General features: G+C 32.6%; 115 protein-coding genes (1 of these 115 cut by a window edge). 37 read left to right on the forward strand and 78 right to left on the reverse strand.

All coding sequences use genetic code 11. The annotated features are described in order from the left end of the window. The 21 genes from H0I26_RS09625 to H0I26_RS09725 all read right to left on the reverse strand — a co-directional run. Positions 1 to 679, reverse strand: partial view of a hypothetical protein gene (locus H0I26_RS09625; RefSeq protein WP_218697838.1) — the 5' portion only. It extends 293 nt beyond the left edge of the window; the window shows 679 of its 972 coding nt (coding positions 1–679); its start codon is at positions 677 to 679; the stop codon falls past the left edge of the window. Positions 680 to 778: 99 nt separating this feature from the next. After that, positions 779 to 2,083, reverse strand: coding sequence for a cryptochrome/photolyase family protein (locus tag H0I26_RS09630; RefSeq protein ID WP_218697840.1), 1,305 nt, complete (start codon positions 2,081 to 2,083; stop codon positions 779 to 781). 3 nt (positions 2,084 to 2,086) lie between these two features. Next, positions 2,087 to 2,548, reverse strand: a complete 462-nt coding sequence (locus H0I26_RS09635; protein ID WP_218697842.1) for an SRPBCC family protein — start codon at positions 2,546 to 2,548, stop codon at positions 2,087 to 2,089. A 9-nt stretch (positions 2,549 to 2,557) separates the two neighbouring features. Next, positions 2,558 to 3,019 (reverse strand): TspO/MBR family protein, encoded by a 462-nt coding sequence (locus tag H0I26_RS09640; RefSeq protein ID WP_218697845.1) that lies wholly within the window; start codon positions 3,017 to 3,019, stop codon positions 2,558 to 2,560. Further along, positions 3,016 to 3,558 (reverse strand): glutathione peroxidase, encoded by a 543-nt coding sequence (locus H0I26_RS09645; protein ID WP_218697846.1) that lies wholly within the window; start codon positions 3,556 to 3,558, stop codon positions 3,016 to 3,018. The genes H0I26_RS09640 and H0I26_RS09645 overlap by 4 nt, the downstream gene beginning before the upstream one ends. Before the next feature lie 4 nt (positions 3,559 to 3,562). Continuing rightward, the gene (locus H0I26_RS09650) at positions 3,563 to 4,246 is read right to left on the reverse strand and encodes an SDR family NAD(P)-dependent oxidoreductase (protein WP_218697847.1); all 684 of its coding nucleotides are present in this window, start codon (positions 4,244 to 4,246) and stop codon (positions 3,563 to 3,565) included. A gap of 98 nt (positions 4,247 to 4,344) precedes the next feature. After that, positions 4,345 to 4,569, reverse strand: a complete 225-nt coding sequence (locus H0I26_RS09655) for a hypothetical protein (RefSeq protein WP_090840613.1) — start codon at positions 4,567 to 4,569, stop codon at positions 4,345 to 4,347. A gap of 4 nt (positions 4,570 to 4,573) precedes the next feature. Then, positions 4,574 to 5,269, reverse strand: coding sequence for a GTP cyclohydrolase I FolE (gene folE / locus H0I26_RS09660; RefSeq protein ID WP_218697848.1), 696 nt, complete (start codon positions 5,267 to 5,269; stop codon positions 4,574 to 4,576). 60 nt (positions 5,270 to 5,329) lie between these two features. Continuing rightward, on the reverse strand, positions 5,330 to 5,608 hold the full coding sequence (locus tag H0I26_RS09665; RefSeq protein ID WP_218697849.1) for a TIGR03643 family protein: 279 nt from the start codon (positions 5,606 to 5,608) through the stop codon (positions 5,330 to 5,332). Further along, positions 5,609 to 6,037, reverse strand: coding sequence for a hypothetical protein (locus H0I26_RS09670; RefSeq protein ID WP_218697851.1), 429 nt, complete (start codon positions 6,035 to 6,037; stop codon positions 5,609 to 5,611). Between the two features lie 110 nt (positions 6,038 to 6,147). Continuing rightward, the gene (locus H0I26_RS09675; RefSeq protein WP_218697853.1) at positions 6,148 to 7,632 is read right to left on the reverse strand and encodes a cryptochrome/deoxyribodipyrimidine photo-lyase family protein; all 1,485 of its coding nucleotides are present in this window, start codon (positions 7,630 to 7,632) and stop codon (positions 6,148 to 6,150) included. A 52-nt stretch (positions 7,633 to 7,684) separates the two neighbouring features. Continuing rightward, a complete protein-coding gene (locus H0I26_RS09680; protein WP_218697855.1) occupies positions 7,685 to 9,217 on the reverse strand; it encodes a cryptochrome/photolyase family protein in 1,533 nt (510 codons plus the stop codon). A gap of 1,053 nt (positions 9,218 to 10,270) precedes the next feature. After that, entirely contained in the window at positions 10,271 to 11,584 is a 1,314-nt protein-coding gene (locus H0I26_RS09685) for a DASH family cryptochrome (protein WP_218697857.1), read from the reverse strand. Beyond that, complete coding sequence (locus H0I26_RS09690) at positions 11,554 to 11,706, reverse strand: DUF2256 domain-containing protein (RefSeq protein ID WP_218697859.1); 153 nt, start codon at positions 11,704 to 11,706, stop codon at positions 11,554 to 11,556. Before H0I26_RS09690 ends, H0I26_RS09685 begins: the two co-directional genes overlap by 31 nt. Continuing rightward, a complete protein-coding gene (locus H0I26_RS09695) occupies positions 11,699 to 13,123 on the reverse strand; it encodes an SDR family oxidoreductase (protein WP_218697861.1) in 1,425 nt (474 codons plus the stop codon). Before H0I26_RS09695 ends, H0I26_RS09690 begins: the two co-directional genes overlap by 8 nt. 258 nt (positions 13,124 to 13,381) lie before the next feature. After that, positions 13,382 to 13,999, reverse strand: coding sequence for a flavin reductase family protein (locus tag H0I26_RS09700; protein ID WP_218697863.1), 618 nt, complete (start codon positions 13,997 to 13,999; stop codon positions 13,382 to 13,384). Continuing rightward, positions 14,000 to 15,310: an ABC1 kinase family protein gene (locus H0I26_RS09705; RefSeq protein WP_218697864.1), complete on the reverse strand. Its 1,311-nt coding sequence runs from the start codon at positions 15,308 to 15,310 to the stop codon at positions 14,000 to 14,002. Positions 15,311 to 15,403: 93 nt separating this feature from the next. Continuing rightward, the gene (locus H0I26_RS09710; RefSeq protein ID WP_218697865.1) at positions 15,404 to 16,063 is read right to left on the reverse strand and encodes a TetR family transcriptional regulator C-terminal domain-containing protein; all 660 of its coding nucleotides are present in this window, start codon (positions 16,061 to 16,063) and stop codon (positions 15,404 to 15,406) included. Between the two features lie 167 nt (positions 16,064 to 16,230). After that, a complete protein-coding gene (locus H0I26_RS09715; RefSeq protein ID WP_317618180.1) occupies positions 16,231 to 16,680 on the reverse strand; it encodes an N-acetyltransferase family protein in 450 nt (149 codons plus the stop codon). 40 nt (positions 16,681 to 16,720) lie between these two features. Beyond that, on the reverse strand, positions 16,721 to 17,191 hold the full coding sequence (locus tag H0I26_RS09720) for a DUF6428 family protein (RefSeq protein ID WP_218697869.1): 471 nt from the start codon (positions 17,189 to 17,191) through the stop codon (positions 16,721 to 16,723). A 34-nt stretch (positions 17,192 to 17,225) separates the two neighbouring features. Continuing rightward, the gene (locus H0I26_RS09725; protein ID WP_218697871.1) at positions 17,226 to 17,555 is read right to left on the reverse strand and encodes an ArsR/SmtB family transcription factor; all 330 of its coding nucleotides are present in this window, start codon (positions 17,553 to 17,555) and stop codon (positions 17,226 to 17,228) included. Between the two features lie 149 nt (positions 17,556 to 17,704). On the opposite strand from H0I26_RS09725, the gene H0I26_RS09730 reads away from it, so the two are divergent. Continuing rightward, positions 17,705 to 18,553, forward strand: a complete 849-nt coding sequence (locus H0I26_RS09730) for a DUF2911 domain-containing protein (protein ID WP_218697872.1) — start codon at positions 17,705 to 17,707, stop codon at positions 18,551 to 18,553. A gap of 83 nt (positions 18,554 to 18,636) precedes the next feature. Here H0I26_RS09730 and H0I26_RS09735 read toward each other — a convergent pair whose 3' ends face one another. The 4 genes from H0I26_RS09735 to H0I26_RS09750 all read right to left on the reverse strand — a co-directional run bounded on the left by H0I26_RS09735 (position 18,637) and on the right by H0I26_RS09750 (position 22,907). Then, complete coding sequence (locus tag H0I26_RS09735; RefSeq protein ID WP_218697874.1) at positions 18,637 to 19,074, reverse strand: GNAT family N-acetyltransferase; 438 nt, start codon at positions 19,072 to 19,074, stop codon at positions 18,637 to 18,639. 68 nt (positions 19,075 to 19,142) lie between these two features. Continuing rightward, positions 19,143 to 19,769, reverse strand: a complete 627-nt coding sequence (locus H0I26_RS09740) for a tRNA (guanine-N1)-methyltransferase (RefSeq protein ID WP_101020974.1) — start codon at positions 19,767 to 19,769, stop codon at positions 19,143 to 19,145. 129 nt (positions 19,770 to 19,898) lie between these two features. Then, on the reverse strand, positions 19,899 to 21,347 hold the full coding sequence (locus H0I26_RS09745) for a glyceraldehyde-3-phosphate dehydrogenase (protein WP_101018119.1): 1,449 nt from the start codon (positions 21,345 to 21,347) through the stop codon (positions 19,899 to 19,901). A 147-nt stretch (positions 21,348 to 21,494) separates the two neighbouring features. Next, positions 21,495 to 22,907: a trypsin-like peptidase domain-containing protein gene (locus H0I26_RS09750; RefSeq protein WP_218697876.1), complete on the reverse strand. Its 1,413-nt coding sequence runs from the start codon at positions 22,905 to 22,907 to the stop codon at positions 21,495 to 21,497. A 126-nt stretch (positions 22,908 to 23,033) separates the two neighbouring features. Between H0I26_RS09750 and dapF the strand changes: the two genes are divergently transcribed. The 5 genes from dapF to H0I26_RS09775 all read left to right on the forward strand — a co-directional run bounded on the left by dapF (position 23,034) and on the right by H0I26_RS09775 (position 27,058). Next, entirely contained in the window at positions 23,034 to 23,813 is a 780-nt protein-coding gene (gene dapF, locus H0I26_RS09755; RefSeq protein ID WP_218702068.1) for a diaminopimelate epimerase, read from the forward strand. Continuing rightward, positions 23,807 to 24,340, forward strand: coding sequence for a GNAT family N-acetyltransferase (locus tag H0I26_RS09760; RefSeq protein WP_218697877.1), 534 nt, complete (start codon positions 23,807 to 23,809; stop codon positions 24,338 to 24,340). The genes dapF and H0I26_RS09760 overlap by 7 nt, the downstream gene beginning before the upstream one ends. Next, positions 24,330 to 25,373: an endolytic transglycosylase MltG gene (gene mltG / locus H0I26_RS09765; RefSeq protein ID WP_218697879.1), complete on the forward strand. Its 1,044-nt coding sequence runs from the start codon at positions 24,330 to 24,332 to the stop codon at positions 25,371 to 25,373. Before H0I26_RS09760 ends, mltG begins: the two co-directional genes overlap by 11 nt. 4 nt (positions 25,374 to 25,377) lie before the next feature. Next, positions 25,378 to 26,286 carry a DUF2279 domain-containing protein gene (locus tag H0I26_RS09770; RefSeq protein ID WP_256935106.1) on the forward strand — a complete coding sequence of 303 codons (909 nt, stop codon included), beginning with the start codon at positions 25,378 to 25,380 and terminating at the stop codon, positions 26,284 to 26,286. A 106-nt stretch (positions 26,287 to 26,392) separates the two neighbouring features. Further along, on the forward strand, positions 26,393 to 27,058 hold the full coding sequence (locus H0I26_RS09775; RefSeq protein ID WP_218697881.1) for a peptidoglycan-binding protein LysM: 666 nt from the start codon (positions 26,393 to 26,395) through the stop codon (positions 27,056 to 27,058). Here the strand turns inward: H0I26_RS09775 and H0I26_RS09780 are convergent. The 3 genes from H0I26_RS09780 to dnaA are packed head-to-tail and all read right to left on the reverse strand — an operon-like array spanning position 27,055 to position 29,694. After that, the gene (locus H0I26_RS09780) at positions 27,055 to 27,771 is read right to left on the reverse strand and encodes an SAM-dependent methyltransferase (protein ID WP_218697883.1); all 717 of its coding nucleotides are present in this window, start codon (positions 27,769 to 27,771) and stop codon (positions 27,055 to 27,057) included. The genes H0I26_RS09775 and H0I26_RS09780 overlap by 4 nt on opposite strands. Before the next feature lie 20 nt (positions 27,772 to 27,791). Then, positions 27,792 to 28,253: a low molecular weight protein-tyrosine-phosphatase gene (locus H0I26_RS09785; protein WP_218697885.1), complete on the reverse strand. Its 462-nt coding sequence runs from the start codon at positions 28,251 to 28,253 to the stop codon at positions 27,792 to 27,794. A gap of 13 nt (positions 28,254 to 28,266) precedes the next feature. Next, complete coding sequence (gene dnaA, locus H0I26_RS09790; protein WP_101018128.1) at positions 28,267 to 29,694, reverse strand: chromosomal replication initiator protein DnaA; 1,428 nt, start codon at positions 29,692 to 29,694, stop codon at positions 28,267 to 28,269. A gap of 191 nt (positions 29,695 to 29,885) precedes the next feature. On the opposite strand from dnaA, the gene H0I26_RS09795 reads away from it, so the two are divergent. Beyond that, a complete protein-coding gene (locus H0I26_RS09795; RefSeq protein ID WP_218702070.1) occupies positions 29,886 to 30,284 on the forward strand; it encodes an acyl-CoA thioesterase in 399 nt (132 codons plus the stop codon). On the opposite strand, the gene H0I26_RS09800 is transcribed toward H0I26_RS09795, so the two are convergent. The 15 genes from H0I26_RS09800 to H0I26_RS09870 all read right to left on the reverse strand — a co-directional run bounded on the left by H0I26_RS09800 (position 30,273) and on the right by H0I26_RS09870 (position 47,159). Continuing rightward, positions 30,273 to 30,884 carry an IMPACT family protein gene (locus H0I26_RS09800; RefSeq protein ID WP_218697887.1) on the reverse strand — a complete coding sequence of 204 codons (612 nt, stop codon included), beginning with the start codon at positions 30,882 to 30,884 and terminating at the stop codon, positions 30,273 to 30,275. The genes H0I26_RS09795 and H0I26_RS09800 overlap by 12 nt on opposite strands. Before the next feature lie 2 nt (positions 30,885 to 30,886). Further along, positions 30,887 to 31,750: a DMT family transporter gene (locus tag H0I26_RS09805; protein WP_218697889.1), complete on the reverse strand. Its 864-nt coding sequence runs from the start codon at positions 31,748 to 31,750 to the stop codon at positions 30,887 to 30,889. After that, complete coding sequence (locus H0I26_RS09810; RefSeq protein ID WP_101018131.1) at positions 31,750 to 32,361, reverse strand: HAD-IA family hydrolase; 612 nt, start codon at positions 32,359 to 32,361, stop codon at positions 31,750 to 31,752. Before H0I26_RS09810 ends, H0I26_RS09805 begins: the two co-directional genes overlap by 1 nt. A 236-nt stretch (positions 32,362 to 32,597) precedes the next feature. Further along, positions 32,598 to 33,203 carry a hypothetical protein gene (locus H0I26_RS09815; RefSeq protein WP_218697890.1) on the reverse strand — a complete coding sequence of 202 codons (606 nt, stop codon included), beginning with the start codon at positions 33,201 to 33,203 and terminating at the stop codon, positions 32,598 to 32,600. A 115-nt stretch (positions 33,204 to 33,318) separates the two neighbouring features. Next, entirely contained in the window at positions 33,319 to 34,530 is a 1,212-nt protein-coding gene (locus H0I26_RS09820) for a hypothetical protein (RefSeq protein WP_218697892.1), read from the reverse strand. A 1,734-nt stretch (positions 34,531 to 36,264) separates the two neighbouring features. Further along, positions 36,265 to 36,633, reverse strand: a complete 369-nt coding sequence (locus H0I26_RS09825) for a hypothetical protein (RefSeq protein ID WP_218697901.1) — start codon at positions 36,631 to 36,633, stop codon at positions 36,265 to 36,267. Between the two features lie 2 nt (positions 36,634 to 36,635). Further along, the gene (locus tag H0I26_RS09830; RefSeq protein ID WP_218697903.1) at positions 36,636 to 36,791 is read right to left on the reverse strand and encodes a hypothetical protein; all 156 of its coding nucleotides are present in this window, start codon (positions 36,789 to 36,791) and stop codon (positions 36,636 to 36,638) included. Between the two features lie 172 nt (positions 36,792 to 36,963). After that, the gene (locus H0I26_RS09835; protein WP_218697905.1) at positions 36,964 to 37,818 is read right to left on the reverse strand and encodes a hypothetical protein; all 855 of its coding nucleotides are present in this window, start codon (positions 37,816 to 37,818) and stop codon (positions 36,964 to 36,966) included. Further along, positions 37,809 to 39,203 carry a glycoside hydrolase family 104 protein gene (locus H0I26_RS09840; protein ID WP_218697907.1) on the reverse strand — a complete coding sequence of 465 codons (1,395 nt, stop codon included), beginning with the start codon at positions 39,201 to 39,203 and terminating at the stop codon, positions 37,809 to 37,811. The genes H0I26_RS09835 and H0I26_RS09840 overlap by 10 nt, the downstream gene beginning before the upstream one ends. A 375-nt stretch (positions 39,204 to 39,578) precedes the next feature. Continuing rightward, positions 39,579 to 40,253: a hypothetical protein gene (locus tag H0I26_RS09845; protein WP_218697909.1), complete on the reverse strand. Its 675-nt coding sequence runs from the start codon at positions 40,251 to 40,253 to the stop codon at positions 39,579 to 39,581. Beyond that, positions 40,225 to 43,197: a hypothetical protein gene (locus tag H0I26_RS09850; RefSeq protein ID WP_218697910.1), complete on the reverse strand. Its 2,973-nt coding sequence runs from the start codon at positions 43,195 to 43,197 to the stop codon at positions 40,225 to 40,227. Before H0I26_RS09850 ends, H0I26_RS09845 begins: the two co-directional genes overlap by 29 nt. A gap of 5 nt (positions 43,198 to 43,202) precedes the next feature. Continuing rightward, positions 43,203 to 43,694: a PAAR domain-containing protein gene (locus H0I26_RS19865; RefSeq protein ID WP_218697912.1), complete on the reverse strand. Its 492-nt coding sequence runs from the start codon at positions 43,692 to 43,694 to the stop codon at positions 43,203 to 43,205. A 12-nt stretch (positions 43,695 to 43,706) separates the two neighbouring features. Continuing rightward, positions 43,707 to 45,518, reverse strand: a complete 1,812-nt coding sequence (locus tag H0I26_RS09860) for a type VI secretion system Vgr family protein (protein ID WP_218697914.1) — start codon at positions 45,516 to 45,518, stop codon at positions 43,707 to 43,709. A 203-nt stretch (positions 45,519 to 45,721) separates the two neighbouring features. Further along, a complete protein-coding gene (gene ribD / locus H0I26_RS09865) occupies positions 45,722 to 46,702 on the reverse strand; it encodes a bifunctional diaminohydroxyphosphoribosylaminopyrimidine deaminase/5-amino-6-(5-phosphoribosylamino)uracil reductase RibD (protein ID WP_256935107.1) in 981 nt (326 codons plus the stop codon). A gap of 1 nt (position 46,703) precedes the next feature. Continuing rightward, positions 46,704 to 47,159, reverse strand: coding sequence for an LEA type 2 family protein (locus H0I26_RS09870; protein WP_218697916.1), 456 nt, complete (start codon positions 47,157 to 47,159; stop codon positions 46,704 to 46,706). A 65-nt stretch (positions 47,160 to 47,224) separates the two neighbouring features. Between H0I26_RS09870 and H0I26_RS09875 the strand changes: the two genes are divergently transcribed. From H0I26_RS09875 to H0I26_RS09890, 4 genes are all read left to right on the forward strand, one after another. Beyond that, positions 47,225 to 47,716: a GNAT family N-acetyltransferase gene (locus H0I26_RS09875; protein WP_218697918.1), complete on the forward strand. Its 492-nt coding sequence runs from the start codon at positions 47,225 to 47,227 to the stop codon at positions 47,714 to 47,716. Positions 47,717 to 47,725: 9 nt separating this feature from the next. Further along, positions 47,726 to 48,598, forward strand: coding sequence for a peptide chain release factor N(5)-glutamine methyltransferase (gene prmC / locus H0I26_RS09880; RefSeq protein ID WP_218697920.1), 873 nt, complete (start codon positions 47,726 to 47,728; stop codon positions 48,596 to 48,598). 348 nt (positions 48,599 to 48,946) lie between these two features. Then, complete coding sequence (gene ligA / locus H0I26_RS09885; protein WP_218697922.1) at positions 48,947 to 50,941, forward strand: NAD-dependent DNA ligase LigA; 1,995 nt, start codon at positions 48,947 to 48,949, stop codon at positions 50,939 to 50,941. Between the two features lie 82 nt (positions 50,942 to 51,023). Further along, positions 51,024 to 51,749 carry a hypothetical protein gene (locus tag H0I26_RS09890; protein ID WP_218697924.1) on the forward strand — a complete coding sequence of 242 codons (726 nt, stop codon included), beginning with the start codon at positions 51,024 to 51,026 and terminating at the stop codon, positions 51,747 to 51,749. A gap of 4 nt (positions 51,750 to 51,753) precedes the next feature. On the opposite strand, the gene H0I26_RS09895 is transcribed toward H0I26_RS09890, so the two are convergent. Together H0I26_RS09895 and H0I26_RS09900 are read right to left on the reverse strand one after the other, a co-directional pair. Further along, entirely contained in the window at positions 51,754 to 52,671 is a 918-nt protein-coding gene (locus tag H0I26_RS09895) for a bifunctional metallophosphatase/5'-nucleotidase (protein WP_218697926.1), read from the reverse strand. A gap of 7 nt (positions 52,672 to 52,678) precedes the next feature. Continuing rightward, complete coding sequence (locus H0I26_RS09900) at positions 52,679 to 53,437, reverse strand: 5'-nucleotidase C-terminal domain-containing protein (RefSeq protein ID WP_218697928.1); 759 nt, start codon at positions 53,435 to 53,437, stop codon at positions 52,679 to 52,681. A 73-nt stretch (positions 53,438 to 53,510) separates the two neighbouring features. Here H0I26_RS09900 and H0I26_RS09905 point away from each other — a divergent pair, with 73 nt between their 5' ends. The 15 genes from H0I26_RS09905 (at position 53,511) to H0I26_RS09975 (ending at position 71,052) form a co-directional block, all read left to right on the forward strand. Beyond that, positions 53,511 to 54,038: a DUF6913 domain-containing protein gene (locus H0I26_RS09905; RefSeq protein WP_218697929.1), complete on the forward strand. Its 528-nt coding sequence runs from the start codon at positions 53,511 to 53,513 to the stop codon at positions 54,036 to 54,038. After that, complete coding sequence (gene dapA / locus H0I26_RS09910; protein WP_218697930.1) at positions 54,031 to 54,918, forward strand: 4-hydroxy-tetrahydrodipicolinate synthase; 888 nt, start codon at positions 54,031 to 54,033, stop codon at positions 54,916 to 54,918. Before H0I26_RS09905 ends, dapA begins: the two co-directional genes overlap by 8 nt. A gap of 108 nt (positions 54,919 to 55,026) precedes the next feature. Continuing rightward, the gene (locus tag H0I26_RS09915) at positions 55,027 to 55,827 is read left to right on the forward strand and encodes an outer membrane protein assembly factor BamD (RefSeq protein ID WP_218697933.1); all 801 of its coding nucleotides are present in this window, start codon (positions 55,027 to 55,029) and stop codon (positions 55,825 to 55,827) included. 8 nt (positions 55,828 to 55,835) lie between these two features. Beyond that, positions 55,836 to 56,165, forward strand: coding sequence for a DNA-directed RNA polymerase subunit omega (locus H0I26_RS09920; RefSeq protein ID WP_136585068.1), 330 nt, complete (start codon positions 55,836 to 55,838; stop codon positions 56,163 to 56,165). A 4-nt stretch (positions 56,166 to 56,169) separates the two neighbouring features. Next, positions 56,170 to 57,381, forward strand: a complete 1,212-nt coding sequence (coaBC, locus tag H0I26_RS09925; protein WP_218697937.1) for a bifunctional phosphopantothenoylcysteine decarboxylase/phosphopantothenate--cysteine ligase CoaBC — start codon at positions 56,170 to 56,172, stop codon at positions 57,379 to 57,381. After that, entirely contained in the window at positions 57,374 to 58,261 is an 888-nt protein-coding gene (locus tag H0I26_RS09930) for a DUF4835 family protein (protein WP_218697939.1), read from the forward strand. The genes coaBC and H0I26_RS09930 overlap by 8 nt, the downstream gene beginning before the upstream one ends. Positions 58,262 to 58,323: 62 nt before the next feature. Continuing rightward, the gene (gene recN, locus H0I26_RS09935; RefSeq protein ID WP_218697941.1) at positions 58,324 to 59,976 is read left to right on the forward strand and encodes a DNA repair protein RecN; all 1,653 of its coding nucleotides are present in this window, start codon (positions 58,324 to 58,326) and stop codon (positions 59,974 to 59,976) included. Between the two features lie 101 nt (positions 59,977 to 60,077). Continuing rightward, positions 60,078 to 60,902 carry an enoyl-ACP reductase gene (locus H0I26_RS09940; protein ID WP_101018159.1) on the forward strand — a complete coding sequence of 275 codons (825 nt, stop codon included), beginning with the start codon at positions 60,078 to 60,080 and terminating at the stop codon, positions 60,900 to 60,902. Positions 60,903 to 61,162: 260 nt separating this feature from the next. Then, a complete protein-coding gene (locus tag H0I26_RS09945) occupies positions 61,163 to 63,109 on the forward strand; it encodes a T9SS type A sorting domain-containing protein (protein ID WP_218697945.1) in 1,947 nt (648 codons plus the stop codon). Positions 63,110 to 63,590: 481 nt separating this feature from the next. Beyond that, positions 63,591 to 66,059, forward strand: a complete 2,469-nt coding sequence (locus H0I26_RS09950) for a T9SS type A sorting domain-containing protein (protein ID WP_218697951.1) — start codon at positions 63,591 to 63,593, stop codon at positions 66,057 to 66,059. Positions 66,060 to 66,132: 73 nt separating this feature from the next. Then, positions 66,133 to 67,140: a glycosyltransferase gene (locus tag H0I26_RS09955; protein ID WP_218697953.1), complete on the forward strand. Its 1,008-nt coding sequence runs from the start codon at positions 66,133 to 66,135 to the stop codon at positions 67,138 to 67,140. Between the two features lie 95 nt (positions 67,141 to 67,235). Next, on the forward strand, positions 67,236 to 68,099 hold the full coding sequence (locus H0I26_RS09960; protein ID WP_218697954.1) for a CdaR family protein: 864 nt from the start codon (positions 67,236 to 67,238) through the stop codon (positions 68,097 to 68,099). Next, entirely contained in the window at positions 68,096 to 68,695 is a 600-nt protein-coding gene (gene coaE, locus H0I26_RS09965; protein WP_218697956.1) for a dephospho-CoA kinase, read from the forward strand. Before H0I26_RS09960 ends, coaE begins: the two co-directional genes overlap by 4 nt. A 106-nt stretch (positions 68,696 to 68,801) precedes the next feature. Beyond that, positions 68,802 to 70,337, forward strand: coding sequence for a sensor histidine kinase (locus tag H0I26_RS09970; protein WP_218697958.1), 1,536 nt, complete (start codon positions 68,802 to 68,804; stop codon positions 70,335 to 70,337). Positions 70,338 to 70,341: 4 nt separating this feature from the next. Continuing rightward, positions 70,342 to 71,052 carry a response regulator transcription factor gene (locus H0I26_RS09975; RefSeq protein ID WP_101018166.1) on the forward strand — a complete coding sequence of 237 codons (711 nt, stop codon included), beginning with the start codon at positions 70,342 to 70,344 and terminating at the stop codon, positions 71,050 to 71,052. Positions 71,053 to 71,082: 30 nt separating this feature from the next. On the opposite strand, the gene miaA is transcribed toward H0I26_RS09975, so the two are convergent. The 11 genes from miaA to H0I26_RS10030 form a co-directional block, all read right to left on the reverse strand. After that, positions 71,083 to 72,012: a tRNA (adenosine(37)-N6)-dimethylallyltransferase MiaA gene (miaA, locus tag H0I26_RS09980; RefSeq protein WP_218697960.1), complete on the reverse strand. Its 930-nt coding sequence runs from the start codon at positions 72,010 to 72,012 to the stop codon at positions 71,083 to 71,085. A 23-nt stretch (positions 72,013 to 72,035) separates the two neighbouring features. Beyond that, entirely contained in the window at positions 72,036 to 72,896 is an 861-nt protein-coding gene (locus H0I26_RS09985) for an ion transporter (RefSeq protein ID WP_218697962.1), read from the reverse strand. A 23-nt stretch (positions 72,897 to 72,919) separates the two neighbouring features. Further along, on the reverse strand, positions 72,920 to 74,878 hold the full coding sequence (locus H0I26_RS09990; RefSeq protein WP_218697964.1) for a DUF3857 domain-containing protein: 1,959 nt from the start codon (positions 74,876 to 74,878) through the stop codon (positions 72,920 to 72,922). Beyond that, positions 74,875 to 76,239, reverse strand: coding sequence for an exonuclease domain-containing protein (locus H0I26_RS09995; RefSeq protein WP_218697968.1), 1,365 nt, complete (start codon positions 76,237 to 76,239; stop codon positions 74,875 to 74,877). Before H0I26_RS09995 ends, H0I26_RS09990 begins: the two co-directional genes overlap by 4 nt. A 71-nt stretch (positions 76,240 to 76,310) precedes the next feature. Further along, entirely contained in the window at positions 76,311 to 76,628 is a 318-nt protein-coding gene (locus H0I26_RS10000) for a four helix bundle protein (RefSeq protein WP_218697970.1), read from the reverse strand. 37 nt (positions 76,629 to 76,665) lie between these two features. Next, positions 76,666 to 77,319 carry a YggS family pyridoxal phosphate-dependent enzyme gene (locus tag H0I26_RS10005; RefSeq protein ID WP_218697971.1) on the reverse strand — a complete coding sequence of 218 codons (654 nt, stop codon included), beginning with the start codon at positions 77,317 to 77,319 and terminating at the stop codon, positions 76,666 to 76,668. A gap of 194 nt (positions 77,320 to 77,513) precedes the next feature. Beyond that, positions 77,514 to 78,752, reverse strand: coding sequence for a DUF1015 domain-containing protein (locus H0I26_RS10010; protein ID WP_218697973.1), 1,239 nt, complete (start codon positions 78,750 to 78,752; stop codon positions 77,514 to 77,516). Positions 78,753 to 78,754: 2 nt separating this feature from the next. Beyond that, a complete protein-coding gene (locus H0I26_RS10015) occupies positions 78,755 to 79,561 on the reverse strand; it encodes an FkbM family methyltransferase (RefSeq protein ID WP_218697981.1) in 807 nt (268 codons plus the stop codon). 24 nt (positions 79,562 to 79,585) lie between these two features. Beyond that, the gene (locus tag H0I26_RS10020; RefSeq protein ID WP_218697982.1) at positions 79,586 to 80,473 is read right to left on the reverse strand and encodes a 3-hydroxyacyl-CoA dehydrogenase family protein; all 888 of its coding nucleotides are present in this window, start codon (positions 80,471 to 80,473) and stop codon (positions 79,586 to 79,588) included. 52 nt (positions 80,474 to 80,525) lie between these two features. Continuing rightward, the gene (locus H0I26_RS10025) at positions 80,526 to 81,212 is read right to left on the reverse strand and encodes a hypothetical protein (protein WP_218697984.1); all 687 of its coding nucleotides are present in this window, start codon (positions 81,210 to 81,212) and stop codon (positions 80,526 to 80,528) included. Positions 81,213 to 81,216: 4 nt separating this feature from the next. After that, positions 81,217 to 82,176 (reverse strand): Gfo/Idh/MocA family protein, encoded by a 960-nt coding sequence (locus H0I26_RS10030; protein WP_101018174.1) that lies wholly within the window; start codon positions 82,174 to 82,176, stop codon positions 81,217 to 81,219. Positions 82,177 to 82,336: 160 nt separating this feature from the next. Here H0I26_RS10030 and H0I26_RS10035 point away from each other — a divergent pair, with 160 nt between their 5' ends. Then, complete coding sequence (locus tag H0I26_RS10035) at positions 82,337 to 82,978, forward strand: protein-L-isoaspartate(D-aspartate) O-methyltransferase (RefSeq protein ID WP_101018175.1); 642 nt, start codon at positions 82,337 to 82,339, stop codon at positions 82,976 to 82,978. Positions 82,979 to 83,158: 180 nt separating this feature from the next. On the opposite strand, the gene H0I26_RS10040 is transcribed toward H0I26_RS10035, so the two are convergent. The 9 genes from H0I26_RS10040 to H0I26_RS10080 all read right to left on the reverse strand — a co-directional run bounded on the left by H0I26_RS10040 (position 83,159) and on the right by H0I26_RS10080 (position 91,226). Continuing rightward, positions 83,159 to 83,815 (reverse strand): hypothetical protein, encoded by a 657-nt coding sequence (locus tag H0I26_RS10040; RefSeq protein WP_218697986.1) that lies wholly within the window; start codon positions 83,813 to 83,815, stop codon positions 83,159 to 83,161. Between the two features lie 29 nt (positions 83,816 to 83,844). Then, the gene (locus H0I26_RS10045) at positions 83,845 to 84,219 is read right to left on the reverse strand and encodes a hypothetical protein (protein ID WP_218697988.1); all 375 of its coding nucleotides are present in this window, start codon (positions 84,217 to 84,219) and stop codon (positions 83,845 to 83,847) included. Between the two features lie 451 nt (positions 84,220 to 84,670). Further along, positions 84,671 to 85,207: a hypothetical protein gene (locus tag H0I26_RS10050; RefSeq protein ID WP_218697990.1), complete on the reverse strand. Its 537-nt coding sequence runs from the start codon at positions 85,205 to 85,207 to the stop codon at positions 84,671 to 84,673. 4 nt (positions 85,208 to 85,211) lie between these two features. Next, complete coding sequence (locus tag H0I26_RS10055) at positions 85,212 to 87,296, reverse strand: hypothetical protein (protein WP_218697992.1); 2,085 nt, start codon at positions 87,294 to 87,296, stop codon at positions 85,212 to 85,214. Between the two features lie 4 nt (positions 87,297 to 87,300). Next, complete coding sequence (gene tssD, locus H0I26_RS10060) at positions 87,301 to 87,993, reverse strand: type VI secretion system tube protein TssD (protein WP_218698003.1); 693 nt, start codon at positions 87,991 to 87,993, stop codon at positions 87,301 to 87,303. An 890-nt stretch (positions 87,994 to 88,883) separates the two neighbouring features. Then, entirely contained in the window at positions 88,884 to 89,288 is a 405-nt protein-coding gene (locus H0I26_RS10065; RefSeq protein ID WP_178983649.1) for a hypothetical protein, read from the reverse strand. Continuing rightward, a complete protein-coding gene (locus H0I26_RS10070; protein ID WP_178983650.1) occupies positions 89,285 to 89,614 on the reverse strand; it encodes a TfoX/Sxy family protein in 330 nt (109 codons plus the stop codon). The genes H0I26_RS10065 and H0I26_RS10070 overlap by 4 nt, the downstream gene beginning before the upstream one ends. Before the next feature lie 8 nt (positions 89,615 to 89,622). Continuing rightward, positions 89,623 to 90,606, reverse strand: coding sequence for an alpha/beta fold hydrolase (locus H0I26_RS10075; RefSeq protein WP_218698005.1), 984 nt, complete (start codon positions 90,604 to 90,606; stop codon positions 89,623 to 89,625). A 56-nt stretch (positions 90,607 to 90,662) separates the two neighbouring features. Next, on the reverse strand, positions 90,663 to 91,226 hold the full coding sequence (locus H0I26_RS10080; protein ID WP_178983652.1) for a TetR/AcrR family transcriptional regulator: 564 nt from the start codon (positions 91,224 to 91,226) through the stop codon (positions 90,663 to 90,665). Positions 91,227 to 92,039: 813 nt separating this feature from the next. Between H0I26_RS10080 and H0I26_RS19930 the strand changes: the two genes are divergently transcribed. From H0I26_RS19930 to H0I26_RS10095, 3 genes are all read left to right on the forward strand, one after another. Further along, positions 92,040 to 92,255 carry a hypothetical protein gene (locus H0I26_RS19930; protein WP_256935108.1) on the forward strand — a complete coding sequence of 72 codons (216 nt, stop codon included), beginning with the start codon at positions 92,040 to 92,042 and terminating at the stop codon, positions 92,253 to 92,255. Positions 92,256 to 92,363: 108 nt separating this feature from the next. After that, on the forward strand, positions 92,364 to 92,546 hold the full coding sequence (locus tag H0I26_RS10090) for a hypothetical protein (protein ID WP_218698006.1): 183 nt from the start codon (positions 92,364 to 92,366) through the stop codon (positions 92,544 to 92,546). A 254-nt stretch (positions 92,547 to 92,800) separates the two neighbouring features. Next, complete coding sequence (locus H0I26_RS10095; protein ID WP_218698008.1) at positions 92,801 to 92,998, forward strand: hypothetical protein; 198 nt, start codon at positions 92,801 to 92,803, stop codon at positions 92,996 to 92,998. 146 nt (positions 92,999 to 93,144) lie between these two features. Here the strand turns inward: H0I26_RS10095 and H0I26_RS10100 are convergent, their stop codons facing one another. The 8 genes from H0I26_RS10100 to deoC form a co-directional block, all read right to left on the reverse strand. Then, a complete protein-coding gene (locus tag H0I26_RS10100; RefSeq protein ID WP_218698010.1) occupies positions 93,145 to 93,558 on the reverse strand; it encodes a hypothetical protein in 414 nt (137 codons plus the stop codon). Between the two features lie 221 nt (positions 93,559 to 93,779). Further along, a complete protein-coding gene (locus H0I26_RS10105; RefSeq protein WP_218698012.1) occupies positions 93,780 to 94,526 on the reverse strand; it encodes a hypothetical protein in 747 nt (248 codons plus the stop codon). 409 nt (positions 94,527 to 94,935) lie between these two features. After that, positions 94,936 to 97,404 carry a DUF5686 and carboxypeptidase regulatory-like domain-containing protein gene (locus tag H0I26_RS10110; RefSeq protein ID WP_218698020.1) on the reverse strand — a complete coding sequence of 823 codons (2,469 nt, stop codon included), beginning with the start codon at positions 97,402 to 97,404 and terminating at the stop codon, positions 94,936 to 94,938. A gap of 150 nt (positions 97,405 to 97,554) precedes the next feature. Then, complete coding sequence (smpB, locus tag H0I26_RS10115; RefSeq protein ID WP_101018190.1) at positions 97,555 to 98,013, reverse strand: SsrA-binding protein SmpB; 459 nt, start codon at positions 98,011 to 98,013, stop codon at positions 97,555 to 97,557. Positions 98,014 to 98,047: 34 nt separating this feature from the next. Further along, a complete protein-coding gene (locus tag H0I26_RS10120; protein WP_218698022.1) occupies positions 98,048 to 98,551 on the reverse strand; it encodes a GNAT family N-acetyltransferase in 504 nt (167 codons plus the stop codon). After that, positions 98,551 to 99,054 (reverse strand): histidine phosphatase family protein, encoded by a 504-nt coding sequence (locus tag H0I26_RS10125; RefSeq protein WP_101018192.1) that lies wholly within the window; start codon positions 99,052 to 99,054, stop codon positions 98,551 to 98,553. Before H0I26_RS10125 ends, H0I26_RS10120 begins: the two co-directional genes overlap by 1 nt. 9 nt (positions 99,055 to 99,063) lie before the next feature. After that, positions 99,064 to 99,762: a purine-nucleoside phosphorylase gene (gene deoD, locus H0I26_RS10130; protein ID WP_218698023.1), complete on the reverse strand. Its 699-nt coding sequence runs from the start codon at positions 99,760 to 99,762 to the stop codon at positions 99,064 to 99,066. A 38-nt stretch (positions 99,763 to 99,800) separates the two neighbouring features. Next, positions 99,801 to 100,469 (reverse strand): deoxyribose-phosphate aldolase, encoded by a 669-nt coding sequence (deoC, locus tag H0I26_RS10135; RefSeq protein WP_218698024.1) that lies wholly within the window; start codon positions 100,467 to 100,469, stop codon positions 99,801 to 99,803. 91 nt (positions 100,470 to 100,560) lie between these two features. Between deoC and mqo the strand changes: the two genes are divergently transcribed. Both mqo and H0I26_RS10145 read left to right on the forward strand, forming a co-directional pair. Continuing rightward, positions 100,561 to 102,033, forward strand: coding sequence for a malate dehydrogenase (quinone) (gene mqo / locus H0I26_RS10140; protein ID WP_101018195.1), 1,473 nt, complete (start codon positions 100,561 to 100,563; stop codon positions 102,031 to 102,033). 13 nt (positions 102,034 to 102,046) lie between these two features. Next, positions 102,047 to 102,859, forward strand: coding sequence for a HEAT repeat domain-containing protein (locus tag H0I26_RS10145; protein WP_218698026.1), 813 nt, complete (start codon positions 102,047 to 102,049; stop codon positions 102,857 to 102,859). A 58-nt stretch (positions 102,860 to 102,917) separates the two neighbouring features. On the opposite strand, the gene H0I26_RS10150 is transcribed toward H0I26_RS10145, so the two are convergent. The 3 genes from H0I26_RS10150 to clpB all read right to left on the reverse strand — a co-directional run bounded on the left by H0I26_RS10150 (position 102,918) and on the right by clpB (position 108,107). Continuing rightward, positions 102,918 to 103,328, reverse strand: coding sequence for a hypothetical protein (locus H0I26_RS10150; RefSeq protein ID WP_218698027.1), 411 nt, complete (start codon positions 103,326 to 103,328; stop codon positions 102,918 to 102,920). Between the two features lie 102 nt (positions 103,329 to 103,430). Then, a complete protein-coding gene (locus tag H0I26_RS10155) occupies positions 103,431 to 105,347 on the reverse strand; it encodes a PEP/pyruvate-binding domain-containing protein (protein WP_218698029.1) in 1,917 nt (638 codons plus the stop codon). Positions 105,348 to 105,497: 150 nt separating this feature from the next. Continuing rightward, positions 105,498 to 108,107, reverse strand: a complete 2,610-nt coding sequence (clpB, locus tag H0I26_RS10160; protein ID WP_218698037.1) for an ATP-dependent chaperone ClpB — start codon at positions 108,105 to 108,107, stop codon at positions 105,498 to 105,500. Positions 108,108 to 108,376: 269 nt separating this feature from the next. On the opposite strand from clpB, the gene ytxJ reads away from it, so the two are divergent. Genes ytxJ through H0I26_RS10180 form a run of 4 tightly spaced genes read left to right on the forward strand, consistent with a single transcriptional unit; the run spans position 108,377 to position 110,730 of the window. Beyond that, positions 108,377 to 108,757 (forward strand): bacillithiol system redox-active protein YtxJ, encoded by a 381-nt coding sequence (ytxJ, locus tag H0I26_RS10165; protein ID WP_411268226.1) that lies wholly within the window; start codon positions 108,377 to 108,379, stop codon positions 108,755 to 108,757. 3 nt (positions 108,758 to 108,760) lie between these two features. Continuing rightward, the gene (locus H0I26_RS10170) at positions 108,761 to 109,270 is read left to right on the forward strand and encodes a DUF3124 domain-containing protein (protein WP_218698039.1); all 510 of its coding nucleotides are present in this window, start codon (positions 108,761 to 108,763) and stop codon (positions 109,268 to 109,270) included. A 5-nt stretch (positions 109,271 to 109,275) separates the two neighbouring features. Continuing rightward, positions 109,276 to 109,881 (forward strand): MarC family protein, encoded by a 606-nt coding sequence (locus H0I26_RS10175; protein ID WP_218698041.1) that lies wholly within the window; start codon positions 109,276 to 109,278, stop codon positions 109,879 to 109,881. Between the two features lie 30 nt (positions 109,882 to 109,911). Beyond that, positions 109,912 to 110,730, forward strand: a complete 819-nt coding sequence (locus tag H0I26_RS10180; protein WP_218698042.1) for a SecDF P1 head subdomain-containing protein — start codon at positions 109,912 to 109,914, stop codon at positions 110,728 to 110,730. A 74-nt stretch (positions 110,731 to 110,804) separates the two neighbouring features. Here the strand turns inward: H0I26_RS10180 and H0I26_RS10185 are convergent, their stop codons facing one another. Together H0I26_RS10185 and fahA are read right to left on the reverse strand one after the other, a co-directional pair. Continuing rightward, positions 110,805 to 111,986, reverse strand: a complete 1,182-nt coding sequence (locus H0I26_RS10185; protein ID WP_218698044.1) for a hypothetical protein — start codon at positions 111,984 to 111,986, stop codon at positions 110,805 to 110,807. Positions 111,987 to 112,103: 117 nt separating this feature from the next. Further along, a complete protein-coding gene (gene fahA, locus H0I26_RS10190) occupies positions 112,104 to 113,396 on the reverse strand; it encodes a fumarylacetoacetase (protein WP_218698045.1) in 1,293 nt (430 codons plus the stop codon). A 144-nt stretch (positions 113,397 to 113,540) separates the two neighbouring features. On the opposite strand from fahA, the gene glyA reads away from it, so the two are divergent. Further along, positions 113,541 to 114,815 carry a serine hydroxymethyltransferase gene (gene glyA / locus H0I26_RS10195; RefSeq protein ID WP_218698047.1) on the forward strand — a complete coding sequence of 425 codons (1,275 nt, stop codon included), beginning with the start codon at positions 113,541 to 113,543 and terminating at the stop codon, positions 114,813 to 114,815. Positions 114,816 to 115,343: the final 528 nt, after the last annotated feature.

Raw genomic sequence — 115,343 nt, forward strand, 5'->3', positions numbered from 1 at the left:
TTCTGTATTTTAGTTCAGCAATAAAGTCCGCTTTTTTAGAAAATGTAAACGTGTATTTATTGACTATTTCCTTATAATCAGTTAATAATTTTATCGGAATAATTTCATTAATCTGATTAGTTAAATTTTCAATCTCGGATGGTTTCAATTTTAATTGAAGTAAAGGTGCTGATTTAATTCCATCAAGCAACTTTTGTACTATTGGTTCTAACTTTTGAACAAATTCACTGTCAATTAAAGTTTTTAAGAGTTCACTTTGTAGTTCTTGAAGTTCGTCAAAGTTCCAATAGAAACTGGATACATTTCTAACAATCGCTAAATTACTGAAATCTAAATACCCATTGAAATTGTTTGTAGGTCCAAAACAACTTTTGAAATGTTTTTTTTCAACAATAGATTGAAAAGTACAACCAGAAATTACCTCGATAAACCAAGCAATTGTTCTTGGAATATTTTCAGTTTCTTTTTTTATTCGTTCTTGTTCTTTTAATAAATCATGTTCAACGTGGTAAAATGATTTTGCAGGAACAACAATATTTTTCGGAAAGCCTATTTCAAATGTTTTGACATTCCCTAAATCTGTGTCTTCGAATTTACTTGCTAAACAATATCCAGTCAAGTGTCCAAGTTCGTGATAGACAGTACTCTTTATATATTCTAATTTTTGTTCTATGTTCATATTTGCGGCTTGCACATAACTAGTTATATGGTGACTAAAGTACTAAATATCCCCTTAATATTACGGGATATGAGGAAGTTTTGTTCCTGATTTCGGTTTTTAACTAACGGCTGCTTTGTATACTTTTAAGCAACGTTCTCTAGCTTCTTTATGATCTACTATGGGTTGCGGATAGGTTAATTCTTGATAATCTGGTACCCATTGGTTTATATAATCATGTTGTTTATCAAACTTATCAATCTGTGTTGTAGGATTAAAAATTCTGAAATAAGGAGACGCATCAACACCAGAACCAGCAACCCATTGCCAATTACCCACATTGCTAGACAGGTCAAAATCATGTAGTTTTTCTGCAAAATAGGCTTCTCCCCAACGCCAATCAATTAGTAAGTGCTTACATAAAAAACTACCGACTAACATACGGATGCGATTATGCATAAAACCAGTTTGATTAAGCTGTCGCATACCGGCATCAACTAATGGGTATCCTGTTTTACCTTCGCACCAAGCTTTAAACTCGACGTCGTTATTTCGCCATTCAATTCGGTCGTACTTCGCTTTAAAAGCATCTTTATAGGTATGCGGAAAATGCCATAAGATTTGCATAAAAAACTCGCGCCAAATTAACTCTTGCCAGAATATCTCATTTTTTTCGGCAATAGCCTTTTTTACCATTTTCCTAATACTGACCGTCCCGAAACGTAAATGAGGGCCTAATTTGGATGTTGTATCTTTTGCTGGAAAATTTCGAGTGGCTTCATAATTTTGAATTAAAGCTGGGGTTACCGTGTAATCTTCTATATTTTGAGTGGCTGGTATAAAACCGATGTCTGTTATAGTAACGTTTGGTAATTTGGAGTCGGAGACTAAGTTATTTAGGATAGGCGCTGTGTCGTATATTTTTAATTCTTGCGCTTTAAAGGTTGCTTTCCAAAGGCGCATGTAGGGTGTGTAAACCATATACGGTTTGCCATCTTTTTTTACAACCTCATCTTTTTCAAAGATCACCTGATCTTTAAACGTTTTTAGTTGTATGTTTTGTTCTAAAAGTTGTGCTTTAATTTCAGAATCACGTGTAGTAGCATACGGTTCATAATCATGATTGGTAAAAACGGTAGCAATAGTATAGTCTTCTGCTAACGTCTTAAAAGTGCTTTCGGGTGTGCCGTAAAATATAGCAATACTACTATCATGTTTATCTTGAAGTGTACGACGCGTCTTTTGAAGCGTTTCAAATATAAAAGTAACGCGTGCATCGTCTTCAGGAAGTTGTTCTAAAATATTTGGATCAAAAATAAAAATAGGGAGTACAGGATGTTCAGAGTTTAGGGCATTATAAAAGCCAACATTATCATCTAATCTTAAATCGCGTCTAAACCAAAATATATTTACAGGTGTTTTCATGTATTAATACTTTCCAAAAAGTTGTTCTAATTTATGTGTTCTATAATTAAAAATTTCTTCTAATTTAGGTTTTACTATTATAGGGTGCATTAGTTGCCCTAAAATACCCATAGGGAGTTTATAATCAATGATGTCTTCCATCTCTACACCGCCATCAATTTCATTTATAAAATGTTTGTGGTGCCACAAAGCGTAAGGACCAAAGCGCTGCTCGTCAACAAAATATTCGCCTTCTTTAGTATGTGTAATCTCAGTTACCCATTTAGTTTTGATGCCTAAGACAGGTGTGACAATATATTGAATAATTTGTCCTGCAAACATTGGTCTATCCGCTCCGGATAAAATGTTAAATCCCATGTATTCTGGAGTTATCGTTTTTAAATTTTTAGGGTCAGACAAAAAGGCCCAAGCTTGTGCTTTTGTAATTGGTAAATTTTGTTTTTTATGTAATCGGTATATTTTCATAACTAGGGTCTAATTATTTAATAAAATGTATGCATTTAGTGACGTCGCAATTAATAGCCATACCATATAAGGTAGAAGTAAATAACTGATATTGTTTAGAATTTTTTTATACTTAAAAAAGTAATAGAAAATGACCAGAGTTAAACTGCTAATGACTATTAAGCCTAATAAAACAAGGTGTTGATTAAAAAACAGAAAGTTCCAAATACTGTTTAAAAAGACCTGTAATACAAAGATTAGTTTAAGGTTTAGTGTATTACTTTTATTAAATAAATAGGCTAAATAAAAAGAGAAGCAAATCATTATTACGGTCCATGCTGCTCCAAAAACCCAACCTGGAGGCGTCCAAGGTGCGCGATTTAAATTGGTGTACCAATCGGATGATGGACCATTACCCATGAGATAACTTCCAAGTGCTAAACTCCCGAAGTTGATACATAAAAAGAAAACTAATGGTTTTAATAACTTCATTTTAAATATTTAATAATTTTAGAACTATTAGGCGTTGTTGTAGAGTAGAAGTAGTCTAATAATTTACCGTCTGGACTGACCATATACTTTTGGAAATTCCATTTTACAGAAGAACTACTTTTACCATTTTTGCTAGCTTTAGTTAACCAGGCATATAAAGGGTGTTGCTGTTTTCCTTTGACCTCTATTTTTTCTGTAATTAAAAAAGAAACACCATAATTGACCTCACAAAAGACTTCAATAGCATCTGCAGTACCAGGTTCTTGACTTCCAAATTGATTACAAGGTACACCAATGACGGTCAGTGTCTCGCTATAGTTTTCTTGTAACTCTTGTAGTGCTTTATATTGTGGTGTAAATCCACATTTTGAAGCCACATTAACAAATAGGATATGTTTGCCTTTAAAGGTTTTTAAATCGATAGGTTTACCTTGTAAGTTATTAATCGTAATATCATAAATACTTGGTAGCGTATTCAAATCTATAGCAACGGTGTTTTTAGAGAATAGGGTAGCAACAAAGGCTTTAAATGGATTCATAAATTTATATTTTAAAACTAACAATACCACAATCCATTTCAAAAATTTGTCCAGAGATTGAAGCTGCTTTTTCTGAGGTTAAAAACTGAGCCATATCGGCAACTTCTTGTGGGTTTAAAAACTTTTTAAGAGGGTGACGTTCAGTGATGTTTTCAATCATTTTCTCGTTACGTAGTAATTTAGAGGCTAAAGTGGTGTCCGTAACAGTGGGGGCAATACCATTAATTCTAACCGTTGGTGCTAGTTCTGCTCCAACAGATTTAATAAGACCTTCTACTGCGCTTTTAGAAGCAGCTACGCTAGCATGAAAGGGCATTCCTAATTTTGTTGCTACTGTACTAAATAATACAATAGCGGGTTGGTGTCCTTTTTTTAATGGTGCTAAATAGTGTTGAATTGCTTTTACTGCACCTATGACGTTAATTTCAAAATCAGCTCTAAAGTCGTCTAATTTTAATCGTGTTATGGGTTTTAAGTTTATGCTACCAGGACAATAAATTAATGTATCTACTTCTTCTAGTTCTGGTAGGTCTTCCGTTAATACATCACACGTGTAATGTGTTAAGTTGTCATGAGTAAAGTCTGGTGCGGTGCGACTTATATTAGTGACTTTATGTGTGTTTAAAAACGTTTGTGTAATGGCTTTTCCAATACCTTTACTACCTCCAATGATTACTAAATTTTTCATGCTTTTTTTAGATTTTAGGTATAAAAAAAGTGGTATCAACAAGATTGCTCTTATTAATTAATACCACTTAATATGTAATTTAGATAGTTGTCTACAGCTTATGCTGCAGATGGTCTTCCTTTTAATCGCTTTTCAATTTTCTGTTTAATCACAGTTAAGGCCTTCATAATATCCATTAATTTTGGATCTTTGTTTTCCTTGTAAAGCTCATTAACACCAAGAATTAAATCCTTCGCTTCTCTTGAAGCAAGAATACGATCGCTGGTTGTAATAAACTTGTGCTTTCTTTCTGAAAATTCTATTGCTTTGTCTACGATACTCATAATGCTACTCTTTTAAATAATTTTGTAATTCGGCTATTTTTTCTGGTGTATTAAATTGTCCACCATAAAAAGTCGTCACTGTTGCAGAAGATTCATCTTTGATACCTCGTGACGATACACATAAGTGTTTGGCATCAATTATTACAGCTACATCATCTGTTTTTAATGTGGCTTTTAGCTCTTCTGCTATTTGGTTTGTTAAGCGTTCTTGTACCTGAGGACGTTTAGCATAATACTGTACAATTCTATTTAATTTAGATAAGCCTATAACTTTCCCTGAAGAAATATAAGCTACATGAGCTTTACCTATAATGGGTACAAAGTGATGCTCGCAGTTGGAGTAGAAAGTAATATTTTTCTCCACCAACATTTGATTGTACTGGTATTTGTTGTCAAATAACGCAATTTTTGGCTTATTTTCGGGGTTTAATCCAGAAAATATTTCATCAATGTACATTTTAGCCACTCTTTTTGGTGTGCCTTTTAATGAATCGTCCGTTAAATCCAAACCAATAACGTCCATTATTTCTTCAAAAAGTATCGCAATTCTTTCTTTTTTTTCTGTATCAGAAAGCTTGAAAGCATCCGCTTTCATTGGTGTTTTTAAACCTGTGTAGAGATGGTCGTCTCCTATATCATCAATAGTAATACCGTTTAGGTTGTTGTTATTTTCTTCCGTCAATGTGTGTGCTTTGTTCATGTGCTCTTTTTAATGCTGTATTTGGTTTAACAGACCAAATCAAAGCAGTTTTTATACTATCTAACGTTTAGATATTTTATTGTGTGTAATTTGTTTTTGTCTAGAACATTTAAAACGTCCGTCTTCAAAGGGTCTTTTTTTACTATGTTTAGTGTGTCTTCCTTGTACTCTTTTACGCCACATTTTAAAACTACTAAGTTTCATCTCGCGTCGCATAATATCTATAACGTCTTGTTCTTTAATGCCAAACTGAAATTTAATAGCATCAAAAGTCGTACGATCTTCCCAAGCCATTTCAATAATCCGATCCAATGCTTCTGTTGTAAATTCGTGCTTCATTTAATTAGGCGAAAAATTAAATTGTTCGTCATATTTTATCTTTTCATTCATCAGTTTATCAAAAAAGGCTTTATTCTCCTTAAATGTTTTATCGTTTCTAAAGTGTATAAACTTTCCGTTAGCATGGATACTAGACCCATCGGTTTTGTAAACGACTAATTGGTAATACGGTATAGCCCAAGTAAAGTTTTGTAAACCTTTTGTGACGTGTATTAAAACACCCTTTGGTCTTAACTCGATATTTCCATAATTAGTATCACTAACCACATTCAAAATTGATGCCATGTTTGGACTAACTTTATCAACCACCATGCGCTTAGACCCAATACCTCTTAATTTTATAGATTCAAGTAGAGTAAACGATGGGCCAACAAGATTATTAATGCGGTCTTTATTTGCTTTACTGGTATGCGTTGTGTTTAGTAACAATAGCGTTTATTTTGATTATTGAATCAAATATACAAAATGTTTAACCTTTTTAAATATACGTTAAACAATATTTAACGTATTAGATTTCTCTATATTAAAATAGAAGTAACTTATTGGTTATTAAGCATTCTATTTCTGTCACTTAATGTATGTCGTCGTAAAATACGATAACTTTCTTTTTTGACTAAAGGATTGTCTTTTAAGCTCCAAAGTAGGTCGCTAGCCTGTTTTCTAGTTTGTTTTTCGTCAATAATAGGAAAAGGGTAATCTGTACCTAACTCAAACCCTGTTAACTGTTGGTCAAAATAAGATAGCTCACTTGGGTTATGGATAAAAGCGGGATCCAAGTTTGCTAATTCTGGCACCCATTTTTTTATAAAGTCCCCCTTAGGGTCATGTTCTATACTGTTTTTTATAGGGTTATATATGCGTAACGTGTTTATGCCCGTTTCTCCGGCTTGCATTTGTATTTGCGGATAGTGGATTCCTGGCTCGAAATCTAAAAATAAACTCGCCAAATGGGCACTCATATCTTGCCAAGGTTGCCATAAATTGTGTGTAAAAAAGGAAACGACTAAAGCGCGCATTCTAAAATTTAAGTAACCTGTTTCTTGTAAACAGCGCATGCAAGCATCTACCAGTGGAAAGCCTGTTTGTCCCGTTTTCCATGCCTTTTGAAACTCTAGGTTAACTGGTTTCTGTAATTGGTGATACCCTTTATTGATACTTTTAAATTCCATTTGATGTTCCATTTCAAATTTCTGAATAAAGTGTGCTTGCCAACGTAAACGTGATACAAAGGCATTTAAATGACGTTTATGTTGTGTATGTTTTACAACATCTGACGCGCCGTTAATAGCTTGTTTTACGGATAGGTTGCCCCAGGCAATATAAGGTGACAATCTACTGCAACCTGTTCTGGCTTCTAGTGGTTTTGAGATATGGAACATGTAGTTTTTATAACGCCCATTATAAAAGGATTGCATGTATTTAAAGGCTGTCGTGGTGCCTCCTTTTTGGAAGGTCGTATTGTTTACCGTTTTCACGGAAATTATGTGTTGTTCAGTTTCTAGTGCATCAATCTGTTGGTAAGTTAGTAATTGCTCAGGTTTGGGATGAAACCGAAACTCGGCCTGCATCATGTAGTGGTCCCAGTTTTGGTACCATGTCTCTCGGTTGCTTAGTCCGCGTTGGACACCATTGTTGTCGTTTTCTGTCCAAATAATGTTTTGATGCTTACAAAATTCAGCGAAAGCGATATCTCTTTGAAAAGTAGCATGGATACCTGTTTCTTTATGCGAAAAAATGTGTGTGACGTTATACGTGTTATTTATATGTTTAATTAGTGCAGTTATAGTGCTTTTAACTATTAAAACTTTAGAATCAAATGCTAGTAAACGTAAATTTAAATCCTCTAAGGATTGTTTTACAAAATCCCAGTGACGCTGACTGTAATGGTTATCGTTAGATAAAAAATCTTCAAAAACATAGAGTAGGAGTACACGTTGTTTAGTATTTATGGCATTAGTAATCGCTTCGTTGTCAGTTAGTCGAAGGTCTCTTTTTAGCCATACTATACTTAAATTTTGTTTCATTATTTTATCACTATTTTGTGCTATCAATCCATCCTGTTATTTTTATTTGCTTTTAAAAATTATCTGGATTTTCAATAATTTTTTGCGCTCTTTCTTTAATGCTACTCAACTGTTCGCTGTCCATTTTATCTAATAAACTGTACATCATTTTCATTCTAAAGTTATTCCCTAGTTGCTTGCGTTTGTCATCTAGAAAATTCCAATACAAACTATTAAAAGGACAGGCTGTATCACCTAATTTTTCTTTTTTATTGTAATAACAAATATCACAGTAATTACTCATTTTATTAATATAGCTTCCACTTGAGACATACGGTTTTGTTGCTATTTTTCCACCGTCCGCAAACTGACTCATCCCTCTTGTATTTGGTAATTGTACCCACTGGATAGCGTCTACATAAATTCCTAAATACCAAGCATCAACTTCGTCTGGATGTATTTGTGCCAATAATGCAAAATTACCTGTAACCATTAAACGCTGGATATGATGCGCGTAACCATTATCTAAACTATTATTAATAGCCTGTTTTAGGCAATTCATTTTGGTGTTTCCGGTCCAATAGAATTCTGGTAATGGATTTGTGTTTTCTAAGTGGTTTAAAGATTTGTAGTCTGGCATCAAAGCCCAGTACATACCACGCATATATTCTCTCCAGCCAATAATTTGTCTAATAAATCCTTCTACTTGACTGATATTAATATCTTCACCATGTTTTCTCCAATAATTTAGAACCGTATCGACGATATTTTTAGGAGAAATCAGTTTGATATTCATAGCAAACGATACTCTAGAATGGAATAAATACACTTGATCCGTATGCATAGCGTCTTGGTAATCTCCAAAGTGAATCAATAATTGCTCACAAAAATACTTAAGTTGATCTAATGCTTGTGTTCTATTTATTGGATAACTGAATGTTTTAGTGTCAAATTTCCCAATCGTTTTTACGGATTGTTGGTCTAACATTTGTGCGATATCAGAGACGTCGTTTTTATAATATTTATATGGCGGAATAGGATGGTTTCCTTTCCATTTATTGCGATTACTTTTATCGTAATTCCATTGTCCACCTTCAGGTTGTCCCGCGACCATTAAGATATCATGCTTCTTTCGCATATCACGATAAAAATTTTCCATCAGGTATTGCTTTTTACCTTTAAAAAACTGTTTTAAATCCTGACGTTTGGTATAAAAATGCTCTGTTGAAAATGCTTCTGAATCAATAGTTAGGGCGTTACAAAATTCTGATAATTGCTCGTCTAAACGGTATTCGTCGGGTAATTGGTATTCAAATTTATCAATGTTATATTCCTGAATTAATAACTGAAGATTGGCGATTAAATTTTGCGTGTTTTTACGGTCGTCTAGTTTTAAGTAATGGACAGTAAATCCTTCCTCTTTTAAATGCTGACCAAAATCGCGCATGGCAGCAAAAAAGCCAATTACTTTTTGGATGTGATGTGTAACATAATCGGTTTCTTGACGCATTTCAAATAGGCAATACACGATATTTTCTGCATTGTCTTTGTACCAGCTATGTTTGCTGTTCAATTGGTCGCCTAGTATTAGTCTTAGTGTTTTCAATGATTAGTTTTATTTGTTCTGTTGTGTCACACTGAGCGTAGTCGAAGTGCTTATTTAGTATTGTTTTTATTATGGTCTTCGACTGCGCTCAGACTGACAGAGGTGTTTTAATTTGTGTTTGTTCTGTTATGTCACACTGAGCGCAGTCGAAGTGCTAGTTTAGTATTGTTTTTATTATGGTCTTCGACTGCGCTCAGACTGACAGTGGTATTTTAATTCATGTTTGTTCTGTTGTGTCACACTGAGCGCAGTCGAAGTGCTAGTTTAGTATTGTTTTTATTACGGTCTTCGACTGCGCTCAGACTGACAGTGGTATTTTAATTTATGTTTGTTATGTCACACTGAGCGCAGTCGAAGTGCTCGTTTAGTATTGATTTTATTATGGTCTTCGACTGCGCTCAGACTGACAGTGGTATTTTAATTTAGTTTTGTATTGTTATGTCACACTGAGCGCAGTCGAAGTGCTAGTTTAGTATTGTTTTTATTACGGTCTTCGACTGCGCTCAGACTGACAGAGGTATTTTAATTTGTGTTTGTTCTGTTATGTCACACTGAGCGCAGTCGAAGTGCTTATTTAGTATTGATTTTATTATGGTCTTCGATTGCGCTCAGACTGATAGTGGTATTTTAATTTGTGTTTCTTTTATTATGTCGTACTGAGCGCAGTCGAAGTGCTGGTTTAGTACTGCTTTTATTACGGTCTTCGACTGCGTTCAGACTGACAGTGGTATTTTAATTTGTGTTTGTTTTGTTGTGTCACACTGAGCGCAGTCGAAGTGCTAGTTTAGTATTGTTTTTATTACGGTCTTCGACTGCGCTCAGACTGACAGAGGTGTTTTAATTTAGGTTTGTTCTTTGATGTCAAACTGAGCGCAGTCGAAGTGCTAGTTTAGTATTGTTTTTATTACGGTCTTCGACTGCGCTCAGACTGACAGTGGTATTTTAATTTAGGTTTGTTCTTTGATGTCACACTGAGCGCAGTCGAAGTGCTTTTGTAATGTGGTTTTTAATACATTTTGCTCGTACTTAACAAATCATTAGAATTGACGATTATTAAAACAGTGTATCTTGTAACCATAAACGTTGATATTTTCCATTGGTATCATACCGTTCTGCTTGTAGTTTTACATTAAACTTTCTATCTCTAGGATCATTACCGACTCCTGCAACATACATCCAGTTTCCATAGTTACTGTGGACATCGTAATCTATCAGTAGACTTTCAAAATAGCTTGCGCCAATACGCCAATCTAATTGTAGTGTTTTAGCAAAATAACTGGCGACATTTTGGCGTCCCCGATTACTCATCCAACCTGTTTTTTTTAACTCCAGCATATTAGCATTTACAAAAGGCTCGTCCGTTTTTCCGTCTATCCATTGCTTAATTTTAATGGAATCTTGAGACCAATCATAGTTTTTATTTAAGATGCCTCCTAGTTTGAAAATGTCATTACCGTGCTTTAAGGACACGTATTTAAAGTAGTCACGCCAAAGCAATTCAAAGAGTAACCAATACGTGGATTCATTTTTAAAGTGCTCTTTTTCAAAACGGTTGACTTCGTAAAATATCTGTTTAGCCGATAAGCTCCCGTTAGCCAGCCAAGGAGAAAATTTAGAACTGAAATCAGTACCAATTAATCCGTTTCTAGTCTTTTTATAAACGCCTAGTTTTTTAGTTTCAAAAAAATAAGAGTGTAACCTTTTTAATGCTTCTGTTTCTCCACCTTTAAAAGGGAACGCGGTATTTACATGTCTATTAATCTGACGTAATCCTAAATCTTCTAAAATTGGAATTTCAGTGTTGTTTTTTATTGTTTTTAATTCAGATATTTGAGAGTCAATACGTGTTAAAGGTCTCACTGTGCATTGGTTTTCTAGTTGCTTTCTAAATACGTTAAAGACTTTTGGTAATGTTTCGGTGTTAAACTGAATATCTTCTGGATGAAATAGAAACTGATCATAGCTTTCAATAAATGAAACTGATTGTGGACATTTTTTTTTAACTTCATTTAAAACAAACACCGCTTCGTCTGTCCATTCTTTCTGAAGATAAATGTTAGTAATAGTTTGATTTTTAATTAGAGCAGGAATGCAATGTTCTGGTTTTTCAGTGTAAACGAACAATGGAATGTTAAGCGTATTAAGTTGCTGTTTTAAATCTGTAATAGTTTCAATTAAAAATTGAGCTCTATAATTTTCAGTCTTTTTAAACCCAAAAGTTGAGGTTTCAAATTGGCGAGGATCAAAACAATAAAGTCCTATAGTCTGATTACTATTTTTAATTGCCTTTTTAAGGGCACTATTATCATGGATTCTTAAGTTGTTTGTAAACCAAATTAAGGCGTTTTCGTCTTGTTTTGTCTGCATTTATCACTACAATATTTTACATGTTCCCAGTTCTTTTCCCATTTTTTACGCCAGGTAAAAGGAAGCGCACATGTGGGACAGATTTTAGTTGGTAAGTTTTCTTTTTTAATAGATTTAGGCATTCGCTAGTTTTTTGATCATGCCTTTAAAGATAAAGCCATGAAAAGGTAATACACTGTACCAATATAAGCGTCCTGCTAAACCTCGAGGTCTGAAGGTAGCCCTTTGATAGACTTTACCTTTAGCAACATGAAATTCTAGCCAAGCCTCTCCGGGGAGTTTCATTTCGGCAAAAAGAATTAATCTTTTCTGCTCTTTATCAGCTAGTAACACGCGCCAGAAGTCTAAAGCATCACCTGTTTTGATATCCGTTTTATTGGTACGTCCGCGTCTTAGTCCAATACCGCCAAACAGTTTGTCTAAATAGCCTCTTATTTTCCATAAAAAAGTACCATAATACCATCCATTTTCTCCACCGATAGCCCAGATTTTATCTAAAGTGCGTTGCTCGTCTAAAACGTTTAATTCCTTAATATCTTTAAAGCAACCGTGCTTTGGTACTTTTAAGTATTTAGTAGAGGCTTGTTTTTTTGTCCGACTACTAATAAAAGCATCTTTCCAACTGGAGATGATTTCGTTTCCTTCAATTTTTACAAAAGCAAATTCTACTGCCTGCTTATAAGACATTGGCGTAATGTCTATCAGGGTATTAATATTGCTTTTTGTTCCAATAATTTCAATACCCATACTGTTTACAAGTGAGGATGCAAGTTTATAGGATGTTGAGGTTACAAAATATAACCAATAGCTTGACAATTTAGGAGTCATGATGGGAACTGTTAAAATGTAACGTTTAAGATGTCTTATTTCTGCAAATTCTAACAACATTTGCTTGTAAGTCATAACTTCCGTTCCAAAAATATCGTGGGAGGTATTGAATAATTCTTTTTTATTCAGACCTTTAGTTAAAAAGGCTAAAACATCGCGAACGCCTATTGGTTGTGTTTTTGTGTTTAACCATTTAGGAGCGACCATTACGGGTAATTTTTCGACTAAATCTCGGATGATTTCAAAACTTGCACTTCCAGAACCAACAATTATCCCGGCTTTAAAAACGGTTAATGCGTAATGGTTAGACTGTAATGTGGTTTCGACATTTTTTCTGGATAGTAAATGTTTGGATAATTTGGTGTCGTTTGTAATGCCGCTTAAATAAATAACTTGTTTGACAGAAGTGGTTTCAATGTAGCTTTTGAAATTAACAGCGCAATCTTCTTCCATCTGATGAAATTGATCTACTGAATTTGACATTGAATGAATCAGGTAATAAGCAGCATCAATATCTTTAGGAATATTAACTAAGGTTTGCGGTTTTAGAAAATCGGCTTCAATAACATGTAAATTATCTTCTTCAGCATATTTGCGTTCCGTACGTAATTTTCCACGCACCGCACAAACTACGGTGTGTCCTTGCTCCAATAGTAACGGGATAATACGCTTACCAATGTAACCTGTGGCTCCTGTTACTAATATTCTCATGGGTTTGGTTTTAGTTTATGTAATTTTATTTATTTCTGTTTATTTTCTCTTGAAACAAAACGTACTAAAAATTCAAATCAATTTGAGGAAATTCCTGCGGAACATTCGTTCTCGAAACTTTATGCTTGAAGCTTTGCTTCGCAGTTACGTTTCTTTACTCTTTATTTCTCCAAATTGATGATTTCGATTATGTCAAAATTCGGGACTTTCTTCCTGAAATAATTTGTTTTCATTTCAAACCATTTCTATACTTTTTATTTATTTTCTAGGTCTTTGGTAATCTAAGCGTTTTTCTAACCTAGGTATTGCGTAACCGTCTAAACCATTAATGGTAGCAATATTAGCTTTAGATAAGTTTATAAACCCATCGTCTTCTAATATATCACCATTAATATATAAGCCTTGAATTTCTCCGATGACTAAAATAGTGTCGTTAGCTTTGATAAGATAGTCTTCAATAAATTTCATTTCTAATTGAATTGGAGCGCCCTTAACAAAAGGAGCGTCACAATTAGCTTTGTATTCAGATTCTAGAGTCGTCTTATCAAATTCTGAAATCGATTGGTCGTATTTAGCTGAGGTATGATGTGCGTCTTCAAAATTATCTAAATGGATATGATTGATGGTGTAAACCCCTGTAGCTTTTATATTATCATACGTATGTCGAGTCACAGTTGTAGGTCTGCAAAAAAAGCCAAGTAGAGGAGGACTGCTTCCGATATGTGTTACGGAACTAAAAACAGCAACGTTTTCTTGTCCATCAGTAGATTTTGTACCAATTAAATTGGCGCTTTTAAAACCAGAGCAACTGTTTACTAGATTTATTTTATACAAATGCTCTAGCTCTTGTATTTGGTTTTTACTAAAATATGGCATCTATAAAGTTTTGTAATTATTGATTGAAACGTCTTTTGCTTTTAAATCAAACATTAAATTATAGAGTCCAAAAAAGGTTCTATTGATATAAATAAAGTGTTTTGAGCCTCTATTGCCATTCATTTTTCTAAGTTCTGTGCTTTTACTGTAGCGTTGTCCCATTTCTGAAATGGCATTAAAAAATTCAGGGTCAGAAAAATCAAAGTGTTCAGAATGAAAGGGTTTAGTAAATAGGCTTAATAATTCATGAAACATGGCTGAGAAAAAATCTAATTCCTCTTGTGTGTCATCTGCTCTTAAGATTTCTAACTCATACATTTTAGCGGTAAACAATTTAGTGTTTCCTATAACTTCTGGTTTTGCCAATTCAAAATAAGGCACATAAAAATCTAAGGGGACTTCTTTCATGCAACCAAAATCTAAAGCAATTAAATCACCGCTTTTAGACACTAAAAAATTACCTGGGTGTGGATCAGCGTGCACTTTTTTTACAACATGCATTTGGTACATATAAAAATCCCAAAGGGCTTGTCCTAATTGGTTAGCTTTAGTTTGATTGGTGTTATAGGCTGTGAATTCTGAAAGGTGTTCGCCTTCCATCCAATCCATAGTTATAATACGCTCTGAAGACAGTGCTTCGTAGTAATTAGGGAATTTTAAATTAGGAATATGTTTACAGGCCGCAACTATAGCCTTACTTTGTTCTACTTCTAAGATGTAGTTGGTTTCTTCTACTAGTTTATTTTCTACTTCTTGGAAGTATTTATCAGAATCGGTTCCTTTAATATTAAACATTTTAATGGCAATAGGTTTTACCATAGCTAAATCTGAAGCGATGCTATCTGCAACACCTGGGTATTGAATTTTAACGGCTAGTTTTTTGCCATCTTTTTCAGCTAAATGTACTTGACCAATGCTAGCGGCATTAACGGAGTGTAAATTGAATGTATCATAGATTTCACTCGGTAGTTTTCCAAAATACTTTTTAAAGGTTTTGCTAACTAGAGGTGCTGATAAAGGTGGGACAGAAAATTGTGCCAAAGAAAATTTTTCGACATAAGCTTGTGGCAAAAGACTTTTTTCCATGCTTAACATTTGCGCTACTTTTAAGGCACTTCCTTTAAGCTGTTTTAAACCATCGTAGATATCTTCGGCGTTGTTTTCGTTAAGTCGAGCTTTGGCTTCTTCTTCGGTTTTTGTGAGCTTATCACCGTAATATTTTAAATAATTTACGCCAACTTTAGCACCAGTAGTCACCATTTTAGTGGCTCTGGTAAGTTTTGATGTCGGTATTTTGTCTATCGTTTTCAATAGTTCTATGTTTTAGATTTATATAATAACATAGGGTCAGTACATTATTATATAGAAGTTGAGCATCTATGGGATGCTTTGAATAACATGGTTTTAAGATTTCATTTGAATCTTTTCTTTGAAGATGAATTTTCCAAAGTCAATTAAACTTTTTAAAGGGACTATATTTAAGATGTCAAAACTTGTATTAACTGATTTTTCGATGAAAATGTCTGTTTTTTCGAAATACGAAGACGTGTCATCCATCCAAAATTTGATGGTTAATAATAATTGTAACCAAGCAGTTTCGGTAAGACCTCTGTCTTGAATTTTATTAAGCTGTTCTTGTTTAACGTCAATTAAATCAATTCCTAAATCTTTTATGTAATGTGTAAATCGTCCTTTTAATTCGGATAATGCAGCAAAACCTTTAAGACTATTCTTATGTTTATGTAAGGCATAAACGACATAGCTTCTGTTAGCTGTTAAATTTTCAAAAAAGGTGAAGTAGAAGCTTAGGAGTTTGTTTCTTGGTTCAAAATGCGCATACTCTTCACTGGTCTCTAAAGCTTTGTGTGTATTGTCAAAAAAGGCTTTGAAGATTCCTTTTTCTACAGCTTCAAAAGTACCAAAATGTTCGTAAAATTTAGATTCCTCAAAATTATTGTGTTTCGCAAAGGCGTAGACAGATTTTGGTTGTTCATTATGTTCTAGGACATAATCCATGTAAAATGAAATGATGTCGTTGTTACTTATGTTTTTCTTTTTTGCCATTACTATAAAGTTTAGTAGCATAAAGATACAAAATGTTTAACGATATAAGATTAAAGCTAAACAAAATTTAACAGGACTTTGTGCAAGTGCTGTCTTTTTAGTGTCAGTTAGGAGTAAAGTACTGCATAAAAACTACTGATTAGTAATCTGTTGTGTGTTTTAAAAATTTATAAACCAACAGTATGACTTCGTCTTTCTAAAATAATATTATCTAACCAAATACCGTTGAGCTGCCCGATTTTTTCTTTGTAACCAATAATTCTAAAGTCATTATTTTTATGTAGCTTAAGGCTGGGAGTGTTAGCTCTCATTATTCCAGATTGCAAGGTCCAGATGTTATTTTTCTCACTGATTTCTATCAATTTTTTAAGTAAAAAATCACCAACGTTTTGCCCTCTAAATTGTGCATCCACATATACGCTTACTTCTGCAACACCAGCATATACTTTTCTTTTGGATACAGCACTTAATGCGGCCCAACCTAAAAAATGAGTCTTGTTTTTAGCTATAATTCGGCCATAAGGTAAATGGTTAATGTCCCAATAGTGCCAATCAGGAACTTCCGTTTCAAAAGTTGCAGCACCTGATAGTATACCTTGCTGGTATATGTGCTGCACTTTTGAAAAGTTAGTTTTATCTATGTTTATAATTGTCATGTTAACAACATCCAGAGCCTGGAGTACAAGTATCTCCTGGTTTAATTTCTGAAAATTGTAATTTTTGTTTTGGTTCTGGAATACCACATTTATCTTTAGCTAAACAGTCGGTAACTAAAGAGGTTAGTTGGAAGGAATTGTTTTCAAAACTTAAACCAAACTTTTGAATGGTTTGCTCGCCTTGATATTCTACTTCAATCTCTAAATCTTGAAGATTAAAGATGTCTTCTGATAATTCTATAATTTTAACTAGCTTTTCAGGATGAAGCCTGTGATCATAATCCTCTGCATTCCATAACTGAAAATTAACCTTTTTTTCTTCTCTTACAGTACCACCGCAATCGACAAAATGCTTGGTGACTTTACCAACTTCTGTTACATGAAAATGATTTGGTACTAGACTACCATCAGGTAGTGTAAATGAAATAGTGTCTAGCTGTGATAAGTGTGTTTTTATTTCTGAAAGTGTCATAATTTAATGTGTTAGTACAATTAATAATATAAGTTTAGCAACACGTATTGCTATTAACGTCGTTGTTTAAAAATCCATTTAAAACGGTTTTCATTGCAGTCCAATTAGCTTTGTTAATACAATAACATACACTGGTACCTTCAATAGTACCTTGTATTAAATCGAGATTTTTAAGTTCTTTTAAATGTTGAGAAATAGTGGGCTGTGCCAATCCGATTTCTTCAACTAAATCACCACAAACGCAAGTGTCTATTTTAAACAGATGTTGAATAATAGCAACCCGTGCCGGATGTCCAAATGCTTTTGAAAAACGTGCAATTTGATTTTGTGAATCTGTGAATTTTTCAGTTTTAATTAACCCCATTAGTTCTTGTTTAATTAGTATAACGCAATATTACGATTAATAGTTTGATTATGACAATTTATTAGGCTTATTTTAAGCTTTTATTAACAAACAAACTATTACTTATATGTAATTTTACAACATATATTAATTATTAAAAAAATTCAACCATGAAAAAATTATTTACACTTATTATGGTGTTAACAGTCTCTTTTGCTGTTAATGCGCAAATAGAAACACCGCAGCCGAGTCCTTCTCAAAAAGTAGAACAAAAGGTAGGATTAACAGATGTGACTTTAGAGTATTCTAGACCATCAATGAGAGGTCGTGCCATTTTTGGAAACTTAGTACCTTACGGTAAAGTATGGAGAACGGGAGCAAATAAAAATACAATTATTACTTTTAGTACTGCTGTTACTATTGGAGATAATACTTTAAAAGCGGGGTCTTATGCTATTTTTACTAAACCTAATGCTGGAAATTGGGAAGTAATGTTTTATTCTGATACAGAAAACTGGGGAACGCCTAAAACATGGGACGATTCTAAAGTAGCAGCTAAGGTATCTGTTAAAGCAACGACTTTACCAATGGATATTGAAACGTTTACATTTACATTTGATAACTTAACTAACGATTCTGCAGTATTAAGTTTACTATGGGAAAATACAATGGTTGATGTTACAATCGGAGTGCCAACAGACGCAACGGTTACTGATGCTATTTCTAAAATAATGAATGGACCAAGCGCTGATAACTATTATGCATCTGCACGTTACTACTTAGAATCAGGAAAAGATATTAAGCAAGCAGCAGTTTGGATTGATAAAGCGATTGATATGACTAAAGCAGAGCCTAAATTTTGGTGGTTACGTCAACAGTCTTTAATCCATGCTAAAGCGGGAAATAAAAAAGAAGCGATTAAAGCCGCTAAATTATCTTTAGAATATGCTGACAAAGCAGAAAATGCTGATTACGTAAAGATGAATAAAGCGTCTTTAAAAGAGTGGGGGGCAATGTAAAAAAACTTTAACTAAGGTATAGCTTTAGTTATTATGCAAGCGTATTAAAAAAGTGCAATCATTATGATTGCACTTTTTTTTGTCTATTGATTCGACCAAAAGTATTGCAGTGCTTTATCTAATAGCCATCCTTGACTTTCATAAAGTTCTTGGGCAGGATTAGTCGTTTCGGTTTGTAAGGCAATACCTTTATAATGATACGTTTTACACAGGTTTTTTGATTTGTTTAAAAGGGCTACGCCAAAGCCTTGTTTTCTGTAGCTTTCGTTAACAAACAAATCATTAAGTATAAATAAGGGTTGCATACTGACACTTGAGAAGGTATGAAATAATTGTGAAAACCCTACAGGCTTATCTTCTGCGTAAGCAAGTAAAATGATAGTGTCTTCTTTTTCTAATCGGGTCTTTATAAATGTTTTGGCCGCCTCTAAATCTGAATCTTGCCGGTAAAACACGCGATATTCATCAAATAAAGACGCCATGTGATCTAGGTGAGAAAGATTGGCTTGAATTATAGTCATAAAAAAAAAATCTGTAAACGTGAATTTACAGATTTTAATTGATTTTATAAGTGTTGAAAAAGCCTTAATTAGCTATTTCTATTTTTATTAAGTTCGTCTTGAAGTTGACGTCTCACTTTTTGCTCACGCTCTAAAGCATTACGCCTGTGTTCTTCAAATTCTTCTTCTGTTTCGTTAAGTCTTAATCTTGCTTCTTTAGTGATCGCATTACTGTTTTTAAATCTATAAATAAAGAAGAATAGAAAGGCTAATAAACCACCTATGATTGACCAAAGTAAAGTGTTGTATCCACCTTTGCTCATTTGCAAGCCAAATAAAGACATACTGTCTTTTTCTTGATTAGTTTGTTCTAAATTAGTTTTAGTGTTGCTTAAACTGCTTTTAAGTTGTTCTACTTCTTGACTTTGAGAGGTGACTTTGTTTTGCGTGTCAAGTAATTCTTTTCTTAACACTTTAAGCGAGTCTAAGGTGTGTGATTTTAGTTTTGCAATCCATTCATTTCTTATAACTTCAAACGAATGTCCACGCTGATCTCTCCAGTTATTTGATTTTTTAGTAAGATATTCAAACTGGCTTTCTAATGTTCCGGAATCTAAAGATAATTTATCATCTTCCGTCGTTTCTGTTTGAGCAGAAATGGTAAATGAAAATAGAAAAATAAAAATGGTAACTAATAGATAATTTGTTTTACGCATGGTCATTATTTTGTTGTCTTTCGCTTTGCGAAAATATAAAAAAAGGATTGCTTTTAGGCTAAAAATATAACAAAAAGCCTCACAATTGTGAGGCTTTTACTATATACGTTACTAATTAAAATTTGGATGTTAGTAATATGTAAAACGTCTTACTTTAGCAATATATTTTGCTAATCTAATGACTTGGTGGCTGTAACCATACTCATTATCATACCATACATATAAGATTGCATTTTTACCATCTGTTCTAACGATGGTTGCTTTACTATCAAATATTGAAGGCGCAGAGCTACCAATAATGTCTGTTGACACTAATTCATCACTCATTTCATACTTGATTTGTTCTACTAAATCACCTTCTAAAGCATATTTTTTAATAGTTGTATTGATATGCTCTACAGTAGTTTCAGAGTCTAATTCTAAATTTAAAATAGCTAAAGATCCGTTTGGTACAGGGACACGAATAGCGTTAGAGGTTAATTTACCTTCAAAACTTGGTAAGGCTTTAGACACTGCTTTTCCTGCTCCAGTTTCTGTAATTACCATGTTTAATGCTGCTGCACGACCACGACGGTATTTACTATGGAAATTATCGACTAAATTTTGGTCGTTAGTATACGCATGAATGGTTTCTAAATGTCCACTTTTTACACCGTAAGTATCTTCCATTGCTTTTAAAATAGGCGTAATAGCATTGGTCGTACAAGAAGCTGCAGAAAAAATATCGATTTTGTCAGGATCATTTTCTAGGTGATTAACACCATAAACAATATTTGGAATTCCTTTTCCTGGTGCAGTTAATAGTACTTTGTCCGCGCCTGGAGATTTTTTTAATCGTGTTAACGCTTCTTTATCTCTAAAAACACCTGTGTTATCAATAATTAATGCATTATTAATACCATACTTCGTATAATCGATGTCTTCTGGTTGGTTAGCATTAATAATTTTAACGGTAGTACCATTAATTATTAAGGCTTCATTTTTTAAATCCGTAGTTACGGTTCCAGAAAAGTCACCGTGTACCGAGTCATTACGTAATAAAGCCGCACGTTTTTCTAAAACAGTCGCATCCAATTTACCGCGTGTAACAATGGCGCGTAAACGGAGTTGACTTCCTTTTCCTGTGCGTGTCATTAACTCTCTAGCAACTAAACGTCCAATACGTCCAAAGCCATAAAGCACGACATCTTTAGGTTTGATATCTTTAGTTTTATTAGCACCTTTAAGTTGGTTAGCCACAAAAGCTAAAGCGTTACTGTATTTTTTTTCTTCTAAATGATACTCGTAAGTCAATTTACCAATATCAAGTTTAGCAGGAGGTACGTCTAGCGTTTGGATGGCTTGCGCAATCTCTACAGAATCAAAAATCGAAATTGGTTTTTGAACAAATTCACCAGCATATTCATGAAGGTTTAGAATTTGAGAGACATTTCTATCTATTAATTGGTTTCTAAAAAGGACCAACTCGATAGACTTGTCATACCATAAATCGCTAACAATTTTAATAAATTCGACTGTAGCTCTTCGTCTGTCTGCTTGAAAGGCTAATTCGTTTTCGTAAGTTTCGTTAATGGACATTTTAAATTATTTAGTGTGTTGTTAATTTAGTATGTAAATTTCGGCAAAAGTATAGATTTCAAACGATTTCGTAAAGCAAAAAGTGTAAAAATTTAAAAGCCCTTAATTTTTAAAATTAAGGGCTTTTAGAAAACGTTTAGTCTATGATTATCTTAAACCATAGCGATTGGTTTCTCCTTTAGAGTTTATTAATTCGATACTTAATGGTTGATAGGTGTCTCTGTTTTTTATTATCGTGTCTACTTCCTCAACACTATTCACTTTAATATTATTTATGGCAGTAATAATATCACCTTCTTGAATGCCTTCTGCTTGTAAATATTGACCATAAGTCCCATTAACCTTTGTGATTTTTACACCATTTTTAGTGTTATACTTTTTTAAGTCTTCAGGTTTAGCATTTTTAATTACCCCGATAACAGGTAATATATAAGTGTTATTTTTAAGTAACGTTACTGCCAATTCTTTTCTAATACCATCACGCAATACTGTGACATTAACAATATCGTTAGGACGTTTAGTATCTAAAAATCCCCTAAGGTCACTAAATTTTTTAATTTTAATATTATCAATCATTTTAATGATATCACCACTTTTTATACCCGCTTCTGATGCGCCAGTGTCTTCTTCTACATCATCCACATAAAAACCTTCTGTTTCTGCAACACCAAGTTTTTCTGCGGAAGCACTATTTAAAGAGCCTCCAATGACACCTAGGATTCCATTTTGCACATTACCAAACTCCATAATATCTTGTATTACTTTTTTTGCAATATTACTTGGTACGGCAAAAGAGTAGCCAATGTACGATCCTGTTTGAGAGGTAATAGCGGTGTTGATACCAATAAGTTCTCCAGCTGTATTGACTAAAGCACCACCAGAATTCCCCGGATTTACAGCAGCGTCAGTTTGTATAAAAGACTGTGTGCTTCTGCCACTTAAATCTCTTGATTTTGCACTAATAATACCTGCGGTGACTGTAGAGGTTAAATTAAACGGATTACCGACCGCTAGAACCCATTCTCCAATTTTAGCGGTATCACTATCACCAAAAGTAGCATACGGTAATTGGTCCTCTGTATCAACTTTTAATAACGCAATATCAGTTTTTGGGTCTGTACCAATAATTTTTGCATTTAGAGTTCTGTTATCATTTAATGTAATGCTTAATGCTTCAGAATCTTCAATAACATGATTATTAGTAATTATATAACCATCGGGAGATATAATTACACCACTTCCTGTACCTAGCTGTCTTTTTTGTGGTACACGACCATAAAATAAATCTTGTAATGTAGGTTGCGCGCTATTTAAAGCAACGTTTTTAACATGGACGACAGCGTGTACTGTTTTATCGGCAGCAGCTGTAAAACTAATGCCCTCAGCAGCAGCTAAAGTCGTCGGTGTTGTTTTATAATTAGTTGGTAAAAAATCAGGAGTTTCCTGAGTAGTTGTATTTGCAATTTGCTGTTCATCTTTTTCAAGAAAGGTTTTGTATGTTCCTAGAGTAATTGCACCTCCTAATACCGAAACTAAAACCAGAGTTAACATCTTCTTCATATAATACTTAGTTTAGATTTAATTAGATAACGATTAAAATTAATTAAATATTGAATGCCTATTTCAACTTTAACGGCGTTTTAACAACTGAAAAAACTTATATTTGTGCTTCAATTTTTGAGACCAATGACATTGACTTTTTATAAATATCAAGGAACCGGTAATGACTTTGTCATGATCGATAATAGACAAAATGAGTTCGACAAAAACAATACCAAATTGGTTGCCTTTTTATGCGATCGTAAATTTGGAGTAGGCGCTGATGGTTTAATTCTATTAGAAAACCATCCTAAAGCAGACTTTAAAATGGTCTATTATAATGCGGACGGAAATGAAAGTACCATGTGTGGTAATGGAGGACGTTGTATTGTCGCTTTCGCGGAATTTTTGCAGCTGATGACTAACCAGACCACTTTTGCAGCGATAGACGGTATGCACTTTGCTAAAATCGAAGATAATTTGGTACATCTACAAATGAAGGATGTAGACACTATTACTACTTTTGATACCCATCAGTTTTTGGATACAGGCTCACCACATCATGTACAGTTTGTCAAAGACTTGGCAACGTTTGATGTTAAAGCAGAAGGAGAAAAAATAAGATACGGTCAGCCTTATAATGCCGAAGGAACTAATGTTAATTTTGTAGAAAAAAATAACGAGGATTCGTATACGGTTAGAACTTACGAAAGAGGCGTAGAAGATGAAACTTTATCTTGTGGTACAGGTGTGACTGCGGTTGCTATTGCAATGCATAAGATTGGAGAAAGTACAACTTCTAAAATTAATTTAAACGTCCAAGGTGGTCAGCTTAAAGTGTCATTTGAAAAAGTAGGAGACACCTATAAAAAAGTGATGTTAATAGGACCTGCAACCTATGTTTTTAAAGGTGAAATAACATGCTAACATTAAAAGGAAAACAGACTTATTTGCGACCGTTAGAACCAGAAGATTTAACGTTTATTCATGACATAGAGAATGACGAATCTATTTGGGAGATTAGTAATACCATAACACCCTATTCTAAATATTTAATCAAACAATATCTAGAGCATGCACACAAAGATATTTTTGAAGTTAAACAGTTACGTTTAGTTATTTGTAATTATAAGCATCAAGCTATTGGAATGATAGATGTTTTTGATTTTGACTTTAAAAACAGACGCGCAGGGATTGGTATTTTAGTAAGAGATACAGAAAACAGACAAAAAGGGCATGGTAAAGAAGCGTTAGAACTATTAACCAAATATTGTTTTAAACATTTAGATTTACATCAATTATATTGTAATATCAGTGCCGATAATACCGCAAGTTTAGCATTATTTAAAAGTCAAGGATTTATGGAAATTGGTCTTAAAAAAGACTGGAATTTTATAAACGGAATTTACAAAAACGAATATTTATTTCAATTAATTAACACAGATGTATATTAAAAAAATTTTATTAGCAATTGCTTTAATCGGAATAGTGGTTGCAGCATACTTTGCATACTTTGTTTATGGCGCCATGTTTAAAGAAAATACAGCGTTTAATAATGAAGAGGCTTATATTTATGTACCTACAAATGCAAGTTATGATCAAGTTAGAGCACAGTTGGTCCCTTTACTAAAAGATATTGATAGTTTTGATGCGTTAGCACAACGTAAAAAATATACAACCAATATTAAAGCAGGACGTTTTGCTATTACTAAAAACATGAGTAATAACGATATTATTAATTCTATTAGAAGTAAAAATATCCCTATTAAGCTAAGTTTTAATAACCAAGAGCGTATTCAAAACTTGGCAGGACGTATCGCACAACAAATAGAACCTGATAGTGTAACGCTTTTAAAAGCCATGACCGATAAAGCCTTTTTAGACACCAATAAATTTACGGAACAAACGGTTTTAAATATGTATGTGCCTAATAGTTATGAAGTGTTTTGGAATACATCGGCAAACGGTTTTAGAGATAAAATGTTAAAGGAATACTACCGTTTTTGGAATGACTCACGTCAGGCTAAACGTAAAGCATTAGACTTATCAGTAAATGAAATTGTGACTATTGCCTCTATCGTCCAAAAAGAAACGGCTAAAGTAGATGAAAGACCTAGAGTAGCAGGGGTTTATTTAAACAGAATAAAAAAAGGAATGCCACTACAAGCAGACCCAACAGTTATCTATTCTAAAAAATTAAAGGAGAACGATTTTGACCAAATTATAAAACGAGTGTTATATAAAGATTTAGAAATTGACTCGCCATATAATACTTATAAATACGGAGGTATTCCTCCAGGACCAATTACGATGCCAGATGTATCTGCTATTGATGCTGTATTGAACTCAGAAAGTCATGACTATTACTATTTTGTAGCTAATGTAAAAAACTTTGGATATCATAAATTCGCTAGGACCTTAAGTCAACACAATGCTAATAAAAATGAGTATGTGCGTTGGATTAATAGTCAAGGTGTAAACCGTTAAATCGTTGTTTAAATTAACTACAGTACTCTCGGCCTTATTTTTGACAGTTGTTACGGTTGCACAAACAAATAATAATTCCTTTTTTAAGCCTAGTGATACTCTTAATACATCACGCAGAAACGCTGTAATCTTGACAGAAGCTAGTGTCGCTTCTTTGTCTATTATTGGTTTAAATGCGTTGTGGTACTCTGATTATGAGCGCTCGGGGTTACATAGCACGAATGATAATTCGGAATGGTTTAAAATGGATAAGTTGGGGCATAGTTTTACCGCTTATCAATTAGGACGTTTTGGAGCACAAGCGTTAGATTGGAGTGGTGTAAGTAAAGAAAAGCAACTCATTTACGGCGCGACATTAGGGTTCTCGTTTTTAACAGCTGTAGAAGTTTTGGATGGGTTTTCTGAAGAATGGGGGTTTTCTTGGGGAGACTTTACTGCAAATGCGGCAGGCGCGGGGTTGTATATTGGACAAGAGTTGTTATGGCAAGAACAACGTGTCCAATTAAAATATTCCTTTAACCGAAGCGGATTTGCAAATCAAAATCCCAATAAGTTAGGTCAAGGTTTGGCAGAAGAACTTTTAAAAGACTATAACGGACAAACCTATTGGTTGAGTGTGAATTTACAGTCCTTTTTTAAAGAGAGTAGCCTACCTAAATGGTTAAATGTGGCAGTAGGTTATGGTGTCGATGGTTTATTATATGGCAATGCAGAACTTCAAGCGGTACACTTTCCTAATCAAGAAAGAAGTCAACAGTTTTATTTAAGTCTAGATGTGGATTTGACTAGAATTAAGACCAATTCTACGTTTTTAAAACAAGTATTTAACGTGATTAACGTGATAAAAGTACCCTTTCCAACCCTCGAAATTAATGGCAAAGGTAAGCTAAATGGGCACTTAATCTACTTTTAACATAAGTTAACATATTGATTTTCAGTATTTAATTATTTGTTGTATATTTGCACGCTGAAATTTAAGTCTATATAATATTAATTAACAGACTTTTAAATCGTAACAAATGAAAATAAATATTGGAAAGTTATTATCCCTAACGTTGACAATAGCAATTTTATTACTAGTCGTTTTTATTAATACTGAAAATAACACAACACTAGTCGATGAGATTAAAACTGAAAACGTTGACTTTGAAGCGTTACAATATGTTAATATTGCTTCAAATTTAAAGTTTGTTCAAAAACCATTATTCACACCTCAATTAGGTAAAAGTTTTACTGGTTTTAAAGAAGCTTTAGGATTTAAAGAATCTCAAAATGATTATTTTAGAGTGAATCAATTTGGTTACTTGGGTAAATATCAATTTGGGAAAAGTACATTAAGAGTATTAGGTATTTATCATCCACAATTCTTTTTAAGTAATCCAGAATTACAAGAGAAGGCGTTTATCGCTAATGCACAACGCAACAAGTGGGTTTTGCGTAAGGATATCAAACGTTTTAACAACAAGTACATTAAAGGTGTTAAGATTACAGAATCAGGAATACTAGCTGCAGCGCATTTGGCCGGTCCTGGAAGTGTAAAGAAATTTCTTAGAAGTTATGGAGAAACTGGTTTTGCGGATGCAAACGGTACAACCATAAAGTATTACATGAAAAAGTTTTCAGGATACGATACGTCTTTGATAAAACCATTAAAAAAGGTTAGAGTAAAATACGAAAGCGCTTAATATTGGCTTTTGTGAATTATAAATAGTGTTGGTCTCTTATGTAGGTCAACACTATTTTTTTTCCATTGACTTACTGTTTGCGTTTTAATAAACTCTGTAGGCAATGTAATATCACAAGCAACACAAATCTCCGTACTATCACTTAAGATGCTGCAAAGGTCTTCTAAAAGCTTATTGTTTCTATACGGCGTCTCAATAAACGATTGGGTTTGATTGTGTTCAAAACTTAAACGTTCTAAACGTTTTAATTCTGATTTCTTTTCATTTTTGTCAATAGGTAAATATCCGTTGAAAGCAAAACTTTGACCATTCATTCCAGAAGCCATCATTGCTAATAGGATGGAAGACGGTCCAACTAATGGGACAACTTGTATATTGTTTTTATGTGCCAAACTTACGATGTCAGCACCAGGGTCTGCAATTCCGGGACAACCAGCATCAGATATTAAACCTAAATTTTGGCCTTCTAAACAAGGTTTGATAAAATTTGGTAATTCTGTTGGTTCTGTAAATTTATTAAGTTCAAAAAGGTTTAAACTTGATTGTTGCTTCTCTGGAGCGATACTTTTTATAAACTTTCTAGCGGCTTTAGAGTTTTCGACAACAAAGGTATCTAAACTATCAATAATAGTTTTTACTTGTGCAGGTAGGACATTAAAAGGATTAGAATCTCCTAATGTACATGGAATCAAATATAGTTTTCCTTTAGTCATAATATTATAAAGGTATTAAATTAAGTCAAACTATTTAATTGTTGACTTATTTTTTCGGAAGCCTCCTCTAAAAGTTTGTACACTTTTTCAAAACCGTTGTCACCACCAAAATAGGGATCAGGGACGTCTAAATTTTGCTCAGGAACACTTTCATTTAAAATCAATTTTACTTTTGATTTTTGTGCGTCATTTTCAGCTAAAGCGATAATGTTATCATAATTTGAATGATCCATGGCGTAGATAATATCAAAGTCTATAAAATCTTGTTTAATAAACTGTCTAGCTTGTTGTTTTGTAATGTCAATACCATGTTGTTTAGCGACAGCAATGGATCTAGGATCCGGTTTGTTTCCGATATGGTAGCTACTTGTTCCGGCAGAATCTACACTAAATAATTTGTGATCTAATTTAGATTGTAGGATACCTTCAGCTAGAGGAGAACGACAAATGTTTCCTAAGCATACCATTAAAATTTTAGTCATTTTAAAATAAAATTTAAACTGAAAGTTTTTTTGTTAAATCCTCAACATATTTTTTAAACTGCTTGTCCGTAGACGATAAGTTATCGACTGTTTTACAAGCATGTAAAACTGTTGCATGATCACGTTTTCCAATTTGAGAACCAATACTAGCAAGAGAGGCTTTAGTCAGTTTTTTTGCAAAAAACATGGCTAATTGTCTAGCTTGTACAATATGACGCTTTCTAGTTTTAGATTGTAATGTATCTACATCCATTTGGAAATAATCGGATACAATTTTCTGAATGTAATCTATAGAAACTTCACGTTTCGTGTTTTTTACAAACTTTTCAACAACTTGCTTAGCTAGCTCAATATTGATTTCTTTCTTATTAAAAGAAGATTGTGCAATTAAAGAGATAATAGCACCTTCTAGCTCACGGATATTAGATTTTATGTTTTTAGCAACATATTCAATAATATCGTCAGGCATTTCAACACCATCTCTATATAATTTGTTTTTCAGTATTGAAACACGTGTTTCAAAATCAGGTGTTTGTAATTCGGCAGATAAACCCCATTTAAATCTAGATAATAAGCGTTGCTCAATATCTTGCATGTCCACAGGTGCCTTGTCACTAGTTAAAATAACTTGCTTTCCGTTTTGGTGCAAGTGATTAAAAATATGGAAGAATACATCTTGTGTTCCAGATTTACCAGATAAAAACTGAACATCATCAATAACCAACACATCAATTAACTGGTAAAAGTGTATAAAGTCATTTCTGTTATTCTTTTTAACCGAGTCTATATATTGTTGCGTGAATTTTTCAGCAGAAATATACAATACCGTTTTCTCTGGGTACTTATCTTTTATATCAACACCAATAGCATGTGCTAAGTGTGTTTTTCCTAATCCAACACCACCAAATATTAATAAAGGATTAAAAGACGTTCCACCTGGTTTTGCAGATACAGCTAAACCAGCACTACGTGCTAAACGGTTAGAATCACCTTCTAAAAAGTTATCAAAGTTATAGTTTGGATTAAGTTGAGATTCGATTTTCACGTTTCTAATTCCAGGAATTATAAACGGATTACGTAATTCGCGGTTCTTATTATTAAGCGGCACATCTACATCTTGCGATTTTACGCCACCACGATTAGAACTTGGAATACGCTCTGTAAAAGGTTGTTTGTTACCATACGTGTTTTCCATTTTAATAATGTAAACCAATTTGGCGGTTTCACCCAACTCTTTAGTTAAAGACACTTTTAAAAGCTTAACATAGTGCTCCTCTAACCACTCGTAAAAAAACTTGCTTGGCACTTGTATACTAAGCGCATTATCTGCAAGCTTAACCGCTACAATAGGTTCAAACCAGGTTTTGTAAGCTTGTGGTTGAATGTTATCCTTTATAAAAAGGAGACAATTATTCCAGACCGTTTGCGCAGTTACACTCATGTTATGTTTAAAAGGTATTTTATGTTAGTTACTTTTGTTCTATAATGACATTAGAACAGCTTCGTTCTTTAGCGTGGCAAATATGTGAACAAAAAACGTAAAAAAAAAATCATTTACTATTGAATATTCAGTTTTTTTTCCTCATGTTGGTAAGGGTAGATAAATTACAAAAAATAAATAATATAATGGGTATAAAACAAGACGAAATTGAAATAAGAGTGCGTTATGCAGAAACAGACCAAATGGGTGTTGTTCATCATGGGAATTACGCATTATATCTAGAAATGGCTAGAATCGAATGGTTACGGAAATTAAACATTTCTTATCGAAAAATGGAAGAAAATGGCATTGGTTTACCAGTAGTGTCGATGTCTGTAAATTTCAAAAAACCAGTGCATTATGATGACGTAATTACGGTAAAAACACAGCTTAAAAAAGCACCTTCTGCTTTGGTCGAATTTGACTATGAAATACATAACGAATCGCAAGAAATTGTGTCTACAGCAAGTGTGGTTTTGGCGTTTATCGATATGAAAACAAAACGTCCAACACGACCACCTAAGTATTTTTTAGAGGCTTTAAATGGTTAAATCTTTGATGTTAACTTCATAAATACTTTCAAAAATTTCGAAGATTGTATTCGCGTCTTTTTTCCGAACTGAAATTGTAATTTGACAGTCTAATTCCAATTTTTGGTTAATAACCTTTAGATTTTTCTCTTTTATTACGCGCATGACCTTGTTCATGTTTTTATAATCGAAAGAAATTAAATAAGGAATATTAATGGTGCGAATAACAATTTTTGAAGTGTCTAGAGCTAGTTGCGCTGCTGTTTTATAAGCGTTTATTAAACCGCCAACACCAAGCTTTACGCCGCCAAAATAACGGACTACAACTATAAGGATATTAGTGACTTCAAAAGACTGAATTTGACCATAAATAGGCATTCCTGCACTGTTATTAGGCTCGCCGTCATCATTTGCTCTGTAGGCAATGGTTTCTGTGCCTATTTGGTAAGCATAACACCAGTGTCTGGCTTGGTGATGTTGCTTTTTTAAATCGTCCAGGTGTTGTTTAACTTGGTCTTCTGACGTTACAGGAAAGGCATAGCCAAAAAATTTAGAATTTTTGTCTTTAAATAAGACCTCTTCAGAAGGTGTTGTAATTGTTTTGTAAGCGTCGTCTTCCATAATTACGCTAAAGTTACCAAAAGTATTGCTAATATGGCAACACCAATACCAATCCAGTTTTTGGCAAGCAAGCGTTCTTTAAAAAATATTAAGCCTAAAAGTGTCGATAGCATAACTATAGCAACGTTGTTAACAGTAAATATAGTCGAGCTTTCAAAATTTTCCGCGTTTAACGCTTTTAATAACATGTAGATAGAGTAGTAGTTGACGATACCTAAAATAAAACCAGCGATGATACTCTTGGGATCAAAGCTTAATTTTTTTTGTATCGCTTTCGCGGAAAGAAGGCCAATACCAATAAGTCCAGCGATTAAAAACATGGTAGCAGAAAATATTGGAATACCATTATCGGCGACATATGTGGTTTCTAAATATTTTATTGAGGTGTCAATAGTTCCCGAACCTAAAAAGAGTAGGGCAGGAAGCCATAAGCTTTTGATTGAAAAGCGTTCGGTTGTTTTTGCTTTTTGTGAAGCCAAATATACCGCGACTAAAGCTAAAACAATACCTATGCCTTTTTGCCAGCCTAGTGCTTCGTTATATACAAAAAGCCCAAAAATTATTGGGATAACAACACTCATTTTACTTGCTACAGACGCTACGGATAAACCAAGTCGTTGTGCGGTTAGAGCCATAACATTAAAGATGGCAATAAATAGGAATCCTAAACCGATAGCACCAAAAAACCATTGGGATGTTACAATGTCTTTGACAACGACTGGGGCGTCATAACTTAAAATACCACAAGTAAAAGCTGTAAAATAGTTAAAAACTATAGTTTGTAGTGTGTTTATGTTACGTTTTCCAACAACTTTAAATATGACAAAAATTAGAGTAGAGGCACAAATACTAAATATTAAATACATTAAAATAAGTCTTTTTTAATGGTAAATAAGTCGATAATATCTTCAGTCTTAGGATCGTTATTCCAAACATGTATGCCCAATTTACTTGCTGCTTCTGTATTTTCTTTTGTGTCGTCAATAAATAAGCAGTCTTCTGGATTTAGATTGTTTTCATCTAAAACAAACTGAAAGATGTCTGTGTTTGGTTTGCGTAATTGAATCTCGTGTGATAAGTAAAATTGATTAAACGCTTTTTTAAAGTCATCATAAAACGGAATGTGTTTTTTGATACAATCAATATGCATTTCGTTGGTATTACTTAATAAGATTAAATTATAGGTTTTGTCTTGGGCTAATTGTGTTATAAAATCTAAACGCTTTGATGGAAAATCACAGATTATATAATTCCAAGTATCAATTAAGTCTTTTTTAGATAGTTTAGGAAAGTTCTCTAAATAAAAGTCGATAAACTCGTCAGTACTTATTAAGCCTTGTTCGTAAAAGCTATTAAAAGCAATCAGTTCTTCAGACAATTCGTCGATTTCAAAAAGCTCTAAAGCATTGGTCATCGCGCCTTCTTTATCTAAATTGATAAAGACATCACCAAAATCGAATATTATAGTTTTAATCATTTGTTCGAGGTTTAATTTCTCTTGCAAATATCTTATTATTTTTAGTATTACCGAGTTTTTAAAGGATTAGTATTTTTTGTTCTAGTAATTAATAAGCTTAATGTCTGTTTTTCTGTAAAAGCACTAATTATATAACAAATAAATTACAGCTTTCAAAAACTGTGATTTTTAAAGTATGTTAGAACAAGCACTCTTAACTGCACTAGTGCGAGCTTGAGCTGTCTGTATTACTACAGCTAATGGCTTAGTTTTAAAATTTCTTCTATTCTCTCAGTATTTTTAGTTTTTTCTATTTCTATCCAATGCTTTTGTCCTTTGTCTGATTTATAGATAATTACAGTTCTATCTTTTTTATAATATTCACATGGATTATCAACCCAATCTTCAAGAGGGAGAAAGTTGTCTTTAGGTGTTATTTGAGCCCATAGTGTAAATCTTTCATGGATTTCTTTATTACTAAAGATGTTATTAATAGAATCAATAATTGATGCTCTGTAATTGAAATCCTTCCAATTTTCTAATTCCGAGGCGCTTGGTCTTAGATAGATTTTTCCAGAGAACTTCATTTCTTTTTCATCTCCATGGCATACAAAGGCATATGCAGAGTAATAATTAATTATAGCGTCTTGAAAAATAAGACTTTCGTCTATAAAATTTAAAAACTCAATTTGATTTTTATTTGTCTTTTTATTAGAAAAAGAAGCATCAGTAGTAGTGAAGCTATCTTTAGTCATAACCGATACACTTCCTTTGTTTGTAATGGCGTGGGTTGATTTGTTTTCTGATTTATTTTCACAACTTATAAAAATAGATGTTAATACTATAAAAATTATTTTCTTCATTGCTTAAAAGTACAAAAGCTAATTAAAACATTTATAATTTTAATTGCTGTTTTCTTACTCGATGCGGCACTCGTTACAAACGAGCACTAGTGAGGTACTTTGCGTAACAGGTCAATTAATGAGAAACACCATTACCTACTTTCTTTGCTTTTAACCACTGCGTTTTAAATCCTTCTAATTCATAATAGTTGTTTTTTATAAATTCATTAGAATAGGTATTATCTGTGTCATAAAATTCTGCAAAAAATCCCATATACTTGAATGTATCTTCCGTTTGGTTTTGAATGAAATGATAAATCTGAGCAACCATATAAGATTGGTCTTCAAATGACAGATAATCAAAATCTTGATTGTTTTTTGATAAGAAATAAACGTAATCATTTAAATCATCACAATATGACACTTTCTCTTTCATTTTTTGTAAAATTTTATTATGAAAAACAACCTTGTTATTACAGTTCTTATGCCATAACATTTTTCCGTATTCAAAGCCATTTGACTTACCATTAACAGTTTCTAGTCTATGCTTTTTTATAAACCATTCTACAAGTTTTTCATCATCTAAATACCCGAATTCAGTGATAAGACTTTTCATAAAATATTCATCATTATTTACTAACCATTCAAAATGACTTTTGACATCGTTAAACAAATATTCATTTCTAGCTATAAATAATTTCAAATTAAATGACCTCTTATTATTTAATTCGTCTATATCTTTCCATTTATATATTATAACAGAACTCCCATCACTTGAAATCCGTGTATTATCAGACGCTTTTTCAACATCAAATAAATGAGGAAACTCTTTTTGATAATCAATTATTTCTGGTATTGCATAAAGTTCCGTTATAAAATTTTCTCCTTTAACTATATGCAATGAAACTGGCCTTATGTCAATAGTATTATCATTTCTATAATAGGATAAGCTTCGATTACAAGGATTATCTAAAATTACTGTGAGATACTTTTTTTCAGATTTAGGTAATATTGTTCTCCCGAAAATTCTTTTGACTTTTCTTTTAAATATCTCAGTAGGTACATTGCTATTTAGAATTCCTTTCAGAAAGGGCACTATTACTTCTAAATATTTTTGAGAATACTTATAATCGGAAATATCATAAGAATCATCATATAATTGTGAATATCCAATATTCAACTGCTCTTCCAAGACTTGCTCTAAGTCTGTTTTATTATCCTTCTCATCTAATATTCTAACTTCTTTTGGAGAGCTAATCGTGTTTATTTGTGTTGAAGAAGGCTTTGTTTCCTTACAAGCTATAATAAATAAGAGTAAATAATAAATCTTTAAATGATTGAATAACATATTTTAACTATGAGTTTGATTGTAAGACAATATTTTTTTTTACTCTGCTTTTAACAACTGGTGATTGCTTTAAGTTTTCAGAAGGAATAAAATCTTTTCGTTTAACGACCCAAAAAAAACTTGCCTTTGTCCTTTGAACACTGTACCCTTCATTCCCGCTATTGTAAGAAACCAATACCGTCAATTTTTAGTAAAGTATGAGATAATCTGCAAAATTCTTAGGGTTACTATATTTCTAATCTATTGGGGTGCTAACAAAACCATAAACAATAGGGTTATTATGGATACATTTTATTTTTTGTTTTATGACAACAGTACTTCATAGTTCAATAGATTTATTATTGTGTTGCCAGAATTGATATTTTGAGATATTACCTCTTTCTTTTCTAAAATGGTCTATGCTTTCTAGTAAAATATTAAAATATGCTTGTCTTGTAAATACGGCCATCCAATATACTGTGGCAAAAGACACCAAATATGCTCCTATTGGAATTTAGAGAATCATCTAATATTTTAAAATAGGTTGGTAGAATAAATAAATCTACCCAATCAATTATTGTTAATGTCACAAATGTTGGAACGGTACTATCTATGTCTTTATATCTCTGAGACGGAGATTAAAGATAATAAATTGCATTGCAAATACTAAAAAAAAATTAGATACACTTCACATAAGTGCGCCAGAGTTTCGGATATGGCGCACTAGGGAAGAAATTAATTATTCTGTTTTACCTCTTTTAGTATCACGTTTACCATCTTCTACTTTTTTTTATTAGTGTTTTCTTACTCAATATAGCACTCGTTACAAACGAACGCTAGCGGGGGAGATGAATTCTACGTATTGATGCAGTAAAAAAAAATATTATCTTTACTAGGAACTACAATATGTTATTTATTGGGTAAAAATAAGCAATCAGATTTATTTAAGAATCCTCATATGTTAGCTCGTTTTAAGGATATACTTTGGTTTCCTGAAGACAATCAAGAACATATATTCTTTACTCTAGATTTCATTACAAAAGCTATTAAGTTGGAGAATAGTTAATGAACCAATAAAAATGGCACAGCTTTTTAATATGAGCGTTGATCAAGTTTTAAATTATGATGGTTCTATTCCGAAAGAAGTAACTATTGAAGATAAAAACGAAGTAGAATAAATTAGATTAATTCAGCAACTAGAAGAAGAAGACAAACAAACTATTATTAGACTCGTTGAAAAGATGTTGACAAATAAAAAGTTTAAAGATTTTTTTGCTAAAAATTCTGCTACTCTGTAAAAATAAAAAACCACAGCTATAAAAACTGTGGTTTGTATATCTTGTGTCCTAATAACACAAGCGTGAGAACTCTCTAATCTGAAGAATATGTCTTAACTAATTTTATTGAATCTTTTTGTTTGAAAATTTCAATGTAAGTAACTCCTCCTGGATAATTAATATTAACCTTTAATTCTTTAGACCGTTTAATCTTGTATTCTAATGAAGTCAATTTATCTTCTCTTTTTAGCAAAGTATCTTTCTTAGGAATATAAGTTAGCAACTCTTCTTTTTTTAACTCAGTAGATTTTACAACATCATAATAAACAGATTTTATTGTATTATTTTTATTAGAATAAAAACATGTTTTTATAAAGTCAGATTCATCTTGAAATTCGTAACAATTAGGTGATACTTGTTTTTCTTTAGTCTTTTTTTCATAAGTTATAACTTGTTCCTGATTTTTTACTTCTTTTTTTTAATATTTATTTTTTAAAATATCATACACCTTATTATTCAGAAAATCAACTTTTACCCACTTCAAGGGCATGTCGTTGATGTCTTCTTTATAACTAACTTTAACTATTAAGAAATCTTTTGTTGCTTTATCAAAAAAACTATATATTTTATTTGTCTCAAATACAGAATAATTTATTGATAAAGAACTTTTCAATATAAACTGATGAGCTATACTTTGCCAATCAAGATTACTAATAGATTCATAATAACTATTGTTTTCTAATTTAGATGAGCTATTACCTGTTATTAATGCAGGGTTATTTTCCTTTTGCTTACATGAAAAACATAACAAAAAAAATAATGACAGAGATATTAAAAATTTAATCATATTTAAAAAGTATCTACTATTTTAGTTTTTATTCCTTTAAGACTTTCTCTATAACGTTTTTTTGCATCCTCATTTTTAGAATACCATCTAGCGTAATCCATATTATATTTTTTAATATAAAATGCTTTATACATCATTCCAGCTTCTACGGAAGGCATTATAACAAACCTCTTTTTATTTACTTTATCCTGCTGATTTCCGACCGTAGAACTAGCAACACCTTTTCCTTCTTTTGCACTATATGTGCCAAGTATACCGTATTCTGGATATTAGACACACTTCACAGAAGTGCGCCAGGGTTGCGGATATGTCGCGCGAGGGGAGCTTTATTTATTCTTCCTTTAACTTTACCTCTTTACCATTTTCTATAAGAGAACTCCTAGCATAAAAATCATTACTTTTTTTATAGATAATTATTAATGGTTTACTGCTATCTCCTGAGTATTCATATTCTTCTGCACCTAAGTTCTCCTTATAATAAATTTCTAACTCACCTTTTGTTTGTATTTTTGTGCATAAATATTCAAAAGAATCACCAAAAGCTTGATTTTTCTTAAAAATAATTCCCCTTCCTTCAAAATCTTCCTCTATGTTAAAAACAACTCCAGTTTTGGATTCCCCTATTGGTTCAATATAATAAGATAAATAATCAAACTCATATTCATCTACAATATCTGTTGATGGATATGTGAAATTTACATTTTCACGTAAAAGAGTAATATCTGTAATCTTATAAGAATCATCTGTTGTTGATACCTTTACATTTATAGTTCTTTCATCATAATTAATAAAACTAACCTTAAAAACATTTTCTATATTTGTTCCTGAAATCTTTAAAGTATTTAAATCAATTTTCTCATAATCTTGAGAATCAATTATTAAATTACCATTAAAATTATTAACAGATTCAATCAAATTTTTAGAAAGATAATCATTCAATATACATTTCTTGGTTCCCTGATTTAAGTCTGTCAAATACAAAACATAAAATTTTCTAACAAAATTAATCGACTTCTCTTGCGAATACTCTTTATCTTGAGGAGTATTTTCTTCTTTTGTTTCTGATAACACGATTGAATTACCAGTAATAATCTTATCTTCTTTTTTAGTTATTTCTTTACAAGAAATAACACTTTTTATGATTAAAAAAAAGAAGATTAATTTCACTATTTTACTTATTCCCATCTGTAAATTTTATAATTTGGTGTTGCTTTTCTATAATCTCCACCTGCCCAAAAGTCTGTTTGAAAAAAGTCTGAAATCCACTGATTATCACCAGCATACATTTGTATATGACCATAAGGGTGTGACTTTTTACCCCATTTAAACGCTTCAACAACAACGATATCTCCTATTTGGTAATCCGTAGTTGAAATTTCTTTAAAACCTTGTTTGACTAGATAAGAATTGTATTTATGAGCATTAAGCCCAGCATAGGGGAGTCCTCCATCTACTAAAGCAAACCCTACATAACGCGCGCACCTACCAATTAAACTTTTACGATCAGAATCACTCGCTCTTCTTTTTAAACCTCTAATGACTTTATTTAAATCAAGTCCTGGTTTTTTAGTTTCTATTTGTTCTTGAGGCTCAGGCTCTTTAATTCCAAACTTTTTTAAAAAACCAGATTCTAAATGCAAATCAGATTGTCCTGCTAATTCTTCTGCTAAAAATTTATCATACACTTTTAACTGCGTCATCCTAGCATCATGTATAGCCTCTCTTATCTCATTTTTATCTGTTAAACCTTTAGTAGGGCCTTGTTTATCATATCTGCCAGGGCTAAAACTTGCCCATGTATGACTAGCATAAGTCTCTATAGCACGAGTAACATAACCATTCAACAAATCATTTACCAATCCTTTTTGCCCAGCCTTTAAAACTCTTCCATGAAGTAACAAAGCAATACAAAATTCATCTTGCGATTTTGGAGAAAAATCTTTGATTCCATATTTCTTAACAAAATTTCTATTTTCATTTCTACCTACTTTTTTATGATCTTTTACCACATGTCCATTATAATCCCACCATGTTTCTTTCATTATTTGGTATGCCCCAGCTGCTGAACTATATTTTATAGTTCCATCATCTTTAGTATACCATTTTTGAGGATCTTCAGGGTGTTTGCTCATATCAGAGAATTGCTTGCCACCAAATAATGTAGTATATCCATTTTCACCAGGAATACCTTCGAACTCTTTAATAACTCTCAAGAATGCTCTAATTTTAGCTTCAGAATTATTATCAGCTCCACCACTACCATAAATTCGTATCATATGATTAACAAAAGCAATAGGGTGGAAGTGATACACATTTGGAGTATTTGGGAAAACCCTTGGTAATTTTTCCTCTTGCTCATTTACATCTGTTTCGCTTGTTTCTGACTTTTCAGACGTCTGTTCTGTTTTATGTGTTTCAGTTGTTTCCGGAGTATTAGAGGTTGGTAAATTAGTAGGCTCTTCAACTATTCCACCTCTAAAATCTAAAGCACTATTTTTGTTGGTAGCTTGCGGTTCAGGTTCGGGTTCGGGTGGATTATAAGTTTTACTGCTAGCTTCTTCCCAAAACATTAATTTTTTTTACTTGTTCTTCTATTGCATCAAGTTCTCCTTCTTTTAATTCGTCGATTGCCCCTCTGTATTCTTTTGGCTGTTCATTAATAAAATAATCATAAAAACCTGCAACTACTGTTCTTATTTGACTTGGTGTATAGGACCATTCATTTAATGATGGCTTTATATATTTTAATTTGCAGTACTGAATGCAATTCCTCGCTATTGGATCTAAATATTTAATATTATAAGGTTTATATAGCAGTATATACTTTTTGGACCATAATGTAATTTTGTGTTTTCGCCTCTCTAGGTTTGCTCTTTTTTTTTATTTTTATTAGAGTTTACTTACTCAGTATAGCACTAATTAAAAACGATCGATATCAGAAGGTGCTATTTCTTGTTTGAGATAGCATCTAATTCCATGCAAAATTCTTCATTAAAATATTTACTACAATCTAACCTTGGGTACCAATTGAAATCATTTTTTAATACTCTATTTTTTTCTTCATATTTGACATATTCTTCCAAACAGTCCTTTATTTCATATTCATCTGTTTGAAATTCTTGACAAGGCGGAACATAAATGTTTTTTATCGATTTTAAAGACAATGAATCGATTAATACTTTAATTATTTTATCATTTTCTAATTGGTAAACTAAGTTCTTTTTTGAATCATATCTGAAATAAAAAGTTGATTTTTCATTTGTCCATTTATTCTGAACTTTAACCAAAATTTTATCGTTATTAAATTCTTTGTTTAACACTATATATTCTAATGGCTCCATTATTGCAGCTCCTGTTTTGTCAAACATTATATTCTCTTTGAAGTTAAAAGATTCCATGTCAGATTCAAAGTATAACTTTTTTAAGAGATATTGATTACCAGTATCTTTTGATAATAAATAGAATTTAGAGTTTTGTAAATCTATATCATTAACTTTCTGTTTTAGATTCTCTATTTCAGAAATTGAGGATAAATTTTCTTTGACCTTTTTTTCTTTTTTACAGGAGAAGATTATCAAAAATAATAGACTGTTAATAAGTAATAATTTGGTGTGATTCATTTAAGTTTCTTCTTATTTGAGTTACATTATAGGGTTTATTTCCTGATTTATAAGTTTTTTCTGCATATAATTTATATTCATCTTCCAAAACAAAATACCATTCTGTGGAATCTCCTCTACGAGTGCCAACATCCCAAAAAATATAACGTTGTTCATTCTTAACTAATTTCCTTCCAACTATTATTACATAATGGTCAGTCGTACCTTCATTAATTCCTGTTCCTCCTCTGTATTGGTAAGTATGATTTACTCCGATTAAAACCGGATGACTATTTTCTAACGCTAAATCTAAATACTCAATAGCTTTTAAAGAAGGTTTTTCATAATAAACAAGTCCATCTCTTTCACTTGTTTCATTTGCTAATTGATGATAAGATTGAGGGTATTGAGCTCCGAAAATTGAGGTTTTACCTGAAGCGCCTTCAGCATAAACTCCCATTCTTTTCATTATTCGTTTGCAAGTTATATTACAATCTGATTTACCTTTTTGAGGTTCAAACGTCATTAAAGGTCGTAAATCAATATCTTCTTTCCCGCCCGTAATCAACTTCATATGTTCCACAAAAGCAATTGGGTGAAAATGATAAATACTAGAACTATCAGAAGGAAAGGTTCTTTTTTCTTTTGGTTTTTCTTTTCCGTTATAATGTTGGTCTGTTTCGGCTACATCACCATCCGTTATTTGATCCCAAAAACAAAGATTATTAATTTTTTCTTCTAACAATACTTTTTTAGCATCCCGCGCTTCTTCTAATCTTGTTTTTTTTGTTTCTGTAGCTAGATTTACTCCTTTTTCGTAAACTTTGTCTATTTCTGTGTTAAAATCAGCGATTTTATTGTTAGTATCCCACTCATTAAAATGTTTACAAATAAGTCTACTTAAATCCTTTACAGCAGTATCTTTTTGCATTGCATTATTTAATTCGTTTTCTGTTAGGAGGTTGTTTTTGTCATCATCGTATTTTTTTAACTTTTCCCATACTTTATTAACAAATGTTTTAGGTGTACGATCTGTAAAAGACTCGCCAAAATGATAAAAATAGTTATTGTCAGGGTCTTCAAAAACTTCCCAACCATAACTTTCATCTAACCAATTGTAAGGATTGATAAATGTTAAATCCTTTTTTCTTATCCAACCTTTATTGGTTTTTTGTTTTCCTTTACCTTGTACATTATACCAGTCTACATCTTTACTGTCTTTTGTAGTAGATATTTTACGTGCGATTATTTTTTCAGTTGTTATTATATTTACATCAGTTTCTTTGGGGTCTTTTTCGTAATAACTTTCAATATCTTTTGTTAAAGTGATCCAAGTGTCTTTAGTACCTGTTGCTTCAGTATTATTAACCCAATAGTTTTTGTTTGCTTTAGGGTGTTTTTGTTTTAACTTTCTGTACTTTATATGTTTAGGGTCTTTGTTTCTAGCGATAGCCTCAGCGTTTTTTGTTGTTTTTGAAAACTCACCATTGTCCTCTTTTTTCATATAATCAGTGAAATAAAGTTCTTTTATATTCGAATCTAATAAATTATTAAAATCAGCATTTACTTTTTCAAAAGAACTTATAACATAATATTTACCAGTTGAATTCCAACTTATTCTATCATCAAATACTACAATTCCTTCTATATCTTCAAAACCTATTTGGGTGTAATTATCATTGATTTCTAATATTTTAACTTTTGTATCCTTTTTTAAAAAATTACATGGTTTTGCAAATTGTAGAGTCTTTCCAGCAGGAATTTCTATGGTTGTTTGACTATCGTCATCAACATGATTTTTTAAAAAATTATCAACTTCAGTGTCATCCGTAAAGACTTCTAAATGGACACATTTGTATAAACTTTGTTTATCAAAAGAATATTGTGCTGGTACACCAATTATATCTCCAGCCTTAATTGATACATCTACATTTTTCACATTATTACTTCCATTTGTAATATCGTCTTTTAAAGATTTTTTTATTTGTAAATCCTTTTTATTAATGTATTCTTCTTTTTCTTTAATTTTTATCCAAGTGCCATCTACAATTTCTATTTCTCCTAGATTGTTTCCTTTTTTTTCAACTCTAATAAAATCACTATCTTTATTAGGTTTTTTTCTTACAATAGCCCCTTTTTCTGAGGTAGGGATTGGATCCTCTTCAATATTAACCTCTATAGTACCATCTCTTAAATCTTTTACTCTGTTACCAGAAGTAGCCATAAACAGATCATGATCTCCTTTATAGTAAACAGGTGTATAAGTTGTGTCGTGTTGGTGTATCCAATGATCATCCGAAAAATTAGCTCCTAATACAGTGCCTTCCTCTTTAGTATAAACTTTTTTGGTAGCAGAGTTAATATCGTAAGTAACTTGTGTTCCTTTGGTTAAGACGTGTTTTACTATACCTCTTTTTACTCTTTTCTTTCTTATAGTTACTGTTTCTAAATCAGTTCCTGATCTTAATCGTAAACCTCTTTGTTGTTCTTTTCCGGTAACTTTTGCTGTGTATTTTGCATATAAATCTGGAATATTTTTACCATTATCTTTTTCTAATTCCTTTTTTGACATTAAATGCATATATAAGCTATAAAACCTAAGTTTTTGCTTTGTAGGTTCTTCTTCTTTATTTTTTTGCTTACCAGGACTTTCGTAGTTATGCTGAATGAGGATGAAACTATTAGAATACTTTCTTTGGGAGTCTTTTTCTAATAAATAATCTTCTGCAAACCTGTAGGCTATGATTCGACCATCCGCAATGGCACGAACACAATTAGATCCTTCTATGTGTATTCCTCCATGCCAAGAGCTTAAACGTCCTATTGGATAAAAGCCAAAACTGTTGTTATGTCCATAATAACGTTCGTTTAATTCTTCTTGACTTAATTCTTTTTCTACAGTAGTTTTGTTAGATAATTCTCTATCTGATGGCAATATTGGATATGATACTTTTTTAAGACTCATAATATTTATATGCTAAAATCTAATAAACTTAAATACCCATTTTTATCGGCCTCTTCACGAAGTGCCTCCTGCCTAGCTATAGCCTCATTTAATTGACTTCTGCGACCTGTAATGGAAGCGATAACCTTTAGAGTAGGGTTAATTGTTGGAAATGGTATTTTATGAATAGGCATAACAGCTGTTGCTGGGCTAACACCAGTACCAATTAGTACGGTTGGTTCGCCTTGCGTTACTTGTCCACCATGCGCTGTTAAGCTACCTACGGTTGCTGCTGGTTTTCCGCCTATTAAAACGGTACCTTCCCCCATAACTATAGTGTCAGGTGGTCCAATACAGGTACATAAGTCACCCATTACTGCTGCAGGTTTACCTCCAATTAGTACGGTTGGTACACCCGGTCCAACTACTGGTCCACCAACATGAGGTGGAGGTGGAGTCCCTGGGTTTAACATTGGGCATACATGCATGCTTCCTAGTGTTGCTGCTGGTCCTGGCATAATTTTAGGGTTTTAATTTATTTTTACAATTGCTCCAGAAACTTCTGTTATGGCGCTACCTGATACTTTTGTTTGTGCACTATTTACTTCTACAGACGCTTGTCCTTCAATAATCGTGTTTGTACCAGTTATTGTAGCATTACTTGAGGCTTCAATTGCTATGGAAGCATCACTAATAACGGTGGTGTCGGAAGTGGATTGTAATGCCAAGGCACTTTCTGATATAATGTTTGTATTCCCTTCTGAAGAGGTGTTAATATCGCCTTGCGCTTGCAGTTCTATAGTTTCTTCAGCAATCATTTTAATATTTTTTGCTTGAATCTCTATATTTTCAGTAGCTGTTATAAATAAAGATTTTGCTTGCGTATCAAAAGTTATGATACTACCTTCATTATCATAAATATTTATTTTTTCTTCACCATCGGTATCATTTAACTCTATAGTATGTCCACTTCTGGTACGTATTGCTTTGACATCATTGGCGCTGCTTTCAAAAGCATTAGCTTTACCGGTTCCGTTATACAAACTACCTAACATATAGGGGTGCTCTGCATTACCACCTTCAAAACCTATTAAGACTTCTTCTCCTGTTTCTGGAATAAAATGGAAGCCTTTATCGCCACCAGCATGTGGCGTGACAATACGGATCCAAGGGGTCATCTCTCTAGTTATTTGTTGCCAAGGAAATTGCACCCTGATACGTCCTAAACCTTCTGGATCTGTGTTTTCCATAACAATAGCTGTTTGGGTTTCACTTCTAGGAAAGGCTTGTATGTTGGTATTTGGATAAGCGTCAAATTCGGCAGTAATACCTTCAAAAAAGTTTAAATAATCGCCGTTTTCTTTGTTGGTATGGGTAATACTAGTCACTCTGTAAGTGGCGCCTTCTATTTTTATAATATTCCCTAATTTTACACCAGGGTTGTCACTAACACCGTTAAGTTTGACTTGTTTTATTTCAATCGCCTTTTTTTGTAATTCTATACTGGAGTCTAAACGTTGTTTGGCTTGTGGGTCATTATACAAATTGTGCCATACATTGGTCTGTTTGCTATAAATGGTGTTGGCTTTACTAGATACAAAACCACTATACCCATTAGCACCCGCGCTTACTTCGGTCGCATCTTTTTCATGGACTTCGTTTAAAAGATAGTCGTTTGCGTAATATTTGTAGTTATGGGATTGTGGTAATAGATTTAAGTTGTATTCTTTTAAATCAAACCCATAGGTTAGTTCTAGTTCTTCTGTTTCGGGTTGCCCAAAGATAAGTTGCATCCCGTTGTAATAAAACCATTGCCCATATTGTGCTGCTAATCGGCTAGCGTAACCAAAGGCAGATTCGTTATGTTGTACAGAGTAGTGAAGGGCAGCTGTATTAGTAGGGGTAACCACTAGTTCTAATTTTGATTGGTCGTAGTCGTTAAACGTTGTTTCTATTATATCTGCTAAAGTTAAATCGTTATAGGAGGCGTAGTGCGGTCCGTCGTCAGAAATAAAAGTAGGGCTTTGTGCTATAATTACCACCGTATCACCAGTACTAGCTTCGTGACCTTTTATAGTTTTAACTTGTGTGACAATACCTTTAAAGGTCAAGGTTTGATAACCAGCACTTTGATCTAGAGCACTTGTTTCAAGTGTTATAGTTTCGCCTAGAAAGTTTTTACTAGATTCTCCTAAAGGTTGTGATAAATCTTCTAAAACATCCATTCGGCATACTAATTCTAGCATGTGGTGCGCGTCGATTTGTTGGTTTAGCATGACGCTTTTAAAAGCGGTAATTTCATTACCGTTTATAAAGATGTTGGTTGTGCTTTGTAGAGCCATAGTTTTATTAAGGTATTTTGCAGTATTCTATACTAACTAATAGTATTAATAAAACACCAGCTTTTTTTTTAAAATTATTCTGTTATAGCAGAATGTAGTATCTAAACATCACATAACAGGTGCTTAAAATTACTTTTTAAAAATAAAATAACATAATAAATTTAATTAAATTTTAACAAAAAATAATTAAACATGTGGATTGCCTAGTGATTACGGTAGGTTAGAACCGAATCATTTTCAATCGTTGCGATAGAAAATTGTTCGCCTTTAAGTTTTGGAGCGGCTATACCGTCGTAAAAACGGACTTGACCTTTAAAAATTCTAGCTTCATCCCAAAGGTTGGCATCAATAAATAATTGTAGCGTTTTAGAGCCGCCTTCAATAATTATAGAGTTTATGTTTTCTTTATAAAGGTGATCGCAAATGGCTTTAGCCGAATGGTCTTTAAACGTAATTGTTTCGGCATCTGTATTAAATATGGCATATTGGTTAGACAATAACCCGTTGCGATCTAAAACGATGCGTGTAGGGTTTTGTCCGGTCCAATCTCTAACATTTAAGGTAGGATTATCTTTAATCACGGTATTGGTGCCAACTAAAATGGCTTGTTCTTCAGCACGCCATTTATGGACTAATTGCCTAGAGTAGCTATTAGTAATCCAAACAGGTTTTTGTTCGTCTTTAGTTTTTGGAGCAATAAAACCGTCTATAGATTCTGCCCATTTTAGAATTATATACGGGCGTTTTTTGTTATGAAATGTAAAAAAACGCTTGTGATGTGCTTTGCATTCGGTTTCCAAGACGCCAACTCTAACATTACGTCCTGCTTCCATCAGTCTTTTAATACCTTTTCCGGCAACCTCAGGATTATCATCCACACAACCTATAACTATATTGGGGATTTGATGATGGATTATTAAATCGCTACAAGGTGGCGTTTTTCCGTAATGACTGCAAGGTTCTAAAGTCACGTAAATAGTAGCCTTTTTTAAAAGGGATTGGTCGGCAACACTATTTATAGCATTTACTTCGGCATGATTACCACCGTATTTGCTTGTAAAACCTTCGCCAATAATAGTATTATCAGCAACAATGATACTGCCAACCATAGGATTTGGTCGTGTATATCCTAAGCCGTTTTTTGCAATTTGTAAGGCACGTTGTATGTAAAATTGATCGGTCAAATTATAATTTGATTTTAACGTCTTCGGTACGGTCTACTTGATACGTGTGAGAAAATCCTAGGACCTTATATTTGATTTCACCAAGATACTGGACTGTCATTTTTTTGCTTAAAAAACTACCCAATAAACTGCTTAAGTTTTTATTACTTAATAAACTATCTGTTGGTATTTGTGCTTGTAATGGAATGCTAAATTCTTTTCTAGCCGGAACTTTAAAATTTTGACTAGTTACAGAGGCTAATTCGTTATTATTAACAATCACTTTAATCCCATCTGTTTTTAATTGCCCACCAATACTATTCGGGTTTAAAAAAAAGGCATCGGCTGTAACCGTAATAAATCTAGAAGTAGATTCTAATACTTTAATATTTTCGACTTTAATAAACTGTGGTTTTTCTGTGACCTTACAGTTAAAAAAGCAGGTTAATATTGTTAATAAGATTAGTGTTTTCTTCATGTGTCTTTTTTTAGATTTAATGTATCTTCATCCTCTAAAATAAGACACAAAAATACTATTTAAAAGTGAGTAATACTACGATTGAAATAAGAGAAATCCAACCAGAAGATAATCCACAAATAGAAGCTGTTATTCGTGAGGTTTTTATTGAATACGGCTTACCTTTAGTGGGAACAGCGTATGCGGATGAAGAAACACCACAAATGTTTGAATCTTATTCAGGTGAAAACGAAGTGTATTATGTTGTCGTTATGGATGGCAAGGTTGAAGGCGGTGGTGGATTAAAACCGTTACATGGTATGGAGGACGAGGTGTTTGAAATACAAAAAATGTATTTTTCTAATCGCTTACGCGGAAAAGGCTTTGGAAAGCAACTATTTGAAAGGTGTTTGTTAAAAGGGAAGTCTTTAGGTTTTAGTCGGGCTTATTTAGAAACTATTCCAGTATTAGAAGAAGCGATTCATATTTACGAAAGCAATGGCTTTACTCATTTAAAAGGACCTTTAGGGAGTACAGGTCATTTTAATTGTGGTATTTGGATGGAGAAAAAACTATAATACACGGAGATGCTAGTAAAAGAATTAAAAGCAATATTCCATAAAGAATTGGATACCATTTATGGTAAAGACGAAGTGTTTAGCTTCTTTTTTATGTTAACGGAAGCGTACTGTAATATCTCCCGACTGGATGTGGCACTTGATACAGCCTTAAGTATTACAAAAGAAGAACAAGACCCTTTGTTTAGAGCATTAGAAGCTTTAAAGAAAAATACACCAATACAATATATTTTAGGCGAAACTGAATTTTACGGTTTGCCTTTTGCAGTCAATGAAAACACGTTAATACCGCGTCCAGAAACAGAAGAGTTGGTGCAATTAATTATTGATGCGCATCCTAAACAGAGTGGCACTGACAACGTTTCAATATTAGATATTGGTACAGGAAGTGGTTGTATCGCGATCAGTTTGGCTAAAAATATAGTTGACAGTGTTGTATGCGCGCTTGATGTTTCCGCGAAAGCGATACAAAAAGCGAAAGAAAATGCGGTGTTAAATGCGGTAAATATAGACTTTGTGGAAGTGGATATTTTAGACGAATCTACTTGGGGTCTGGCAACTAGAGTCTCAAAATTTGACATTATCGTGTCTAATCCGCCTTATGTTCGTCATCTAGAAAAACAACAAATGCAAGCTAATGTATTGGATAACGAGCCACATTTGGCACTATTTGTTGAGGATAATGACCCGCTTGTGTTTTATAACGCGATCACTAAGTTTGCGGTTACTAATTTAAAGCCTAAAGGCGCATTGTATTTCGAAATTAATGAATACCTAGGGGAAGAGATGATAGCGCTTTTGGAGACTTATGGATTTAGTAATATTAAGTTGGTACAGGATATGTTTGGTAAAGACCGAATGATAAGTGGACTAAAGGTGTAGTTATTAGCTGAAATTATATAGTATTATTTTATTTTTGCAAATATTGGTTTTGGCACATGGCTTATTGGTGTGTGAAAATAGTTTTTGGCAGTGTAACGTAAGTATAGACAAGATCACGAATAATAAAATAATTAAAAGTGTCGAAATTTATTATAATCTAGAAGATAATAATGAGTACATCGATTTAGAGAAAACAACAGATATAAATGAAATCTATTGGTTAAGTAATACCGAATTTATAATTAAATTTTGAGGAGCAACAGAATGCTATTTGGATTCTGAAAGCTACTGTTATTATAGGTATAAGATTAAACAACCATTATTAGATTTGCTAGAAGTTAAATAAGTATGAGCATAGAATTACAATTAAACGCATTAAGAGAAGAGTTAAGAGGACATAATTATAATTATTATGTTTTAGATAATCCGACGATTAGCGATTACGACTTTGATATAAAATTAAAAGAATTACAGGCTTTAGAAGCAGCACATCCTGAGTTTTATGATGCTAATTCGCCAACATTACGTGTTGGTGGAACAGTGACTAAAAATTTTAATACGGTGGTCCATAAGCATAGGATGTATAGTTTAGATAACTCTTATTCTCTTGAAGATTTAAAAGATTGGGAAACCAGAATAAGAAAGATGGTGGATGGTCATGTCGAATATGTTTGCGAACTTAAATATGATGGTGCCTCTATAAATCTAACCTATCAAAATGGAAGTTTATTAAAAGCAGTGACGCGGGGCGACGGTACGCAAGGTGATGAGGTCACGCCAAACATAAAAACAATCAATTCGGTGCCTTTGCAGTTAAAAGGCGGTTTTGCTGAAGAATTTGAGATTAGAGGTGAAATTATTTTACCATACGAGGGATTTATTAAGATGAATGAAGAACGCATCGAAAATGGAGAGGAACCTTATAAAAATCCACGTAATACGGCATCAGGAAGTTTAAAATTACAGGATAGTGCTGAGGTTGCAAAACGACCTTTGGATTGCTTACTTTATGGTTTAGTTGGTGGTGATTTTGAATATAAAACACATTTTGAAAGCTTAGAAAAGGCGCGTCAAATGGGTTTTAAAGTTCCGAAAGAAGCAAAGTTATGCCAAAGTATTGAGGATGTTTTTGAGTTTATAAATCATTGGGATCATGCCAGACATGATTTACCTTATGAGACGGATGGTGTAGTGGTAAAAGTTAATAATTTACACCAACAAGATGAGCTTGGTTTTACGTCCAAAGCACCACGTTGGGCTATGGCTTATAAGTTTAAAGCGGAGCAGGTTAGTACGGTTTTAAATAGTATTTCCTATCAAGTTGGGCGTACAGGAGCTATTACTCCAGTTGCTAATTTAGAACCTGTAGAGTTAGCGGGGACTATTGTAAAACGAGCGTCCTTACATAATGCCGATCAAATTGAAAAACTAGATATTAGAGTAGGAGATACGGTATATGTGGAAAAAGGTGGTGAAATTATACCTAAAATTATAGCTGTAAATTTAGACGAACGTCCAGCAGATTCTCAACCAACACAATATATTACTAATTGTCCTGAATGTGACACTACTTTACAAAGAGAAGCGGGGGAAGCGAAACATTTTTGTCCGAATTATAATGGTTGCGATCCTCAGGTAATTGGTCGTATCCAACATTATATTTCGCGTAAAGCAATGGATATTGAAGGTTTAGGAGGAGAGACTGTAGCGCTTTTAGTAAAGGCAGGATTAATCCATAATTATGCAGATTTATATACGTTGACTAAAGATCAAGTCTTGCCGTTAGAGCGTATGGCAGAGAAAAGTGCTGATAATTTAATTGCAGGTGTTGAAGCTTCTAAACAAATACCCTTTGAGCGTGTCTTATTTGCTTTGGGGATTCGATTTGTGGGAGAAACGGTTGCTAAAACATTAGCGAAGCATTTTAAAAGTATTGATGCTTTAGCATTTGCTTCTATTTTAGATTTAGAACAAGTTGATGAAATTGGTATTAGAATAGCAGAAAGTGTTGTCGACTTCTTTTCAGATAGTAAAAACCAGGCTATTGTAAATCGATTAAAATCTTACGGCTTGCAATTAGAAATTTCAGCAGAAAAATTAGCAGGTCAAACCGATAAGCTAAAAGGACAGAGTATTGTTGTTTCAGGAGTATTTCATTCGGTATCCAGAACAGAACTTAAAAAATTGATAGAAGATAATGGCGGGAAGGTGAGTAGTTCCATCTCATCTAAGACTAGTTATATTGTTGCAGGAGATAATATGGGGCCAAGCAAAAAAGATAAGGCTGATTTGTTGAAAATAGAACTAATTACTGAAGAAGATTTCTTACAAACCTTGAGGTAAATCATGTATTTAATCGGTAAAAAGCATTAATACTCGTTAAATTACGTTTTTTTTATATCTTTGTAGTCGCAAAACAGTTATAATGCAGTTTACAAGGTTTAATATAGTATCAGTGCTTTTGGTGATTCTTGCAGTGGTTATAATGGTTGGGAGGATATTTGATTGTCCGCAACTATCTAATTACGCATGGATCGGTGTATTTCCTTTATTGACCTATTTGTATTATTGTCATGCTAAAGGACAAAATAATTATTTTGGATTTTTCCTTATTGCATTTTCTATCGTTGAATTTTTGAAAATAATTTTTGACACTAGTAATGCTTTAGCGTATTACGCTGCAAATTGCTTGAATATAGTAGCGTATGCATCCTTAATTATCTTTTTAGTGAAAGGGATAAAATTAAAACGCTTGTTTAGAGAGTTTAAGTTACATCTCATTATATTATTGATATTTAACGCTTATATTATTTATGTGTTAAATCAAATGATTATGCAGGATGACGATTTAGCAGTAAACTCAATAGATTTTATTATGGAAGTAACTTATAATGTGTTGATTTTACTAGTGTTATCCCTGTCTTTAATTCATTATTTATATCACGATACAAAACAAGGATTGTTATTGTTTTTAGCTAGTGTATGCATTGTGTTTTCAGAGATGGTACAAGTCGCTTATTTGTTTATCTCTTCAGAACAATTATTACATATTTCTTATTCGGTATTAATGGGGCTTGGTTTTTATTTTCTATACGTTTACATCAAAATTAAACATACAGAGACCAATGAAACCCCAAAAAAAGTAGAGTAGTTATCTAAACTATTATTGATGTTCCTTCAGCTTTTTTAGTACTATCCGGTTCAAAATAAAAATCAATCTTACCTAGATTAATTCCATAACAACCGACCTGATTAACCAATACATTTTTACCTTCTAAATTTTGTGCTACTGTTGGTTTTGGTAAAAAGGTATGTGTGTGTCCTCCAATAATCAAGTCTATATCTTTGGTTGCTTTAGCTAAGCCTAAATCACTTATTTTATCCGGGTTTTTCTTGTAGTTATAACCTAAGTGAGATAAACAGATTATTAAATCACAGTTTTCATCCTTTTTTAGGATTCTGGTCATTTCTTGGGCAGCCTCAATAGGATCTAAATATTTAGTCTCTTTAGACATTGTTTTATCTACTAAACCATCTAATTCTATTCCTAATCCAAAGACCCCTATTTTAAGACCCTCTTTTTTGAAGATTTGATAAGGTTTAACATGTGTGTTCATTACGGTATTTGAAAAATCATAATTGGCGGATACAAAACCAAAACTGGCGTGGGGTAATTGCGCATATAAGCCATCAATACCATTATCAAAATCATGATTTCCAATGGTTGCTAAGTCATACTTAAGCCTACTCATAAGCTTGAATTCTAACTCGCCACCATAATAATTAAAGTAGGGTGTACCCTGAAAAATATCTCCAGCATCTAGAAGTAAGGTGTTTGGGTTTTCTGCTCTAATATTTTCAATTAAAGTAGCACGTCTGGCAACACCACCTTGATTAGCATTTCTTCCGTCCTCAGGACCAAAAGCATCTATATGACTATGGACATCATTAGTGTGTAAGATGGTGATTTTTTTTGTTTTGGCAGTAGTGGCAAAAGATTGTAACCCATAACCTCCAACTGTAATTAATGCAGTAGCAGCTGTTGCTTGTTGTATAAAGTCTCTACGTTTCATGTTTTGGTTATTTGGTTTGAATAAATCTATTGTCAATTACTGGTTTTATAGTGTCTACCTTTTTAAAGTAGTCTAACATGGCATTTCTAATTTTATAATCTAAGACATATAAACTATCATTAGTTTGAAAAAAACGCATGCCATCACCACCATTATATAGGTAATCATTAGTTGCTACATAATAGGTTTTGTCTTTATCTATTGGTTTACTGTTTACTAAAGCTTCAGTAATACTATAATTTTTGTCAATCGTCAATTGTAATCCACTTATAGGATGTGGGCGTTTTGCTTTACTTAAATAAGTCGTTAAACTATCTATTTGTGGTCCTTTTAAGGCGACGACAACAATACTATTTTCAAAAGGCATAATCTCGAAACCAGTTCTTGTGGTAATATTTCCTTTAGAAATTATGGATCGAATACCGCCATGATTTAAAAGTACCAAATCAATGTTTTTTCCAGTTCTTTTATTAAAAATAGGATCACTTTCTTGTAAAACGGCATCAGCCATTAAATTACCAATAGCTGTATTTAAATCGCCATCATTTTTACTATACGTTTCGGGAGCATAAGATAATACAGTGTTCATGTCCTTATTTAAGCTTTCGCGGAACGGTTTTATGTACGCATCAATAGCAGGGTCAATAGCTAATGAATCTGTAATAGTTATTTTTTTTCCTTCGATTTTACTCAGTGAGTAAGTTTCTTGTTTGCAAGACGACAACAAAACAATCGCAAGCGGGATAAAGAGGTGTTTGAAATTCATATTTAAAGTTGAATAAATTAAAGCCAATATATAGTTACAATTACTACATTTGTAATAAAAGGAATAAAGATAAATGATTTTAAAAGGATTTAAAGAAAAATCTAATAAAAAGTATATTAATAAATGTACCAAAAGTAGAGTCTTAGTGCCAAGCAACACGGTTATTAAAACTATTGGCGTATTGGTAGATAGTCAACAGTTTTCTGATTTAGAATGGATTAACCAGTTAGCAAAAAGCCTAAAGGTGAATGCTAATAACCTTAAAATTTTATCGCTTTTTAATAACGAAAAAAAAGAGATAGCACTTTTTGGTAATACCTTTTCTGAAAAAGACCTTGGTTGGAGAGGTGTTATAAAATCTCAAACAGCAAAAGACTTCATTGCAATGAACTTTGATTTATTAATAAATTTATATGAAACAGATGCTTTGGCCTTACAATTAGTGACCGCAGCAACCAATGCACAATTTAAAGTCGGCATTTATAATGCTAGACAGGACATAAACGATTTAATTATTGAAACTAAATTAGAAGATAAGTCCATTTTTAAAAAAGAATTAATTAAATATCTAAACATTTTAAATAAAATAAGTAATGAATAACCCTTTTTTAGGTACAGGAATAGCAATTGTAACACCGTTTAATGACGATTTAACAGTGGATTATAATGCTTTAGAAAAAATTGTAGAATTTAACATTACCAACGGGACTGATTATATAGTAATAAGCGGTACAACGGGAGAAAGTGTTACTGTTATAAAACAGGAGAAAAAAGAGATATGTAAAGCAATAATAAAGTTCAATAAAGGACGCGTACCATTAGTTTTAGGGGTAGGAGGGAACAATACCTTAGAAGTTGTAGAAGAAATTAAAGCTACAGATTTATCGCCTTTTGCGGGTATATTATCTGTGACACCTTATTATAGTAAGCCAACGCAGGAAGGGATGTATCAACATTTTAAAGCAATAGCTGAAGTTTGTCCTGTAGATATTATTTTATATAACGTGCCAGGACGGACAGCTAAAAATATGACGCCAGAAACAACATTGCGTTTAGCTAACGATTTTAAGAATGTAGTAGCTGTAAAAGAAGCGGGTAATAATATGGCACAGTATTTAGAATTAATTAGAGATAAGCCAGACGGTTTTTCTGTGATTTCTGGTGATGACGATTTAGCATTAGGTGTTGTTTTAGCAGGTGGAGCAGGAGTTATTTCTGTTATTGGTCAAGTATTACCAAAAACCTTTTCTAAAATGATAAAGTTGGGGTTAGAAGGCAAAGCAAAAGAGGCGTATGCACTGCATTTTAAAATGATGGATATAATCGATTTAATTTTTTCTGAAAATAATCCTGCAGGTATTAAGGCGGTACTAAACAATTTGGGCCTTTGTAATAAAACAGTAAGATTACCGTTAGTTGAAGCAACGGAAGCGTTGGAAAATAGTATTGCTCGTTTTATGACCAATTTTAATAAAAGTTAAATTATACTTAAACCGACGTCAAACTTGATTTCTTCAATTACTTTAGCAATCAAATTATATTTTTAAAATCCATTTAAATAGCGTATTTTTGCGCTTCGTTAAAATTATATGAAGAATTTATTTTACATTTTAATTACATTTTTATTTGTTACTTCTTGTAGTGAGTACCAAAAAGCACTGAAGTCTGAAGATGTCGCTTTAAAGTTTACTATGGGAGAACAACTTTATAAAGACGGTAAGTTTAATAAAGCAAGTCGCTTATTTGATCAAATAGTACCTTCTTATCGAGGGAAACCTCAAGCGGAAAAACTAATGTTTTTGGATGCAGATTGTTATTATCAGACAGGTCAAGTCGGTTTAGCAGGATTTAGATTTGAACGTTTTGCAAAGTCTTATCCTAAAAGTCAGAAAGTAGAAGAGGCTTATTATAAGAGTGCGCTGAGTTATGCGGCATTATCACCTGTGTATTCTAAGGATCAACATGATACAGATCATGCTTTAGAGAAATTACAGTTATTTGCAAACTTATATCCTGAATCAGAGTTTATGCCTAAAATTAATCAATTGTCTAAGGATTTACAATATAAGTTAGAATTAAAGGCTTATAGTATTGGTAAACAATATAATCATATTTCAGACTTTAAGGCCTCTATAAGTACTTTTGATAATTTTATCGCTGATTTCCCAGGGACATCATTACGTGGAAAAGCAATGTTTTATAGATTTGACTCCGCTTATCAATTAGCAATGAAGAGTGTAGAGTTGAAAAAAGAAGAACGATTAAATATCGCTATATCATATTATAACAGCTTTAAGAAATCAAATTCGGAATTAGAACTTGTTGAAGATGCTGATAAAATGGTAGCAGACTTAAAAGAACAATTAGAACAATATAGTACCAAAAGCTAATATATATTATGGATTTAAAAAAAATCGAAGCGCCGTTATCTACAACTACGTATAACAGAAATATTATAGATGCACCAACAGGTAACATTTATGAGGCTATTTCCGTTATTGCTAGAAGATCGGAGCAAATTAATTCTGAAATTAAAAAAGAGTTAATTGAAAAGCTAGAAGAATTTGCTACATATAATGATAGCTTAGAGGAAATTTTTGAAAACAAAGAACAAATTGAAGTGTCTAAGTTTTACGAAAAACTACCTAAACCTCATGCTTTAGCAGTTCAAGAATGGTTAGATGATAAAATCTACCATAGAAATACAGAATTAGATAACCAAGACTAAGCTTATGTCAATATTAAGTGGCAAAAATATACTATTGGGCATCAGTGGTGGTATTGCTGCTTACAAGACGGCTTCATTAGTCAGATCATTTATAAAAGCAGGTGCAAACGTACAAGTCGTTATGACACCTGCTTCTAAGGATTTTGTAACGCCGCTTACATTATCCACACTTTCCAAAAACCCAGTACACTCAACATTTACAAATGACCAAGACGATAATGCTATGTGGAATAACCACGTAGAATTAGGGCTCTGGGCTGATTATTTTGTAGTTGCACCAGCAACAGCTAATACATTGTCAAAAATGGCTAATGGAACTTGCGATAATCTGTTGTTGGCAACGTATCTTTCGGCGAAGTGTAAAGTTTATTTTGCACCAGCAATGGATTTAGATATGTATATTCACCCGTCTTCTGTGCAGTCGTTTGAAACACTGAAAAGTTATGGTAATGTAATGATTCCAGCAACGTCAGGTGAATTAGCTAGTGGATTGGTTGGACAAGGGCGTATGGCAGAACCAGAAGATATTGTGTCCTTTATAGAGAAAGATGTTAGGGATGGATTACCTTTAAAAGATAAAACCGTTTTAATAACTGCAGGACCAACTTATGAGGCTATAGATCCTGTACGTTTTATAGGAAATCATTCCTCAGGAAAAATGGGATTTGAAATTGCTAAGACAGCAGCCAATCTTGGAGCAAACGTCATTTTAATTACTGGTCCAACACACCAAACGGTTTCTCATAGTTTAATTACTGTGTTACCTGTTATAAGTGCTCAAGACATGTATGAAGCAGCTCATCTTTATTTTGAAAACTGTGATATTGCTATTCTTTCCGCTGCAGTTGCTGATTATAGACCAATAAATATCGCTACACAGAAAATAAAAAAGAAGACATCTACGTTAACATTAGAACTTGAAAAAACTAAGGATATTTTGGCGTCATTAGGGGCTATTAAACGGAATCAATTTTTAGTTGGATTTGCTTTGGAGACAAACAACGAATTGGAGCATGCAAAATTGAAGCTTAAAAAGAAGAATTTAGATTTAATTGTTTTAAATTCGTTAAATGACAAAGGGGCAGGTTTTAGGTCAGATACTAATAAAGTAACTTTGATCAACAGAGAAGAAGTTGCGACGGTTTATGAGTTGAAATCTAAAACGGAAGTTGCTAAAGATCTTTTTGATACAATAATAAATACAATACATGCGTAATCTTTTATTTCTATTTATATTTTGTTTTAGTGTTGCTATAAATGCACAGGAGTTAAACGCGACTGTAGTTGTGAATGCACAACAAACGGGAAACGAGAACCTACAACAATTTAAAACTTTAGAAAAACAGTTAAAAGAATTTATATCTAGTACAAAGTGGTCGGACAGAACAGTGACGCCTCAGGAGCGCATAAATTGTAATTTTGTAATTAATATTAGCGAATATTCTGGTAATAGCTATAAAGCAACTTTACAGATACAGTCTTCAAGACCCGTTTTTGGAGCCAGTTATACCACACCTACTTACAATATAAATGATAAAGATTTTACTTTTGAGTATATCGAGTTTCAAAGTTTGATTTATAATCCGACACAATACGCTTCTAATTTGATATCTGTTTTAGCTTTTCATATACATATGATTTTAGGTATGGATGCAGATTCTTTTAAACTAGAAGGTGGTGACGCGTATTTTAAACAAGCACAAAATATTGTTAACTTTTCTCAACAAGAAAACTATGCTGGTTGGAAGTTGGCAGATGGGTTGCAGAGTCGATTTGCCTTAATCGATAACTTGTTGTCTCCAACTTTTAAAGCGTTTAGAACGGTAATGTACGATTATCATAGACTAGGTTTAGATACTATGAGTGATAATCAAAAAGAGGCTAAAAACAAGATTGCTATAGCCTTAGGGCTATTTAAGGACATGAATAGAAGACGTCCAAATTCTTATTTGTTACGAGTATTCTTTGATACAAAAGCCGAAGAGGTTGAACAAATTTTTTCTGATGGGCCTAGTGTCGATATTTCTGATTTGATAGATACGCTTAACAAGGTGGCACCAATACATTCTTCTAAATGGAGAAGTATAAAAATTTAAATAGGTGTTTTTAACGTAAACAATATTTTTCTCTTTTTAACTTTTAATTTTTCACCTTAATAATGCTTACAGGATTAACCATAAAAAATTACGCATTAATAGATCAGCTTCAAGTCAGCTTTAATGATGGATTTACCATAATTACTGGGGAAACAGGAGCAGGTAAATCTATATTATTAGGCGGCCTATCTCTTATTTTAGGTAAACGTGCAGACTTGTCAAGTTTACGTAATCCTGAAAATAAATGTGTTATTGAAGCTAGTTTCGATATTTCAAAATATAAACTTAAGTCAATTTTTAAAGAGCAAGATTTAGATTATGATACACAAACAATCATTAGAAGAGAGATATTGCCATCTGGGAAATCGAGAGCGTTTGTTAACGATTCACCTGTAAACTTATCTAGTTTACAAGCCTTAGGAGAACAGTTGATAGATATACATTCTCAGCATGAAACTATGCAATTGGTGGATGATGGTTTTCAATTTTTAGTTATTGATGCTTTGGCTAAAACGGAAAGTAATATTGATGTTTACGCTGGTTATTTAAAGGAACATAAAAAGCTTAAAAAAGAATTAAAAAAACTACAGCAGTTTCAAGCAGAAGCACTTAAAGAGCATGATTATAATGCCTTTTTGTTAAATGAATTAGTTGTTGCTAATCTTAAAGAAGGAGCGCTAGAAAATTTAGAAGAAGAGTTTGAGTTGTTAAATAACGTCGAGGTTATTCAGGTAAAACTGGAAGAGGCTAATGTGTTATTAAATGAAGAACAAGCAGGGATTTTAACCTCATTACGAGCTGTTAAATTAGCTTTACAAAAATTAGCAACGATTTCGACTGCCTATCAAGATGTATTTAATAGAGTAACAAGTAGTTTGATTGACTTAGAAGATGTTTTGGTGGATATAGAACGCTTTGAAGGTAATTTGGATGCTGATCCAAGTAGGTTAGAAATTGTTAATGCGCAGTTGGCTACTATTAATAATTTATTACAAAAGCATTTAGTGAAAACGGTAGAAGAGCTTATTGTGATTAGAGAAGAGTTATCACAAAAAGTAGAAGCTACAGAAAATGCAGATCAAGATATTCTAGATAAAGAAGAAGAGATTAAGGCTATCGAAAAATTGCTTAATGTTGAAGCTAAACATATCACAGAGAAACGTAATAAAGCGATTCCAGATTTAAAAAAGCAATTAGAAGCTATATTGGGGCAGTTAGGAATGCCTAACGCGCAATTTGATATTAGTTTAGAAGCGACAAAAGAATTTTTGTATAACGGAAAGGATGCTTTAAGTTTCTTGTTTTCTGCTAATAAAGGAGGCCAATTCAATGTGCTTAAAAAAGCGGCTTCAGGTGGAGAGTTGTCTAGGATAATGTTGGCCATTAAATCTATATTATCAAAATATGTAAAGTTACCTACCATTATGTTTGATGAAATTGATACCGGTGTTTCTGGAGAGATTTCTAATAAAATGGCTGATATAATGGCATTAATGAGTACTAAGATGCAGGTTTTTAGTATTACGCACCTACCACAAATTGCGGCAAAAGGAAATACACATTATAAGGTATATAAAGAGGACGTAAACGAAGTCACGACTACTAATTTAGTTAAGCTTAATTATGATGAGCGTGTTGTGGAACTAGCACAAATGTTAGGTGGTACGCAATTATCGGATTCTGCAATAGCACATGCTAAACAACTGTTAAATTAGTGGCTTAATTTCCGCGAAAGCGAAATAAAAAAATTTAAATACTATCTTTGAAAGATATTAAAATAAACAAAACTAACAAGTCAACTGATAAACTATAAGTTATGTCATACAATTTATTAAAAGGAAAAAGAGGAATTATATTTGGAGCATTAGATGAAAATTCTATCGCTTGGAAAACTGCAGAACGTGTACACGAAGAAGGTGGTACGTTTGTCTTGACTAATGCGCCTGTTGCAATGCGTATGGGGCAAATTGATAAATTAGCAGAAAAAACAGGATCTCAGATAATCCCTGCTGATGCTACTAGCGAAGAAGATTTATTAAACCTTGTCAATAAATCTATGGAGATTTTAGGAGGTAAAATTGACTTTGTATTGCATTCTATCGGAATGTCAATTAATGTTAGAAAAGGAAAGCATTATACGGATCAAAATTATGCATGGACGCAAAAAGGTACAGATGTATCTGCAATGTCTTTTCATAAAACAATGCAAACACTATATAAGCAAGATGCAATGAATGAATGGGGAAGTATTGTCGCGTTAACATACATGGCTGCACAACGTGTTTTTCCTGATTATAATGATATGGCTGATAATAAAGCCTATTTAGAAAGTATCGCACGTAGTTTTGGTTACTTTTTTGGAAGAGATAAGAAGGTTAGAGTAAACACAATTTCTCAATCACCAACACCGACAACAGCAGGTAGTGGTGTAAAAGGTTTTGATGGTTTTATCGCTTACGCTGAAAAAATGTCACCGTTAGGTAATGCTACAGCATTAGATTGTGCTAATTATACTGTGTCATTGTTTAGTGATTTGACCAAACGAGTGACGCTACAAAATTTATATAATGATGGAGGATTTAGTAACATGGGAGTGAGTGATGCTGTAATGGAAGCTTTTGTAGAAGCGATGGACAAATAGATTTTTAATCACATAATAATATACATTAAAGCCTTACGTTTATCGTAAGGCTTTTTTTTTTGTTTAAAATGTAACACTCTGATTATCAATTGTAGTTAAAAGATTACAGTTTTCCTTAACCAATTTAATGTTAATTTACAATGTATTTCACCTATGAATATTGCGTTTTGTCGATTTGGTAATGTTATTTGTTTTCAGCTCATAATAATTCAATATTTTTAGAAAATTATTATTTATAACTAACTATAAAACTATATTACATGAGGAAAATTACTTTATTATTTTTAACAATGCTTTCAACAGCTTTAACTTTTGCTCAAGTTGGGATTATCGAGAATTTTGATGCAACCACATCCTTACCAACAGGTTGGACAGCTTCCTATTCAGGTACTGCGTCGGCAGCATGTGAAGGAAATTCGCAACGAGTTAATATATATTCCACTTTACCTACAGGAAATTTAACCACTCCAAATCAAGTTGGATTATCAAATGGAACAGATTTAAGTCTTTCGTTTGATTATTCGATTTTAGATTATACATATGGAACTCCAACAGACGCGACTACAGCAGGTTGGGGAAGTGCAGATATCCAATATTCAATGGATGATGGTATGTCTTGGACAACAATAGCTACTATTGATGATTCTAATCATGTAACGGCGAATACTTGTGCTCTTTTTTCTGTAGTTATACCTGCAGCTTCATTGCCAACAGGATCTGACGTTAAGTTGCAAATAACAAATACATGGGTTAGTGGTGATTATTTTTTTTATATTGATAATTTTAATGCTTCGCAAGTACCAGTTGATCCACCAAATTGTGATTCTGTTTTAAGTGAAACGATAGATGTATCAACTTATGGTTCTATTTCTTGGTCTAATGCCACTGGTATACCTACAGGCTACTATATTTCGGTAGGTACAGCATCTGGAGTAAACGATATTGCTGATAACGTAGATAACCTAAACAATACTTCATACGAGTTAGGAACATTATCAGGAGGAACAACTTATTATGTAACAATCACACCTTATAACGATAATGGGAGTGCTACTGGATGTGTTGAGCAGTCGTTTTCGACATTTACACCTCCTAGTAATGATAATTGTGATGCAGCTATTAGTTTAACTGTAAATGGTGATTTAATGTGTGGAGAAGTTCTGAGTGGAACAAATGTTAATGCTACAGAATCTTTAGAAATGGAAACTTCCGGTGAGGTAACGGGAACACCTTATACAGATGTATGGTTCAGTTTTGAAGCAACTTCAAGCTTTCATTTTGTTTCTTTAACTAATATTGTAGCAGTTACGGGGACAACTACAGATATGGGGATGGCTTTATACGATGCAACAAGTGGTTGCGGTGCATCATTAGAAGCACCTTTGACAGATAGTGATCCGAACTCATTTACTGTTTCCAATTTAACTATTGGTACAACTTATTTATTAAGAGTTTACGGTTGGTCTAATACTCAAAGCGCTTCAGCCCAAACTACTTTTGATGTTTGTGTTGGAACTCCACCTGCACCTCCAGAAAATGACGCTTGTGTAGATGCCACTCCAGTTTCAATGTTTAATAATGGAGATCAGCAAGATGCATCAGCAGCGACTAATAACGATGGATTTATTGCGGAAACTGGATGTGGATCGGCAAATGATGGTGTATGGTATACATTTGTTGTAGTAGACGCAGGTACTATTGATGTTGATGTTACAGATGTGCAAGGATGGGATCCAGAAATCACGGTTTTATCTGGTGATTGTGCCGCCTTTACTTGTGTTGGTAGTTCTGATAGTGCAGCAAGTAGTGGTTCAGAAAATGTCTCTTTTGCAGCTACTGCAGGGACTCAGTATTGGGTAAATGTTGGTTATTATAGTGGAACTGCGGATAATTCAGAAGGGCCATTTAAAATTGACGTAAGCACAACAGATACTGCAACTTTAAACTCTAGCTTAAGTAATGCAGACTTTACAAATCAAAGTTTATTTTCTTACTATCCAAACCCAGTTAACGATAACTTATCATTAAAAGCTCAAAAAGAGATTTCTAATGTATCTGTTTATAACATGATAGGACAAGAGGTTTACAGAAACACACCTAACAGTGTTAATAATGCTGTAGATATGTCAGGCTTACAATCAGGAGCTTACTTTGTTAAAGTAACAATTGATAATGTAACAGAAACAGTCAAAGTAATTAAGAAATAAGTTTACACTTTAATACAGTAAAAGGCCACCGTTTAGGTGGCTTTTTTTATGCAGTCAACTTTCATTTCTGTTTATAATCGTCTTATAACGGTTGGTCACTTTAGAGGTTTTATAAAAAGAACGATAAGTTTAGTTATTCAATAGTTGTTGCTGATGGCGACGTTTTTGTTTTGAAGAAAGCTTTTTTAAATAACTATAGGCAGTAATTTGGTAGTTATTATTTTTTTAATAAAACTCAAGTTTGGGAAATTTCGTGATTTTTGAATGTAAAAAACAAAATGAAATTATTTTATTATTTGAGATAAGGAGTGTTTATTACCAAGTAGTTATTCAATGAAAGTTGAAAAACCGGTTATTAAAACAACGCTTTGTCTATTAATATTGCGTTTTGACGATTGTTTTGTGTTATTTCTTTATGGTGAAAGATAATTCAATATTTTTAAAAAAAAAATATTTCTACTAATTACAAAATTTTAAATAGATGAGAAAAATTACTTTATTGTTTTCATTAATAGCATTTGCTTTCAGTATTAAAGGATTTGCTCAATTTGGATGTGATTCCGGTGTTGTTATTACAGATGGCTTTACAGCTTCAGGAATTACGACTCCAGGAGATGGTGGCGCTGAAGATTGGAATGATAATCCTACGGATACTCCTAATTGTGGGGCGATTAATGTGTCTTGGGATGATGATGTTTATCTGTTTACATATACGGCAGGAGTGACGGACGAAGAAATATCAATGACAACGTTTTCAAGGAGTGCTTGGAATGGGTTGGGTATTTTTACTACATGTACAGGTACCGCTCTAAATGATTGTATAGATACTAATTATTCAAGTAGTGTTGGTTCAACAAAAACAGTGACAGCTAATATTTTAGCAGGACAAACAGTTTTTATAGCGTCAGGAACTAATGGTCCTCCAAATGGGTTGGATTTTGATGTTACTGCTTTTTCAGTAGTACCTTTAGCAAGTCCTCCAAATTGTACAACCATAAGTGTACCAGCTAATGGAGCTTCAGATGTTTCTGTTAACGGAGACATTACATGGTTGGCTTCTCAGGGGGAAGCGACAGATTATTTATTAGAAGTAGGAACAACTTCAGGAGGTACAGATGTGTTTTCTGGTCAAGTTGGAAATGTGACGACTTATAATGTTGGAGCATTAACTGAATCTACAACATACTATGTTACTATTACTCCAAGTAATGCAAATGGAGTGTCTACAGGATGTACAGAGGAATCTTTTACTACAGTTGCTCGTCCTGCCTGTGCTTCTAATTTAGTTGCTACACCAGATGCTACTTGTGGGAGTTTAGCAACAGCTTTATCATGGGATGCGGTTGCAAATGCTGAGGGGTATACTTTGACCGTTGGAACCACTAGTGGTGGTAACGATATTATAGATGATTTTGATTTAGGAAATGTTCTTACTTATGAAGTCGATAGTCAAACAGCAAGTACCTCTTATTATTGGACAATAGTGCCATATAATACTGTTGGAGGTGCTACTGCTTGTGGAGAAAATAGTTATACAACCGTTAGTGCGGAGTGTTATTGTACTTCTACTACAACATTAATTAATGGAACAGGAATTGGTAATTTACAAGTTGGAACAACAGATTTTGCTAGTGGAGGCATTTTATCCTATGAAGATTTTACAGGAGCACCTGTAGATTTAGAGCAAGGTATTGGCGCTAATGTTATGATTACTTTTGAGACAGGCTTTGACTATGGTGTTAATATTTGGATTGATTTTAATGATGATTTAGTGTTTGAGGCATCAGAGTTATTGTATACAGGATTATCTTCATCGGGTAACCCAACGACTTTAGATGCATCTTTCTCTATGCCTACAGATGCAGCTTTAGGGACACATAGAATGCGTATTGGAACGGATGATGATGTTGCCGATGCCAGTGATCCTTGTAACTCAACATCGTGGCATGTTACTATGGATGTAGATGTAACTATTTTAGAAGAGCCTTGTGCTGCTCCAACAGCAACGGCTACTATAGTTGCAGATTGTGATAACGCTCAATTTTTTGTAGATGTTAATGTAACAGGTTTGGGTGATGGGACATCAGTAATTAATGATGGCACAACAACTTACCCAGCAACGTCTTTAGGGGTGGTGCAAATTGGTCCTTATGTAAATGGAAGTACTGTTTCAGTAACTTTAGAAAATGGAACTGATACTACTTGTGACACAAGTTTAGGTGATTATAATAATATTTGCCCTCCTGCTAATGACAACTGTGAAAATGCTGAAGTAATCATTCCGTCAACTACGGGATCAGAAGTTTGGTATACAGGAACGACTATTTCTAATACGCCTTCTGGAGAGGTCGCGGATACAGATGTATCTTGTGGTAGCTTTGGTAGTGGTAGAGATGTTTGGTATACTGTTGAAGTACCCGCAGCTGGTGATATTACTATTGTAACACAAGCGGCTTTAGGGTCTGCATTGACAGACACAACTATATCTGTGTTTTCTGGATCTTGTGGCGCTATGGCGGGTACAGAAATAGCTTGTGATGATAACAGCGGAACCGATAACTTTTCTGAAATAGTATTAACAGGTCAAGTACCAGGTGCTATACTTTATGTAAGAGTTCAGGAACATGATAGTGCAGTATCAAATAGTGCCAATGATGGCCAATTTGAAGTGTCTGCTCATGCTGCAGAACCTACGTTATCCACTGTGAGTTTTGAAACTAATTCATTATTTACATACTATCCTAATCCAGTAAATGATAGCCTAATATTAAATGCTCAAAAAGAGATTTCTAATGTGTCTGTTTATAATATGATAGGACAAGAGGTTTATAAAAATACACCTAACAGTGTTAATAACGCTGTTGATATGTCGAACTTACAATCAGGTGCTTACTTTATTAAAGTAACTATTGATAATGTAACGGAAACAGTAAAAGTAATTAAGAAATAAGTTTACACTTTAATACAATTAAAAGCCACCTTTTTAGGTGGCTTTTTTTATGTGATTAACTTACATTTGTGAAATGGAATTACGTTTTTCTTTTATCATCCCTGTTTATAATCGTCCCATTGAGATTGAGGAGCTTTTAGAGAGTTTTTCAAAATTGAATGGTACCTTTACTTATGAAATTGTTATTGTAGAAGATGGGTCTTCTATTACATCAGAAGCTATTATAGATAAGTATAAGCAACAGCTGGATATCGCTTATTATTTTAAACCAAATTCAGGACCAGGAGATTCTAGGAATTTTGGGATGCGTAAAGCAAAAGGAAATTATTTTATTATCTTAGATAGTGATTGTTTATTACCCAGTAATTATTTAATTGAGGTTAGTAAGCATTTGAAACAATCCTATGTCGATTGTTTTGGTGGTCCAGATAAAGCACATCAATCATTTACTAATCTGCAAAAAGCAATAGACTTTAGTATGACTTCTGTAATAACTACTGGAGGAATTAGAGGGAATAAAATAAGTTTAGATAAGTTTGAACCTAGAAGTTTTAATATGGGGCTATCAAAAAAGGCATTTGAAGCAACAAAAGGTTTTGGAAATATTCATCCTGGAGAAGATCCTGATTTATCCATTCGGTTGTGGGGATTAGGATTTAAAACAACACTAATTCCTGAAGCTTATGTATACCATAAGCGACGTATTTCATGGTCTAAATTTTATAAACAAGTTAATAAATTTGGTTCAGTAAGACCTATTTTAAATACCTGGCACCCACAAACAAAAAAAGTGACCTATTGGTTTCCTTCCGTGTTTAGTCTTGGCGTTATTATCGCTTTGCTATTAGCTGCTTTTAAAATATATTTACCCATATATCTGGTATTATTTTATTATTGCTTAGTTTTTATTTCGGCACTACTTAAAACAAAACATTTAATTATTGCTTTTCAAGCGTTATTAGCCCTTTCAATTCAGTTTTTTGGTTATGGCTATGGTTTTTTGAAATCGACTATATTATTAAGTATAAAAAAGGATACGCCGGAAAATATTTTTCCTCATTTATTTTTTAAAACTAAATAATGCAAAAGTTTAAGTTAAAAATACTTGGTCTATTTAAAAGTAAAAAAATCAATGTTTTTTTGTTGTTTTTTGTGCTGGCTTTTTCAATTTTGGTATTGACAAAATTATCAAAAGTGTATACTGCTACACTGCCATTTGGTATTAATCCAATTAATGTAGATGATACTTATGTGATCCTAAATAAGGAGGATGCAAAGCTTAATATTACTATCGAAACGTATGGTTTTAACTGGCTAAGGTATGCTATAAAACAACCTGAATTAGATATAGATTTTAATACGGATGTTATCAAAAAAGACTCCTTACTTATTTGGAGTATGTCAAGAGGATTTCCTAATATTAACAAGCAATTTAGTAAACAAAAAAAAATAATTAGCATTAATCCAGATACGTTAGTATTTAAATATGATACTAATAATATCAAATATGTACCTGTCGTAATCAATGCTAATATTCAATATGCTCAAGGTTATAATACCCTGGATGATGCTAAGATAATACCAGACAGCATAAAATTGATAGGACCAAGTTCTATTTTAAAAAACATTAAAAATGTAACAACACAGCAGTTAGATTTGGATAATATAAAAGCCAATGTTAATACTGTTTTGGGATTAAATTTGGATAGTTTAAGCAATAAGGTTAAGACAAACTTTAAGCAAGTTAATCTATCGGTTAAGGTGTCTAAATTTTCGGAGGGTGTTGTCAATCTCCCTATTGAAATTATAAATATTCCTAGAGGAAAACGTATTAATTATTTTCCTAAACAGATTGCTATAAGTTATTCAACGAGTTTAGAGAATTTTAATGCCATTTCAGCTAACGACTTTAAAGTTATTTGTAATTACAAAGATGCTATTGATAATTCTTTTTTAACACCCGAGGTCGTAAAACAACCTGATAATGTTAAAAATGTTAGAGTACTACAGCAAAAAATCGAGTTTATTATAAAAGAATGACACCAAAAATCATAGGATTAACAGGAGGTATAGGTAGCGGGAAGACAACAGTTGCTAATTTTTTTAAAGACTTGGGCGTGCCTATATATATTGCGGATACAGAGGCTAAAGCTTTAATGAATCGCTCAAAAGTGATAAAACGAAAATTGCTAAAGCTTTTTGGAGATCAAGCTTATATTGATAATAAGCTTAACAGACCATTTATAGCGAGTCAAATATTTAGTAATAAAACATTGCTAAAACAGATGAATGCTATTGTACACCCTAAAGTTGCTAAGCACTTTGCCAACTGGGTGGAGAAGCAAAAATCAGCTTATGTTATTAGTGAAGCTGCAATTATTTTTGAAAATGGAAGCTACAAAAAATATGATTATATTATTACGGTAGTAGCTCCAGAACAGGTTAGGCTTAACCGTGTTTTGAAACGTGATGAGTCGTCTAAAGATAAAGTCCAAGCTATAATGAAAAATCAATGGACAGATAAACAAAAAACGGAGCTTTCTAATTTTGTGATTACAAATACTGACTTAGAAGATACAAAGCTTCAAGTAGGAAAAATCCATAAACAACTCTTAAAAATTGCTGCAAATCACTAAAATTTAACGTTTTTGTTAATGTAAGGTTAAATGGAGGGAATGCTAAATGTTAAAATATTAATTTTGGCTAGTGAATAAGAGAATCTTTCTAGTCTTAGTAGTTTTAATGAGTTGTTCCTTAATAGGAATAATCTTAGTTCAGGCGTATTATATTAATAACTCACTTGAAAATGCTGAAAAGCAATTTAACTTTAATGTTAAAAAAGCATTGAGTTATGTTTCTAAAACTATTGAAAATGAAGAACGTTCAGATCACTATTATAAAATTTCAAAATTAATTAAAGAAGGTGAGACAAAGCCTGACTCTAATGCTATTTTGAATTTTTACATTAAACAAGATAATCCTAATAGTAATCAATCTATAATTTATAGGAATGGGATACTTGAAGAAAATTTTAAAGTATCATCATCGCTCTTTGACATAGGTTTAGATAGCTTAAACGTAAAACGAATTTTAAGCGAACGAGAAACAAAAATTATAGAGAATAGCACATTAGATGGAACACAAAATCTGACATCAATGTTGTCCGAGATTGGAGTCACAAGTGTTAACGAGTTTTTTCTAGAGACCTCATATTTAGATTATGCTTTTAGAAAACCGATACACAAAAGGGTCAATACAAAACAAATTGAAAGATTATTAGCTTTAAAATTAATAGAAGACGATATTACTATTGATTATGAGTTTGGTATTTATAGTAACGGTTTAGCAACAAAAGTTAAAACTGAAAATTTCCAACTCGCAGATAATGAATCGTCCACGTTTAGTGTACCCTTTTTTTATAATGAAAACGATACTAGTAATTATAGACTTCTAGTAAATTTTCCAGAACGCAAAAAATTTATTTTATCATCCGTTTTAACAATGCTTATTTTGTCTATTGTTTTTACATTAATTATAATCATTGCCTATTCTAGTGCTTTGTATCAATTAATCAGACAAAGGCAGATTTCAGAAATAAAAACAGATTTTATTAATAACATGACGCATGAATTTAAAACGCCAATTGCAACAATTAATTTGGCATTAGATTCTATACGAAACCCTAAAGTAATAGACGATAAGGAAAAGGTCTTGCGCTACTTGGGAATGATAAAAGAAGAAAATAAAAGGATGCATGCGCAAGTAGAGAATGTATTAAGAATATCTAAACTTGAAAAAAATGAACTAAATATTAGTAAGGAACCACTAGAGTTAAACGACTTAGTAGAAGACGCTATAACACATGTGGAATTAATTGTAGAAGATAGAGGAGGGAGTATTGAAACACACCTTAATGCAGAAAAGTCTTCTGTCCTTGTTAATGATACACATTTTACTAATGTTTTAGTCAATATTTTGGACAATGCGATTAAGTATTCTCCAGAAGCTCCAAAAATAATTGTTACTACAGAGTTAGCAGGTAATAATATATTGGTACATATTAAAGACCACGGAAGTGGAATGAGTAAAGTTGCTCAAAAGCGTGTGTTTGAAAAGTTTTATAGAGAACATACAGGAAATATACATAACGTTAAAGGTCATGGTTTAGGCTTGGCTTACGTGAAAAGAATAGTAGAGGATCATCATGGTCATATCTCAGTAGAAAGTGAAAAAGAAAAAGGAAGTACTTTTACAGTAAGGCTTCCGTTAATCTCGTAATATTATGGAAGAACAATTAAAAAGAATATTATTAGTCGAAGATGATCCAAATTTTGGGACCGTTTTAAAAGATTATTTAGCAATGAACGATTACGAAGTAACACACGCCAAAAATGGTATGGAAGGCTTCGAAAAGTTTAAACGTGGTGATTTTGACCTATGTATTTTAGATGTCATGATGCCTTACAAAGATGGTTTTACCTTAGCTAAAGAAATTAGGGAAAAAAACACTGACGTACCAATCGTATTTTTAACAGCAAAAGCCATGAAAGAAGATGTGCTTAAAGGTTATAAAGTTGGTGCTGATGATTATCTTAATAAGCCATTTGATAGTGAAGTCCTATTAATGAAGATTAAGGCAATCATGCAGCGTAAAGCTAATGATACGGTTGCTGATAGTAAACAATTTGAATTTAAGATTGGAGGTTTTGATTTAAATTCTAAGCTCAGATTTTTAACATATAATGGAGGGGATCAAGTTAAATTGTCTCCAAAAGAAAATGAATTGCTACGTATGTTAGCTTTACATGAAAACGATTTAATGCCTCGTGAATTAGCGTTAACAAAAATATGGAGAGATGATAATTATTTCACCTCAAGAAGTATGGATGTTTATATTGCTAAACTTAGAAAGTATTTGAAACTAGACCCAACGGTTGAAATTTTAAATATTCATGGAGAAGGCTTTAGATTAGTAGTTAATCAGAATTCGTAACAAAGTTTTTCTATAAAAAAAAATCCAGCACTATGCTGGATTTTTTTCGTTTAATATTGTTTCAATTTTAGAAGTAATAGTGGCGATAGGCGTGAGGTAATCAAACCAAATTGTATTTGGATCTCTTCTAAACCAGGTTAATTGTCGTTTTGCAAATCGTCTAGAATTTTTTTGTATTTCAGAAATTGCAAAATCTAAGGTCCAAGTGTTATCTAGGTAATTGAAAATCTCTTTATAGCCAACGGTATTCAGGCTGTTTAAATCTTTAAAAGGGAGTAAAGTTGTAACTTCATTAATTAAACCGTGGTCTACCATAATTCCGACACGTTTATTAATTCTTTCATAAATAATGTCACGATCGGCGTCTAAGCCTATGGTTATCGTTTTAAAAGGTCTTTTGTTTTTGTCTTTATTTAAAAAGGAAGAGTAAGGTTGTCCGCTTCCAATACAAATTTCCAACGCACGGATCACACGTTGTGGATTATCAATCTTTATCGTATTATAGGACACTTCATCAAGTAATTTCAGCTTAAGCTGAAGTGCTTCAAGTCCATCTGTATCTAATGCTGTATTTAGTTGTGTTCTTATAGATTTGTCTACTTCTGGAAAATAGTCTAAACCCTTAGTTACGGCATCTACATATAATCCAGAGCCACCAACCATAATAACCACGTCATTGGTTTTGTGTAAGGTTTGAAGACAGTTGATTGCTTCTTTTTCAAAGGTCCCCACATTGTAATCTTCAGTAATAGATTTGTTGTGTATAAAATGATGTTTGGCTGCAGCTAGTTCTTCTGTTGTAGGAGCAGCAGTACCAATACTCATTTCTTTAAAAAACTGCCTAGAATCGGCAGATATGATTTCTGTATTAAAGTAGTTGGCTAACTTAATGCTCAGTGCCGTTTTTCCAATAGCAGTTGGTCCAATAATAGATATTAGATATTTGTTAGTGTGTTTCACTTTAAAAGATCTTTAATAGAATATTAATATAGATTGTTTCCGCAGACTTTACAGAACCTAGCATCGTCATCATGGTATTCTTCATGACAATTAGAACAACGTTGGGTATTTAAATTTAGATTTTTCTGTGGTATTCCAGTTTTTTCATCGTCAGATTTTTTCATGCTTCTCGAATACTCAGCAGATACAATACCTGTTGGTACAGCTATAATTCCGTACCCTAAAATCATTATTATTGTGGTAATAAATTGTCCTAATGCGGTTTGTGGCGCAATATCTCCAAATCCAACGGTGGTTAAGGTTACAATACACCAATAGACACTTTTAGGGATGTTTGTAAAGCCATTGTCTTCTCCTTCTACAAGGTACATGATGGTTCCAAAAATAACAGAAGATATTAATACTGCGAATAAGAACACAAATATTTTGACACGACTAGCAATAATAGAATCCTTTAATTGGTTAGAGGCTCCTAAGTATCTTGCTAATTTTAAAATCCTAAAGACTCTTAATAGTCGTAAAGCTCTTAATGTTACCAGTGCATGAGAACCAGCAAAAACAAAGGAAATATACATGGGTATGGTTGATAGTAAATCTAAAATACCATAGAAGCTAAAAATATATTTGAAAGGTTTTCTTACAGTAATAATGCGTAAAATATATTCGATACTAAAAAACACTGTAATAATCCACTCCCCAACATATAAGGCTTTGTGGTATTTAGCATCAATATAATTGACGCTTTCTAACATGACTAATAAGATACTCGCTAAAATTAAAATTAGTAAAACGACATCAAAAAATTTACCGGCAGGTGTGTCTGCCTCATAAATAATTTCATGAAGCTTGTCTTTCCAACCTTTATTTTGTTTTGCTGTACTCATGTGGTAAAAATACTAAATAAAGATTAGTTATTTTTTTCTAAAACTAAAACAGTGTTATTTTGAATTTTAACAATATTGCTATAAAAAGATTTTAGTTCGGAATAATAATTTGTAGGGTACATCGTATTGTAAAAGTGAATTCTAAAAGATAACTCGAAACTGTTTCTTTTTTGAACAGGCTTAAAAACAAGTAAAGCAGAATTGTCAGATAATTTAGAAGTGTTTTCTGAAGGAGTTTCTATGATTTTATAATTATCGCTGACTTCAATTTTTATATTATAAACAATATTGTTTTTATACCCAAAGTCAATGGGGTAGGTTCTTTTGTTAAGTTGTAACGGGTTTTTTGTGAAAAATTTTAAAATAAAAGGGTCAAAATACACTTTGTTTCCTATAGTTGTCAATGGTCCAGAAACGTACATCGTTTCAGTAAAAAACGCTCTATTGTTATTATTCAGTTCTACTTCAATATCTTCAAAAGTATAATCGGGATATTTTTCTTTATAATGTTTTAAATTATCTTGATTATTTCTAGTATAATCCTGTCTAGCTTTTAATGCATTATAACCTGTTTTGACAGTTGTTAAAGTTCCAGAAAATGTATTGTCATCATTAATTTTTACAATGATTTTATGCTGTATTGACGAGCTTGTTTTTGGTTTTATATCAATCCATCGACTGCCATTTTTTAAATCGATCTCTCTTCCATATTGATTTAAACATCTAAATGGTATCTCTCCAAAAGTTAGTGCAGGGTCAGTAGCATCTAAAAAGTATGATTCGCCTTCAATTTCTGTTCTCAAAATCAAATAATTAAACTCTGAAATAACAGGATATAGTTTAGTGATAAAACCGTTGTCTCTAGTCGAAATTAATACAGGGTAGCTCTGGATACCGTGTGATTTTAATAGGTTATAAAGTAATAGGTTGATCTCTGATACATTACCTGATTTTTCTTTAATGATCTCTTTTATGGATACGTCTTTAAAAAGGTGATAATAGTTATTCCAAGTATAATTATTCTGGATAAAGTTGAAGATGTAATTAGCTTTGTCTAAATTACTTTTTTGATTTATTAATTCAGGGTCAATTAGCTTTTTTACAAGATTTTCTTTTTTAAGTTGTTTTCCAAAATTTACATTCGCTTTTAATTCACTATCAGTAGTTTCCCAACTTTTTGTAATACTATTTACAGTACCATCAAATCCTTTTACAACCTTTAATTCATACTCAATTCTAGATAAATAATTTTTGGCAGAAGTCATAAAATCCTCCTCTATAAAAGCAGGGATATCGGTCATAGCGTATTTTGCAAGCGTACAATCCGCACTAGCACCATTATATCGTTGTACACAGCCTTTTTTGATTGTATTTTCGTTTACATCCAATTTAAGCTCGCCAACAAGTTTTATATTATAGTCATAATTACCAGGTATGCTTGTGTTGTATTCGCTATAAAGTTTTGGAATGTCTTCTTGAAAGTGCCACGTGTTAAATTTGTATATAAATGGGCTCTCAAATGTATAACTATAGGTTATAACAGAACCTTCTTTTATGTTTGGAAGAATAAATTTATATATCGTGTGATTTTCATCCGATTTTTCTTCGAAGATTTGCGAAGCGTCAAGATTAATTCTATTTACTTTTCCCTCCTCTATATTTGTCGTAGTAGCAACTAAATTTGTTATTTTTTCTTTATTTCCTCCAGAATTATATAAGTAAATTTTAACGTTGGCTTGATCGAAACCATTACGGTTTAAAATTTTAATTTTTTTCTTGTAGGTTAAAACTAAATTGAAGCTTTTTTCGTCGATTTTAGCATTTCCATATTCATATAAAACAACAGCATTGGCAGTTGTATCTTGTTTAAATTCATTTATTTCTAAATCAGCTCTTGTAGTTGTTAAGTCGTGAGTATTAAATTGATTTTGTGAAATCGAAAAATTGGTAAATAATATAGCAATAACAATTAATTTTCTCATTCTAACTCAATAGTTTTTATGCGTTTATTCTTCCTTAAATAACTCTGTATAATATGTTGTTGATCTCTATTATTCTCCATAGGAGTAATGATAGATTCTAAAATTTGGGGAGTGGTGATTTGATAATTTAAATTATAAAATCCTAAGCCTTTAAATACGCCGTTTTGTATTAAAATAGCACTGCGTTCATCAACCTCACGTCCTTTATCTACAATAACCATGTTTTTGTTTTTGTAGTTGTACTTATCTAGTAGTTGTTGCACACGTGCATTGTAACTTTCAGGCGTTTCTTTTTGGATACAAGCCCCTTCACATTTTTTTACTTCGTATTGGAAGCAGTTGGTTTTAGTTTTATATAAACCACTCAATTTTTGACATAATTCAAATTGCTCGACCATTTTCTCCAAAAAATGTTTACCACTTTGTCTTGTACTAAAAGTTGTGATATGTGGTTTTCTCCCATCTGCTTTATCGATCGTCAGGTTTATGTAACCATTGTCATCTTTAAAACTGTATAAGGCGTGTGTAAATATACTGCGACGTAATGTTCTATTCAATATAGGTTTATTACGTTTAATTTCTTCACTTTCTTTTAAAAGAGCAACTAACTCGCTTCCTGTAGCTTCATAAGTAACGGTAACCACTTGCGTCTGTATTTTTTTAGATTTAGTGGTTGTACCCGTAAAATGTTGGTTAACTCTATTTTTTATGTTTTTACTCTTTCCAATATAAATAATCTCACCATCTGCTTTGTGCATATAATATACCCCTGTTTTAGAAGGTAAATTATCGATAATATCTATTAATCTCGGCTCCATTTGAAATTTTGGTTCTTTCCTAATGGATTCTTTAATAATAATTTTATTGGTGTCTTTACTTAATAATAACTTGAATAGTTTTACAGTAGCTAAGGCATCTCCCGAGGCACGGTGCCTGTCAGTAACAGGGATCCCCAATGACCTAACTAGCTTCCCTAAACTATAACTTGGTAAGTCAGGAATTAAGTCCTTTGATAACTCTACAGTACATAATGTCTCACGTTCAAACGGAAAGCCAAGACGTTTAAATTCTGTTTTTAATATGCGGTAATCAAACTGCGCATTATGGGCAACTAAAATAGTGCCTTCTGTAATTTCTACAATACGCTTGGCTACCTCATAAAATTTAGGAGCATTACGTAGCATTTTGCTGTTTATTCCGGTAAGATTAACTACAAAGGGTTGAATCTCACGTTCTGGATTGACTAAGCTAATAAATTGGTCTACAACTTCATGGCCATCATACCTGTATATAGCTATTTCGGTTATTCCTTCTTCGTTAAACTTACCTCCAGTGGTTTCTATGTCGACTATTGTGTACAATACAGTTAAAAGTGAAAAATTAAAAATTAATAGTTGGTTGATTTTTATTTCATAGTATTTATAGTAGCTACTTACATTTTAATTAGTTCCTTATTTTGAGAAGTTAAACTCAAAAATAAGTCGTGTTTTAAGTATAAAGAATCATGAAGTAAAGCGATCCAATAGTCTGTTTCATTAGCTTCTTTAAGAGCAATGCTCATTTTACTAATAAAATCTTTATTAGATTGAGCAAACTCGGCTTCTCTTATATTGGCACCAACAGAAGTTCCACTTCTTAGAAGTTGTCTAGATAGTGTATATTCCTTATCATTTTTCACAATCAATTGGTAAGACTTAATAATTTGCAGGGCAAAATTGTAACTTTTAATCTTTAAAATTGATTCTTTCATTATTTAATTAAAACTTTTAGTTATTACTTTTTAACTATTAGTTACGTTTTCCAAAGATACTACTTCCAACGCGAACCATTGTGCTACCGCAGTCAATTGCTAATTGGTAATCTCCGCTCATACCCATAGATATGGTTTTTAAATCTAAATGTACTGTTTTAAGTGAATCAAATGTTGTTTTTAGTACACCAAATTCTTGTTTAATTTGATCTTGGTCTTCCGTAAAAGTGGCCATTCCCATAACACCAATGACTCTAACGTTTTTTAAAGCTGAAAACGCTTCAGATTGGAGTAACGCTGAAGCATCATCTGGTGACATTCCAAATTTAGAATCTTCCGAAGCTATTTTAATTTGAAGTAAACAATCGATAATTCTATCGTGCTTTTTGGCTTGTTTATTAATTTCTTTTAATAATTTGAAACTTTCCACACCATGTATTAAATCGACAAACTCAGCCATATATTTGACTTTGTTGGTTTGTACGTGACCAATCATGTGCCATTTAATATCTTTTGGCATTTCTTGGTGTTTGTCTGCCATTTCTTGGATTTTATTTTCTCCAAAAAGGCGTTGACCAGTCTCATAAGCTTCCATTAAGTCACTAACCGGTTTTGTTTTAGAAACAGCTACTAGTGTGACGTGATCAGGAAGGGATTGTTTTATTGTATTAAGGTTTTGTTTGATTGACATGTGCTTTTTTTTAATTCTCTTCTTCTTATTATTATTATTATTATGAGAATATAGTATTGTTTTTAGATTAGAGATTCTTCGCTTTGCTCTGAATGACATAGTAAGATGCAAAATGGAATATAAATTATCTCTTACATTTTTTATCTTTCCTCTTTATGCCTCATCCCTTATCTCTTTTTTGCTACTGTCTTATTTTAAAACTCATAAATAGTAACGCCACTTCTAATTTTAGGTTCTATGTATGTACTTTTTGGAGGCATTGTTAATCCGTCGTCAGCGATTTGTTTCATTTGATTAATTGTCGCAGGAACCATGCCAAAACCAACCGTAAATTCCTTACTATCTACTTTACTTTTAAGGGTTACAATGTCTTTTTTTCCGCTAATGTAATGTATGCGAGTATCGTTACGTAAGTCTGTAATTCCTAAAATAGGTTCTAGAATTGTTTTAAAAAGGACTTGCGCATCTAATTCGTCTAAAGACGTACCAAACGTATATTCCGTTTTTCTAAGGTATAACGAGTAAAATTCGCCATCCAAATACATACTAAAATGATGTGATTTTGAGGGTTGATATGGCGTTAATCCTCTGTTTTCAATACGATATACAGTATCTAATTGTATTAAAAATTCTTCTTTAGTTAATCCGTTTAAATCTTGTACTAATCGGTTAAACTCGTGTATGCGTAGTTCCGATTCAGCAATCAAATAACTCATAAAAAAGTTATAGCTTTCTTCTCCTGTATGTTTTTCGTTTTCGTTTTTCAAATCTTCACAAAGTAATTGAGAAGAGGCTGAGCGATGATGTCCATCCGCTATATATAGCGTTGGCATGTTACTAAATGTCGCTGTGATTGTATCTATGTATGATGGTTCTTCAATTAGCCATAAATAATGTGTGTCTCTGTACGTGGTTGTAAACTCAAACTCAGCACGTTCTTTTTGTTTTTCGGCTATAATTTTAGAAATAGCATCATTATCAGGGTAGGTTAATAACACAGGTTCTGCATTAAAACCTACTGTTTTTAGATAGTCTTTAAACACTGTTTCGCGAGAAGCGATGGTGTCTTCATGTTTTTTTATAATGTTATTGGTGTAGTCTTCGACGCTTGCGGCTGCCACAATACCATTAAAGACTTGAAGGTCTCTGTCTACTATTTTATAAATATAAAAGCAAGGTTTTTGGTCTTGCATAAAAACAGCATCTTCTTTAAATTCTGAATAGCGGTTTTTTACTAATTTATAGCGAGCCTCTCCAGAGATTTCTTTAGCGTATTTGTATCCTGGATTTACAATATGTAAAAACGAAAAGGGATTATGATCCAAACGCGCTTCTCTTTCTGCTTGCGTATAACTTTGATAAGAACGTGACGCGACCAAGCTAACTTTGTCTCTAGTTGGTCTCACTGCTTTAAAAGGGAGTATTTTAGTCATTTTTAGCTTTTATACCAGACTTCTGGTAACACTACGTGTGGTTTTGCTGGATTGTTATCAAAATCTAATGGATTAGGAAATTTTTGAATTGGAGTTTTATCTTTAATTCTGCTATTATGAATAAAAGTAAACTCTGCAACTCTTGGGATCTCAATACCATGTTCTTTGCTAATCTCTTGATCATTATTGGGATGAATGTGCACACAGGTATGATACTTAAGTACTTTGTTAAAAGCCTCTAATGCCACATTATAAAACTCGGGATTCCAAAGTTTTTCTAAACTATGAAACTCAATTATTATAATTCTAAATCTGTTTATTAGAGCATCACTTATGTTTAGTAAAGAAAAATATTCGGCTCCTTCAATATCCATTTGCAAAATCAAATTTTTACTTTCACCAGGCAAACTGTTATTAGCCCAATCATCTAAAGTAATTGTTTCGCTATCAGAAGTTGTACCGATATGTTTTTTTAAAAAAGTAAATTTGCTTGAATCTATATCTAGATTTGGTTTATCTATGGTTTTATCTGCTAAATATAAATGCATACCATGATCACTACAAGCTTTGTCAAAATCGCTTATTTGATGTACACCAGGAGAAAAGCAAGCTTCTAAATGCTCTAAGTCATTAGGTATTAAGTAACCACCATCTTCATCAGATCCTAATCTTATTAATTTTGCACCAATGTTTTGAGGTCTCAATCTTTCAATTAAATTTAGGACCTCTGTTCTACTGGTTTTGTTTATAATAATCTTATTCTTTTTAAGAATTTTATTTAAATAATACTTTTTTAAAAAACTTCCCATGTGCTAATTTTAATGATTTAAAATCTATGCAAATTGTTTAGATACTTTTTCTGCTTTTCTGCTTTCTGAATAATCGTAAAAACCTTCTCCAGATTTGATACCAAGTTTTCCAGCATTTACCATATTAACTAATAATGGGCATGGTGCATATTTAGGGTTTTTAAATCCATCATACATTACGTTTAAAATAGATAAACAAACGTCTAATCCAATAAAATCTGCTAGTTGTAATGGTCCCATAGGGTGTGCCATACCAAGTTTCATTACGGTGTCAATTTCTTCAACACCAGCAACACCGTTGTATAACGTTTCAATAGATTCGTTAAGCATTGGCATTAATATACGGTTGGCAACAAAACCAGGGTAATCGTTAACTTCAGTAGGTGTTTTACCTAATTGCTTCGATAAATCCATGATGGTTTTAGTCACATCATCACTTGTGCTATACCCACGAATAATCTCTACTAATTTCATGATTGGCACCGGATTCATAAAATGCATTCCAATAACCATTTCTGGTCTTGACGTCACAGCACCAATTTGTGTAATAGAGATAGAAGAGGTGTTAGTTGCAAGGATAGTATCTTCGCCACAAGCTTCATCTAATTGTTTGAAAATCTTTAATTTTAAATCTAAATTTTCTGTCGCAGCTTCTACTACTAAACCAGCGTATTCAACACCAGCTTCAATATTTGTATACGTTGTTATATTACCTAAAGTTTCCGCTTTGTCAGCTTCTGTAATTTTAGCTTTAGTAACCATACGGTCTAAATTTTTGGTAATGGTATCCATTCCTTTTTTTAGAGACGCTTCGCTAATATCTATTAATTGTACTTTAAATCCTGATTGTGCAAAAGTATGAGCAATACCATTACCCATTGTTCCTGCACCTATAACTGCTATGTTTTTCATGAAATTTATGTTTTTTAACCCATAAGACATGGATTTTTTTATTGATACTTAATTAGTCACTAATAGTATAAGTGTCCTGTTTTTTATTAGTGTCTGACAATTCTAGTCCTAAATTGGTTTTTAATTCCTTCTTTAAGCGGTTAAGATTATCAACTTTAAAATTATAATCAACAATTACCTTAATATTATCACTGTTTACTATAACATTAAAATTTTCACTAATTAGTTTAGATAAATCTTTAAGAGATACATTTTTTAAAGAAATTGAATCTGAATCTTTAGATTTATAAATTTCAGTTCTAAAAGGTCTTTCTTCTTTAGAATAATAATTTCTTAATTGAATTGTATCTATGATTTTAAGATCATAAATAGTAATTGAATCAAATTGCTTATTAAGATTCAAGGCTGATAATATGTTATTAAAAACCGCTTTTTTTGATTGACTATTATTGTTCTTTAAACTAAGATTAAGTGCGATTTTTTTTTCAAGTAACTTTTTGTTTTTAATGTTAAAGTAGATGTTTTCATTCTTGAAAAGTGTATTTATTAATTCTTTCAAAGAAATATTTTCAGCATCAATCGCAATAGGGTCTACACTAAACGTATTGGAGTAATCTTTCTGTCCAGTTGATACCTTTTCTGTTTTCAAATAATAATTGTCAGTTTCTGTAACTTCGTTTATTACATTTTGACAGGATACAAAAAAAACAGCAAAAGTTAGAAGTGTGATATATTTCATGCTTCTAAAATTGATCAATTATCATTGTGGCAACACGTAATGCTTCTGTACCATCATGTAATGTTACAATAGGTGTTGTGTTATTATTTATTGCATCTGCAAAAGATTCTAACTCGTCTAAAATAGCATTGTTAGCAGATATTTCTGGGTTATCAAAATAGATTTGCTTTTTAACACCTTCTGCATTTTGCAAAACCATGTCAAAATCTCCCGGTGTTTCTGGCGCATCTTTCATTTTTACAACCTCACATTTTTTCTCTAAAAAGTCTACAGAGATATAAGCATCACGTTGGAAAAAACGTGTTTTACGCATGTTTTTTAACGAAATTCTACTGGCGGTTAAATTAGCAACACAACCGTTAACAAACTCGATACGTGCATTAGCAATATCGGGTGTGTCGCTTATAACAGAAACACCACTTGCAGATACGTTTTTAACTTTAGACTTTACAACGCTTAAAATAACGTCAATATCGTGTATCATTAAATCTAAAACGACTGGTACATCTGTTCCACGCGGATTAAACTCGGCTAAACGATGTGCTTCAATAAACATCGGACTATCTAATTGGTCTTTAACTGCTAGAAAAGCAGGGTTAAAACGCTCTACATGTCCAACTTGACCTTTAACGCCGTATTCTGCAACCAAAGCTCTTAAGCTTTCGGCTTCTTGTACAGTATTTGTTATTGGTTTTTCGACAAATATATGTTTGCCTTTTGCAATTGCTTGCTTGGCACAATCGTAATGCGAAAGGGTAGGGGTTACGATGTCTACGACCTCTACAGCTTCAATTAATCCTTCAATAGTTTTAAAATATTTGTAACCAAATTCGGCTTCAACTTTTTTACCGTTGTCAGCATCCGCATCATAAAATCCAACTAATTCGAATTTTTCTGATTGATTTAATAGTCTAAGATGAATTTTTCCAAGGTGACCAGCACCTAATACACCAGCTTTTAGCATAGTTTGTTCTGTTTTCAACAAAAATAAGTTTTTTTACACAGTATTTTATATGAATTTGGTAATTATATATAGGATTTAGAACAAAATTATAAATTGATAGAAAATCCTTTTCAGGGTTATATTTTTGAAGTAATTTTATGCTCTAAACTAACGACTACCATTGAAAGATACTTTTAAACATAAAGGCTTACGTCAGCAGCTTGTTGCTGTTTTAAAGAAAAAAGGAATAACTAACGACGCCGTTTTGGCAGCTATTGGCAAGATACCGAGACATTTATTTATGGATTCTAGCTTTTTAGACCATGCGTACCAAGATAAAGCTTTTCCGATTGCAGCGGATCAAACCATTTCTCAACCGTATACTGTGGCGTTTCAAACCGAATTGATGCAGGTTAAAAGGGGAGATAAAGTCTTAGAAATTGGTACAGGTAGTGGGTATCAAACAGCCGTTTTATGCGAGATTGGTGCCAAAGTGTATAGTATTGAAAGACAGCAAGAGTTATTTAAAATTACGAGTCGTTTTTTACCGAAACTAGGGTACAGGGCTAAAAGTTTGATTTTTGGTGATGGTTATAAAGGAATGAAGGAAGAAGCCCCTTTTAGCAGTATTATTGTGACGGCAGGAGCACCTTTTGTGCCTAATCCATTATTAGCACAATTGGCAATTGGTGGACGTTTGGTGATTCCGGTTGGAGAAAATGTGCAAATCATGACACTTTTTGTGAGAAAAGGACAAAAGGATTTTGAAAAAACAGAATTTGGTGAGTTTAGATTTGTGCCACTTTTAGAGGATAAGAATTAGTGAGTTAGTTTTTTTTTGAGGTAGGTTAGTGTGTGTGGTTTTTCCGAGGGAAATTACATGGAGGTAAACAGAAATTACTTTTGTTTATCATTTTTTTCTCTTTCTAGTTTTTCTTTATTGTTAATTGTGGAATGTTAGTTGAAATATAAAAAAGCAAAACGAATGTAATTATATGAAGAATCAGAAATTACTTTTTGTCCAACGTATTTTGTGTTTTTCTACTTTAATTATTTTTCCGTCTATATTATAAAATTTCCAGTTTCCAGATTTAAAATCTTCTTCCCATTTAAGATTGTTGTAGAATTCCGAAAATGTTAAATCGTCATAACCACTTTGGTAATGCTTTTCTGCTTTAATGCTTCCATTTTTGTAATACTCTATTAATCTCATATTTACTATTGTTGCATGGCAACCATCATTTACATTCTTTAACCAATTGTCATAAGTAAGTGTTCTTAATAAAACGCCTTTAGAATCATAATATTCAAAATCTCCTTGATTCATCCAGCAGCCAAATTGTGATGCTGATTGCCCTCTAGCTTTTATGTTTCCATTTGAAAAATATTCGGTCCATTTTCCTCCTAAGGCTCCTGGACTTTCGTATTCATATTTTGTAGTGACATTAGTGGTGGTATCCAATATAGACTGATTGTCTAGCACGTATTCGTTTTTCTTAATAATTATAGTATCCTTTTTTATGGTAAGTGTTACTCTGTTACCGTCTAAGGTATATACAGTATCAATTTTTTGTTTTGTTATAATAGTAATCTCTTTATTTGATGTATTAGAGCAATTGAAAAACGAAAATAAAATGGATAAAATTAGTAGTTTTCTCATTTGTATTGGGTTAAACGCTACGTGCTGTATTAATTATTGTTTTTATTAGCAAATTTTTTGGTCCACATCATATATTCATAATCACTCTCTTTAAGTTCAAAGCTCCCTTTAAGTTCTGTTACATCACTTTCTATATATATTGTGTTGCCCTTACTAATCCATTTTCCATGAGTTTGAATGGTCTCATTTACAAAATAGACGTCGTCTTCAATGTCTCCTATGTCATTGTCTTGTGTAATTGTATGGCCAATGAGGTCGCTAGAAATAAATTTGATGTCTATATTTTTAAAGATATCATCTTTCTCAGAAATTAAGTTCTCGATCTTTTTGTATACAGAGTCCTTATCTTGAGCAAGACTAGTTAAGTGGAGAAAAAATAAAAATAGTAAGAGTAACTTATTCATTTTTAATCTTTTTTAATGATAGATCACGTAGAGTGAGTCTAATTCCGTGGGGAATACAAAATATTAAAAGTGAAACGAAGTTAGTTAATAAAAATTACGCAGTCAAGTGACCAAATTCCTATACTATTACGTTCTCTAGACCAAAATAAAAAAGACGATACACCTTTGTTAGATTATATTAATAATACGCAAACTTCAATTTGGTGAACCGCCGTATACGTTCCTGAGTGCTATTGCTGGTAGCAATAGAGGCGAAAGGACTAACGTAGTTGCGCACGTACGGTGGTGTGAGAGGCGCACTCCGGCTATTTTAGTCGGAGCCGTCTACTCGATTAGCAATAGTATTTTATTTAGATTTTTGTAAATCTTTATATTGCTTGAATTTAGCTAACAAATATAATTTTTAGCGAATGATGATATAATTTTAGAATAATTATGGGTAAGCAAATTCCTATTTATTAGCCTTAATACTATCACTTTTCTTTTGTAATAATTTTTCTATTTTTTCTACAGTTCCTCCCTTATCTAAGGCTATAGCTGTCTCGCGTATTTCTTCTGGGAATTTTGAGTAATTAATTTTATCAACCTTAGTCATCGTTTGCGGAAACCATTCTATCTTATAGTTTTTGAGACACTCAATATTTTTACTTTCTTTAAAAGTAATTTTATCACCTTCTAGAATATAAATCAGCGCTTTCCCTCCATCGATATCTATACAAGGGGTCAATTCTAAATTGTAATCGATTACCGCCAGATCATTAAAGTAGCTTATACCTATATAATCTTCTCTGATTAAAGATTTTAATCCAGAAATACGAATAAATTTATTGGGATATCTATGACTAACAGCCTTGTAGGTAACTTCACTTTTTTTAGTAGACATCTCTAATACGGCATATGTATTTTTATCTTCATAAGCGTAAAAGACTTTATGGCTTTTACAGCTTAAAAATGAGATTACAATAATTAATAAAAATATTTTTTTCATAGTTTTAGCTTTTAAAATAGCCATTATTTGAGCCTACAGTTCTGAGTAAGTCCCATTGTTGTTTTGTTAACGTTTTTCTTTCAAAGTCAGGATCTACAGTTCCATTGTTGTTGAAATCATAATCCATATAATTTTCTAACGTTTTACTTTGTGCTTTATAATTAGCTTTTCCTGCGACTTCATTGTCTTTTGGTGCATCAGCTTTTAATTGTTTTAAAGTTTTTATTTCCTGATCTTTAATTAGGATATCAGTTTTTATTTGGGTTATATCTGTTGTTGTAATTCCATTTCCCATTGTGTTAATAGCATTAATATCTACTTCGACTTTTTCTATATCTCTAGTTCTTTGATTTATTTGTAAAAAATTGAGGTAAGTATTATAAGTTTTTTTTGCCAATAAAGTTTCATTTGAAATGTAGCGTTTAACACTCTTATAGAAATTATCTAAATTTTCATATTGATAAAATACAGCTAAGTTACTTTCTCCACTTCGAGTCATAGTTTGAATACCTTTATTATAAGCTGTTTCATCTTCTTTTAGTTTTTCTAATTCACTTTCTACTATATTAATTTCTTTATCATAATCTTCTTCTGTTTTTATAGAGGGATCTTTAGAGCTTCCTAAATTCTTATCAAAAGGGTGCGGCAAACCTAAACCATGTCCTATTTCGTGAACAACTGCATCAATCAATGAAAAACAACTTTTAAAAATATGTGAGATTCCATTTTCTCTTTTAGTGTAACCAGGCACCTTACTAGTAAGATCACTACTGTTTTCTGCATAAGAGGCTTCGATATCTGGGTAGTAAAAAACATAAACAGTACCTTGTTTAGGGATGCTGTTATCACTAAAAGAAGGGGAGACATCATCTGTATTAATACCTTGTGCAGTAAGGTTGGCTTTCATTTTAGCTTCCGAAACCTTGAAGGATGTTAGTTTTTCTTGTAGCTTACGATGAGCTATAGTATTTGTTATTTCTTTGTCTTCATGCCTTTTTTTAGCCTCTTTAAACGGATTAGATGCGTTAATATTATAGTCAAAACGTTTGTCAAATTCAGATAAAAAATCTTTTACAGAGGCATAAGTACCGCTACTTACATAGGCCTTATTCTTTTTGTCTTCGTCACTATTACCGAAGCCACCCTTTAAGAGTTTTGCATAATGAGATTCAATGCTATTATTAAAGAATGAGCGCTCGGTATCATCAGCACTTAAATATTTTTTTTCATCTTCAGTTTTTAAGTATTGACTCATGTCAGTTTTTGAAAGAGTGATTTTATGAGATTTAACAGCTACTTCACTTATAATTAAAGCTTGATTGAAGGAGTGTTTATTAAGCTGTTTATCAAATTTTGTTATATTAATATGAGGTATAGTTGATGTATTAACCTCTATTAATGAATTACTAGTAGCATTACCTAATTTAACAATTACTGGCTGTATACTTAGTTTATAAACTTCAGCATTAGCTACAACTATCATCTGACCAATCACAGTCCCGCTAGATGTAGTTGCATTAATAGTAATAGCTTCGCTAAATTGTTGTAAACATTTAATTGTTATAGGTTTTGGGGTTTCACCTATTTTTAAAGCTATTTTTTTAGCTTGTACGGTCTCTTTAAGTAATTTATGTTCTGTCGTTCCAGTAATTTCTATACTACTCGGGTCTGAACTTTGAAAATAAATTCCACCTATATCTGGATTTCCATCAGTACGATCAATATCTTCTTCTAGCTGTGCATATAATGTTACTGTATCAAGTCTACCATCTGTATTGGGTGGAAATAAACTTAGATAGGAGCATAAATAATCGTTACTAGTACTTGTAGTATCTCTTTTGGTTTCAACATCTTCTAATTTTTCATAATTGGTTACCAAACCTTCTGCCATTATATCTTGGTCATATCGATCAAAACCAAAAGAGCCGTCATACTCGGAGTCTTTATTTCCGTAGACATTTTTTTTGTCTTTAATTGTAGCATTAATTTTAGACCGATAGAAAACAACAACTGCCGGTAAATTAGGTTTTCCTAAAGGTTCTATCTCTAGAGAATTAGATGGATTATCTTGTTCGAATATTCTTATCATAATTTTAGGTGTTTTGTTCTTCGATAATTTCTAATTCTAATTTAAGGGTGTCGCTTGTAATAGACACATCCTTTAGTAAGTCGTTATCTATATTTTTGCCATTATATTTAAAATTGTGTTTTGTGTTTGATAAATTTATATCTATAATTTTTCCTATTCCGTTTTGTGTTTTTATAACAAGATTAGCTTTTCCATTATATTTTTCATTTATTTTTTTGTTGTTTTCGTTTTCAAAATGAGCGGAAACGAATATTAAATCTTTAGTCTCTTGCCTAGTTATCGGTTCAACTTCTTTCTGCGGAAAAGTTTCTCTCCAATAAGCAGAATAAACACCTGCTGATGTAGAATCCTCAACTCCAGCGCAAGTAATTTCTAAAGTTTCAGATATTGGGTTTGAACCAGTTGAAGAAAAAGCATTTTTCCAATTTACAAGATGACAATCGTAAAAATATAATTTACGTGTTCTTCCACCTATAATTATAGGATAAATATGTAATTCTATTTGTTTAGTTTGGTTTGGGGAAAATGACCATCCAGTAAGATTTAAGTCTTTTCGAGTTTCGATGATTAGTTTAAGTCCAATAAAAACAGGTCTTTGTGAAGGTCTTCCGCTGTGGCCTGCTTCTTGATTGAACCCGAAAGAGAACCACAGGACGTTTATTTCCTTTCCGTCTATTAATATTTTTGCTTTTATCATTTCTTAATCATTCTGTTTTGTAGTTTGAGTGAGAGTCTTGTTGTCCACGGTTTTGTGTATGGAAAGTGCGGTTTTGTGTGCGAGGATTTTCCGAAGGAAAATCAGACGTAGAAAAAGAGTACTTTCCTCTTGATAAGGCACTAATTTAAGCATTTTTTTTACACGTTGTATGTGCTCTGCATGGGCATCTTTTAATTTACCTAAAACTAAATGATTAATTCAGAGGTGGCAAGCCTAGTAACCCTTCGGCTACGCTCAGGAGAGGCTTATTGAAGCATTAGTAAGTCGCAAGGGTGAAAACCGTGAGGTTTTATCTGAAGGCTATTTGTGATTGATTAATGAGCAAATAGTACTACGAAAGGTGGTACTGATTCTTTGTCTACGCTCAGGACAGGCCAAGCCAAGCAGAAATCGTATACAGAGGCATAGTTATTCGGGTAAGCAAGCACATCATTGTAACGCCCAACGATTACCAAAAGGGTAATTATGTAGATACGGCAGTGATTGAGAGAAAGAAGATGTCATTACCTGGGGAGATCTCCAAAGTTACGAGTTAGCTATATGGAGAAGTCAGCAGAGGTCATAGTACTTACAGGACACGAGTTGAGGCAATACCTCAGAAGGTCTCACAAGTAAGGAAGGACTGAACGTAATTCTCTTCAAAATTCGCATAGGAGCACTAGTGGTAGCCTATGCCTAAATTAGAAGATAGTGTCAAGGGTGAAAAGAGCTTTGGCGTGATGATTTACGAACCGCCGTATACGTTCCTGAGTGCTATTACTAGTAGCAATAGAGACGAAAGGACCAACGTAGTTGCGTATGTACGGTGGTGTGAGAGGCGCACTCCGGCTATTTTAGTCGGAGCCGTCTACTCGATTGTACCCAGTTAATTATAAATCATTTGTTTTTCCTACTATTAATTTTGAAAATGGAATTTCAGTAACTTTTACCGTTCCTATCGTAAAGATTATAGCTAGCATTAAATCCATTCCTGTTATGGTTAATGTCATTTGCGAAACTCCATCACCCAAAGCTGCATAGGCTACAATAAACACGTTAATTAAGCGAACTAAACCATTCCAAACAATTAGCGGAGCTCTTGTGTTTAGTTTTTTAGTAGCCCAAATTATTGCTGCTCCTGCGAACATTATAAATAAGCCAACTACTGCACTGTGAATTAAATCTTCACCTGTTTTTGTTGAAACTGCTTGATACACAGTTCCAAGTCCAATTGGAAAATTTAAAATACCAGCTATTAATACTATTTTGTTAAATATGTTTGTTGATTTTTTCATTTTGATTTATTTTTTTGAATATTTAATGATTCTTCTGCCCAAAGGACAAATTGATTAGCATCTTCTAAAACTTCAATAGGAACTTCATAAAATGACAGAACTTTACTTTCATTTTTGAATAACTTTAAAGGTTGAGAATCAGCTTCTAAATAATTAGAAATATTACTTTTATCTACTTTAAAAAAAATGACTTCTTTGGCTATAATTCCAAACATTAAATCGTCTGCATACAAACCAACACAACCAAACATTCTTTTGATTCGTACTCTTCTCCAACTTTGTAATTGGTCAAAAATAAAATCTTTAAAATCTGTTGAAGGTTCCATTTTTTTTATTATAAATTCTTAAGCAGTCGTCTTAATGAAAACACAAAACTCTCTGGACTATCTTCTTGCGTAAAATGGCCAGCATCAGGCAACAATTGTACAGGAGCTTTTGGGAAATACGAACGCCATTTATCTTGAATATATTGAGAAGCGGCAACATCATCTTTTAATCCAAAAATAAGCTCAACTGGCTTCTCCTGTAGCGTAGATAATTTGCTTTCCAATTCTCCTAGCCAATCCGATGCAAATGTAATCTGTTGTGGAAAGACTGCTGTTCCTTTTCTAGATTCTTTTGTTGGGAATGGCATTTCATAGGCATCCATAATTGCTTTGTTACTGCTAGATTCCTTTTTGATAGAACCTCGCATAAGTCTTGTTACAAAAAAGTTCTCTTCCATAACTTTGGATTCCATTTCAGAAGATCTCATCATCATTGAAAATTCAACCAATTTCCCCTCAGGTTTCCAAGCCCAAGTATTGCTAATAACAACTCCTAAAACTTTATCAGGATGACTTGTAGCTACTGATAAACCCGTTGGACCACCCCAATCTTGAACCACAATTATGAATTTATCTAATTTTAAATGTTCAATAAGTAATGCACTAATCCATTCAACGTGTTCTTGTGGTGTAAAACCATAATCCTTTGGCGTGTCAGAAAAACCAAATCCTGGTAAATCATAAGCTATAACTCTAGCTTCGCCTGTAAGTTCTTTAATAATGTTTCTATTTAAGAATGACCAATCAGGATTTCCATGTGTTAATACAATCGGGATTCCTTCGCCTTCATCAATATAATGCATTGAGGTTCCGTCTTTCTCAAACCAGTTACTTTTAAAAGGGTACTCTTCTTTATCCACAATAAAAGGTCTTTGCTTTAGATTTGTTTCATCTTTATTATAGATTTCTTGAGCTTGAGAAGTATTAGCCATACTTAGTGCGAGTATTAAGGTTAGTACTATTGTTTTTCTGAATGTGTTTTTTGTTTTCATTTGTATTTTGTTAAATTTATTTCTAATCATTTGATTAGTTTTATGGTAAAAAAATATTATAAGTGCTGAAATGTGGTTTCTATATAGTCGTTAATGGTAATTTCATTTTGAATTTTTGTTGCTAAAGCCAAACCACTTAATGCTAGAACAAGATAATTTGTGTGTCTTTCTATAGTTTGGTTGTCCTTTGTGCTATTTAACTCAAGATTGTGTTTAAAAAAGGTTCTTAATTGCTCCTCATAATTTGAAATAAGACTACCCACTTTTTGGTCTACCTCTAAACCAAATTCTGACATAGTATTAACCATTAAACATCCTTTTTTTGAGTTGTTTTGGTCAGCAAATTCAGCAAACTGATAGAAGAAGTGTTTAATACTCTCAATGCCGTTTGAAGAGTTTTCAAATACATTGATTAACTTTTGCAACTTGCTTCTATACAATTTTAAGCTTTCTAGAAAAAGCTTTTGTTTATTTCCAAAACTAGCGTTTATAGAAAATTGATTGATACCCATTTCTTTAGATAGCATCCTTAATGATGTATTTCTATAGCCGTTTTTCCAGAACAGACCCATTGCCTTTTCTATTACTTCAGCTTCCTTATATTTCTTTTCTCTAGGCATAAAACTAAATTACTGTGCAAAACTAATCAAATGATTAGAAACAAAAAAAATATTTTAACTTATATTTTTGAATTTCAAAGTATTTAGCTCAATTTGAGTAGGGGATTTGTGGTTTGGGTTAATTGGGTACAACTCGTTATATGGAGACCTTTGTTCCACATATCCCGTAAATATTGTGGGATATCCGCAACTTTAGTTCCTGTTTTATATTTGAAAAGCTAAGCTACACTTATCCACACAAACTCACAATACGTAGAACTACGTATTTTTATCATAACAAGTCGGTTACCTAAAGTTAAAGGATTTAATTATGGTTTAATTACGGGAATCCTCATTTGGGTAAAATAAAGGCATAAAAAAAAAACAAACCTAAGCTTGTGTTTTAGAGTATTTAAAAGTATATGACGTTAACTTGTTATGGAGTTTGATTACATCTAATAGGTTATAGCTGCTCAGCTTATGGGGTAAGAAAAATAAATACAATCGGTAGTGTTCAAACCAAGAAAGTTATGTGCCTCTCGGCGATAGCTTGCAACCTTAAAATTATGTGAAGTTTGTACTAAAGCGAATAAAAATTGAAGGAAATGCACTTAAGGTTTTGTGTTTTGAAATAATACTACCTCTCTGCCGAGGCTGGATGACTAATTATCGCTTAACAAACATCTATGCAAAAAGTAAAAAGCTAGATGAATGGTTAAGAATTAAGCGAAGCGAAACACGAATTCAAACCAAAAAAAATAGAATACATGAGTAAATCGATTACGTTATTGTATTTGGCACGATTGGAAGAAACTAGAACGCAAGCGTAAAAACTTGATTCAATTAGGTGTAGAGACAGGACAAGCTTATGCTTGGAGTAGAACCAGAATGGGAGGCTGGGCAGTAGCTCAAAGTCCTATTTTAAAGACTACTATCACAACTTCTAGGCTTAAACGAAAAGGGTATAAACCTTTGTTAGATTATATTAATAATACGCAAACTTCAATTTGGAGAACCGCCGTATACGTTCCTGAGTGCTATTGCTGGTAGCAATAGAGGCGAAAGGACTAACGTAGTTGCGTACGTGCGGTGGTGTGAGAGGCGCACTCCGGCTATTTTAGTCGGAGCCGTCTACTCGATTAGCAAATCGTTTTTATTATGGCACAAGGTGAACTTCAAATTAAATTAGATTTCTTGTTTTCTAAAATTAAAAAGATAGAAAACAAAATAAAGTTTAAAGAAGAAATAGATATTGAAATGGAATTGAACACAATTAACATTATTGCTTACTCGATTCAAAAAGCTATTTCATCTCGTCATAGAAAAAATCAAGGTGAGTAAGGAACATTCCCATATCTTCATCTTTCATATACGGCATATCTATATATTGGTCTAGTAAAATCTCCAAAAAACCTACAGTAGTTTTTTTCGAGTTTTCGTTTAGTTTATTTAGTAAGTTAACAACTTCCATTTTTATGAATATCATTTCTTTTTCAGATTTAGTATCTATAAAATTATCATAGATTTTTCTTATACGGTCTTTATAATCTTTTACTGTTATTTTCATTATTAACTAAAATTTAAAATTATTTATTATGGCACAGTCTGACGAAGCTCAAAAACAACTTTCTGAAAAGTTTATTGTAATGGGCACTATTGATTTAAGTTATGTCCAAAAATTAGAGGAAACTATTGAATTAGTTGCTACATACGAAAAACTTTCAGGTGTTAGTCTAAATGATTCCGTAGAACAATTGGTCCTCCATTCCAAGGTTGAAGGTCATAATGATTAACTAATGTTGTTTCTTTTGCATATTCATCAAAAGCTTTAACCATTCCTTTATCATCTGGTTTTTGATTTTTAGGAACTTTATATTTTCCTATCCCTTTAACTGAGTAGTATTTTATCATTATTAACTAAAATTTAAAATTATTATGATTACTTCAAAGAGTCGTTTTGCTCAATTATTAAAAGATTCAACTCGTTTTTTATCTCACGCAATTGCCTCTGATAATTTTCGATGTTTTGTTCTAGGTATAATGTTTTCAACTCTATTGTTTCAAGTTTTTTCTCATTTTCTTCGTCATTAAAATCTTTGTAAATAACATATAGAATAGAAAATAAAGCTATTAACAACATAACTATGTTTATTTCTTTAGCTCTTTTAGAACTCTTTTCGGATTTCTTATTATTCCTTTCAATATCTTTCCTCAACTCATTTACCGATACTACATTTGACGGTAATAATGTTTCGTGTTCTTCTTTTTTAACCATATCACTAAACTCACTCATTCGCTCAATTACCTTTTGAGTATTCTTATCAATCTTTGGAAATCCTATTTTTCTACCCATAACAGTGGTTAAATGTTTGCTAACGGCTTCGGCTAAGGTTAGTACGGGATTAAATTAGCATTTAATTTCGGATTAAGCGATTAGCCAAAACTTTTTATTTTGTTTTATCTTTTTTTGTTCTAAAGCCAAATCAAAAGATTTGGCGGACTTTATAAAAATGCACTAAACTTTGAGTTAAGCACCAAAAACCCGTATTAATTTTAGCCATTGTTGTGCGTTCGTTATTTTTCTTCCCATCTTTTTATGTGATTTTTCAGATATGTTTTATCTCCACCTTTAAAATATTTCCCACTATTAATCGTGTCTATTAATTTTTTCATATCGTCCGCATTGTCAGATTCCCAATTTAATTCTCGAACTAAATATGATTTGACAACATCACCGTTTATATCAGAATATTTATACAATGCTCTTATGTAGGTTTTAGCTCTGTTATTGTCAAAAGAATTACTAATTCCAGTAGACATATTTATTCCTTTAGATAACTCTTCCAATGCTGTTTTAACAATAGGATTTGGTTCTGGAAAAGATTCTGGTTTTTCATTTGTTCGTAATTCTGTTGGCGACCAAGTTTTAATCCAATTATTAGTGTTTTCTAGCAACCAAGGAATTGCAATTATTGCTTTAATATCTTGATAATTGTCAATTTTCATAATATCTTCTGCATTAAGCCCCATTGTAATAACAATATCGTTTGATGCACTAAAACTTGAATAAGTCTTAACAGTTTTAATTAAAAAGGTCGGAATACAGTCGTTGAATTTTGTGCCATTAAACATTTTTTTTACTGTCTGAGCGTCAAAAATTCTGTCTAACCATCCAACACTTTTTTTAGTACTGGCAAGAAGAATAACTGTATCAGCATTCATTCCTTTTTTGACAAGTTCACAAGCAAACTGCATTGCTTCTTTGTAAGCTTCATCATCATTTCCTTCTGTTTTTATGTAATATCTTTCTATTTCAGGCATATTTTTGGTTTTAATGACGCACAACTAGTTATATAATTACTTTTATTCCTGATATCCCGTAAATATAACAGGATATAATTAATTTTAAGTACGCAAATCCCGTAAGGTCACGCCACACAAACCTACAACTAATCCTATACTTATCAAATACGTAGAACTACGTATATTTATGAGACAAGCGCAATTTATAACAGTAACATAAATATTAGTTACGGTTTTCCGTAAGGACATAAAAAAAACCACCAAATTAGGTGGTTTTGAGAGTTTTGCTGCGCTTTTAATGATATGTTTTGCTTGTGTGTTTATAGAATAGTATTTATTCTGTACTTTGTTATGCACCGTTTTTTAATACATCACACAGTCAAGCCCAGTATCTAGTCGTCTAATATTACTGCTTTTCTAGCAATTATTAAAAACTAAACCCAAACATAAACGTATCGTTTACCAAACCACTACCTTGATAAGTACGCACATAATCTACACGTAAAAAACGCATTTTACCCCAACCTAAATTACTTAGTCCTAAAGAATATTCTGTGTAAGGTTTGTTTTCTTTTGTTGCTGCCGCATTAAAACCTGCAACTAGGTTAAAGTTAAGCTTATTTAATAACGGGATCTTGTTTAAAATGTAACCTTTAAAATTGTGTTCGGCATGAATTTCGGCGTAAGCCTTATTAGTACTTAATGCATAATAGGGTAATATTTTAAAGGCATTAATATAATTACCATCTATAACCAAATTGGTTTGATTACCGCTAAAGTGATGATAGTCTATAAATGCAATATTATCTGCATTGTTAAAAATACCTCCTTTGGCTAAATAGGTTAAATCTCCTTTGTTACCAAGATTTAAGCTTTGATGAATTAAGCCTTTAAATTGATCAAAATTATAGTTGGAATTACTGCTTCCAAACCCTTTTTCGTATCCTAAATATAGTGTTGGAATTTTACTATTTGGAAGGTTGTATTTTCCAAAAGGATAACTCATATAATTCTGACCAAAGTTAATACGTGTATTAACATTAAGTTTCATGATGTTGTGCGCATCAAAAGACGCCACACCGTTAGCAGACGGATTTATTGGGTTATTACTTGTGTAGTCTCTGTTATCTTGCGGATACCAAGCTTGGTCTGTTGTGTTAAACAGTGGTTTTCTGTCATTATAACTTAAATTAGAATACAGATGTAATCCATTAAGTAGCTCTTGGCTGTAGTTTAACTGGGCAAAATTGCGATTGTAAATTTTTAAATAATTTTTTTCTGCGGTAAGCGAGTAGAATGTATTTAGGAATGGTAAACTAGAGAGATCAGGATTAAACTGTTCGACCTTACTACCTCCAGACAAAGAGATGTTTGCTCTGTTTTTTTTGTCAAAACGATAACTGATAGTTCCGGTAGCTCTTAATCGGTCATCGGACGCGCCATAATTGATGCTAGACGACATTTTAAAAGATTCAGGGCTATCGTCTTCAAAGTATTTTCTGTAATCAGCAGTTAAAGTACCGTTCCAGCCCTGAACAGTATTATAGGCTAATTTACTGATAGGAGAGGAGATGCTGAAATAGGTTTTTTTATACGAGTTGTTATAACTGTATCCACCTAAAATATCACCAATTTTAAATGCATTATGGACGCTGTCAATAGAATCTAGATAGGGTTTAGATTCTCTGATTAGCTGTATGCTATCCCGTCTAACATAATCGTTAGCTTCTAAATTGGTTAATGGGACAGGTCTTTTTGTTTCCCAATAAATGGAGTCTTTTTTGTTTGCATTATCTTCAAATGATAGGACTTCTCTTGTAAAATTCTTTTTATCAAAATTTGGGTTCAGTTCATAATCGCTGTAAGCTGCTGTAAATCGGCCATCACCATTAAATCCAAAAATCCCGAATTTAAAATCAAAGATCTGTGTTGTTTTTACCCATAATTGATTGGTTTTATAATAGGTAAACGTTTGTTTGATGTTAAATACATCCACTGCTGGTATCTGTGCTTGTTGCCCTGTTAGTGTAACATCAGTACCAAATAGGCTCCATTGGTCTTCTACAATATAGATAAAGCCTCCAAATGCTTTATCATTTTTACGTTTTGGTAGTAATTCTATCTTATTAATTAGGTGTCCTAAGTCGTCATAAAAGGTTCCTACTAATTTATATTTGTAATAATTAAAAGCGAAATCAGAAATAGGAGATACAATCTCGCTACCTAATTCAAAAGTATTTTGATAAAAGTTAAATTCGACATCAGTCGCATTATTAAAACTAAAGCCATTACTATCTCCGCTAACTTTTGAGGCGATAATAGTTTCTTTGATTGGTTTTGGTGCTTGGTATTCTAATTTAGATATGGTCTCTGACAAATAAACAATACCAGTTCTAGTACTATCTAATGCGCCATCAAAATCACCAACCTCTTGACCTAAAACTTTTTCTGGGACATCCACCATTTTTAATAAACCTCTAGAGTAAAAGTCGGCTTTAAAAGACTTAAGTTTATTAAGGTTGTCTTTACGCTTGGCAATGGTTTGTCTGATAATTATATTGGCAGGGTTTTCATCCGAATTTATAACAACCTCATCTAAATTGATGTCTTCTTCAGCTAGAACCGCATCCAATACAAATGGTAGTTTGGTTATGGTAACGGTCTTTTTTAACGTTTTATAACCTAAATATTGAAACGTAATCGTGTAGTCTCCTGTTTTAGAAATGTCTAATAAATAATTACCATCATTATTTGTTGTGGTTCCTGTGTAGGTGTGTTCAATAAAAATATTGACTACGGGAAGTGGTTCGTTTTGGTTGGAGGTTACAGTACCTGTTATTTGAGCAAAGGTAAACGTGCTTACTAAAGTAAATAGTGCTAGTAAAGAATATTTCATTAAAGTTGGTTGTTTATTAGTATAGACGCAATTTTTCACAAAAAGGTTGCCTACACCTCAAACATATAACTTATTGAAATTGAATATTGTTATAGAAATTATAAATTTTGATTTCAATTTTAAAAAAGAGAAATAGAAAAAGAGGATAATTTAATTGAAAGATTTTTTAATACGATCTAAATCACGTTTGTTATCTCTGTCCTTCATCGTTTCTCGTTTGTCGTAAAGCTTTTTTCCTTTCGCTAAAGCAACATCTAGCTTTGCTAATCCTTTTTCGTTTAAAAATAGACGTAATGGAATAATTGTTAAACCAGAGGTATTGACTTCTTTTAAAAGTTTTTTAAGCTCTCTTTTGTTTAGTAAAAGCTTACGTTCTGCTTTTGGTCTGTGGTTATAGTAGTTACCATAGGCATACTCTTGTATGTTCATGTTTATGACAAATAACTCGCCTTTTTCATTAAACTCACAAAACGATTCTGCAATAGAAGCTTGACTATTTCTAATAGATTTAATCTCTGTTCCGGATAAAACGATTCCAGCAGTGTATTTATCTAAAATTTCATATTGAAATTTAGCCTTCTTATTAAGTATGTTTATCTTTTTTTGCATTAGTGCAAAGCTAATAAAATAGAAGTTAAAGTAATTATAATTGTTTAGTCATTTTGTGCATACCCTTAAATTGATCTATAATTAATTCAAAATCTAGGGTATAAGAGTCTATAATTTTAAAACCAGCTTTTTTGTAAAAATTTAAAGCTTGTATTTGTGTGTCCATAGCTTCCAACCAAATAGTAGTGGATTGCTGTGCTTTTGCATGGTCTTCGGATACTTGCATTAAGTGCTTACCTAAGCCTAGTCCTTGATAGTCTTTATCTAAATATAAACGGTGAAGTTTAGTGGACGCCTCTGCTTTGTTATGCACTAATCTTAAAATACCGATGGTTTTATTATCGAATTTAATAAAATAATAATCGGCAGTTTTAACGTTTAATTCCTGAGTTAGGTTATTTAAACTGTACTGAGAATGTATATACCAATTGCAATCCTTATTTTTCCAAAGCTGTTGGTAAGCTGGCGGATAAATACGTTGCATTAGTTGTAATAATACCTCATGATCAGCTAAGGTAATAGGGGTTACGTTAAGCATTATTTTAAGTCTATAACTTGATCTGTAATTTGTCCATTGCTAATGGTTACAATAAACAGTTTGCTATTGATCGTTTCGTCAATATCTTTGTATTTGTCTTGTTGTATTATCGCATTTACAAAACGAGGTGTGGTATTGCTGTGTCCAACAATTAAAACAGATTGACCTTTAGTTTCTTTTTTAAACGCATCATAATCTGTGTTTTTAGGAGCGTATAAAATAATAGGTAACCTTTTGTTTATTGCTGTTGGAAAAGCTGTACTAAACGTGCGTTTGTAGTTAGTGGCGTAAATAGCATCTATTGGTTTATGTTTAAAATAGCGCTTCCATTGTCTCGCGCGACGTTTTCCTTTTCTAATTAATTCAGGATTATGGTTAGTAGCATCGCTTTTATCTTTTTCCGCATGTCTAATAAAATAATACGTTGTCGTTGTTGTATCGTCTTGTGCTTTTACAGAAAAAGTAAAAAGCAGGACTAAAATAAGGAGTAACAGTTTTTTCATAAGTCAATATTAAGCTAATTCTAAAGCAATGTCGATCATTTCTTTAAAAGTGGTCTCTCGTTCTTTACTAGTCGTTTTTTCTCCAGTAACTAACGAGTCTGAAATGGTGCATATCGTTAAGGCATTAACATTATGCTTGGCGGCAACAGTGTATAAGCCTGCGGTTTCCATTTCTACGCAAAGGACACCAAATTTGCTCCATTTTTTATACGATTCAAAATCGTCAGTATAAAACTCGTCTGACGTAAACACGTTTCCGGCTTTTATTGGAATATTTTTGATTTTTGCAGCTTCTACTGCTTTTTGGAATAAGTCGAAACTAGCAGTCGGTGCGTAATCTGCACCTCCGAATCTAAGTTCGTTAACACCAGAATTTGAAGAAGCAGCCATCGCTAAAACGACGTCTCTAATTTTTATATGTTCTTGGTAAGATCCAGCACTACCGACACGTATCAAGTTTTTAACTCCAAAATGTGTGATTAATTCATGGGCATAAATTGAAATACTAGGGACTCCCATTCCTGTTCCCATTACAGAGACGCGTTTGCCATGATATGTTCCTGTATAACCAAGCATACCTCTAACCTCGTTAAAACAAATAGGATTTTCAAAAAAAGTTTCGGCAATCCATTTTGCACGCAAAGGATCTCCGGGTAACAATATAGTCTCTGCAACATCGCCTTTTTTGGCGCCAATATGTATGCTCATTTTATAGTTTTATTAAGTTGAAATTTTCAGGCTTGGAATTAATATTTGTTGTCGACAGAAGCAGTGTCAGTAACAATTGCAATGCCGTTAGAGGTTCCAATGCGTTCTGCACCCAAATTAATGTATTGCATTGCTGTAGTTGTGTCTCTAATACCTCCAGACGCTTTTATTTTGGTGTTGCCATTACCAATAGCAGTTTTCATTAAGGTCACGGCATGGATGGTTGCGCCTCCTGTACCAAATCCAGTTGATGTTTTGATAAAATCGGCACCAGCTTTAATGGCAAGTTCACTGGCTTTAGTAATTTCGTGGTCTTCTAAATAACACGTTTCTAAAATTACTTTTAAGAGGTTATTAGGCATAATTTGTTTTACTGCCTTTATATCTTGATAGACGGCCTCAAAATCAGCGCTTTTTAATAGTCCGATATTTAGGACCATATCAATCTCGTCAGCGCCCTCTTTTAAAGCTTGTTTTGTTTCTTCAACTTTGGCAATAGTACTCATTGCTCCTAATGGAAATCCAATAACACTACACACGTTAACAGTGCTGTTTTTTAATTCGGCTTTAGCCAAGCTAACATAACAACTATTTATACAAACGGAAAAGAAGTTATTAGCCATAGCTTCTTTACAAAGGGTAATAATATCTGTTTTTGTAGCTGTTGCTTTTAATAGTGTGTGATCAATATATTTATTTAAATTCATAATCAAATTTACACTTTTTGAAAAAGAGTTTTCATGATTATAGTCATAAAATAAAAATGTTATTAACTTTAGACATTACAAATAGTGTACTATGAATATTGAAAAAGAATACGATTTAATTTGTGTTGGCGGTGGAATAATGAGTGCAACGTTGGCACTAATCTCTAAGATATTAAAACCCGATTTAAAAGTTTTAATTGTCGAACGTTTAGATGCTGTCGCTCAAGAGAGTTCGGCTGCATGGAATAATGCAGGTACAGGTCATTCTGCTTTGTGTGAATTAAATTATTGTCCTGAAGAAGAGGGGCAGGTTGTAATAGAGAAAGCAATAAAAATTTGCCAACAGTTTGAAGAGTCAAAGCAATTTTGGAGTTATTTGGTAGCGGAAGGTTTGTTGGAAGATCCAGATGGTTTTATTTCTGCTGTGCCACACCATAGTTGGGTGTTAGGTCAAGAGAATTCTGATTATTTAGAACAACGTTTTGAAACCATGAAAAAACATTTCATGTTTGATACCATTCAGTTTACAAAAGATAAAAGTAAAATGAAAGAGTGGTTTCCTTTAATTATGCATGATAGGGAAGAAGATGAGGTTATGGCAGCTTCTAGAATTGATAGAGGGACAGAGGTTAATTACGGGGCATTGACTAAGGCTTTATTTAATATTTTAGAAACTAAATTTGATACACCTGTCTATTGTAATATGGAAGTTAAAGATATTGATCCTAGTCCAGATATTGATTGGACTGTTGAGGTTGAAAATCTGAAAACTAAAGAACAGTATAATTTAGAGTCTAAACACGTTTTTATTGGAGCAGGTGGCGGAAGCTTATTATTGTTACAAAAAGTAGAAATTGAAGAAAAAGAAGGGTACGGTGGTTTTCCGATAAGTGGTGAGTGGTTAGTTTGTAAAAATGAAGCGCTTATAAAACAACACAATGCTAAAGTATACAGTAAGGCCGGGTTGGGAGATCCACCAATGTCTACGCCACATTTAGACACACGCTTTATTAATGGTAAACGCGAATTATTATTTGGTCCTTTTGCAGGTTTTAGTCCTAAGTTTTTAAAAGCGGGCTCTAATTTTGATTTGTTTAAGTCTGTTAAGTTTGATAATATTTCGCCATTATTAGGCGCTTTTTGGCATAATTTACCTTTAACTAGATATTTGATCGAGCAAGTGACCTCATCTCATGAAGATCGTATGACCGAGTTACGGAAGTTTGTAAAAGATGCAAACAGTGACGATTGGGAAATTTTAGTAGCAGGCCAACGTGTTCAAATTATTAAAAAAGATGAGTTTGAAGGTGGGGTTTTGCAATTTGGTACAGAAGTGGTGAGTAGCAAAAACGGAAGCATTACTTGTTTGTTGGGTGCTTCTCCTGGAGCCTCTACAGCAACATCTGTTATGTTAGAAGTATTAGAGAAAGCATTTCCTGAGGTATTACATTCCGAAAATGGAAAAAAAATAATGAATAAAATGATTCCTTTTTTTAATACAGAGGTTACTGAGGCGTTGTTTAAAGCACAGCTGGATATAAGCAAGCGGGCTTTAAAATTGTAATAATAAAAACGTATTGAATATATCACAAAATTACACAGCAGACAAGATTTTTACTAGGCTTTTGACAAATAAGTCTAGTAAGAATTATTGGAGTTATGTTAGTGAATTAAGAAAGCGTAAAACGGAAGCTGTTTTTGAGAGAAGTGTATCGTTAACACATTCTGTTAGTTTGAAAGATCGGGTTTTGGGTGTGGATATTTTGTCTCAATTTGGTTACCCGAGATTACATAAAAAAGAAATTATCAATATTCTTTTTAAACTTTTGGAAACGGAGGTTGATAGAAAAATGGTGTCATCAATTTTTTATGGGATTAGTCATAACAATGAGAAATTGACTAAAAAACAAATACATTTAATTTGTAAATTTAAGAATCATAAAAGTGTGTATGTTAGACATGCTTTAGTTGCTGCGTTAAGCACTGTAGAGGATGAAAAAGCATATGATGTTCTGATAATGTTGTCAACTGATAAGGACTCTAATATTAGGGATTGGGCTACTTTTGGGTTAGGTAGTCAAAATGATACTGATACAGAAAAGATTAGAGCAGCATTATGGAAAAGAGTTTCTGATAAAGATAGCGACACTAGATTTGAAGCTATTTCTGGTTTAGCCCAAAGGAAGGATAAACGCATTAAAAATATATTACTAAAAGAACTTGAAAATATTGACGAACATGTTTCGTTAGTATTAGAAGCAATTGAAGCCTTAGGAGATCAAAGTTTTATTCCAATTTTAGAACAAAAAATAAAAGAGAATAGAACATTAAAGGAGGTGAATGAAGAAGAGCTTCTTGCCGCTTTGAATGCGTTAAAAGGGGCTGATTAAGCGAAGTAGTAGTGTTTTGTTTTTAATCATTTGCATATAACTAAAATTTATATATGCTCTAATCCACTAAAAAATCACTGGATTTTGTTTTATTTTTATCTTTAATAATTTCACTGACCCAAGAAATCGCATCACTTAGATTGTCAAAAGTATTAAAAGGTCTATTGTGAAATTTATTTTCAAATATAGATATTTCTCTCATTTTTTCATCAACAGTGATGACTGCAAAAGCAACTAGATTTGGTAGTTTTTCAGCTGCAGTATAGACTAATGGGTTGACAGAATAAGAGTTGATTCTATTGGATATAAAAGCGAAATTTTTATTATCAAAATGCTTTTTAATGATTTCGACAAATAGCTCTGTTTCTTCATCATTTATAAAAGCACCTTCTTTGACTTGTTTGATTAGAAAGTCGTCAAAAACGTAAACATCAGTATTACCTATATCGTAAAAATGGAACAGTCCCATGCAGTATTTTGGTTTTGGTTAGTCGTTTAATTTATTGAAGATACCATTAAATATGGAATAAGTAAAATCTAAAATTAGATTTTACAACTACAGTAACACTATTTAATCGTTAAAATAGCGTACTTGTTTGATATACAAATCTCTGTCATCACTGTCTAATTTAAACTCGATATCTAAACCAAATGCTAGGTATTTCTGCTTAGATTTATAGACGTTATAGTAGTAATGTTTCTTTATTTTTTCCAACTGTTCAGACAGGTTGATAAGCTCTGCTTCTGTCATTACTAAGTCACCATTATTAAGGTTAGAATGAGAAATGATCTCTACAATACGCTTATCGTTATATAATTTGGAAGACGATCCGGAGTAACAAATAACCTGATCGCAAGTCACACCGTCTTCAGGTTGGACGACGCTGGCTTCACCAAGTTGTACGTTTATTACGTTTCCTAAATAGTTTTTTCGATATAAGTTTTTAGTAATGGCTACACCATTAGCTTTTTCGTTAGGGAAGGAGCGATGGACTAAAATCCCCATGGCAATACTATTTTGGTCAATATTAAAGTAATCACGTTCCAAAAAAGCACGTTCGTACCATAAGCTTGACCATACTTTTTTGATCGCTTTTTCAATAGATTTTTTTTCGCTTCCTACAATTCCTGTTTTAGAGTCGTATAAACCTGCGCCAGAAAACCCAACAATATCTTCAGCATTTGTCGAACTTCTAAAACGCATACGTGTGTAGTCTCCTAAGCTTTTAATTTTTGCTTCTACTTTGGCTATTAAATCAGGACTAAGAGGTGCTTTTTTTATTTTTTTCTGAATGGCTTTTAGTTGTTTGGTTAAGGCTTTGTTATCTTGATTGATTTTAAAATCGTAAATCATCTGTCTAATTAAAACATCAGCACCAGAAGCTTTTATGTGTGTGTCGTAAAAATGAAACGGAATAGCAAAAGCAGACTCCGGAATTTTAAATTGTTCTTTTTTAGCTAAGTCATACAATACGCCAAAGTTGGCGGCTTTTCCACCAACAGTATTTATGGAATTTTGGTTTAAATCGTCGACATCAATTAAGTGTTTGACACTAGTATTTGTCTCTAAAAACAACGTTTCTTTTTTCTTCTTTTTTGTTTTTCTTTCAAACTGCTCTTTAGAGATTGGTTTGATATAAAAAGTGTCCAAAGTAACTTCGAAAGAGACGTATTGATTGTCGAAACTTTTTAAAATATCAGATTGCATGGCTTTGGTATACGCTGCTATAGGAATTTGTCTGTTTTTTCCTAAAACTGAAATATGGCTTAAAGGGGTTTGCAGAATAGTGGTGATTACACCAGCAGTAATTGGGAGTTCTAATATTGGTTGATTGATAACTATAATATCATGCTTGGTAATGTTGTTTTGTTTTAAAGAATCAACAGCAACAAATTTTAAGCAGCCATAACTTTTTTGAGCACTAACTGCTTGATAGGTTTGGTCGCCATACAAATCTGAAGCTGATATTGCTGGGATACCTAAAACTGATCTTAATTTTTCTAATCTAGACGTGTTTAAAAAGAAATTAAAGTTTTCGAAATATGTAGCTTCTTTAATGGCGTCGTAAAACGTTTTAATGTCTCCAATTAACATATCATCAATAGGGGAGAGTTCTAGGTTATAAGTGTCGTTGGCTAAATAATGGTTTATGTTTCCTAGTAAAAAACGCTTGTCTGTATGCTGTGCTTTATAATTAGAATTGTTAAACTCTTTAAGGGTTTGCGGTATTTCTAAATAGCCTTTGCAAAAACGGTAATGGTATTTGTAGGTTTTGCTATTAATAAAATAGAGTTGTTTCTCTTTGATATCAAAAACAACTTTTAACGCATCAATGTTACCATATTTGTTTGTGTTTGGTGTTGTTTTTAAAGCATTGAAATCAGAAGGAGACGTCAAAACACGTTTAAACTTTGTCTGAGACGAAACAAGTGTTGAGGTTACTATAAAAAGAACGACCAGATGTTTTTTAATATAAGATGTAATCAAGCTAAGATTGGTTTTTGTTAAAGAATTACAATATAAAACAAAAAAAAGCAACACGCCACTTTTGTAAAGTATTGTGTTGCTTTTCAACTAACCAACCATAATTAAAACGTACTGTTTTGTGGTTTATTTTATGTTAACAGAATTTTGTGATTACACGTCTTCTGTTACTAAGGCCTCTTGATTTCTAAAGACTAACTCGCCATCAAAAGCATCTAATAAAATAATACTATCTGTTGTAACCTTACCAGATAATATCTCGCGACTTAATTGATTTAAAACCTCTTTCTGAATCACTCGTTTTACAGGTCTAGCACCATATTCTGGATCATACCCTTTCTCTGCTAAATAAGCAATAGCTTCTGGTGTAGCGTCAAACGTAATACCTTGCTTACCAATCATTTTAGATAGCCCTTTTAACTGTAATCCCACAATTTGCGTGATACTGTCTTTGGTTAATGGTGTAAACATGATAATATCATCAATACGGTTTATAAACTCAGGTCTAACCGTTTGTTTTAGTAGTGCTAATACATCTACTTTTGCACCTTCCATCGCGGTATCCACATCTTTTACAGCATCAAAGCGTTCTTGTATTATTTGACTTCCCATATTGGATGTCATGATAATAATGGTGTTTTTAAAATCTGCAATACGACCTTTGTTATCTGTTAAATGGCCTTCGTCTAATACTTGTAATAAAATATTAAATGTGTCTGGATGTGCTTTTTCAATTTCGTCTAAAAGGACTACAGAATAAGGTTTGCGTCTAACCGCTTCGGTTAATTGTCCACCTTCGTCATAACCAACATATCCTGGAGGTGCACCAACTAATCTGCTTACAGCATGACGCTCTTGGTACTCACTCATATCAATTCTGGTCATTGCGCTTTCGTCATCAAACAGATATTCGGCTAATGCTTTTGCTAATTCCGTTTTACCAACACCAGTTGTTCCTAAAAACAGGAAGGTTCCGATTGGCTTTGATGGATTTTGCAAACCTGCACGACTACGTCTTACAGCGTCACTCACCGCAACAATAGCTTCTTCTTGACCAACGACGCGTTTGTGCAGTTCGTTTTCAAGATTTAATAGCTTTTCGCGATCACCTTGTAGCATTTTAGTTACTGGGATTCCTGTCCATTTAGCAACGACTTCTGCAATGTCCTCATAAGTGACTTCTTCTTTTATTAAAGAATTCTCAGATTGGTTATCAGCTAAATCTTTCTGTAATTTCTCTAATTCTTCTTGCGCTTCTTTAATCTTACCGTAACGTAACTCGGCAACCTTACCATAATCTCCATCACGTTCAGCTTTTTCAGCTTCTAGCTTAAAGTTTTCGATATCTTGCTTTCTGTTTTGTATGTTGTCTACAACTTCTTTTTCACTAATCCATTTAGCGTTGATCTCGTTACGTTCTTCTTTTAAGTTCGCTAAGTCTGATCGTAATGTTTTTAATTTACTTTCATCTTTCTCTCGCTTAATAGCTTCAATTTCAATCTCTAATTGCATCACTTTTCTATCCAGAACATCCAATTCTTCTGGTTTAGAGTTGATTTCCATACGCATTTTAGCAGCAGCTTCATCCATTAAGTCAATGGCTTTATCTGGAAGAAATCTGTTAGTAATGTAACGTTGAGACAACTCTACAGCACCAATAATAGCATCATCTTTTATACGTACTTTATGGTGTGCTTCGTACTTTTCTTTTATTCCTCTTAAAATAGAAATGGCACTTTCGGTATCAGGCTCATTAACCATTACTTTCTGGAAACGACGCTCTAAGGCTTTGTCTTTTTCAAAGTACTTTTGATACTCGTCTAAAGTAGTTGCTCCAATAGCTCGCAATTCTCCACGGGCTAAAGCGGGTTTTAAAATGTTTGCAGCATCCATTGCACCTTGTCCACCACCAGCACCAACTAATGTGTGAATTTCGTCAATAAATAGTACGATATCGCCATCGCTTTCTGTTACTTCTTTAATAACTGCTTTTAGACGTTCTTCAAATTCTCCTTTAAATTTAGCGCCTGCAATTAGTGCGCCCATGTCTAATGCAAAAATTTGCTTATCGACTAGATTTTCAGGGACGTCACCATCCACGATTCTATGTGCTAATCCTTCAGCAATAGCAGTTTTACCAGTTCCTGGCTCACCAACTAAGATTGGGTTGTTTTTAGTACGACGTGATAAAATTTGAAGGATTCTTCTAATTTCCTCATCACGACCAATAACAGGATCTAATTTTCCGTCTCTTGCTAATTTGTTTAAATTTTTAGCGTATTTATTAAGGGAGTTGTAGGTTTCCTCTTGACTTTGTGAGGTAACACGGTCTCCTTTTCTTAATTCGTCTATCGCTGCTTTTAAACCTTTTTCTGTCACACTTTGGTCTTTAAGCATTTGTGCTATTTTACTGTTTGATTTAAAAACAGCTAAAATAAAATGCTCAATAGAGACGTAGTCGTCATGCATTGCTTTCGCAATAATTGATGCTTCGTTTAGGGTTTTGCTAGCTTCACGAGACAGCATTAAATCTGCTCCTGTAACTTTAGGAAAACTTTCTAATTGCTTATCTAATGCTAGTTCTAAAACATTAAGATTGACATTCAGTTTTTTTAAGATGAATGGTAGTACGTTTTCATCAACCTCAAAAATGGCTTTAAAAAAATGTTCATTTTCAATTTGTTGATGACCATAACTTTGCGCAATCTGCTGTGCGCGCTGTATGGCTTCTTGCGATTTGATTGTATAATTGTCTGGGTTCATATAGTGTGTTTATTTGTAGTTCCGCATAAGCGAAAACTTATGTTTATAATTGTTTTGTGTTAGTTGTATTTCAATTATCTTACCAAGTGTAATTGTAAGACAAAATGTCGTTAATATGTTGTTTTTAGCTGACTTTTCGTCAGTTTAGCTTTGTTTCTAATTTATATGTAAGTTAGTTAAAACGTTTCGACATATTCAATGATAAATATCATAAAAGTGATATTTTTGTTTAACTTATAGGCAATGAAAATTGCTAAAATGAAATTATTATGTTTGGAAAATTATTTGGTGGTTCTAAAGAGCCAAAAGAAAAGAAAATACTGCCTTGGAAAAATTTAACTACGGTTAGTCAGTTGGATGATATTGCTAAATTGTCTAAAGGGAAAACACAGGTGATATTTAAGCATTCTACAAGATGTGGTATTAGTAGTATGGTTATGAATCAGTTTGTCGCTGCTTTTGATTTGGATATAAATTTAGATTTATATTATTTAGATTTATTAAATTACAGAGAGGTGTCTAATGAGGCTGGCTATAAATTTCAGGTGATGCACCAATCGCCACAGTTATTGGTGATAAAAAATGGAGTAGCGGTTGCGCATGCTAGTCATGGCGCTATAAATGAAATTGACTTATTTAAATTTGTTTAAATTATGAAATATGTAGTACTATTTATTATTGTATTAACGTCTTTTAGTTGTGAAACTAAAGATGAAAACGCTTATGTACCCTCTAATAATTGGAAAGCTATGCAATGGAATAAACCGTTAACGGACTCGTTGTTAGTGTCGGGATCAACTTATTTATCAGTGTATTCTCAAATTTATAGTGTTACGGAACATAAAACACATAATTTAACAGCTACAGTAAGTTTAAGAAATATTAATAAAAAGGATACTATTTTTATAAAGGAAGCTGATTTTTATAATACTAATGGCGATTTAATTAAAGCCTATTTTACAGAGACAATCTATGTTAAGCCCATGCAGACTATAGAGATTGTGATAAATGAAAGAGATATTGAAGGCGGTACAGGTGCTAATTTTGTATTTGATTGGATTGCCGCTAAAGATGTTAACCCCCCTTATTTTGAAGCCGTACAGATATCGACCTCTGGTCAGCAAGGCTTATCTTTTACAACTACAGGTATTGAAATAGAGTAATATTTATGAAAGAAATTATAACGACCTTTTTATTTTTATTCGCAGTTATTGATCCATTAGGGTCTATACCCGTGTATTTAGAAGCAACCAAAAATTTTGACAAAAAGTATAAAAAACGTATTGCTATCAGAGCGAGTTTTGTAGCTTTTTTAGTGCTATTATTTTTTATAGTTATTGGGCAATTAATTTTAGAAGGAATGAATGTTACGTTAGATGCGTTTCAGATTTCTGGAGGAGTGATATTGTTTTTGTTTGCATTAACCATGATTTTTGGAGAAGGTAAGCCGGAAACAGAAAAACATGGTATTAAAGACTATAAACATGTGACTATTTTTCCTGTGGCTATCCCGTCTATAGCTTCTCCAGGAGCTATTATGGCAGTCGTCTTACTCACGGATAATCATATTTACAACATTCAGCAACAGTTATTAACCACAGTTTTGGTTCTTGTTGTTATTGGATTAACAAGTTTGTTATTATTAGCCGCTAATAAGGTGCAAGAACGCATTGGAGAATATGGTATTACCGTAATTAGTAAAATTATGGGTTTAATATTGGCTTCTTACGCTGTACAAAGTATCTTAAGTGGTTTGAAAGACTTTTTTGCATAGTCTAAAACAATAATTAAAACAGATAACGTTATGAAGTTGATGCTTGGATGTTTTATTTATTTTATGGTGTTTGTTAGTTATGGACAAACCAAACATGAGAAAATAGTTGATATCATTAAAAAATTAAAGCTGGTAGACGATCAAAAAGCTGGTTTTGAATCTAAGTTTGAGGTATTAAAACGTAAGGCTTCAAGTGATGATACTATTAGAGTTATACAATTGGAAGATAAAATATCTGAGGACGTTATTACTGAAAAATTAATAGTAGCGCTTGATCATTTTTTAGAGGACGATAATGTTGATGTTTTATACCGATGTAATCAGCTAAAAGACTGTGATAAGGATGTTGATTTAGAAGGGTTACAGGAAGCAATTATTGTCGAATTTGGTACTATTAATGCAGCAATTGACAAAATAACAAATAGTTTTAATACTTATTCAAATAGTTATAGCTCATCAGACGTATTTGTTGTTATTCCGGTGGATAGAGAAGATGGCTTTTATGCAACAATTGATTATACTTACAATACCAGGGATGAAGATGTTACGTTGGAAGCAATACCATCAATTGTGCAAGCCGATATTTTAAAAGTGGAGAAGATTTATAGTGATTATGGCAATAACACCCCAGAAATTAGTATTGCATTTACAAAGGAAGGGACGCGTAAATTTGAGGTGTTAACAGCAAATAATATAGGTAAACCTATTGCTATTGTCATTGATAAACAAATAATATCCTTGCCTCGTGTTAATAGTAAGATTACGGGTGGCTATGTAAATATAAGTAACGGTTTTTCTGAAAAAGAAATTAAAGAAATGATTAGAAAATTAAGAGGAGATAAAAAATAGGATCAAATTTATTTACAATACGCAAAAAACTCCCAAAGCAATTTGGGAGTTTTTTTGTGTTGTAAAATTAGCGTTTAGTTTCTAAAACGATACCTAGTTATAATATCTTTTAGTTTGTATTTTAAATCTTCACCGGTATCATAAACCATTTGTTCGTTACTAGGGAAGGGGATTTGTCTGTTTCTCAGTAATTGAATATCTTCATCTAGTAAAGCTCTTTGGTCGCCTTTTGCAGTTCCAAAAATGTTTTCAAAGATAAACTCACTGTCTATTGGAAAATTATCTAAGATTTGATTTTGTTTTAAATCGGTGTAAACTACTCTGGCAACAACTTGTGTTGATTTTATTTGACTTACTTCTAAAAATCTAGCTTTTATATTTACAATTTTATCTTGCTTAATATCATTACCTAAACTGTCTTTTTTTACATTACCATTAGAGTCTAATACATATTCCCAACCATCTACAATGTCTCTTTGACGTAATAGTTCTCTTTCAGTAACATGTTCTGGAGAGATATTAATACGTTGTAGTTGTAATTTCATGGTGTAGTCATAATCAATATTTGTGTCAGCACTTGCGTGGTAAGCTGTCCAAAATTGATCTAATCCATAGGTGTCAAAATTTAATAAATCAGATTCTAAGCGTTCTGGTATAATTTGACGCGTTTGGTTTTCAATAGTTACCAATACAAAATCGGTTCCGTTAAAATGAGCATCATTCATTAATAGTCTAATGTCTTTGTAATTAGGGTTAATTTTTTCTATTTCATTTAATAAAGTATAAGCCTCACGATTATAAAACTTATCATTAGTTTGGATTAATTGTAAAGCTTGCGTGTATTTATAGTCTGATACTTTAGCTCTGTACTTTACAATCTGATCACTATAGTCACTAAAGTTAAGCTTTAGAGTCTTTCTTCCTATTTTTAAAGGCAATACACGTTTAATGGCATTTTGTCTTTGCTCTAAATTAAGATAGGTCGTGTAAATGGTTTCAAATAATTCAGGATTACCATCTTTGGTTAAATGGTTTATAGTATTGTTATCATCTTCTACAACTTTATAATAGGCTTCTTCAAGCAGTATAACATAGTCTTGTTTACGCTTTTTGTCTTTATTGGTCTCTAATTTTTTTAAAGCATTGGTAATTGCTAAATCGTAATTACCAGTATTTAATTGTTTTTCGATTTGTTTTCTTCCGACACAAGAGGTTAATACTAGAAGGAGCAGTGTAATAAGTGTAAAGTTTCTCATGTTTTTGGGATTTATTTGGTTTTTGTTATAAAGAAAGCCAATTAGCGTGCCAAACCAAAAAAGAAAACCCTTAAATTTTTAAATTTAAGGGTTAACTATTTATAGTACAATGTGTTGCTATTTTATTTTTTTTGGTTGAAATATTGGTAAAAGCTTCGTTTTAACTTCTCCAAACCCAATTCTAGTACCTTCTTTTTCGCAATAGCCTCTCATGATAACCGTATCGTTATCATTGATAAACTTACGTTCCGTACCATCTTTCATTTTAACAGGTTTTTCACCTCTCCAAGATAATTCTAACATAGAGCCGTAACTATCAGGTGTTGGACCAGAGATAGTACCACTACCCATCATGTCTCCACTATTAATTGGGCAACCGTTTACAGTATGATGCGCCAATTGCTGTGACATGCTCCAATACATGTTTTTAAAGTTAGATTTGGTAACGACCGTTTCTTTAGCCTTTTCTGGCTGTATAGCAACTTCTAAGTTGATATCGTAACTTTTTTTACCAGACTGTTGTAGGTATGGTAATTGTTTTTTTAATGGTTTAGGACTGTCTGTTTTAAATGGTTGTAAAGCATCTAAAGTTACAATCCAAGGAGAAATTGAGGATGCAAAGTTTTTAGCTAAAAACGGTCCTAATGGTACATATTCCCATTTTTGGATATCACGAGCAGACCAATCGTTAAATAATACTAAACCAAAGATGTATTCTTCAGCTTCGTTAACAGGTATTGGTTCTCCTAAATCGTTAGCATCTGTAGTTATAAATGCCATTTCTAATTCAAAATCGACTAATTTACTTGGGCCAAAAACAGGTTCTGTTGCTCCAGCAGGTAACGTTTGACCTTGTGGTCTATGTACAGGGATTCCAGAAGGAATGATAGAGCTACTTCTACCATGATAACCTACAGGTATATGTAGCCAGTTTGGTAATAATGCATTATCTGGATCTCTAAACATGGTTCCAACATTGGTTGCATGTTCTATACTAGAGTAAAAGTCAGTATAATCTCCAATTTGAACTGGTAATTGCATTTCTATTTCGTCTAAACGGAATAAAACAATTTCTTTATGTTTTAAGTTATTGGTCAATGCGTCATTTTCTGCATCAAAAATTTCGGCAATTCTGTTTCTAACCAAACGCCACGTTTTACGTCCATCTGCGATAAAATCGTTTAGTGTGTCTTGAAGAAAAATATCTTCAGTTAACGGGATACCTTCAAAATAACCTAATTGGTGTAAAGCACCTAAGTCAATTGCTGTATCTCCAATACGTGTTCCAATGGTAATTATGTCATCTCTAGTTAAGAAAACACCAAAAGGAATATTTTGGATTGGGAAGTCCGAATTTTTATCGACGTGTAACCATGATTTTCTGTCTGGATTATTAGCTGATAATGGCATATGTATAATTGTTGATTTGTTGTTTATAAATTCTAAGTAAATATATGTTTTTTCAATTATTTACAATGGTTATTTGTTATTTTTGATAAATATTTAACGATAAAACATTTTTCGCTTAAGCGGAAATAACAAAAACACATAACTATGCTACGTGACGAACAGATTTTTGAATTGATTCAAGCCGAAAAAGAACGCCAACTAAATGGTATAGAACTAATTGCCTCAGAAAACTTTGTCAGTGACCAAGTTATGGAAGCAGCAGGATCTGTACTGACCAATAAATACGCAGAAGGGTATCCTGGGAAGCGTTATTATGGTGGATGTGAAGTAGTTGATGAGGTAGAACAGATAGCAATTGATCGTGCTAAAACATTATTTGGAGCTGAGTATGCTAACGTGCAACCGCACTCTGGAAGTCAGGCAAATACAGCAGTTTATCATGCCGTATTACAACCGGGAGATAAAATTTTAGGATTCGATTTGTCTCATGGTGGACATTTAACGCACGGTTCTCCAGTTAACTTTTCTGGTAAATTATACAATCCTGTATTTTACGGGGTAGAGCAAGAAACAGGGGTTTTAAATTATGATAAAATTCAAGAAATCGCAACAAAAGAACAGCCTAAATTAATTATTGCAGGAGCGTCTGCCTATTCTAGAGATATAGATTTTAAACGTTTTAGAGCAATAGCTGATAGTGTTGGTGCTTTATTACTTGCAGATATTTCTCATCCTGCAGGATTAATTGCCAAAGGAATTTTAAACGATCCAATGCCACATTGCCATATCGTAACCACTACAACACACAAAACGTTACGTGGTCCAAGAGGAGGAATGATATTAATGGGTAAAGATTTTGATAACCCATTTGGTATTAAACTTAAAAACGGAAATTTACGTAAAATGTCTTCACTTTTAGATTCTGGCGTATTCCCAGGAAATCAAGGTGGGCCTTTAGAGCATATTATTGCAGCGAAAGCGATTGCTTTTGGCGAAGCATTGACAGACGAGTTTCTTAACTATATGTTACAAGTAAAGAAAAATGCATCGGCAATGGCAGACGCATTTGTAAAACGTGGTTACAAAATTATTTCTGGAGGTACAGATAACCATATGATGTTAATTGATTTACGTAATAAAAACATTACCGGTAAGGATGCCGAAAAAGCTTTAGTAAAAGCGGATATTACAGTAAACAAAAACATGGTGCCCTTTGATGATAAATCACCATTTGTAACATCAGGAATTAGAATTGGTACAGCTGCGATTACAACAAGAGGTTTAAAAGAAAACGAAATGGAAGCTATTGTCGCGTTAATCGATCAAGTACTAATGAATCATGAAAATGAGGAGTTATTAGAAGAGATAGCAATAAAAGTTAATGCAATGATGAGTGAGTTACCATTGTTTGTAGCTTAATCTATTATAAAATAATTTTTCGCTTTCGCGGAATAAAAGCCTGCTATATTTTAGCAGGCTTTTTTGTTTTGTGGTTTTTACTTTTATGAAGTGGTATAAAAAAACGTTCTCGATACAAGTCTCCTTCGTCGCCAAACTCGAACTGACGTGGTGGCCTCACTCAATAGAAAAGTTAAGGATTATTTAAATCAGTACTTAAAAGAATTAGCAACTAAAACATATCATCATGTAATGCTCTCCGCTTTATTTCAAAGAGGAGAATGAATTTTGATTTCCAGAAAAAGAAATCAAAAGAAAGAGGAGTTCTATTATTCTATATCCGTATCAACCCCTGTAGTTTAAGAAGCAGTTAAAAATGACATGAAGATAAAAAAGTTCTCGATACAGATCTCCTTCGTCGACGCACTCGAAGTGACGATTTGTGCTCACTCAATACAAAAATTAAAGATTATTTAGATCAATACTTCAAAGGTAATTAGCAAACAAAACGAATTATTATGTAAGGCTCTCCTCTTTATTTCAAAAAGG

This window comes from Olleya sp. HaHaR_3_96, assembly GCF_019278545.1.
Taxonomy (GTDB): domain Bacteria; phylum Bacteroidota; class Bacteroidia; order Flavobacteriales; family Flavobacteriaceae; genus Olleya.

Bases quoted from the DNA above. Each gene is read 5' to 3' on its own strand.
- H0I26_RS09860 (WP_218697914.1), bottom strand. From the start codon at position 45,518: ATGGCTCTACAAAGCACAACCAACATCTTTATAAACGGTAATGAAATT.
- H0I26_RS10150 (WP_218698027.1), bottom strand. From the start codon at position 103,328: ATGGGACTGTTCCATTTTTACGATATAGGTAATACTGATGTTTACGTT.
- glyA (WP_218698047.1), top strand. From the start codon at position 113,541: ATGCTACGTGACGAACAGATTTTTGAATTGATTCAAGCCGAAAAAGAA.
- tssD (WP_218698003.1), bottom strand. From the start codon at position 87,993: ATGATAAAAGCAAAAATATTAATAGACGGAAAGGAAATAAACGTCCTG.
- dapA (WP_218697930.1), top strand. From the start codon at position 54,031: ATGAATAACCCTTTTTTAGGTACAGGAATAGCAATTGTAACACCGTTT.
- H0I26_RS10180 (WP_218698042.1), top strand. From the start codon at position 109,912: ATGAAGTTGATGCTTGGATGTTTTATTTATTTTATGGTGTTTGTTAGT.
- H0I26_RS09805 (WP_218697889.1), bottom strand. From the start codon at position 31,750: ATGTATTTAATATTTAGTATTTGTGCCTCTACTCTAATTTTTGTCATA.
- H0I26_RS09725 (WP_218697871.1), bottom strand. From the start codon at position 17,555: ATGGGGTTAATTAAAACTGAAAAATTCACAGATTCACAAAATCAAATT.
- H0I26_RS09920 (WP_136585068.1), top strand. From the start codon at position 55,836: ATGGATTTAAAAAAAATCGAAGCGCCGTTATCTACAACTACGTATAAC.
- H0I26_RS09720 (WP_218697869.1), bottom strand. From the start codon at position 17,191: ATGACACTTTCAGAAATAAAAACACACTTATCACAGCTAGACACTATT.
- ytxJ (WP_411268226.1), top strand. From the start codon at position 108,377: ATGTTTGGAAAATTATTTGGTGGTTCTAAAGAGCCAAAAGAAAAGAAA.
- H0I26_RS09810 (WP_101018131.1), bottom strand. From the start codon at position 32,361: ATGATTAAAACTATAATATTCGATTTTGGTGATGTCTTTATCAATTTA.
- H0I26_RS10050 (WP_218697990.1), bottom strand. From the start codon at position 85,207: ATGAAAAAAATATTTTTATTAATTATTGTAATCTCATTTTTAAGCTGT.
- H0I26_RS09630 (WP_218697840.1), bottom strand. From the start codon at position 2,083: ATGAAAACACCTGTAAATATATTTTGGTTTAGACGCGATTTAAGATTA.
- H0I26_RS09830 (WP_218697903.1), bottom strand. From the start codon at position 36,791: ATGCCTTCCGTAGAAGCTGGAATGATGTATAAAGCATTTTATATTAAA.
- clpB (WP_218698037.1), bottom strand. From the start codon at position 108,107: ATGAACCCAGACAATTATACAATCAAATCGCAAGAAGCCATACAGCGC.
- H0I26_RS09940 (WP_101018159.1), top strand. From the start codon at position 60,078: ATGTCATACAATTTATTAAAAGGAAAAAGAGGAATTATATTTGGAGCA.
- H0I26_RS10020 (WP_218697982.1), bottom strand. From the start codon at position 80,473: ATGAAAAACATAGCAGTTATAGGTGCAGGAACAATGGGTAATGGTATT.
- deoD (WP_218698023.1), bottom strand. From the start codon at position 99,762: ATGAGCATACATATTGGCGCCAAAAAAGGCGATGTTGCAGAGACTATA.
- H0I26_RS09990 (WP_218697964.1), bottom strand. From the start codon at position 74,878: ATGAGAAAATTAATTGTTATTGCTATATTATTTACCAATTTTTCGATT.
- coaE (WP_218697956.1), top strand. From the start codon at position 68,096: ATGACACCAAAAATCATAGGATTAACAGGAGGTATAGGTAGCGGGAAG.
- H0I26_RS09985 (WP_218697962.1), bottom strand. From the start codon at position 72,896: ATGAGTACAGCAAAACAAAATAAAGGTTGGAAAGACAAGCTTCATGAA.
- H0I26_RS09735 (WP_218697874.1), bottom strand. From the start codon at position 19,074: ATGACTATAATTCAAGCCAATCTTTCTCACCTAGATCACATGGCGTCT.
- H0I26_RS09870 (WP_218697916.1), bottom strand. From the start codon at position 47,159: ATGAAGAAAACACTAATCTTATTAACAATATTAACCTGCTTTTTTAAC.
- H0I26_RS09780 (WP_218697883.1), bottom strand. From the start codon at position 27,771: ATGACTAAAGGAAAACTATATTTGATTCCATGTACATTAGGAGATTCT.
- H0I26_RS09645 (WP_218697846.1), bottom strand. From the start codon at position 3,558: ATGAATCCATTTAAAGCCTTTGTTGCTACCCTATTCTCTAAAAACACC.
- H0I26_RS09800 (WP_218697887.1), bottom strand. From the start codon at position 30,884: ATGGAAGACGACGCTTACAAAACAATTACAACACCTTCTGAAGAGGTC.
- H0I26_RS10015 (WP_218697981.1), bottom strand. From the start codon at position 79,561: ATGGGAAGTTTTTTAAAAAAGTATTATTTAAATAAAATTCTTAAAAAG.
- H0I26_RS10045 (WP_218697988.1), bottom strand. From the start codon at position 84,219: ATGAATAAGTTACTCTTACTATTTTTATTTTTTCTCCACTTAACTAGT.
- H0I26_RS10120 (WP_218698022.1), bottom strand. From the start codon at position 98,551: ATGCTTAACGTAACCCCTATTACCTTAGCTGATCATGAGGTATTATTA.
- dnaA (WP_101018128.1), bottom strand. From the start codon at position 29,694: ATGAGTGTAACTGCGCAAACGGTCTGGAATAATTGTCTCCTTTTTATA.
- smpB (WP_101018190.1), bottom strand. From the start codon at position 98,013: ATGCAAAAAAAGATAAACATACTTAATAAGAAGGCTAAATTTCAATAT.
- H0I26_RS09750 (WP_218697876.1), bottom strand. From the start codon at position 22,907: ATGAAGAAGATGTTAACTCTGGTTTTAGTTTCGGTATTAGGAGGTGCA.
- H0I26_RS09775 (WP_218697881.1), top strand. From the start codon at position 26,393: ATGAAAATAAATATTGGAAAGTTATTATCCCTAACGTTGACAATAGCA.
- H0I26_RS10065 (WP_178983649.1), bottom strand. From the start codon at position 89,288: ATGAAAAAATCAACAAACATATTTAACAAAATAGTATTAATAGCTGGT.
- H0I26_RS10005 (WP_218697971.1), bottom strand. From the start codon at position 77,319: ATGTCAATCAAACAAAACCTTAATACAATAAAACAATCCCTTCCTGAT.
- dapF (WP_218702068.1), top strand. From the start codon at position 23,034: ATGACATTGACTTTTTATAAATATCAAGGAACCGGTAATGACTTTGTC.
- recN (WP_218697941.1), top strand. From the start codon at position 58,324: ATGCTTACAGGATTAACCATAAAAAATTACGCATTAATAGATCAGCTT.
- H0I26_RS09635 (WP_218697842.1), bottom strand. From the start codon at position 2,548: ATGAAAATATACCGATTACATAAAAAACAAAATTTACCAATTACAAAA.
- H0I26_RS10185 (WP_218698044.1), bottom strand. From the start codon at position 111,986: ATGAGAAACTTTACACTTATTACACTGCTCCTTCTAGTATTAACCTCT.
- H0I26_RS10170 (WP_218698039.1), top strand. From the start codon at position 108,761: ATGAAATATGTAGTACTATTTATTATTGTATTAACGTCTTTTAGTTGT.
- H0I26_RS10110 (WP_218698020.1), bottom strand. From the start codon at position 97,404: ATGAAATATTCTTTACTAGCACTATTTACTTTAGTAAGCACGTTTACC.
- H0I26_RS09650 (WP_218697847.1), bottom strand. From the start codon at position 4,246: ATGAAAAATTTAGTAATCATTGGAGGTAGTAAAGGTATTGGAAAAGCC.
- H0I26_RS09945 (WP_218697945.1), top strand. From the start codon at position 61,163: ATGAGGAAAATTACTTTATTATTTTTAACAATGCTTTCAACAGCTTTA.
- H0I26_RS09950 (WP_218697951.1), top strand. From the start codon at position 63,591: ATGAGAAAAATTACTTTATTGTTTTCATTAATAGCATTTGCTTTCAGT.
- H0I26_RS10010 (WP_218697973.1), bottom strand. From the start codon at position 78,752: ATGACTAAAATACTCCCTTTTAAAGCAGTGAGACCAACTAGAGACAAA.
- H0I26_RS09785 (WP_218697885.1), bottom strand. From the start codon at position 28,253: ATGACTAAAATTTTAATGGTATGCTTAGGAAACATTTGTCGTTCTCCT.
- H0I26_RS09840 (WP_218697907.1), bottom strand. From the start codon at position 39,203: ATGTTTTGGGAAGAAGCTAGCAGTAAAACTTATAATCCACCCGAACCC.
- H0I26_RS10000 (WP_218697970.1), bottom strand. From the start codon at position 76,628: ATGAAAGAATCAATTTTAAAGATTAAAAGTTACAATTTTGCCCTGCAA.
- H0I26_RS19865 (WP_218697912.1), bottom strand. From the start codon at position 43,694: ATGCCAGGACCAGCAGCAACACTAGGAAGCATGCATGTATGCCCAATG.
- H0I26_RS09825 (WP_218697901.1), bottom strand. From the start codon at position 36,633: ATGATTAAATTTTTAATATCTCTGTCATTATTTTTTTTGTTATGTTTT.
- H0I26_RS09695 (WP_218697861.1), bottom strand. From the start codon at position 13,123: ATGAGAATATTAGTAACAGGAGCCACAGGTTACATTGGTAAGCGTATT.
- H0I26_RS10030 (WP_101018174.1), bottom strand. From the start codon at position 82,176: ATGCTAAAAGCTGGTGTATTAGGTGCTGGTCACCTTGGAAAAATTCAT.
- H0I26_RS09890 (WP_218697924.1), top strand. From the start codon at position 51,024: ATGCAGTTTACAAGGTTTAATATAGTATCAGTGCTTTTGGTGATTCTT.
- prmC (WP_218697920.1), top strand. From the start codon at position 47,726: ATGCTAGTAAAAGAATTAAAAGCAATATTCCATAAAGAATTGGATACC.
- H0I26_RS09970 (WP_218697958.1), top strand. From the start codon at position 68,802: ATGAGTTGTTCCTTAATAGGAATAATCTTAGTTCAGGCGTATTATATT.
- deoC (WP_218698024.1), bottom strand. From the start codon at position 100,469: ATGAATTTAAATAAATATATTGATCACACACTATTAAAAGCAACAGCT.
- mqo (WP_101018195.1), top strand. From the start codon at position 100,561: ATGAATATTGAAAAAGAATACGATTTAATTTGTGTTGGCGGTGGAATA.
- ligA (WP_218697922.1), top strand. From the start codon at position 48,947: ATGAGCATAGAATTACAATTAAACGCATTAAGAGAAGAGTTAAGAGGA.
- H0I26_RS09745 (WP_101018119.1), bottom strand. From the start codon at position 21,347: ATGTCCATTAACGAAACTTACGAAAACGAATTAGCCTTTCAAGCAGAC.
- H0I26_RS09665 (WP_218697849.1), bottom strand. From the start codon at position 5,608: ATGAAGCACGAATTTACAACAGAAGCATTGGATCGGATTATTGAAATG.
- H0I26_RS09690 (WP_218697859.1), bottom strand. From the start codon at position 11,706: ATGCCTAAATCTATTAAAAAAGAAAACTTACCAACTAAAATCTGTCCC.
- H0I26_RS09740 (WP_101020974.1), bottom strand. From the start codon at position 19,769: ATGCGTAAAACAAATTATCTATTAGTTACCATTTTTATTTTTCTATTT.
- folE (WP_218697848.1), bottom strand. From the start codon at position 5,269: ATGAACAAAGCACACACATTGACGGAAGAAAATAACAACAACCTAAAC.
- H0I26_RS09815 (WP_218697890.1), bottom strand. From the start codon at position 33,203: ATGAAGAAAATAATTTTTATAGTATTAACATCTATTTTTATAAGTTGT.
- H0I26_RS10100 (WP_218698010.1), bottom strand. From the start codon at position 93,558: ATGGGTAGAAAAATAGGATTTCCAAAGATTGATAAGAATACTCAAAAG.
- H0I26_RS09895 (WP_218697926.1), bottom strand. From the start codon at position 52,671: ATGAAACGTAGAGACTTTATACAACAAGCAACAGCTGCTACTGCATTA.
- H0I26_RS09835 (WP_218697905.1), bottom strand. From the start codon at position 37,818: ATGGGAATAAGTAAAATAGTGAAATTAATCTTCTTTTTTTTAATCATA.
- H0I26_RS10095 (WP_218698008.1), top strand. From the start codon at position 92,801: ATGGCACAGTCTGACGAAGCTCAAAAACAACTTTCTGAAAAGTTTATT.
- H0I26_RS09975 (WP_101018166.1), top strand. From the start codon at position 70,342: ATGGAAGAACAATTAAAAAGAATATTATTAGTCGAAGATGATCCAAAT.
- H0I26_RS09685 (WP_218697857.1), bottom strand. From the start codon at position 11,584: ATGCAGACAAAACAAGACGAAAACGCCTTAATTTGGTTTACAAACAAC.
- H0I26_RS09915 (WP_218697933.1), top strand. From the start codon at position 55,027: ATGAAGAATTTATTTTACATTTTAATTACATTTTTATTTGTTACTTCT.
- fahA (WP_218698045.1), bottom strand. From the start codon at position 113,396: ATGCCATTATCAGCTAATAATCCAGACAGAAAATCATGGTTACACGTC.
- H0I26_RS09710 (WP_218697865.1), bottom strand. From the start codon at position 16,063: ATGGCAAAAAAGAAAAACATAAGTAACAACGACATCATTTCATTTTAC.
- coaBC (WP_218697937.1), top strand. From the start codon at position 56,170: ATGTCAATATTAAGTGGCAAAAATATACTATTGGGCATCAGTGGTGGT.
- H0I26_RS09640 (WP_218697845.1), bottom strand. From the start codon at position 3,019: ATGAAGTTATTAAAACCATTAGTTTTCTTTTTATGTATCAACTTCGGG.
- H0I26_RS10080 (WP_178983652.1), bottom strand. From the start codon at position 91,226: ATGCCTAGAGAAAAGAAATATAAGGAAGCTGAAGTAATAGAAAAGGCA.
- H0I26_RS10040 (WP_218697986.1), bottom strand. From the start codon at position 83,815: ATGAGAAAACTACTAATTTTATCCATTTTATTTTCGTTTTTCAATTGC.
- H0I26_RS09655 (WP_090840613.1), bottom strand. From the start codon at position 4,569: ATGAGTATCGTAGACAAAGCAATAGAATTTTCAGAAAGAAAGCACAAG.
- H0I26_RS10105 (WP_218698012.1), bottom strand. From the start codon at position 94,526: ATGCCTGAAATAGAAAGATATTACATAAAAACAGAAGGAAATGATGAT.
- H0I26_RS09760 (WP_218697877.1), top strand. From the start codon at position 23,807: ATGCTAACATTAAAAGGAAAACAGACTTATTTGCGACCGTTAGAACCA.
- H0I26_RS09845 (WP_218697909.1), bottom strand. From the start codon at position 40,253: ATGAATCACACCAAATTATTACTTATTAACAGTCTATTATTTTTGATA.
- H0I26_RS09930 (WP_218697939.1), top strand. From the start codon at position 57,374: ATGCGTAATCTTTTATTTCTATTTATATTTTGTTTTAGTGTTGCTATA.
- H0I26_RS09850 (WP_218697910.1), bottom strand. From the start codon at position 43,197: ATGAGTCTTAAAAAAGTATCATATCCAATATTGCCATCAGATAGAGAA.
- mltG (WP_218697879.1), top strand. From the start codon at position 24,330: ATGTATATTAAAAAAATTTTATTAGCAATTGCTTTAATCGGAATAGTG.
- H0I26_RS10090 (WP_218698006.1), top strand. From the start codon at position 92,364: ATGGCACAAGGTGAACTTCAAATTAAATTAGATTTCTTGTTTTCTAAA.
- H0I26_RS09955 (WP_218697953.1), top strand. From the start codon at position 66,133: ATGGAATTACGTTTTTCTTTTATCATCCCTGTTTATAATCGTCCCATT.
- H0I26_RS09675 (WP_218697853.1), bottom strand. From the start codon at position 7,632: ATGAAACAAAATTTAAGTATAGTATGGCTAAAAAGAGACCTTCGACTA.
- H0I26_RS09900 (WP_218697928.1), bottom strand. From the start codon at position 53,437: ATGAATTTCAAACACCTCTTTATCCCGCTTGCGATTGTTTTGTTGTCG.
- H0I26_RS10025 (WP_218697984.1), bottom strand. From the start codon at position 81,212: ATGAAATATATCACACTTCTAACTTTTGCTGTTTTTTTTGTATCCTGT.
- H0I26_RS09730 (WP_218697872.1), top strand. From the start codon at position 17,705: ATGAAAAAATTATTTACACTTATTATGGTGTTAACAGTCTCTTTTGCT.
- H0I26_RS09905 (WP_218697929.1), top strand. From the start codon at position 53,511: ATGATTTTAAAAGGATTTAAAGAAAAATCTAATAAAAAGTATATTAAT.
- H0I26_RS10125 (WP_101018192.1), bottom strand. From the start codon at position 99,054: ATGAAAAAACTGTTACTCCTTATTTTAGTCCTGCTTTTTACTTTTTCT.
- H0I26_RS09700 (WP_218697863.1), bottom strand. From the start codon at position 13,999: ATGCCATATTTTAGTAAAAACCAAATACAAGAGCTAGAGCATTTGTAT.
- H0I26_RS10055 (WP_218697992.1), bottom strand. From the start codon at position 87,296: ATGATAAGAATATTCGAACAAGATAATCCATCTAATTCTCTAGAGATA.
- H0I26_RS09820 (WP_218697892.1), bottom strand. From the start codon at position 34,530: ATGTTATTCAATCATTTAAAGATTTATTATTTACTCTTATTTATTATA.
- H0I26_RS10075 (WP_218698005.1), bottom strand. From the start codon at position 90,606: ATGAAAACAAAAAACACATTCAGAAAAACAATAGTACTAACCTTAATA.
- H0I26_RS10070 (WP_178983650.1), bottom strand. From the start codon at position 89,614: ATGGAACCTTCAACAGATTTTAAAGATTTTATTTTTGACCAATTACAA.
- H0I26_RS10175 (WP_218698041.1), top strand. From the start codon at position 109,276: ATGAAAGAAATTATAACGACCTTTTTATTTTTATTCGCAGTTATTGAT.